The sequence below is a fragment of the Cellulosimicrobium sp. KWT-B genome, from assembly GCF_002127155.1.
In the GTDB taxonomy this organism is placed as follows: domain Bacteria; phylum Actinomycetota; class Actinomycetes; order Actinomycetales; family Cellulomonadaceae; genus Cellulosimicrobium; species Cellulosimicrobium funkei.
Map to the genome: position 1 here is coordinate 1 of NZ_NEDO01000001.1, position 115051 is coordinate 115051.

General features: G+C 75.6%; 100 protein-coding genes, 1 tRNA gene and 1 pseudogene (1 of these 102 cut by a window edge). 45 read left to right on the plus strand and 57 right to left on the minus strand.

Annotation, left to right across the window (positions count from 1 at the left end):
* Positions 1-222, plus strand: a 222-nt coding sequence (locus tag B9L22_RS00005) for a PfkB family carbohydrate kinase (protein WP_233139531.1), incomplete at its 5' end; no start/stop codon positions are given.
* Positions 223-312: 90 nt separating this feature from the next.
* Here B9L22_RS00005 and B9L22_RS00010 read toward each other — a convergent pair.
* The 4 genes from B9L22_RS00010 to B9L22_RS00025 all read right to left on the minus strand — a co-directional run bounded on the left by B9L22_RS00010 (position 313) and on the right by B9L22_RS00025 (position 4844).
* Complete coding sequence (locus B9L22_RS00010; RefSeq protein ID WP_021482413.1) at positions 313-1566, minus strand: ABC transporter ATP-binding protein; 1254 nt, start codon at positions 1564-1566, stop codon at positions 313-315.
* 91 nt (positions 1567-1657) lie between these two features.
* On the minus strand, positions 1658-2509 hold the full coding sequence (locus B9L22_RS00015; RefSeq protein WP_086148808.1) for a carbohydrate ABC transporter permease: 852 nt from the start codon (positions 2507-2509) through the stop codon (positions 1658-1660).
* Positions 2509-3555 (minus strand): carbohydrate ABC transporter permease, encoded by a 1047-nt coding sequence (locus tag B9L22_RS00020; protein ID WP_086148809.1) that lies wholly within the window; start codon positions 3553-3555, stop codon positions 2509-2511. Before B9L22_RS00020 ends, B9L22_RS00015 begins: the two co-directional genes overlap by 1 nt.
* Positions 3552-4844, minus strand: a complete 1293-nt coding sequence (locus tag B9L22_RS00025; RefSeq protein ID WP_233139532.1) for an extracellular solute-binding protein — start codon at positions 4842-4844, stop codon at positions 3552-3554. The genes B9L22_RS00020 and B9L22_RS00025 overlap by 4 nt, the downstream gene beginning before the upstream one ends.
* 129 nt (positions 4845-4973) lie before the next feature.
* On the opposite strand from B9L22_RS00025, the gene B9L22_RS00030 reads away from it, so the two are divergent.
* Together B9L22_RS00030 and B9L22_RS00035 are read left to right on the plus strand one after the other, a co-directional pair.
* Complete coding sequence (locus tag B9L22_RS00030; protein WP_043659766.1) at positions 4974-5651, plus strand: carbonic anhydrase; 678 nt, start codon at positions 4974-4976, stop codon at positions 5649-5651.
* Between the two features lie 145 nt (positions 5652-5796).
* Positions 5797-7242, plus strand: coding sequence for a class II fumarate hydratase (locus B9L22_RS00035; RefSeq protein WP_085388278.1), 1446 nt, complete (start codon positions 5797-5799; stop codon positions 7240-7242).
* Between the two features lie 90 nt (positions 7243-7332).
* Here the strand turns inward: B9L22_RS00035 and B9L22_RS00040 are convergent, their stop codons facing one another.
* Complete coding sequence (locus B9L22_RS00040) at positions 7333-7821, minus strand: MarR family winged helix-turn-helix transcriptional regulator (protein ID WP_061267618.1); 489 nt, start codon at positions 7819-7821, stop codon at positions 7333-7335.
* 75 nt (positions 7822-7896) lie between these two features.
* Here B9L22_RS00040 and B9L22_RS00045 point away from each other — a divergent pair, with 75 nt between their 5' ends.
* Positions 7897-9240 carry an FUSC family protein gene (locus B9L22_RS00045; protein WP_086148811.1) on the plus strand — a complete coding sequence of 448 codons (1344 nt, stop codon included), beginning with the start codon at positions 7897-7899 and terminating at the stop codon, positions 9238-9240.
* A gap of 85 nt (positions 9241-9325) precedes the next feature.
* Here the strand turns inward: B9L22_RS00045 and B9L22_RS00050 are convergent, their stop codons facing one another.
* The 3 genes from B9L22_RS00050 to B9L22_RS00060 all read right to left on the minus strand — a co-directional run bounded on the left by B9L22_RS00050 (position 9326) and on the right by B9L22_RS00060 (position 13302).
* Positions 9326-10702 (minus strand): PhoH family protein, encoded by a 1377-nt coding sequence (locus B9L22_RS00050; RefSeq protein ID WP_086148812.1) that lies wholly within the window; start codon positions 10700-10702, stop codon positions 9326-9328.
* Between the two features lie 342 nt (positions 10703-11044).
* Positions 11045-12685 carry a DHA2 family efflux MFS transporter permease subunit gene (locus tag B9L22_RS00055; protein WP_086148813.1) on the minus strand — a complete coding sequence of 547 codons (1641 nt, stop codon included), beginning with the start codon at positions 12683-12685 and terminating at the stop codon, positions 11045-11047.
* Positions 12682-13302: a PadR family transcriptional regulator gene (locus tag B9L22_RS00060; RefSeq protein ID WP_076405212.1), complete on the minus strand. Its 621-nt coding sequence runs from the start codon at positions 13300-13302 to the stop codon at positions 12682-12684. Before B9L22_RS00060 ends, B9L22_RS00055 begins: the two co-directional genes overlap by 4 nt.
* Before the next feature lie 233 nt (positions 13303-13535).
* On the opposite strand from B9L22_RS00060, the gene B9L22_RS00065 reads away from it, so the two are divergent.
* The 3 genes from B9L22_RS00065 to nhaA (B9L22_RS00075) all read left to right on the plus strand — a co-directional run bounded on the left by B9L22_RS00065 (position 13536) and on the right by nhaA (B9L22_RS00075) (position 17019).
* Complete coding sequence (locus B9L22_RS00065) at positions 13536-14990, plus strand: amidase (RefSeq protein WP_086148814.1); 1455 nt, start codon at positions 13536-13538, stop codon at positions 14988-14990.
* Positions 14957-15541, plus strand: a complete 585-nt coding sequence (locus B9L22_RS00070) for a DUF1697 domain-containing protein (RefSeq protein WP_086148815.1) — start codon at positions 14957-14959, stop codon at positions 15539-15541. The genes B9L22_RS00065 and B9L22_RS00070 overlap by 34 nt, the downstream gene beginning before the upstream one ends.
* A 161-nt stretch (positions 15542-15702) precedes the next feature.
* Entirely contained in the window at positions 15703-17019 is a 1317-nt protein-coding gene (nhaA, locus tag B9L22_RS00075; protein WP_086148816.1) for a Na+/H+ antiporter NhaA, read from the plus strand.
* Between the two features lie 20 nt (positions 17020-17039).
* On the opposite strand, the gene B9L22_RS00080 is transcribed toward nhaA (B9L22_RS00075), so the two are convergent.
* The gene (locus B9L22_RS00080) at positions 17040-18527 is read right to left on the minus strand and encodes a PHB depolymerase family esterase (protein ID WP_086148817.1); all 1488 of its coding nucleotides are present in this window, start codon (positions 18525-18527) and stop codon (positions 17040-17042) included.
* Positions 18528-18808: 281 nt separating this feature from the next.
* Here B9L22_RS00080 and B9L22_RS00085 point away from each other — a divergent pair, with 281 nt between their 5' ends.
* The 14 genes from B9L22_RS00085 to B9L22_RS00150 all read left to right on the plus strand — a co-directional run bounded on the left by B9L22_RS00085 (position 18809) and on the right by B9L22_RS00150 (position 33489).
* Positions 18809-20023 carry a substrate-binding domain-containing protein gene (locus tag B9L22_RS00085; protein ID WP_086148818.1) on the plus strand — a complete coding sequence of 405 codons (1215 nt, stop codon included), beginning with the start codon at positions 18809-18811 and terminating at the stop codon, positions 20021-20023.
* Between the two features lies 1 nt (position 20024).
* A complete protein-coding gene (locus B9L22_RS00090; RefSeq protein ID WP_086148819.1) occupies positions 20025-20801 on the plus strand; it encodes an ABC transporter ATP-binding protein in 777 nt (258 codons plus the stop codon).
* Entirely contained in the window at positions 20798-21577 is a 780-nt protein-coding gene (locus tag B9L22_RS00095; protein ID WP_021482277.1) for an ABC transporter ATP-binding protein, read from the plus strand. The genes B9L22_RS00090 and B9L22_RS00095 overlap by 4 nt, the downstream gene beginning before the upstream one ends.
* Positions 21574-22449 (plus strand): branched-chain amino acid ABC transporter permease, encoded by an 876-nt coding sequence (locus tag B9L22_RS00100; protein ID WP_076405207.1) that lies wholly within the window; start codon positions 21574-21576, stop codon positions 22447-22449. Before B9L22_RS00095 ends, B9L22_RS00100 begins: the two co-directional genes overlap by 4 nt.
* On the plus strand, positions 22446-23603 hold the full coding sequence (locus tag B9L22_RS00105) for a branched-chain amino acid ABC transporter permease (RefSeq protein WP_086148820.1): 1158 nt from the start codon (positions 22446-22448) through the stop codon (positions 23601-23603). The genes B9L22_RS00100 and B9L22_RS00105 overlap by 4 nt, the downstream gene beginning before the upstream one ends.
* Positions 23600-25189 (plus strand): class I adenylate-forming enzyme family protein, encoded by a 1590-nt coding sequence (locus B9L22_RS00110; protein ID WP_086148821.1) that lies wholly within the window; start codon positions 23600-23602, stop codon positions 25187-25189. The genes B9L22_RS00105 and B9L22_RS00110 overlap by 4 nt, the downstream gene beginning before the upstream one ends.
* The gene (locus B9L22_RS00115) at positions 25186-25884 is read left to right on the plus strand and encodes a TetR/AcrR family transcriptional regulator (RefSeq protein ID WP_086148822.1); all 699 of its coding nucleotides are present in this window, start codon (positions 25186-25188) and stop codon (positions 25882-25884) included. The genes B9L22_RS00110 and B9L22_RS00115 overlap by 4 nt, the downstream gene beginning before the upstream one ends.
* Complete coding sequence (locus B9L22_RS00120; RefSeq protein WP_086148823.1) at positions 25881-26645, plus strand: 3-hydroxybutyrate dehydrogenase; 765 nt, start codon at positions 25881-25883, stop codon at positions 26643-26645. The genes B9L22_RS00115 and B9L22_RS00120 overlap by 4 nt, the downstream gene beginning before the upstream one ends.
* Entirely contained in the window at positions 26642-27703 is a 1062-nt protein-coding gene (locus B9L22_RS00125; RefSeq protein ID WP_086148824.1) for an alpha/beta hydrolase, read from the plus strand. The genes B9L22_RS00120 and B9L22_RS00125 overlap by 4 nt, the downstream gene beginning before the upstream one ends.
* Complete coding sequence (locus B9L22_RS00130) at positions 27700-28584, plus strand: CoA transferase subunit A (RefSeq protein WP_051028159.1); 885 nt, start codon at positions 27700-27702, stop codon at positions 28582-28584. The genes B9L22_RS00125 and B9L22_RS00130 overlap by 4 nt, the downstream gene beginning before the upstream one ends.
* A gap of 3 nt (positions 28585-28587) precedes the next feature.
* Entirely contained in the window at positions 28588-29292 is a 705-nt protein-coding gene (locus B9L22_RS00135) for a CoA transferase subunit B (protein WP_051028158.1), read from the plus strand.
* The gene (locus B9L22_RS00140) at positions 29289-30446 is read left to right on the plus strand and encodes an alpha/beta hydrolase (RefSeq protein WP_086148825.1); all 1158 of its coding nucleotides are present in this window, start codon (positions 29289-29291) and stop codon (positions 30444-30446) included. The genes B9L22_RS00135 and B9L22_RS00140 overlap by 4 nt, the downstream gene beginning before the upstream one ends.
* Positions 30443-31648 carry an acetyl-CoA C-acetyltransferase gene (locus B9L22_RS00145; protein WP_086148826.1) on the plus strand — a complete coding sequence of 402 codons (1206 nt, stop codon included), beginning with the start codon at positions 30443-30445 and terminating at the stop codon, positions 31646-31648. The genes B9L22_RS00140 and B9L22_RS00145 overlap by 4 nt, the downstream gene beginning before the upstream one ends.
* An 80-nt stretch (positions 31649-31728) precedes the next feature.
* Positions 31729-33489 (plus strand): alpha/beta-hydrolase family protein, encoded by a 1761-nt coding sequence (locus B9L22_RS00150; RefSeq protein ID WP_198947171.1) that lies wholly within the window; start codon positions 31729-31731, stop codon positions 33487-33489.
* Positions 33490-33564: 75 nt separating this feature from the next.
* On the opposite strand, the gene B9L22_RS00155 is transcribed toward B9L22_RS00150, so the two are convergent.
* Positions 33565-35058, minus strand: coding sequence for a helix-turn-helix transcriptional regulator (locus B9L22_RS00155; protein ID WP_061266961.1), 1494 nt, complete (start codon positions 35056-35058; stop codon positions 33565-33567).
* A 180-nt stretch (positions 35059-35238) separates the two neighbouring features.
* Between B9L22_RS00155 and aceA the strand changes: the two genes are divergently transcribed.
* The 3 genes from aceA to B9L22_RS00170 all read left to right on the plus strand — a co-directional run bounded on the left by aceA (position 35239) and on the right by B9L22_RS00170 (position 39545).
* Complete coding sequence (aceA, locus tag B9L22_RS00160) at positions 35239-36681, plus strand: isocitrate lyase (RefSeq protein WP_233139535.1); 1443 nt, start codon at positions 35239-35241, stop codon at positions 36679-36681.
* 110 nt (positions 36682-36791) lie between these two features.
* Positions 36792-38504, plus strand: coding sequence for a malate synthase A (gene aceB, locus B9L22_RS00165; protein ID WP_086148827.1), 1713 nt, complete (start codon positions 36792-36794; stop codon positions 38502-38504).
* Positions 38505-38681: 177 nt separating this feature from the next.
* A complete protein-coding gene (locus B9L22_RS00170; protein ID WP_158097126.1) occupies positions 38682-39545 on the plus strand; it encodes a hypothetical protein in 864 nt (287 codons plus the stop codon).
* Between the two features lie 48 nt (positions 39546-39593).
* On the opposite strand, the gene B9L22_RS00175 is transcribed toward B9L22_RS00170, so the two are convergent.
* Positions 39594-40031: a helix-turn-helix domain-containing protein gene (locus tag B9L22_RS00175; RefSeq protein WP_081600010.1), complete on the minus strand. Its 438-nt coding sequence runs from the start codon at positions 40029-40031 to the stop codon at positions 39594-39596.
* A 154-nt stretch (positions 40032-40185) separates the two neighbouring features.
* On the opposite strand from B9L22_RS00175, the gene B9L22_RS00180 reads away from it, so the two are divergent.
* Entirely contained in the window at positions 40186-40551 is a 366-nt protein-coding gene (locus B9L22_RS00180) for a DoxX family protein (RefSeq protein ID WP_086148829.1), read from the plus strand.
* Between the two features lie 142 nt (positions 40552-40693).
* On the opposite strand, the gene B9L22_RS00185 is transcribed toward B9L22_RS00180, so the two are convergent.
* The 6 genes from B9L22_RS00185 to B9L22_RS00210 all read right to left on the minus strand — a co-directional run bounded on the left by B9L22_RS00185 (position 40694) and on the right by B9L22_RS00210 (position 46614).
* Entirely contained in the window at positions 40694-41485 is a 792-nt protein-coding gene (locus tag B9L22_RS00185) for a membrane protein insertase YidC (RefSeq protein ID WP_086148830.1), read from the minus strand.
* Positions 41486-41599: 114 nt separating this feature from the next.
* Positions 41600-41884, minus strand: coding sequence for a DUF6412 domain-containing protein (locus B9L22_RS00190; RefSeq protein ID WP_034653680.1), 285 nt, complete (start codon positions 41882-41884; stop codon positions 41600-41602).
* 81 nt (positions 41885-41965) lie between these two features.
* The gene (locus tag B9L22_RS00195; RefSeq protein ID WP_086148831.1) at positions 41966-42439 is read right to left on the minus strand and encodes a DUF779 domain-containing protein; all 474 of its coding nucleotides are present in this window, start codon (positions 42437-42439) and stop codon (positions 41966-41968) included.
* Positions 42440-42608: 169 nt separating this feature from the next.
* Complete coding sequence (locus tag B9L22_RS00200; protein WP_085388298.1) at positions 42609-44132, minus strand: aldehyde dehydrogenase family protein; 1524 nt, start codon at positions 44130-44132, stop codon at positions 42609-42611.
* Positions 44133-44311: 179 nt separating this feature from the next.
* Positions 44312-45625 carry a GAF domain-containing protein gene (locus B9L22_RS00205; protein ID WP_086148832.1) on the minus strand — a complete coding sequence of 438 codons (1314 nt, stop codon included), beginning with the start codon at positions 45623-45625 and terminating at the stop codon, positions 44312-44314.
* A gap of 68 nt (positions 45626-45693) precedes the next feature.
* Positions 45694-46614, minus strand: coding sequence for a LysR family transcriptional regulator (locus B9L22_RS00210; RefSeq protein ID WP_086148833.1), 921 nt, complete (start codon positions 46612-46614; stop codon positions 45694-45696).
* 90 nt (positions 46615-46704) lie between these two features.
* Here B9L22_RS00210 and B9L22_RS00215 point away from each other — a divergent pair, with 90 nt between their 5' ends.
* Positions 46705-48099: an aspartate aminotransferase family protein gene (locus B9L22_RS00215; protein ID WP_086148834.1), complete on the plus strand. Its 1395-nt coding sequence runs from the start codon at positions 46705-46707 to the stop codon at positions 48097-48099.
* 7 nt (positions 48100-48106) lie between these two features.
* Here the strand turns inward: B9L22_RS00215 and B9L22_RS00220 are convergent, their stop codons facing one another.
* Complete coding sequence (locus tag B9L22_RS00220; protein WP_086148835.1) at positions 48107-48637, minus strand: cyclopropane-fatty-acyl-phospholipid synthase family protein; 531 nt, start codon at positions 48635-48637, stop codon at positions 48107-48109.
* 136 nt (positions 48638-48773) lie between these two features.
* On the opposite strand from B9L22_RS00220, the gene B9L22_RS00225 reads away from it, so the two are divergent.
* Both B9L22_RS00225 and B9L22_RS00230 read left to right on the plus strand, forming a co-directional pair.
* Positions 48774-49685, plus strand: a complete 912-nt coding sequence (locus B9L22_RS00225; RefSeq protein ID WP_021483735.1) for a sulfurtransferase — start codon at positions 48774-48776, stop codon at positions 49683-49685.
* 159 nt (positions 49686-49844) lie between these two features.
* Positions 49845-50306 carry a SufE family protein gene (locus B9L22_RS00230; RefSeq protein ID WP_021482841.1) on the plus strand — a complete coding sequence of 154 codons (462 nt, stop codon included), beginning with the start codon at positions 49845-49847 and terminating at the stop codon, positions 50304-50306.
* A gap of 98 nt (positions 50307-50404) precedes the next feature.
* Here B9L22_RS00230 and B9L22_RS00235 read toward each other — a convergent pair whose 3' ends face one another.
* The 6 genes from B9L22_RS00235 to eda form a co-directional block, all read right to left on the minus strand.
* Positions 50405-51382 (minus strand): bile acid:sodium symporter family protein, encoded by a 978-nt coding sequence (locus B9L22_RS00235; protein ID WP_043659025.1) that lies wholly within the window; start codon positions 51380-51382, stop codon positions 50405-50407.
* Between the two features lie 98 nt (positions 51383-51480).
* Complete coding sequence (locus B9L22_RS00240; RefSeq protein ID WP_086148836.1) at positions 51481-52251, minus strand: SDR family NAD(P)-dependent oxidoreductase; 771 nt, start codon at positions 52249-52251, stop codon at positions 51481-51483.
* Positions 52252-52276: 25 nt separating this feature from the next.
* Positions 52277-52741: a zf-TFIIB domain-containing protein gene (locus tag B9L22_RS00245; RefSeq protein WP_086148837.1), complete on the minus strand. Its 465-nt coding sequence runs from the start codon at positions 52739-52741 to the stop codon at positions 52277-52279.
* A 112-nt stretch (positions 52742-52853) separates the two neighbouring features.
* A complete protein-coding gene (locus B9L22_RS00250) occupies positions 52854-53249 on the minus strand; it encodes a hypothetical protein (protein WP_143031191.1) in 396 nt (131 codons plus the stop codon).
* A gap of 87 nt (positions 53250-53336) precedes the next feature.
* Complete coding sequence (locus B9L22_RS00255) at positions 53337-54458, minus strand: sugar kinase (RefSeq protein ID WP_086148838.1); 1122 nt, start codon at positions 54456-54458, stop codon at positions 53337-53339.
* Positions 54459-54461: 3 nt separating this feature from the next.
* On the minus strand, positions 54462-55121 hold the full coding sequence (gene eda, locus B9L22_RS00260) for a bifunctional 4-hydroxy-2-oxoglutarate aldolase/2-dehydro-3-deoxy-phosphogluconate aldolase (RefSeq protein WP_086148839.1): 660 nt from the start codon (positions 55119-55121) through the stop codon (positions 54462-54464).
* A 70-nt stretch (positions 55122-55191) separates the two neighbouring features.
* On the opposite strand from eda, the gene B9L22_RS00265 reads away from it, so the two are divergent.
* Complete coding sequence (locus tag B9L22_RS00265) at positions 55192-56049, plus strand: IclR family transcriptional regulator (RefSeq protein ID WP_086148840.1); 858 nt, start codon at positions 55192-55194, stop codon at positions 56047-56049.
* A 45-nt stretch (positions 56050-56094) separates the two neighbouring features.
* Positions 56095-56478: a universal stress protein gene (locus tag B9L22_RS00270; protein WP_034653722.1), complete on the plus strand. Its 384-nt coding sequence runs from the start codon at positions 56095-56097 to the stop codon at positions 56476-56478.
* Positions 56479-56529: 51 nt separating this feature from the next.
* Here the strand turns inward: B9L22_RS00270 and B9L22_RS00275 are convergent, their stop codons facing one another.
* Complete coding sequence (locus tag B9L22_RS00275; protein WP_086148841.1) at positions 56530-57408, minus strand: SDR family oxidoreductase; 879 nt, start codon at positions 57406-57408, stop codon at positions 56530-56532.
* A gap of 143 nt (positions 57409-57551) precedes the next feature.
* Between B9L22_RS00275 and B9L22_RS00280 the strand changes: the two genes are divergently transcribed.
* Entirely contained in the window at positions 57552-57959 is a 408-nt protein-coding gene (locus B9L22_RS00280) for a helix-turn-helix domain-containing protein (protein WP_031316645.1), read from the plus strand.
* 5 nt (positions 57960-57964) lie between these two features.
* Here B9L22_RS00280 and B9L22_RS00285 read toward each other — a convergent pair whose 3' ends face one another.
* Complete coding sequence (locus B9L22_RS00285; RefSeq protein ID WP_086149577.1) at positions 57965-59041, minus strand: hypothetical protein; 1077 nt, start codon at positions 59039-59041, stop codon at positions 57965-57967.
* 2 nt (positions 59042-59043) lie between these two features.
* Entirely contained in the window at positions 59044-60195 is a 1152-nt protein-coding gene (locus B9L22_RS00290) for an SPFH domain-containing protein (protein WP_086148842.1), read from the minus strand.
* 246 nt (positions 60196-60441) lie between these two features.
* Between B9L22_RS00290 and B9L22_RS00295 the strand changes: the two genes are divergently transcribed.
* Positions 60442-61119 (plus strand): NTP transferase domain-containing protein, encoded by a 678-nt coding sequence (locus B9L22_RS00295; protein WP_086148843.1) that lies wholly within the window; start codon positions 60442-60444, stop codon positions 61117-61119.
* Positions 61120-61171: 52 nt separating this feature from the next.
* On the opposite strand, the gene B9L22_RS00300 is transcribed toward B9L22_RS00295, so the two are convergent.
* From B9L22_RS00300 to B9L22_RS00310, 3 genes are read right to left on the minus strand one after another with little or no spacing between them, the layout of a single operon-like run.
* Complete coding sequence (locus B9L22_RS00300; protein WP_086148844.1) at positions 61172-64192, minus strand: molybdopterin-dependent oxidoreductase; 3021 nt, start codon at positions 64190-64192, stop codon at positions 61172-61174.
* The gene (locus tag B9L22_RS00305; protein WP_086148845.1) at positions 64189-65058 is read right to left on the minus strand and encodes a xanthine dehydrogenase family protein subunit M; all 870 of its coding nucleotides are present in this window, start codon (positions 65056-65058) and stop codon (positions 64189-64191) included. Before B9L22_RS00305 ends, B9L22_RS00300 begins: the two co-directional genes overlap by 4 nt.
* Positions 65058-66323 (minus strand): XdhC family protein, encoded by a 1266-nt coding sequence (locus B9L22_RS00310; RefSeq protein ID WP_086148846.1) that lies wholly within the window; start codon positions 66321-66323, stop codon positions 65058-65060. The genes B9L22_RS00305 and B9L22_RS00310 overlap by 1 nt, the downstream gene beginning before the upstream one ends.
* Before the next feature lie 256 nt (positions 66324-66579).
* Between B9L22_RS00310 and moaA the strand changes: the two genes are divergently transcribed.
* Together moaA and B9L22_RS00320 are read left to right on the plus strand one after the other, a co-directional pair.
* Complete coding sequence (gene moaA, locus B9L22_RS00315) at positions 66580-67686, plus strand: GTP 3',8-cyclase MoaA (protein WP_086148847.1); 1107 nt, start codon at positions 66580-66582, stop codon at positions 67684-67686.
* 98 nt (positions 67687-67784) lie between these two features.
* Positions 67785-68054 (plus strand): hypothetical protein, encoded by a 270-nt coding sequence (locus B9L22_RS00320; protein ID WP_086148848.1) that lies wholly within the window; start codon positions 67785-67787, stop codon positions 68052-68054.
* Positions 68055-68214: 160 nt separating this feature from the next.
* Here B9L22_RS00320 and B9L22_RS00325 read toward each other — a convergent pair whose 3' ends face one another.
* The 4 genes from B9L22_RS00325 to B9L22_RS00340 all read right to left on the minus strand — a co-directional run bounded on the left by B9L22_RS00325 (position 68215) and on the right by B9L22_RS00340 (position 72078).
* Positions 68215-68664, minus strand: coding sequence for a molybdenum cofactor biosynthesis protein MoaE (locus B9L22_RS00325; protein WP_086148849.1), 450 nt, complete (start codon positions 68662-68664; stop codon positions 68215-68217).
* Positions 68661-69980, minus strand: a complete 1320-nt coding sequence (gene glp, locus B9L22_RS00330; protein ID WP_086148850.1) for a gephyrin-like molybdotransferase Glp — start codon at positions 69978-69980, stop codon at positions 68661-68663. Before glp ends, B9L22_RS00325 begins: the two co-directional genes overlap by 4 nt.
* A gap of 83 nt (positions 69981-70063) precedes the next feature.
* On the minus strand, positions 70064-71539 hold the full coding sequence (locus B9L22_RS00335; RefSeq protein WP_085388317.1) for an NCS2 family permease: 1476 nt from the start codon (positions 71537-71539) through the stop codon (positions 70064-70066).
* A 59-nt stretch (positions 71540-71598) separates the two neighbouring features.
* A complete protein-coding gene (locus B9L22_RS00340) occupies positions 71599-72078 on the minus strand; it encodes a nucleoside deaminase (protein ID WP_086148851.1) in 480 nt (159 codons plus the stop codon).
* Positions 72079-72473: 395 nt separating this feature from the next.
* Here B9L22_RS00340 and nhaA (B9L22_RS00345) point away from each other — a divergent pair, with 395 nt between their 5' ends.
* The gene (gene nhaA, locus B9L22_RS00345) at positions 72474-73889 is read left to right on the plus strand and encodes a Na+/H+ antiporter NhaA (protein ID WP_086148852.1); all 1416 of its coding nucleotides are present in this window, start codon (positions 72474-72476) and stop codon (positions 73887-73889) included.
* A 58-nt stretch (positions 73890-73947) separates the two neighbouring features.
* Here the strand turns inward: nhaA (B9L22_RS00345) and B9L22_RS00350 are convergent, their stop codons facing one another.
* Together B9L22_RS00350 and B9L22_RS00355 are read right to left on the minus strand one after the other, a co-directional pair.
* Complete coding sequence (locus B9L22_RS00350; protein ID WP_074809414.1) at positions 73948-74493, minus strand: DsbA family protein; 546 nt, start codon at positions 74491-74493, stop codon at positions 73948-73950.
* Between the two features lie 34 nt (positions 74494-74527).
* Entirely contained in the window at positions 74528-75658 is a 1131-nt protein-coding gene (locus B9L22_RS00355; protein ID WP_086148853.1) for a DUF2235 domain-containing protein, read from the minus strand.
* A gap of 193 nt (positions 75659-75851) precedes the next feature.
* On the opposite strand from B9L22_RS00355, the gene B9L22_RS00360 reads away from it, so the two are divergent.
* Positions 75852-76973, plus strand: a complete 1122-nt coding sequence (locus B9L22_RS00360; RefSeq protein WP_158097127.1) for a M15 family metallopeptidase — start codon at positions 75852-75854, stop codon at positions 76971-76973.
* A gap of 48 nt (positions 76974-77021) precedes the next feature.
* Here B9L22_RS00360 and B9L22_RS00365 read toward each other — a convergent pair whose 3' ends face one another.
* The 3 genes from B9L22_RS00365 to B9L22_RS00375 all read right to left on the minus strand — a co-directional run bounded on the left by B9L22_RS00365 (position 77022) and on the right by B9L22_RS00375 (position 79846).
* On the minus strand, positions 77022-77303 hold the full coding sequence (locus B9L22_RS00365) for an acylphosphatase (RefSeq protein WP_086148854.1): 282 nt from the start codon (positions 77301-77303) through the stop codon (positions 77022-77024).
* Positions 77300-77776, minus strand: coding sequence for a dsRBD fold-containing protein (locus B9L22_RS00370; protein WP_086148855.1), 477 nt, complete (start codon positions 77774-77776; stop codon positions 77300-77302). The genes B9L22_RS00365 and B9L22_RS00370 overlap by 4 nt, the downstream gene beginning before the upstream one ends.
* A 66-nt stretch (positions 77777-77842) precedes the next feature.
* A complete protein-coding gene (locus tag B9L22_RS00375) occupies positions 77843-79846 on the minus strand; it encodes a thioredoxin domain-containing protein (protein ID WP_086148856.1) in 2004 nt (667 codons plus the stop codon).
* A gap of 95 nt (positions 79847-79941) precedes the next feature.
* Here B9L22_RS00375 and B9L22_RS00380 point away from each other — a divergent pair, with 95 nt between their 5' ends.
* Positions 79942-82155, plus strand: coding sequence for a serine/threonine-protein kinase (locus tag B9L22_RS00380; protein WP_086148857.1), 2214 nt, complete (start codon positions 79942-79944; stop codon positions 82153-82155).
* Positions 82156-82325: 170 nt separating this feature from the next.
* On the opposite strand, the gene B9L22_RS00385 is transcribed toward B9L22_RS00380, so the two are convergent.
* The 6 genes from B9L22_RS00385 to B9L22_RS00410 form a co-directional block, all read right to left on the minus strand.
* Positions 82326-83120, minus strand: coding sequence for an amino acid ABC transporter ATP-binding protein (locus B9L22_RS00385; protein WP_086148858.1), 795 nt, complete (start codon positions 83118-83120; stop codon positions 82326-82328).
* Positions 83117-84046: an amino acid ABC transporter permease gene (locus tag B9L22_RS00390; RefSeq protein ID WP_086148859.1), complete on the minus strand. Its 930-nt coding sequence runs from the start codon at positions 84044-84046 to the stop codon at positions 83117-83119. Before B9L22_RS00390 ends, B9L22_RS00385 begins: the two co-directional genes overlap by 4 nt.
* A gap of 7 nt (positions 84047-84053) precedes the next feature.
* On the minus strand, positions 84054-84932 hold the full coding sequence (locus B9L22_RS00395) for an ABC transporter substrate-binding protein (RefSeq protein ID WP_086148860.1): 879 nt from the start codon (positions 84930-84932) through the stop codon (positions 84054-84056).
* A gap of 199 nt (positions 84933-85131) precedes the next feature.
* Positions 85132-85205, minus strand: a tRNA-Met gene (locus B9L22_RS00400).
* Positions 85206-85267: 62 nt separating this feature from the next.
* The gene (locus tag B9L22_RS00405) at positions 85268-86320 is read right to left on the minus strand and encodes an aldose 1-epimerase (RefSeq protein WP_086148861.1); all 1053 of its coding nucleotides are present in this window, start codon (positions 86318-86320) and stop codon (positions 85268-85270) included.
* A 132-nt stretch (positions 86321-86452) separates the two neighbouring features.
* Positions 86453-89512 (minus strand): UPF0182 family protein, encoded by a 3060-nt coding sequence (locus B9L22_RS00410; protein WP_086148862.1) that lies wholly within the window; start codon positions 89510-89512, stop codon positions 86453-86455.
* A 162-nt stretch (positions 89513-89674) separates the two neighbouring features.
* On the opposite strand from B9L22_RS00410, the gene B9L22_RS00415 reads away from it, so the two are divergent.
* Positions 89675-90304, plus strand: coding sequence for a PPA1309 family protein (locus tag B9L22_RS00415; protein ID WP_233139537.1), 630 nt, complete (start codon positions 89675-89677; stop codon positions 90302-90304).
* 15 nt (positions 90305-90319) lie between these two features.
* Here B9L22_RS00415 and B9L22_RS00420 read toward each other — a convergent pair whose 3' ends face one another.
* Positions 90320-91429, minus strand: coding sequence for a PDZ domain-containing protein (locus B9L22_RS00420; protein WP_086148863.1), 1110 nt, complete (start codon positions 91427-91429; stop codon positions 90320-90322).
* A 68-nt stretch (positions 91430-91497) separates the two neighbouring features.
* On the minus strand, positions 91498-92514 hold the full coding sequence (locus B9L22_RS00425; RefSeq protein ID WP_086149580.1) for an NAD-dependent epimerase/dehydratase family protein: 1017 nt from the start codon (positions 92512-92514) through the stop codon (positions 91498-91500).
* 165 nt (positions 92515-92679) lie between these two features.
* Between B9L22_RS00425 and B9L22_RS00430 the strand changes: the two genes are divergently transcribed.
* Positions 92680-94272: a zinc-dependent metalloprotease gene (locus B9L22_RS00430; RefSeq protein ID WP_086148864.1), complete on the plus strand. Its 1593-nt coding sequence runs from the start codon at positions 92680-92682 to the stop codon at positions 94270-94272.
* Between the two features lie 13 nt (positions 94273-94285).
* On the opposite strand, the gene B9L22_RS00435 is transcribed toward B9L22_RS00430, so the two are convergent.
* Positions 94286-94864, minus strand: a complete 579-nt coding sequence (locus B9L22_RS00435) for a YgjP-like metallopeptidase domain-containing protein (RefSeq protein ID WP_233139538.1) — start codon at positions 94862-94864, stop codon at positions 94286-94288.
* Positions 94865-95099: 235 nt separating this feature from the next.
* Here B9L22_RS00435 and B9L22_RS00440 point away from each other — a divergent pair, with 235 nt between their 5' ends.
* Entirely contained in the window at positions 95100-96200 is a 1101-nt protein-coding gene (locus tag B9L22_RS00440; RefSeq protein WP_086148865.1) for a ThiF family adenylyltransferase, read from the plus strand.
* Between the two features lie 45 nt (positions 96201-96245).
* On the opposite strand, the pseudogene B9L22_RS00445 reads toward B9L22_RS00440, so the two are convergent.
* The 3 genes and pseudogenes from B9L22_RS00445 to B9L22_RS00450 all read right to left on the minus strand — a co-directional run.
* Positions 96246-96533: pseudogene (locus tag B9L22_RS00445) on the minus strand (WhiB family transcriptional regulator); the annotation flags it as partial.
* Between the two features lie 250 nt (positions 96534-96783).
* The gene (locus B9L22_RS19875; RefSeq protein ID WP_157464294.1) at positions 96784-96939 is read right to left on the minus strand and encodes a hypothetical protein; all 156 of its coding nucleotides are present in this window, start codon (positions 96937-96939) and stop codon (positions 96784-96786) included.
* Between the two features lie 166 nt (positions 96940-97105).
* A complete protein-coding gene (locus tag B9L22_RS00450; RefSeq protein WP_086148866.1) occupies positions 97106-99160 on the minus strand; it encodes an ATP-dependent helicase in 2055 nt (684 codons plus the stop codon).
* Positions 99161-99286: 126 nt separating this feature from the next.
* Here B9L22_RS00450 and B9L22_RS00455 point away from each other — a divergent pair, with 126 nt between their 5' ends.
* Positions 99287-99553 carry a mycoredoxin gene (locus tag B9L22_RS00455; RefSeq protein WP_086148867.1) on the plus strand — a complete coding sequence of 89 codons (267 nt, stop codon included), beginning with the start codon at positions 99287-99289 and terminating at the stop codon, positions 99551-99553.
* 149 nt (positions 99554-99702) lie between these two features.
* Here the strand turns inward: B9L22_RS00455 and nudC are convergent, their stop codons facing one another.
* The gene (nudC, locus tag B9L22_RS00460; protein WP_233139540.1) at positions 99703-100818 is read right to left on the minus strand and encodes an NAD(+) diphosphatase; all 1116 of its coding nucleotides are present in this window, start codon (positions 100816-100818) and stop codon (positions 99703-99705) included.
* A 121-nt stretch (positions 100819-100939) separates the two neighbouring features.
* On the opposite strand from nudC, the gene B9L22_RS00465 reads away from it, so the two are divergent.
* The gene (locus tag B9L22_RS00465; RefSeq protein WP_085388334.1) at positions 100940-101860 is read left to right on the plus strand and encodes a phosphotransferase; all 921 of its coding nucleotides are present in this window, start codon (positions 100940-100942) and stop codon (positions 101858-101860) included.
* Between the two features lie 12 nt (positions 101861-101872).
* Here the strand turns inward: B9L22_RS00465 and B9L22_RS00470 are convergent, their stop codons facing one another.
* The 3 genes from B9L22_RS00470 to B9L22_RS00480 form a co-directional block, all read right to left on the minus strand.
* Positions 101873-105466 (minus strand): ATP-dependent DNA helicase, encoded by a 3594-nt coding sequence (locus B9L22_RS00470; protein WP_086148869.1) that lies wholly within the window; start codon positions 105464-105466, stop codon positions 101873-101875.
* Complete coding sequence (locus B9L22_RS00475; protein WP_369824776.1) at positions 105463-108930, minus strand: PD-(D/E)XK nuclease family protein; 3468 nt, start codon at positions 108928-108930, stop codon at positions 105463-105465. Before B9L22_RS00475 ends, B9L22_RS00470 begins: the two co-directional genes overlap by 4 nt.
* Positions 108931-108992: 62 nt before the next feature.
* Complete coding sequence (locus tag B9L22_RS00480; protein WP_233139541.1) at positions 108993-109964, minus strand: DUF3152 domain-containing protein; 972 nt, start codon at positions 109962-109964, stop codon at positions 108993-108995.
* 66 nt (positions 109965-110030) lie between these two features.
* On the opposite strand from B9L22_RS00480, the gene B9L22_RS00485 reads away from it, so the two are divergent.
* Positions 110031-110768, plus strand: a complete 738-nt coding sequence (locus tag B9L22_RS00485; RefSeq protein ID WP_086148870.1) for a TetR/AcrR family transcriptional regulator — start codon at positions 110031-110033, stop codon at positions 110766-110768.
* Between the two features lie 94 nt (positions 110769-110862).
* Positions 110863-111087 carry a DUF3107 domain-containing protein gene (locus tag B9L22_RS00490; RefSeq protein ID WP_034654117.1) on the plus strand — a complete coding sequence of 75 codons (225 nt, stop codon included), beginning with the start codon at positions 110863-110865 and terminating at the stop codon, positions 111085-111087.
* 73 nt (positions 111088-111160) lie between these two features.
* Here the strand turns inward: B9L22_RS00490 and B9L22_RS00495 are convergent, their stop codons facing one another.
* Positions 111161-111874: a ferritin-like fold-containing protein gene (locus B9L22_RS00495; RefSeq protein ID WP_086148871.1), complete on the minus strand. Its 714-nt coding sequence runs from the start codon at positions 111872-111874 to the stop codon at positions 111161-111163.
* Positions 111875-112116: 242 nt separating this feature from the next.
* Between B9L22_RS00495 and B9L22_RS00500 the strand changes: the two genes are divergently transcribed.
* Positions 112117-113784, plus strand: coding sequence for a DEAD/DEAH box helicase (locus B9L22_RS00500; protein WP_086148872.1), 1668 nt, complete (start codon positions 112117-112119; stop codon positions 113782-113784).
* 90 nt (positions 113785-113874) lie between these two features.
* On the opposite strand, the gene B9L22_RS00505 is transcribed toward B9L22_RS00500, so the two are convergent.
* Positions 113875-115051, minus strand: partial view of an MFS transporter gene (locus B9L22_RS00505; protein ID WP_086148873.1) — the 3' portion only. The gene runs 14 nt beyond the window's last position; the window shows 1177 of its 1191 coding nt (coding positions 15-1191); the start codon falls outside the window, past its right edge; the stop codon is at positions 113875-113877.

Below are 115051 nucleotides of genomic sequence, written 5' to 3' on the forward strand. Positions count from 1 at the left end.
GAGGTCGTCGACACCGTCGGCGCGGGCGACTCGTTCATGGGCGCGCTCCTCGACGGCCTGTGGGAGGCCGGCCTGCTCGGCTCGGACCGGCGCGAGGCGCTGCGCGCGATCGACGCCACCGTGCTCGCCGACGTGCTGCGCCGCTGCGTCGCGGTCGCCGCCGTCACCGTCTCGCGCGCCGGGGCCAACCCGCCGCGACGCGCGGAGCTCGCCCCCGCCTGAGCCAGGTCACGGCTCCGAGGCCCAAGCGCCAGCCCGGGCACGAGCACAGCACGGCCGCCCGGGTACGAGCCCGGGCGGCCGAGACCTGCGTCAGACCTGCGCGTCCTGCTTCTGCGCCCGCTCCAGGGAGCGCTTGCGGTCCTCGACGTTCTCCTGCTCGATGCGCTCGGCCTCGGCGGTGTCGCGCGTGAGGTTCTCGCTCGTCTCCGGGTCGAAGATCATCATCTTCGTCGGGTCGAACCACAGGTCGGTCACGTCGCCGTCCCGCGCGCGCGACGCCGAGTCGAGCGCCACGACGAACTGCGTGCGCACGCCCTCGCCGTCGAGCTCGCGGTCCAGCTCGTCGAGCTGCCCCTTCACGGACTCGTGCATCTCGAACGGGACGTAGGCGTAGAGCTCCGCGCCGAGCCACTCGGTGACGTCGATCTGCGCCTCGAACGTGTGGCCCCGGTCCTTCTTCGCCGGGTCGACGAGCCGCGCGTCCTCGAAGTGCTCGGGCCGCAGGCCGACGATCACGAGGCCCCGGTCGCCGACGGCCGTCGCGATGCTCTCCGGCATGTCGAACTCGCCGAACGGCAGCGTGATCTTCCCGCCCGAGACCTCGCCGGGCAGGAAGTTCATGGGCGGCGTGCCGATGAAGCCCGCGACGAACAGGTTGACCGGCTGCTCGTAGAGGCCGCGCGGGCTCGCGACCTGCTGGAGCACGCCGCGGCGCAGGACGGCGACGCGGTCGCCGAGGGTCATGGCCTCGGTCTGGTCGTGGGTGACGTAGACGGTCGTCGTGCCGAGCCGGCGCTGGAGGCGCGCGATCTCGGTGCGGGTCTGCCCGCGCAGCTTGGCGTCGAGGTTCGACAGCGGCTCGTCGAAGAGGAACGCCTTCGCGTCGCGCACGATCGCCCGGCCCATCGCGACGCGCTGGCGCTGACCGCCCGAGAGGTTCGCCGGCTTGCGGTCGAGGTGCTCGCGCAGGTCGAGCATGTCGGCCGCGCGCTCGACCTTCTCCCGGATCTCCTCCTCGCTGTGCTTGCCCTTCGCGAGGCGCAGCGGGAACGCGATGTTCTCCGCGACCGTGAGGTGCGGGTAGAGCGCGTAGTTCTGGAACACCATCGCGAGGTCGCGCTCGCGCGGCGCCTTCTCGTTGACGCGCACGCCGTCGATCTCGAGCTCGCCCGCCGTGATGTCCTCGAGCCCGACGATCATGCGCAGGACCGTCGACTTCCCCGAGCCGGACGGCCCGACGAGGATGACGAACTCGCCGTCCGCGATGTCGAGGTTGACGTTGTCCACGGCGAGGAAGCCGTCGCCGTAGCGCTTGACGATGTCCTTGAGGGTGATCGACGCCATCAGCTCTCTCCTCGGGTTCGGCGTGCGGCACGGTGCCCGGCGGACCGGGAGGGCGTGCGGTGGTGGACGGGGCGGGCCGGGGACGCGGTGCTCATCCCTTCACCGCCCCCTGGGTCAGGCCCGAGACGATCTGGCGCTGGAACAGCACGACGAGGATGACCACGGGGATGGTCACGACGACCGCGGCCGCGGAGATCGCGCCCGTCGGCTCCTCGAAGTACGACGCGCCGGTGAAGAACGCGAGCGCCGCCGGGACCGGTCGGGCCGCGCTCGTCGACGTGAGCGAGATGCCGTAGACGAAGTCGTTCCACGCGATGAAGAACGCGATGAGCGCGGTGGTGAACACGCCCGGCGCGGCGAGCGGGACGATCGCCTTGCGGAACGCCTGCCACGGCGTCGCGCCGTCGACCTGCGCGGCCTGCTCGAGCTCCCACGGGATCTGGCGGAAGAACGCCGCGAGCGTCCAGATGGAGATCGGGAGGGTGAGCGACAGGTACGGGATGATCAGGCCGAGCCAGGTGTCGTAGAGGCCGATGTTGCGCCAGAGGTTGAACAGCGGCGTGACGATCGACACGACGGGGAAGATCGAGACGCCGAGCGCCGTGGTGAGGATGAGGCGCTTGCCCGGGAAGTTCAGGCGCGCGATCGCGTACGCGCACAGCGTGGCGAGCACGACGGCGATGACCGTCGCGATGAGCGAGATGCCGATCGAGTTGCGCAGCGCGGACAGGAACAGCTCCTGCGCGGACCCGCCGGACGCGAGGATCTGCTCGTAGTTGGCGGTGCTCCACTGCGGCGGCAGGAACGTCCCGGAGTTGATGTCGCTGGGCCCCTTGAAGCTCGTCATGAAGATCGACAGCACGGGGAACAGCGCGCCGACGAGCACGACGACCGTGATGACGGCCCACCAGATCTTGGCCTTGGTGCTCAGGACGCTGCCCATCACTTCTCCCCCCTCGCGCCGGCGAGATCCACCTTGAAGAGCTTGATCGCGACGAAGCAGATGAGCACGACGCACAGGAAGAGCAGCACCGAGATCGCCGAGCCCATGCCGATCTGGAGCTGGCCGATCGACGTGCGGTAGGCCAGCAGCGACAGCACCTCGGTGCCGTTCGCGCCGTTCGTCATGATGAAGACGTTGTCGAAGATGCGGAACGCGTCGAGCGCGCGGAACAGGACGGCCACCATGATCGCGGCCTTCATGTTCGGCACGATGACGCGGGTGAACCGCTGCCACGCGGTCGCGCCGTCGACCTTCGCGGCCTCCTCCAGGTCGCCCGGCACCTGCGCGAGGCCCGCGAGGAGCAGGAGCGAGATGAACGGCGTCGTCTTCCAGACCTCGGACGCGATGATGACGAACAGGCTCGTGCCCTGCTGCGCGAACCAGTTGAGGTCGGGCCCGACGCCCGGCACCCAGTCGAACCAGTGGTTGACGTACCCGGACGTGATGTCGAACGCGTAGAACCACGCGAACGCCGAGACGACCGTGATGATGCCGTAGGGCACGAGGATCGCGGTGCGCAGGAGCCCGCGCAGGCGCTTGATCGCGCGGTGCATGACGAGCGCGAGGGCGAAGCCCAGGATCAGCTCGATGACGACCGTGACGACCGTGATGAAGAGCGTGACCCCGAGGTCCCGCCACCACACGGAGTCCGTGAGGATCACGACGTAGTTGTTGAGGCCGACGAACGACCGGTCGTCCGGCGCGGTGAGCTTGTAGTTGAAGAGCGAGTCGTAGACGGCCTGGAGGATGGGGTACAGCGTCACGGCGAGCATGACGACGAACGCCGGCCCGGCGAGGTACCAGCCGAGGCGGGCCTCGGCCCGGGAGCGGTCGCTGCGCGCGGCCTTGGCGGCGGCGTCCGGCGCGCCGCGCGACCCCGACCGGGGAGCGGCCCCGCCGCGCGGCGGGGCGTCGTCGGTCGCCGTCGACGGCGTGGTGGCGTGCCGGCCGCGGGGTGCGGGCTCGGTCGGAGGTCCGGCGTTCACAGGAGTCGCTCCCCTCGCAGGACGGCGGTGATGAACTCGGTGGACTCCTGCGGCGTCGTGTCGGCATCGACCGACGCGGGCGGGTACCACGTCTGCTGGAGGCCCGTGGAGACCTCGTTGTAGAACGGCGTCTGGGGCCGCGGCGCCGCCTGGTCGAGCGAGTCGCGGATGACGTCGTACATGGGGAACGCCTTCTGGACGTCGGGGTCGTCGTAGGCCTTGATGCTCGCGGCCGGGTTGCCGTTGGTGACGAAGTACTCGGCCTGGTTCTCGGGGCTCACGATGCACTGGGCCGCCTCGTAGGCGAGGTCGGTGTGCTTGCCGAACGCGCCGATGCCGAGCGAGATGCCGCCGTAGGGCGGCCGGGCGTCCTCGCCCTCCGTCGTGCGGGGGTACAGCGCCCAGCCGATGTCGTCGAGGAGCGCCTGGTCGAGCGACCCGGCCTCGACGGCGCTCTGGGTGGACGACCAGACGAACGGCCAGTTCACCATGAACGACCCGCGGTCACCCTGGAACTTGGTGAGCGACGCCGGCTCGTCCTCGCTCGGCAGGCCCGGCCCGCCGACGCCCGAGGTGCCGATGCCCCCGATGATCTCCGCGGCAGCCTTGCCCGCGTCCGTGTCCAGACCGAGCTTCACCTCGTCGGCCGGGGCCTCGGGGTTGTCGATGATGTGGCCGCCCGCGCCCTCGACGAGCGCGTTGATCCACACCGTGAGCGACTCGGCCTTGGCGCCCTGGACGGCCAGGAGCTTGTCCTGGTCCTGGGCCGCCTGCATGATCTGCTCCCACGTGACGGGCTGCGACATGTCGAGGCCGGCGGCCTCGGCCACGGACTTGCGGTACCAGAGGAGCTGCGTGTTCGCCCAGAACGGGATGGCGACCAGCTCGTCCTTCCACGTCGAGGCGTCGATCGCGCCCTGCACCACGTCCTGCGTCGTCGCCTGCGCGACGTCGTCGGGCACGGGGGCCAGGAAGTCGGCCTCGGCGAACTCGGCGATGAACACCGGGTCGAGGCTCATGATGTCGATCGACGAGTCCTTTGCCGCGAGGCGGCGGGCGAGCTGCTCGCGCTGCGACGCGGCGTCGCGCGGCAGCAGCTCGGTCGTGATGCGGTACGCGCCCCCGGCGGCCTCGGTGCAGGCCGCCGCGATGTCGGCCTGGCCCCCGTTGTCCGGGTTGATGTACCACGTGAGCTCCGGCGTCCCGTCGTCGCCCGGGCCGCACGCGGCGAGCGGCGCCACGAGCCCCGCGGCGACCAGGACGGCGAGCGCTCGGGTGCGTCGGCGCACGTCAGCTCCCCTCGGTCGCGCTTCCCCGAGTACCGGGGGTGTCACCCTCCATGGATACCGCCCCCCGGCGCGGCCCGCCATGCGAACGGGCTCGCGGGGCACGCCCCGACCTGCGCGATGATGGGAGCCATGACCTCTCCCGCCCCCGCACAGCCGGTCCGTTCGCTCACCCCCGCCGAGGCGTGGGCGACGCTGCGGACCGGGAACGACCGCTTCGTCGCCGACGCCCCGCTGCACCCGTCGCAGGGCGCGGACCGACGGCGCGAGACGTCGGCCGCGCAGCACCCGCACACGGTCCTGTTCGGCTGCTCCGACTCCCGCGTCGCGGCGGAGATCATCTTCGACCAGGGCCTGGGCGACATGTTCGTCGTCCGCACGGCGGGGCACGTCGTGGACACCACGGTGCTCGGCTCGATCGAGTACGGCGTCGAGGTACTGTCCGCGCCGCTCGTCGTGGTGCTCGGGCATGACTCGTGCGGCGCCGTGGGCGCGGCGGTCGAGACCTTGCGGACGGGCGCCCAGGCGAACGGGTTCGTCCGGGCCGTCGTCGACCGCGTCATCCCCTCCGTGGCGAAGATCACCGGCGCCGGGAACGGCACGCTGGAGAACCTCGACCCCGCCGTGCTGCGCCGCGAGCACGTGCGCAACACGGTCGACATGCTGCACTCCTACTCGGCGGGCCTCGCGGCCGCCGTCGCCGAGGGCCGCTGCGCGATCGTCGGCGTCGAGTACGACTTCGCCGAGGGGCGCGCGCACCTGGTCGACGTCGTGGGCGACGTCGGCGAGCAGCCCCGCGCCGACGCCTGACCCCACGGCCAGGGCTGGCCCGGCGGTCCCGGCGCGCTCGTCCCGGGGCGGCGCCCGCCGACCCGCGCGCGACCCTCCCCGCAGCCCGCGTGACCTCGCTCACGCGGGTTGCGGGGGCCGGCGCGCGGTGCGGCAGGATGGCCCCATGACTGCATCTCCCGAGGCTCCCGGCGCCGCCGCCGGCGCGGCCGCACCGACGACCGAGTACCGCATCGAGCACGACACCATGGGCGAGGTGCGCGTGCCCGCGCAGGCCCTCTACCGCGCGCAGACGCAGCGCGCGGTGGAGAACTTCCCCATCTCGGGCACCCCGCTCGAGCGCGGCCACATCGAGGCGCTCGCCCGCGTGAAGAAGGCCGCGGCCCGCGCGAACGCGGAGCTCGGCGTGCTCGACGAGGACGTCGCGGCCGCCATCGTCGCCGCGGCCGACGAGGTCGCGTCGGGCGCGCACGACGCGCACTTCCCGGTGGACGTCTACCAGACGGGGTCCGGGACGTCGTCGAACATGAACACGAACGAGGTCCTCGCGACGCTCGCGACGCGCTCGCTCGGACGCGACGTGCACCCGAACGACCACGTCAACGCGTCGCAGTCGTCGAACGACGTGTTCCCCACGTCGGTGCACGTCGCCGCGACGGCCGGGGTCGTGCGCGACCTGGTCCCCGCGCTGGGCCACCTCGCCGAGGCGCTCGAGGCGAAGTCCGCCGAGTTCGCGACGGTCGTGAAGTCGGGCCGCACGCACCTCATGGACGCCACGCCCGTGACGCTCGGCCAGGAGTTCGGCGGGTACGCCGCCGCGATCCGCTACGGCGTCGAGCGCCTGGAGTCGGCGCTCCCCCGCGCCGCGGAGGTCCCGCTCGGCGGCACCGCCGTCGGCACCGGCATCAACACGCCCGCCGGGTTCCCCCAGCGCGTCATCGCGCTGCTGGTCGAGGACACGGGTCTGCCCCTCACGGAGGCGCGCGACCACTTCGAGGCGCAGTCCTCGCGCGACGGCCTCGTCGAGCTCTCGGGCGCGCTGCGCACGATCGCCGTCTCGCTCACCAAGATCTGCAACGACCTGCGCTGGATGGGCTCGGGCCCGAACACGGGTCTCGGCGAGATCTTCATCCCGGACCTGCAGCCGGGCAGCTCGATCATGCCGGGCAAGGTCAACCCCGTCGTGCCCGAGGCCGTGCTCATGGTCGCCGCGCGCGTGATCGGCAACGACGCGACCGTCGCGTGGGCCGGCGCGTCGGGCTCGTTCGAGCTCAACGTGCAGATCCCCGTGATCGCGCAGGGCGTCCTCGAGTCGATCCGCCTCCTCGCGAACGCGTCGCGCGTCCTCGCGGACAAGACCGTCGCGGGCATCACGGCGAACGTCGAGCGCGCCCTCGCGCTGGCCGAGTCGTCGCCGTCGATCGTCACGCCGCTCAACCGCGTCATCGGCTACGAGGCGGCGGCGAAGGTCGCGAAGCACTCCGTCAAGGAGGGCCTCACGGTCCGCCAGGCCGTGATCGACCTGGGCTTCGTCGAGCGCGGCGAGGTCACCGAGGCGCAGCTCGACGAGGCGCTCGACGTCCTGTCGATGACGCGCCCCCCGCAGGCCTGAGCGTCCGCGACCCGGGTCCACGGAGGCCGGGCGGAGCGGGACGACCCGCTCCGCCCGGCCTTCGTCGTCCCCGGGTCGCCTCTCAGGCTGTCAGTAGTCGACGGGGTCGAGGCGGCGCAGCACGACGGCGAGCAGGCGCGCGAGCTCGGCGCGCTCGGCCTCGTCGAGGTCGACGAGCGCGGCGCGCTCCCGGTCGAGCTGCTGCGGGAAGACCTCGTCGACGAGCGCCGTCCCGGCGTCGGTGAGCGCGACGAGGACGCCGCGCCGGTCGCGCTCCGCGACGGTGCGCTCGACCAGACCGGCGCGCTCGAGCCGGTCGAGGCGCTTGGTGATCGACGCGCCGGGGGCGCCGGTCATCGTCGTGACCTCGCCCGCGCGCAGCGGCCGCCCGGCGCGGCGCAGCGCCGCGAGCACGTCGAACTCCGCGCGCGAGACGTCGTGCCGCGCCGCGGAACGCTCCAGCGCCGCCTCGAGCAGCGCCGCGACGCGACGCAGCCGCGCCCCGACCGCCGACGTCGCGGTGTCGAGGTCCGGCCGCTGCTCAGCCCACTCCGCGCGCACGCGGTCGACGTAGTCCACGGAGCCAGGATAGGGCGCGTCTCACACTCTTTCACTGGTGAAACATCTGGGAATCACCGCTAGGGTGGTCCGTCGATGCCCCTCTCCTCCCCCGCCCGCCCGGCGCTCGCGCCCGTGCGCGCCGCCGCCCAGGACGTCCTCGACCCCGCCCACCTCCGCGCCGCCCTGCGCGTGAGCCGTGCCGACGCGACGGTCGCCGCCGCGCTGCGCTGCGGCGCCGCGGTCGCGATCGCGATCGCCGTCCCGGGCCTGCTCGGGCGCCCCGACCTCGCGGCGTTCGCGTCGCTCGGCGCGCTCACGTCGCTCTACGGCCGGTACGACCCGTACCGGCGTCGGGCCGCGCTCCTCGCGACCGTCGGCACGCTCATGACCGGCACGATCGCGGCCTTCACGCTCCTCGCCGCGGCGGGCGCGCCCGCGCTCGTCACGACCGCCGCCGTCGCGCTCCTCGCCGCCGGGGCCACGGCCTTCTGCCTCCTCGTCCGCACGGGCCCGCCCGGCGCGACGATCGTCGTCTTCGCCGCGGGCGCGGGCCTCGCGGGCGCACCGACGCTCGCCGACGTCGGGCCGCGCGCGCTCGCGGCCGCGTCCGGCGCGCTCCTCGCGGGGCTCGTGTGCACGGCCGGCGTGCTCGTCCGCCCGACGGCGCCCGCGCGCCTCGCCGTCCGCCGTGCCGCCGACGCCGTGCGCGCCGCCGAACGACCCGGGGCCGCGCGGCACGCCGCGCATGCTGCCCGCGGTGCCGTCGCCCGGGCGCGCGACGTCCTCGCGGACGACGCCTCCTGGTGGCGGACCCGGGACGCGGTCCCCGCGCTCGCCGCGGAGCTCGACGCCGTCGAGGAGGCGCTCGACGCGACCGGCGTGCCGCGCGATGACACCGGCCCGGCGGTCCGCACGACCCTGCGCGCCCAGGCACGGTCCCGGGTCGCAGGACCCTGGCGGCTCCCGACCGTGCGCGTCGGCGTCGCCGGGCTCGTCGCCGGTGCGGTCGCCGCCGTCGCCGGCCTCGGGCACGCGGCGTGGGCGACCATGGGCTCGACCGCGGTGCTCCAGGGCGAGTCGGCGCGCCACGCCGTCGTACGGGCGCTGCAGCGCGGGGCCGGCACGGTCGCGGGCGCGCTCCTCGCCTGGCCGCTGCTCGCCGCGCCGCTCGGGTTCTGGGGGACGGCCGCCGTCGTCGTCGTGCTCCAGACCGTCACCGAGACGATCGTGGGGCGCCACTACGGGCTCGCGATGCTCACCATCACGCCCATGGCGCTGCTCATGACCTCGCTCGCGCACCCCGCCGACCCGTCGGCGCTCGCGCTCGACCGCGCGCTCGACACGGTCCTGGGCGCCGTCGTCGGCGTCCTCGCGGTGGTCCTCGTCCACCCGCGGACCCGCCTCCGCGCGAGCGAGACCCCCGGTCCGCCGAGGTAGAGGCGACCCCCGGTCCGCCGAGGTAGAGGCCTGGCGCCGCGAGGTAGAGGCCTGGTCATGACCAGGCCTCTACCTCGGCGGCAGGTCAGACCTCGATCGACTCCAGCATCTCCGTGACGAGCGCCGCCACGGGCGACCGCTCGGAGCGCGTGAGCGTGACGTGCGCGAACAGCGGGTGGCCCTTGAGCGCCTCGATGACCGCGGCGACGCCGTCGTGCCGGCCCACGCGCAGGTTGTCGCGCTGCGCGACGTCGTGCGTGAGGACGACGCGCGACGACTGCCCGATGCGGGACAGCACCGTGAGCAGGACGTTGCGCTCGAGCGACTGGGCCTCGTCGACGATGACGAACGCGTCGTGCAGCGAGCGCCCGCGGATGTGCGTGAGCGGGAGCACCTCGAGCATCTCGCGGTCGATGACCTCGTCGAGCACCTGCGGCGAGACGAGCGCCCCGAGGGTGTCGTAGACGGCCTGCGCCCACGGGTTCATCTTCTCGGCCTCGGAGCCGGGCAGGTAGCCGAGCTCCTGGCCCCCGACGGCGTAGAGCGGCCGGAACACCATGACCTTGCGGTGCTGCCGGCGCTCCATGACGGCCTCCAGCCCGGCGCACAGCGCGAGGGCCGACTTGCCGGTCCCGGCACGCCCGCCGAGCGAGACGATCCCCACGCTCTCGTCGAGCAGCAGGTCGATCGCGACGCGCTGCTCCGCGGAGCGCCCGTGCAGCCCGAACACCTCGCGGTCGCCGCGCACGAGCTGCACGTGCTTGTCCGCGGTGACGCGCCCGAGGGCGGACCCGCGCGGCGAGTGCACGACGAGACCCGTGTGGCAGTGCAGCGGGCCGGCCGCCTCGACGACCGCCGGGTCCAGGCTCGTGAGCTCGACCGACTCGTGCTCCCACAGCGCCGCCGCCTCCGCGTCGGTGAACGAGATCTCGCCCATGCCGGTCCAGCCCGAGTCGACGGCGAGCTCGTGCCGGTACTCCTCGGCCCGCAGGCCCACGGCCGACGCCTTGACCCGCATCGGCAGGTCCTTCGACACGACCGTGACGTCGTGGCCCTCGGCCGCGAGGTTCGCCGCGACGGAGAGGATCCGGGTGTCGTTGTCCCCCAGCCGGAACCCGGCCGGCAGCACGCCCGGGTCGGTGTGGTTGAGCTCCACGCGCAGCGTCCCGCCGACCTCGCCGACGGGGATCGGGGCGTCGAGCCGGCCGTGCTTGACGCGCAGGTCGTCGAGCATGCGCAGCGCGCTGCGCGCGAAGTACCCGAGCTCGGCGTGGTGGCGCTTGGCCTCCAGCTCGGTGATGACGACGACCGGGAGGACCACGTCGTGCTCGGCGAACCGCCCGATGGCGCGCGGGTCGCTCAGCAGGACCGACGTGTCGACGACGAACGTGCGGCGCGCGCCGTCCGGTGCGTCGTCCTGCGGTGTGGGTGAGGTACCGGGGGTGGGTGAGGAATGGACCACGAGGGCTCCCCTCCGGCGCACGCGCGCCGTTCTCTCTCTGGGCGAGGCGGGCGACCGGCCGTCGGGCCGTGGGTGCCACGGCTCAGCAGCGCCGGTGCCGGCCCTCCTGAGCGGAGCGTGAACCCCATCGGCTGGCCTCCCGGAGGACGGCGAAGGTGCCGTCCGTCTCCTCGAAACTACGCCCGTGTGATTCGGGTCACCACCCCCGACACGCCTCCGCGCGAGGTTTAACCCCCCGTTCACGCGGAGGCCGCACCCGCGGGGCGCGCGAGATCGACCCGAGCCTCCGAGACCGGCCCTCCGGGGGTCGGCGTCGTGACGGTCGGGTCGATCTCGGACGGGTCAGTGCTCGACGTGCTTCGGCGCCATCGCGATCGCGGCGACGAACCCGAGCACGAGCACCACGGCCGTGACCGCGAGCGTCTGCCCGACGGCGGTCGCGAAGCCCTGGTGGAACGCGGTGGTCGCGGCGTCCGTGACCTGGCGCGCGACGTCGTCGGGCACGCCCGGCGGGAGGTCGAACGACCCGCCCTGGCCGCCCTGGAGCGACCCCGCGTTCGCGAACCCGTCGACGAACGGCTGACGGAACTGCTCGGGCAGGGACGCGGCAGCGTCCCGCGCGGCCGCGGGTAGGGTCACCGCGAGGCGCGCGGTGAGCGTCGCGACGATCGCCGCCGACCCGATCACGCCGCCCACCTGGCGCGTCGTGTTGAAGGCGCCCGCGCCCGCCCCGGCGGTGCGGTGGTCGAGGCCCGACGTCGCGAGGTTCGCGAGCGGCGAGAAGACGCACCCGGTGCCGATGCCGAACAGCGTCATGGGGAGCACGATCGTCACGACCGACACGCCCGGCCCGACGACCGCCGCGAGCCAGCCGATCGCGACCGCGAGGACGCCGAACCCCGTCGCGACGACCCACTTCGCGGGCACGCGGTCGGACAGGCGCCCGGCGAGCGGCGCGACGATCCCCGACACGAGCGAGCCCGGCAGGTTGACCAGCGCGGCGTGCAGCGGCGACAGGCCGAGGATCGACTGGAGGAAGATCGTCAGCGGGAAGAAGATGCCGATCATCGCGAACGACACGGACATGCCCGCGACGTTCGCGAGCGAGAAGTTGCGCGAGCGGAAGAGCCGCAGCGGCAGCAGCGCGTCGTCGCCGAGCCGGCGCTGCCACAGCACGAACGCGACCAGCACGAGCAGGCCGACGCCGATCACGCCCCACACCGTGACCGGCCCGGTGATCGTGCCCCAGTCGTACGTCTGGCCCTCCTGGAGCCCGAAGACGACGGCGAAGAGCCCGACGACGGACAGCACGACGCCGACCACGTCGAACGAGCGCTTGTTCGTCGCGAGGCGCGGCAGCCGCACCAGGGCGAGCCAGAGCGCGACGACCCCGACCGGGACGTTGACGAAGAAGATCCACTCCCAGCCCCACGACTCGACGAACAGCCCGCCGAGCAGCGGGCCGGCGATCGTCGCGACGCCCGCCGTCGCGCCCCACAGCCCCATGGCCGCCCCGCGCTGCCGCGGCGGGAACACGCGCGTGATCATGGCCATGGTCTGCGGCGTCATGAGCGCCGCGCCGATGCCCTGGACGACGCGCGCGGCGATGAGCATCCCGATCGAGCCCGACAGCCCGCACCACGCGGACGCGAGCGTGAACACCGCCAGGCCGACGACGAACACCGGCTTGGGCCCGTACCGGTCGCCCAGGCGACCCGCGAGCAGGAGCAGCACCGCGTACGAGAGCAGGTAGGCGCTGTTGACCCAGCCGACCGCGACCAGCGACGCGTCGAGCTCGCGCTGGAGCGTGGGGACCGCGATGTTCACGATCGTGGTGTCCACCATGATCATGAAGAAGCCGAGGATGAGCGGCGGCAGGATGCTCCAGGCGCTGCGGCCGTGGAGGTCGACGAGGGGCACGACGCGCGCGCCGGCCTCGGCCGGTGCCGGGGCCGGGCCGGTGCCCGGGGCGGGAGTGGTCACGAGGACTCCTGAGGTGAGGTCGTGCGGGAGTGACGGAACGCGGGCCCGGGCTCCTCGGTCCAGCTCAGCGCGCCGGACGTGACGTCCGCGACGGTCGCGTCGAGCCAGGCGATCTCGGCCTGGGTCTGGTGGAGCTCGAAGTGGGCGTCGAGCAGGTAGCGGCGGGGCAGGCCGCGCGCGACCACGTCGTCGAGGCGCTCGCGCACCCCGTCGATCGCGGCCGCGAGCGCCGCGCGGCGCTCGCGGAGCAGCGCGAGGGCGTCCTCGCGCGGGAGGTCGTGCACGAGCGCGAGCCCGACGGGGAAGGCGGGGTACTCGCGCGGCGTCTCGCGGACGAGGTCGCGCGTGCGGGCGTCGTGCGCGGCCACGCCGGCCGGGGTGATGGCGTAGAGCGTGCGCTCGGGGCGGTTGCCGTCCCGGTCGACGCCCGCGCGCTCGACGAGGCCGTCGCGCTCGAGGCGGTCCACCGCGTGGTAGACGGCACCCGGGTTGAGCCGCACGAGGCGGTCGTCGCGCCGCTTGCGCAGGCGCACGAGCATCTCGTACGGGTGCATGGGCTGCTCGAGCAGCACGGCGAGCACGAGGGTCGCGGTGGGGCTGAGGCGCGGGGAGGTCACGGCAGTCTCCGGGACGGGGTGGAGGGGTGGCCGGCCGGCGGGTGGGGAGCTCGGGCCCGGCTGGAATATTCCGGTTGGAATATACGCCCGTGCCCCGGCCGGTGTCGACCGCCGAGGCCGCGGTGCGCGCGGCGTCGTCGAGGTCACGCCCGCGGGGTCGCGCGGGCGGGTCGCGTGGCGGGGTCGCGTGGCGGGGTCGCGCGGGCGCGACGGCGCGCGTAGGTTCGCGAGCCATGAGCGCCCCCGAGCTCCTCGACCTCGACGCGACCGCGCTCGCCGGCGCCCTGCGCGCCGGCGACGTCTCCCCCGTCGAGGTCCTCGACGCGACGCTCGACGCCGCCGCCGGGGTCGGTGCCGCCGTCGGAGCCTTCACCGTGCTCACCCCGGAGCTCGCGCGCACGCAGGCCCTCGCCGCGCAGGACGCGCTCGCGGCGGCGCGGCGGGACGGCCGGGCCGGTCCCCACGACGGCCTCCCGCCGTTCCTCGGCGTCCCCTGCCCCGTCAAGGACCTCACGATGGTCGAGGGCGTGCCGATGCGCGCGGGCTCGGCCGCGATCGACCCGTTCCCCTCCCCGTACGACGACGGCGTCGTGACGCTCCTGCGGCGCGCCGGCACGGTGATGGTCGGCAAGACCTCGACCCCGGAGCTCGGCCTCCCCTGCTACACGGAGCCCGACGTCGGCCCGACCGCCCGCACCCCGTGGGACCTCGCGCGGTCCGCGGGCGGGTCGAGCGGGGGCGCTGCCGCCGCGGTCGCGGCGCGCGTCGTCCCCGTCGCGCACGGGAGCGACGGCGGCGGCTCGCTGCGCATCCCCGCGAGCGCGTGCGGGCTCGTCGGCCTCAAGCCGTCGCGCGGGCTCGTGAGCCCGGGCCCGCACGGGGTCGACGGCGCGGGGCTCGCGACGCACGGCGTGCTCACCCGGTCGGTCCGCGACACCGCCGCGTTCCTCGACGTGCTCGCGCGCCCCTGGCCCGGCGACACCTTCACCGCGCGGCTCGGCGCCGCGCCGGACGGGCGGCGGCTCCGCGTCGGGCTGCTGCTGGAGCCCGTGATCGCCGCCGACGCCCCCGTGCACCCGGCGTGCGCCGACGCGGCCCGCGCGGCGGCGGAGCTCCTCGTCCGGCTCGGGCACGACGTCGTCGAGATCCCGCCCCCGTTCGGGGCCGAGCGCTGGGACGCGTTCGCGGCGCTGTGGTCCGTCGGGGCGCTCCAGGCGCCCGTCCCGCCGGAGCGCGAGCACCTGCTCGTGCCGCTCACGCGGTGGCTGCGCGAGCGCGGGCGCGCGGTGAGCGGGCTCGCGTACGCGACGGCGCTCGCGGGCGTGCAGCAGCTTACCCGCGAGGTCGCCGCCGCGTGGTCGGGCGTCGACGTCGTGCTCTCCCCCACGCTCGCGCAGCCGCCCGCGCTCGTCGGCAGCCAGCGCGTCGACGACGACCCGGCCGCCGACTTCGCCGCGCAGACGGCGTTCACGCCCTGGACGAGCGTCTGGAACCTCACGGGGCGGCCCGCGGTCTCCCTCCCGCTCGGCGCGGCGCGCGTCGCCGACCCCGACGGGTCGTCCTCGACCGTCCCCGTCGGGGTCATGCTCGGCGCGGACCACGGCGACGACGCCCTGCTGCTGACCCTCGCGGCGCGCCTCGAGGAGGCCGCGCCGTGGTCCCACCGTCGCCCGGGGACGTCGTCGTGACGGCGTACGCCTGCCTGCTGTTCGCCGTGAACGTGGGCGGGCGGAAGGTCCCGTCGACCGCGCTGCGGGACCTCGCGGGCGAGCTGGGGCTCGCGCACGCCCGCACGGTCGTGAACAGCGGGAACCTCGTCGTCGGGCCGGGGTCGTCCGGTGCGTCGTCGCCCGCGGACGTCGCGCGCCTCCTGCACGACGGCGTCGCCGAGCGCTTCGGCGTCGACGCCGCGGTCGCGGTGCTCACGACCGAGCGGCTCCGGGAGATCGTGCGCGGGAACCCGCTGCCCGGCGACGCCGCCGACCGCCCGGCCGGGCTGCTTGTCCACGTGGGCGAGGAGCCCGTCGACCCGGACGCCGCCGCCGCGCTCGGGCCGCGCCTGACGACCGAGCGCGCCGTCGTCGCGAACGGCGTCCTCTACGTCGCCTACCCCGACGGCGTCGGTCGGTCGAGGCTGACGGCGGCGGTCCTCGCGAAGGCGGCCGGGACCCCGGTGACCGGCCGGAACTGGAACACGACGACGCGCCTCCTCGCGCTCGCCGAGGACACCCCGCCCTGACGCGCGCGGCGGGACGAGCGCCAGGAGACTGGACCGCGAGCCGGACACGTCGACCGCGAGGGGTGCGCCGCCCCGTAGGATCGGGGGCGGTGTGCCGGGAAGTCTGGTCGGCCACGGTCCGCGACGCGGCCGTGCGACACGACAGCGACCCCGGGAGCACGATGACCCACGCCGCCCTGCCCTCCGGCCCCTCGGCCACCCCGCCGACCGACCGCCCCTCCCCCGGTGCACGCCTGCGCCGCTGGGTCGGGCGCGAGACGACGGGCGGCGCCCTGCTCATCGGCGCGGCGCTGCTCGCGCTGGTCTGGGCCAACTCGCCCTGGCGCGAGTCCTACCTCACCCTGTCGAGCACCGTCGTCGGCCCGTCCTCCCCGCTGCACCTCGACCTGACGCTGTCGACGTGGGCGGCCGACGGCCTGCTCGCGATCTTCTTCTTCGTGGTCGGTGTCGAGCTCAAGCAGGAGTTCGTCGCGGGCAGCCTGCGCAACCCGAGGCAGGCGGGCGTCCCGGTGCTCGCGGCGATGGGAGGCATGGCGGTGCCGGCCCTGATCTTCGTCGCCGTCCTGCTGACCACGGGCGACCCGGGCGCCCTGCACGGGTGGGCGATCCCCACGGCGACGGACATCGCGTTCGCGCTCGGCGTGCTCGCCGTCTTCGGCCGTGGGCTCCCCGTCGCGATCCGCACGTTCCTGCTCACGCTCGCGGTCGTCGACGACCTGCTCGCGATCGTCGTCATCGCGATCTTCTACACGGCGGAGCTGCGATGGGGGTACCTCGGCCTCGCACTGCTCGCCGTCACGCTCTACGCCGTCCTCGTGCGCGCTCGCCGCACCCGCTGGTGGCTCCTGCTGCCCGTCGCGGTGGTCGCCTGGGCGTTCATGCACGAGTCGGGCGTCCACGCCACGATCGCCGGCGTCCTGCTCGGCTTCACCGTCCCCGCGCTCGCGGTGCACGGGGAGCGCGAGTCGCGCACGCAGCGCTTCGAGCACACGGTGCGCCCGCTCTCGCAGGGTGTCGCGCTGCCGGTGTTCGCGTTCTTCGCGGCCGGCGTCTCGATCGTGGGCGGCGAGACGCCCGTCGGGGAGGTGCTGACGCAGCCCGTCGTGCTCGCCATCGTCCTCGGCCTCGTCGTCGGCAAGCTCGTGGGCGTGCTCGGGGTCACGGCGCTCGTCACGCGCTTCACGCCGCTGCGGCTCGCGGCCGGCATCGGGGTGCGCGACCTCCTGCCCGTCGGGTTCCTCGCGGGCATCGGCTTCACCGTCTCGCTCCTCATCGCGGAGCTGTCGTTCCCCGACGCCGAGCACACCGACGGCGCGAAGATCGCGATCCTCGCGGCATCCACGATCGCGGCGGTGCTGGCCGCGCTCGCGCTGCGCTGGGACGCCCGCCGGGCCCGCTCGAACGACATGAACCGTGACGACCTCCCGGACGACGTCACCGACTTCATCGGTGACCCGAAGGACCGCCTGGAGCACTAGCCCGAGCGGGCCCGCCCTGCTCAGCAGGCGGCGGCGACCTCGAACCGGCCGGGCGCGGCCTCGCGCAGCGTCGTGACCGTCGCGTCGCCCTGCCCGAGGTACGCGAGCGAGCCGACCGCGTAGTACGGGTTGTAGGGGTTCACGCCGTAGGAGATCGCGCGCCCCGCGGCCCGGTGCTGCGCGTTCGTCGCGGTGCCGCACCACGGCCCGGCCGGCGCCTGCACCGTCACCGTGACCTGCGCGGTCGACGCGTTCCCCGCCGCGTCGACCGCGCGGGCCGTGAGCACGTGGGAGCCGGGCGCGAGCGCCGTCGTGTCCCAGTCGAACCCGTACGGCGCGGTGCGCAGGGTCGCGAGCGTCGCGCCGTCGACGCTCAGCTCGACGCGGTCGACCGCGCGGTCGTCGGACGCCGCGACCTCCACGCGGACCGTCCCCGAGACGGCGGCGCCCGCGCCGGGCGCGGTGATCGCGACCGTCGGCGCCGTGACGTCCGGGTCTGGGCCCGGGTCGCGGTCGACGCGCCGGTTGTTCGCGAACAGGAAGTCGGTGAGGTAGGCCGGGTAGTCGATGCTGTTCGTCGACACGTAGGACCCGCCGGGCCCGCCGCCCGCGGGCCACGCGTGCGCGAGCCCGGTGTTCTGGACCAGCGAGACGCGCGGGCCGGCGGCGTCGGACCAGAGCGACCCGGTGCCCGCGCGGTTCGTGCCCGCGAGCCCGGCGAGCGAGAACGACGACGTGGTCCCGGCCCCGTAGAGGTCGGCCATGACCTGGGCGTTGAGCGTCCCGTACCCGGTCGCGACCGTCGTGTCGGCGCTGCCGAAGACGACGGACGTCACCTGCGAGCCGAAGTCCGCCGCGTGCGTCCCCGCGAAGCTCCGGCACGTGGAGCGCGCCTGCGCGAGCGTCGTCGCGACGCTCCCGATCTGGCCCGACGTCGTCCCGACCGTCGGCCCCGCCGCGATCCCCACGCCCGCGAACACGTCGGGCGCGAGGCAGCCCATGACCATCGCCTGGCCGCCGCCGGACGACAGGCCGCTGACGTAGACCTGGTCGGGGTCGATGCCGAGCGACGTGTCCGCCAGCAGGGTCGAGACGAGGTCGAGCAGGTTGTCGTCGTGCCGCGCGGGGTTCGTGCGGCTGTGGTTCGTGTCGTAGTAGTCCCAGCAGCCGAGCAGGACGCCGCCGTTCGGCGCGGCGGGGACCGCGACGACCATGCCGTGCTCGTCGGCGGTCGCGGTCCAGTTGCCGCCGTTCTTGAGCACCTGCGACGTCTGGACGCACCCGTGCAGGGAGACCATGAGCGCCCGACCGCCGGGGAGCGCGGGCGCCGTCGTCGGCCGGTAGAGCTCGACCGTCATGCCGCCGGCGGCGCGCTGGGACCACGACCCGGCGGCCGTGGCCGGTGCCGTGACGAGCGGGGCGAGCACGACCGCGAGCGCCGCGCCGAGGGCGAGCGCGACGGCGCTCCGGCGGGCGCGGGCGCGCTGTCTGAGGGAGTGCCTGACCATCTGAACCTCCACGTCGAGGTCGGGTCGCCGTCGGCGCTTCGCGCGCCGTGGCGCGCACCGTCGCGCGCCGGACCCGGGCGAGCCGGACGTTACGTGTGACCTGAATCACCTGTCAACATCAGAGCCACCCCGCCCGACAGGCTCGCAGGACCGCGAGCGACGGTCCCGCCCGACGCGGGTTGACACCGCGCCGCCCGGGGATCCATGATTCCCGCAACCTGAATCGCCTCTCATGTTCGAGCGGCGCTCCCCCTCAGGACCACCCAACGAAGGGCGAAGTCATGCGGACGAAGAAGTCCCAGCGGGCGGCGCTCGCCGTCGCCGCGCTCGCGGCCGCGAGCCTCGCGCTCGCCGCCTGCGCGCCGACCGACGCGAGCGGCGGCGGCAGCGCCGGAGGCGAGACCAGCACGAGCGCCGACCCGGTCGACGTCGGCATCATCTACTCCAAGACCGGGCCGCTCGCGGCCTACGGCGAGGCCTACTACGAGGGCTTCCAGGCCGGTCTCGACTACGCGACCGACGGCACGGGCGAGGTCGACGGCCGCCCCGTCAACGTGACGTTCCACGACGACGGCGGCGACCCCGACAAGGCGGTCGGGCAGGCCAAGGACCTCATCGGCAAGGGCTACCAGATCCTCGGCGGCACGGTCGTGTCCGGCGTGGCGCTCAAGCTCGCCGAGCAGGCCGAGCAGAACAAGGTGCTCTACATCTCCGGGCCCGCCGCGGTCGACGCGCTCACGGGCATCAACGACTACACGTTCCGCTCGGGGCGCCAGTCGCTCCAGGACGTCGCGACCGCCGGCACGTTCGTCGACCCGGACGGTGCGAAGGTCGTCGTGTTCGCCCAGGACAACGCGTTCGGCCAGGGCAACCTCGCCGCGGTCGAGGCCGTCCTCGGGGCGCAGGGCGCCGAGGTGACGAGCGTGCTCGTCCCGGAGGACGCGACGGAGTTCACGCCGTTCGCGCACCAGATCGTCGACGCCGCGCCCGACCTCGTGTTCGTCGCGTGGGCCGGGGCGACGTCGGGCGCGATGTGGCAGGGCCTCGACCAGCAGGGCGTCCTCGACGCGACCACGGTCGTCACCGGGCTCGGCGACGTCGCGACCTACGGCGCGTACGGCGCCGCGGCGAGCAAGGTCGACTTCCTCAACCACTACTTCCCCGGCGCCGCGGGCACCGACGTCGAGGCCGCGATGCTCGCGTCCGTCGAGGAGGCGGGGAAGCAGGCCGACCTCTTCACGCCCGACGGCTTCGTCGCCGCGCAGATGATCGTCCACGCGATCGCCGAGGGCGGCGACGACGTCGACGCCATGGTCGACGCGCTCGAGGGCTGGAGCTTCGACGGCCCCAAGGGCACGACGACGGTCCGCGCGTCCGACCACGCGCTCGTCCAGCCGATGTACCAGGTGAAGCTCGTGGCCGAGGGCGACGGCTGGGTCCCCGAGCTCGTCGCCGAGGTGCCGGGCGACGACGTCGCGCCGGCCGAGGCGGGCTGACGTGGGCGAGCCGCACACCCTCCCCGCGCTCGAGGTCCGCGACCTCGGGCTCCAGATCGGCGGCGCGCGGATCCTGCGGGGCGTGAGCCTCGCCGTCGGGCAGGGCGAGATGCTCGGGGTGATCGGGCCGAACGGCGCGGGCAAGACGACGCTCTTCAACCTGGTCTCGGGGATCCACCGCCCGACGAGCGGGGCGGTTCTCCTCGAGGGCGCGGACGTGACGACCACCTCGGTGGCCGCGCGCGCCCGCGCGGGCCTGGGCCGCACGTTCCAGACGTCGAGCCTGTACCCGCGCCTGAGCGTCCGGGAGAACGTGCGGCTCGCCGCGCAGGGGCGCCTCGGCGGCGCCCTGTCGGTGCTGCGCTTCCCGCGTCGCGGCGACGCCGCGACGCGGGAGGCGGACCGGCACCTGGAGACCGTCGGGCTCGTGCGCCGCGCCGAGGTCGCCGCGGGCGACCTGTCGCACGGCGACAAGCGCAAGCTGGAGATCGCGGTGCTCCTCGCGACCGAGCCGCGCGTCGTGCTGCTCGACGAGCCCATGGCGGGCGTGTCGTCGGCCGACGTGCCCGGCCTCGTCGAGGTCGTCCGCGACCTGCACGCGACCGGCTGCACGGTGCTCATGGTCGAGCACCACATGGACGTCGTGCTGGGGCTCGTGGACCGCGTCGCCGTCATGCACCACGGCGAGCTGCTCGCGTGCGACACCCCCGACGCCGTCATGGCGGACCCGACGGTGCAGAGCGCCTACCTCGGCGTCACGGCAGGAGAGGCAGCATGAGCGGGAGCAGCAGGAGCACCGCCCAGCCCGCGGTCGGGAGCGACGTGCCCGTCCTCGAGGTGCGCGGGCTGTCCGCGCGCATCGCGGGCCAGCAGGTCGTCGAGGACGTGACGTTCTCCGTCCCGGCCACCGGGGTCACGGCGGTGCTGGGCCGCAACGGCGTCGGCAAGACGTCGACCCTCAAAGCCGTGCTCGGCCTGATCGAGCGCCGGGGCGAGGTGCTGCTCGCGGGCGAGCGCGTCGACGGCGAGCGCACGGACCGGATCGTGCGACGCGGCGTCGGGTACGTGCCCGAGGACCGGGAGGTGTTCGCCGGGCTCACGGTCGCGGAGAACCTGCGCCTCGCCGAGCGCGACGCCCACCCGCGGCGCGAGCTCGTCGCGGAGCTCTTCCCGGACCTCGTGCAGCGCGCCGCCCAGCGCGCGGGCACCCTCTCGGGCGGTCAGCAGCAGATGGTGTCGCTCGCGCGCGCCCTGCTCAACGCCAACCGCCTGCTCCTCGTCGACGAGCCCACCAAGGGCCTCGCGCCCCGGATCGTCGGCGAGGTGTCGGACGCGCTCGCGGAGGCGGCCCGCACGGTCCCGATCCTGCTCGTCGAGCAGAACCTCGAGGTCATCGAGCGGCTCGCCGAGCGCGTCGTCGTGATCGACGCGGGCCGCGTCGTGCACACCGGTCCCGCGCGCGAGCTCCTCGACGACCCCGACCGCGTCCAGCAGCTCCTCGGCGTGCACGCCGAGGTCGACCACCACGGAACCGAAGGGGCGGTGGCCCGGTGAGCACGATCGTCCTCCTCCTCGTCACGGGGCTCGGCCTCGGGGCGCTGTACTTCCTCGTCGCGTCGGGCCTGTCGCTCATCTACGGGCTCATGGGCGTCCTCAACTTCGCGCACGGGTCGTTCCTCACGCTCGGCGCGTTCGGCGGCTGGTTCGTCGCGCGCTCGCTCGGCGCGGACTCGTGGGGCGTCTTCGCGCTCTCGCTGCTCGCCGGTGCCGTCGTCGGGGCCGGGGCTGCGGCGCTCACCGAGCTCCTCCTCATCCGCCCGCTCTACGAGCGGCACATCGAGCAGGTGCTCGTCACCGTCGGGCTCTCGCTCGCGTCCGTCGCGCTGTTCGAGGGCATGTGGGGGTCGGACCCCGAGTTCATCTCCGGCCCGGCGTGGCTCAAGGGCACGACCGACCTGGCGGGCGCGCCGGTGCCCAACGACCGGTTCGTCGCGATCGGCGCCGCGGCGCTCGTGCTCGGCGCGATCGTGCTGTTCCTCCAGCGCACGCGCTACGGGCTCATCATCCGCGCGGGCGTCGAGAACCGGTCCATGGTCACCGCGCTCGGCATCGACGTGCGCAAGGCGTTCACGCTCGTCTTCGCGGTCGGCGGCGCCGCCGCAGGGCTCGGCGGGGTCCTCGCCTCGCAGTACTTCGGGTACGTCTCCCCGCACCTCGGCGGGTCGCTGCTCATCTTCGCGTTCATCGTCACCGTCATCGGCGGGCTCGGCTCCCTGACCGGCGCGGCGGTCGCGTCCGTGCTCGTCGCGGTCCTCCAGCAGTTCGCGAACTACTACCTCGGCTACGGCGACCTGCTCGTCGTGCTCCTCCTCGCGCTCGTGCTCCTCGTCCGTCCCACCGGCCTCCTCGGGAGGGCAGCCGCATGACCACCCAGACCGCTCCCCCGGCCCCGGCCGCCCCCGCCGACGACGCGCCGCGCGCCGACCGACCCGCCCGCCGGGCGCCGTCGGGCACGCTGGTCCGCACGCTCGCGGGCGTCGTGCTCGTCGCGGTGCTCGCGTGCCTCCCGCTGCTCGCGCTCCACGTGCCGGGCGTCCTGCCCGGCCCGACGTACACGCCCGGCGCGCTCCAGATGATGGCGATGTGCTGGCTCATCGGCGCCCTCGCGCTGAGCTACCACCTGCTGTTCGGGGTTGCCGGGCTGCTGAGCTTCGGCCACGCGCTGTACTTCGCGGCGGGGCTGTACGGGCTCGCGATCGTGCTCGACACGACCGAGATCCCGCTCCTGCCCGCCGCGGCGCTCGTGCTCGTCGGCGGGATCGTCCTCGCGCACGTCGTCGGGGCCGTCTCGCTGCGGGTCACGGGCATCTCGTTCGCCATGGTCACCCTCGCGTTCGCCCAGGCGGGCAACGTCCTGGTGCGCCGCAACCCCGGCGGCACGACCGGCGGCGAGGAGGGCCTCGCGCTCGCGACCCGGAACGTCCCCGACGCGTTCGTGGGCGTGCTCAACACGCGTAACCTCTACTGGCTCGCCCTCGCCGTGCTCGTCGTCGTCTATCTCGTGGTGCTGTGGGTCGAGCGGTCGCGCGCGGGGCACGTCGCGGCGGCGACGCGCGAGAACGAGATGCGCGTGCGCGTCATCGGCGGGCGCCCCTACCTCGTCAAGCTCCTCGTGTTCGTCCTCGCGGCGACGCTCGCGACCGTCGTCGGCATGGCGTACCTGCTGCTCCAGTCCGGCGCCGTGCCGCGCGCGACGTCCGCCGACTTCACGCTCACGCTGCTCGTCATGGTCGTGCTCGGCGGCGTCGGGTCCCGGTGGGGCGCGATCGTCGGCGGCGTGCTCTACACGATCCTCGACCAGCGGCTCGGGACGCTCGCGAGCTCCGCGGCCGTCGCGGACCTGCCGGCCGTGCTGCGCGTGCCGCTCAGCGAGCCGCTGTTCCTGCTCGGGACCCTCTTCATCCTCGTCGTGATGTTCCTGCCCGGCGGCATCGCCGGGGCTGCGTCGCGCCTCGCCGCGCGCCGCCGCCCGCGGGAGGATCGGGAGGAGGCCCGCGAGCGCCTGGAGGAGGTGGCATGACGACGCAGCACCAGGACGCCCAGGACGGCCTGCACACCCTCGGGCGCTGGACGCGCGACCGGGCGCTCGCGACGCCCGACCGCGTCGCCGTCGACGACCGCGGCGTGACCCTGCGCTACCGCGACCTGCACGAGCGCGCGAGCGCCCTGGCGGAGGCGTTCCGGGAGGCGGGCTACGGCGTCGGGGACCGCGTCGCGACCGTCACGGGCAACAGCGCCGACCAGGTCGTGCTGTTCTTCGCGTGCGCGCAGGCCGGGCTCGTGCTCGCGCCGCTGTCGTGGCGGCTGTCGCCCGGCGAGCTCGCCGCCCAGGTCGAGCAGGCCGACCCCGCGCTGGTGCTCGTGGAGCAGGAGTTCTCCGGCCTCGCGGACTCGGCGTTCGACCGGCTCGACCCGCTGCGCCGGCTCGACGGGGAGCGGCCCGGCCGCCCGCCCCGGCGGGCCGAGCTCGGGCGCAGCGGCGTCGAGGCGCACGTCCCGGCGCCGTCACGGCGGGGCCCCGCGCCGGAGCGCCGGCCCGTGCGCGACGACGACCCGCTCCTCCTCGTGTTCACGTCCGGCACGCAGGGCACGCCCAAGGGCGCGCTGCTCACGCACGCGAACTGCTTCTGGACGAACCTGTCGCTCTCGCGCACGGTCGAGCTGACGAGCCACGACGTCGTGCTGAGCGTGCTGCCGCAGTTCCACGCGGGCGGGTGGAACATCCAGCCGCTGCTCGCGTGGTGGACCGGCGCGACGGTCGTCCTGGAGCGCACGTTCGAGCCCGAGCGCGTGCTCCAGCTCGTCGCCGAGCGCCGCGTCACGACGATGATGGGCGTCCCGACGAACTACCTGCTCCTCGCGGAGCACCCCGGCTTCGCGGACGCCGACCTGTCGTCACTGCGGCACGCCGTCGTGGGCGGTGCGCCCATGCCGGAGCCCCTGCTGCGCACGTGGCACCGCCGCGGCGTCGCGCTCTCGCAGGGCTACGGGCTCACGGAGGCGGGCCCCAACGTGCTGTGCCTGCCCGACGACCAGGCCCGCGAGCGCAGCGGCTCGGCCGGCACGCCGTACCCGCACGTCGAGGTCGCCGTCGCCGACCCGGTGACCGGCCGCCACCTCGACGGGCCCGCGGCGGGCGAGCTGCTGGTCCGCGGGCCGGGGGTGTTCGCGGGCTACTTCCGCGACGAGGCCGCCACGGCCGCCGTCCTGCGCGACGGCTGGCTGCGCACCGGCGACCTCGTCGAGCGCGACGCCGACGGGTGCTACCGCGTGGTCGACCGCCTCAAGGACGTCTTCATCGTCGGCGGCGAGAACGTCACGCCGTCCGAGGTGGAGGCCGTGCTCCGCCGCCACCCCGCGGTGGCGGACGTGGCGGTGGTGGGCGTCCCCGACGACCGGTGGGGCGAGGTCGGGGCCGCGTTCGTCGTCCCGCGCGCCGGCCACCCCACCGACGCCGAGGAGCTGGAGGCGTTCTGCCGCCGCGAGCTCGCGCACTTCAAGGTCCCGCGCCGCTTCGACCTCGTCCCGTCCCTGCCCCGCACGTCGTTGCACAAGGTGTCGCGCCGCTCGCTCGCCGAGCGCGTGACCGTCCCGGAGGACTCATGAGCACCCAGCCCCGCACCGCCCGCGGCAACCGCACCCGGGCGAAGATCCTCGCCGCGGCCGAGCAGGTGTTCGCCGAGGTCGGGTACCACGACGCGTCGATCGTGAAGATCACCGAGTCCGCGGGCGTCGGGCAGGGCACGTTCTACCTGTACTTCGAGTCGAAGATCGACGTGTTCGACGAGCTCGTCGACGACCTCAACCGCCGCGTGCGGCACGCGATGATCGAGGCGAGCTCGCAGGCGACGACGCGCCTGGCCGCCGAGCGCGCGGGCTTCGAGGCGTTCTTCCGCTTCACCGCCGAGCACCCGGCGCTCTACCGCATCGTGCGGCAGGCCGAGTTCGTCTCGCCCGGGGCGCTGCGCCGCCACTACGCGCGCATCGTCGAGGGCTACATGACCGGGCTCGACAAGGCGCGCGCGAACGGCGAGGTCGGCCACGACGTCGACCCGGAGGTCGCCGCGTGGGCGCTCATGGGCATCGGCGAGATCGTCGGGATGCGCTGGGTCCTGTGGGGCGGGCGCTGGGACGAGGGCGCAGAGCCGCCGTCGTACGACACCGCGGCCGCCGAGGTCCCCCCGCACGTGTTCGAGCAGACCATGCAGTTCATCGAGCGCGCGCTCGCCGCGCCGCGGACCGCTCCGCCGACCGCGACCGGGCCCGCCATCTCGACCGACACCGAAGGAGACGCGCGATGACCGTCCCCGGCACCGCCCCGACCCTTGCCGGGCGGCGCGCGCTCGTCACGGGCGGCGCGAGCGGCATCGGCGCCGCGTGCGCGCGCGAGCTCGCCGCGCGCGGCGCGCACGTGACCGTCGCCGACGTCGACCCCGACGGCGCGCAGCGCCTCGCGGACGAGCTCGGCGGCGAGGCGTGGGTCGTCGACCTCGCCGACACGCGCGCGCTCGACGACCTCTCGCTCGACGTCGACGTGCTCGTCAACAACGCGGGCGTGCAGCGCGTGAGCCCCATCGAGGACTTCCGCCCCGACGACTTCCGCCTGCTGCACGCGATCATGCTCGAGGCGCCGTTCCTGCTGGTCCGGGCCGCGCTCCCCGGGATGTACGCGCGCGGGTTCGGGCGCGTCGTCAACGTGTCGTCCGTGCACGGCCTCGTGGCGTCGCCGTTCAAGTCGGCGTACGTGTCCGCGAAGCACGGTCTGGAGGGCCTGTCCAAGGTGACCGCGCTCGAGGGCGGTCCGCACGGCGTGACGAGCGTGTGCGTCAACCCCGGCTACGTCCGCACGCCGCTCGTCGAGAAGCAGATCGCGGACCAGGCGCGCGTGCACGGCGTCCCCGAGTCCGAGGTGCTCGCGACCGTGCTCCTCGCGGAGTCCGCGGTGAAGCGGCTCGTGGAGCCGGAGGAGGTCGCGTCGCTCGTCGGCTGGCTCACCGGCCCGGACGCGTCGATGGTCTCGGGCGCGTCGTGGACGATCGACGGCGGCTGGAGCGCCCGGTGACCGCGGCCACGACCGCGCCGGACGACGTCACCGCCGCGACCCACACCTACGCGACGCTCGACGTCCCCGTCGCGGGCGGGCGGCTGCGTGTCGGCGTGTGGGACCCGGTCGCCCCGCACGCACCCGAGCCCGGCGCCCGGCCCGACGGCGGCGCGACCCCCGCGCACGACGCCGTCCCGACCGTCCTCGCCGTGCACGGCATCACGGCGTCGCACCGCGCGTGGCCGGCCGTCGTCGCGGCGCTGCCGGGCGTGCGCGTCGTCGCGCCCGACCTGCGGGGGCGCGGGCGCAGCAACGCCCTGCCCGGCCCGTACGGCATGGGCGCGCACGCGGACGACCTCGCGACGGTCCTCGACGCGCTGGGGATCGACCGCGTCGTCGCCCTCGGCCACTCCATGGGCGCGTTCGTGTCCGTCGTGCTCGCGCACCGCCACCCCGGCCGCGTCTCCCGGCTCGTGCTCGTCGACGGCGGCCTCCCGCTCCCGCCGCCGACCGGGCTCGCGCCCGACGCGACGCACGACGAGGTCCTGCGCGCCCTGCTCGGCCCGGCCGTCGAGCGCCTCGAGCGCACGTTCGCCGACCACGAGGAGTACCGCGGGTTCTGGCGCGCGCACCCCGCCTTCGCGAGCGCGTGGGACGAGCCGTGGGCCGACGTCGTCGCGGGGTACGTCGACTACGACCTCGTCGGGGAGGCGCTCGCGCTGCGGCCAGCGTCGTCGGGCGCGGCGGTCTCCGCCGACTCGCTCGAGCTCTACGAGGGCGGGCCGCTCGCGGACGCGCTCGCGGGCGACCACCCGCTCGACGTGCCCCTCGTGCTGCTGCGCGCGCCGCGCGGCCTGCTCGACGAGCCCGAGGCCCTCTACTCCCCCGAGCACCTCGCCGCGTGGCGCGCGCGGCTGCCGGGGCTGCGCACCCGCGACGTAGCGGGTATCAATCACTACACGATCATCATGAGCCCGCCCGGCGTCGAGGCCGTCGCGGGCGAGACCCTGCGGGCCCTGGCCGCCGTCACGAGCGACGGACCCGGACCGGCGAGTGACGAGGAGGTCACGGCATGAGCCCCACGATCGCGTCCCCACGAGGGACCGGGCTGGACAAGGTGGTCGCGTCCGCGGCCGAGGCCGTCGCGGACGTGCCCGACGGCGCGTCGCTCGCCGTCGGCGGGTTCGGCCTGTGCGGCAACCCGATCGCGCTCATCGAGGCGCTGCTCGCCCAGGGCACGCGCGACCTGTGGGTCGTAAGCAACAACTGCGGCGTCGACGACTGGGGCCTGGGCGTCCTGCTCGGCGCGGGCCGCATCCGGAAGATGACGAGCTCGTACGTCGGGGAGAACAAGGAGTTCGAGCGGCAGTTCCTCTCGGGCGAGCTCGAGCTCGAGCTCACCCCGCAGGGCACGCTCGCCGAGAAGCTGCGCGCCGGCGGGGCGGGCATCGCCGGGTTCTGGACGCGCACCGGCGTCGGCACGCAGGTCGCCGAGGGCGGCCTCCCCCAGCGGTACGACGGCGCGGGCGGCGTCGCGCAGGCGAGCGCGCCCAAGGAGGTGCGCACGTTCGGCGTCGGGCCGCGCGGTCGCGACGGCGCGTTCGCCGACGAGGCGGAGTTCGTGCTCGAGGACGCGATCACCACGGACTTCGCGCTCGTGCACGCGCTGCGCGGTGACCGGCACGGCAACCTCGTGTTCCACCGGTCGGCCCGCAACTTCTCACCGCTGGCCGCGATGGCGGGCCGCGTGTGCGTCGCGCAGGTCGAGGAGCTCGTCGAGCCCGGCGAGATCGACCCCGACGCCGTGCACCTGCCCGGCGTGTTCGTGCACCGCGTCGTCGAGGTCGGACCCGACGTCCCCAAGCGCATCGAGCGCCGCACCGTGCGCTCGGCCGCCCCGACCGACCAGCCCGCGCCCGCGCCGTCGGGCACCGCGACCACCGTGAAGGAGGGCTGAGCCGTGCCGCTCACCCGCGACGAGATGGCCGCGCGCGCCGCGCGCGAGCTCCAGGACGGCTGGTACGTCAACCTCGGCATCGGCCTGCCGACCCTCGTGCCCAACTACGTGCCCGCGGACAAGCACCTCGTGCTCCAGTCCGAGAACGGGATCCTCGGCGTCGGGCCGTACCCGACCGAGGACGCCGTCGACCCCGACCTCATCAACGCCGGCAAGGAGACCGTCACCGTCCTGCCGGGCGCCGCGTTCTTCGACTCCGCGCTGAGCTTCGGCATGATCCGCGGCGGCAAGATCGACGCCGCGATCCTCGGCGGCATGCAGGTCTCCGAGACGGGCGACCTCGCCAACTGGATGATCCCCGGCAAGATGGTCAAGGGCCCCGGCGGCGCGATGGACCTCGTGCACGGGGCGGGCCGCGTGATCGTGCTCATGGAGCACGTGGCGCGCGACGGGTCGCCCAAGATCCTGCGCTCGTGCTCGCTGCCCCTCACGGGGCGCGGGGTCGTGCACCGGGTCATCACCGACCTCGCGGTGATCGACGTGACGCCCGACGGGCTCGTGCTGCGCGAGACCGCGCCCGGCGTGAGCGTCGACGACGTGCGGGCCGCGACCGAGCCCGACCTCGCCGTCGCGCTCGACGACGCCCCGCTCGACGTCGCCGACGCCGGCCCGGGACCGTCCACGCAGGCCGCGGGGACGCCGTCGTGACGCGGGACGTGCTGCGCCGCGACGTCCCGACCCCGCGCGGTCGCGAGCACGTGCGCGAGGTCGTGGCCGACGGCGACGTGCGGGCCACGGTCCTGCTCGTGCACGGCAACTGCTCGTCGTCGGCGTTCTTCGACCCGCTGCTGCGCGCGCTGCCGGGCGACGTGCGCGGCGTCGCCGCCGACCTGCGGGGGTACGGCGACGCCGAGCCCCGGCCCGTCGACGCGACCCGGGGCGTGCGGGACTTCGCCGACGACGTCGCGGGCGTCCTCGACGCGCTCGACCTCGAGCGCCCGCTCGTCGCCGTCGCGCACTCGGCGGGGGCGGGCGTCGTGCTGCAGCTCGCGACCGACCGGCCCGACCTGTTCGACGGCATCCTGCTCGAGGCGCCCATGTCGCCGTACGGGTTCGGCGGCTCGCGCGACGTCGACGGGACGCCGCTCTCCCCGGACTTCGCGGGATCGGGCGGCGGGACGGCGAACCCCGCGTTCGTCGCGGCGCTCGCCGCACGCGACCGCAGCGAGGACGCCGGGTCGCCCCGCGACGTGCTGCGCCGGTTCTACGTCGCCGACCCGGCCGCGCTCGGCGAGCCGCTCGGCGCGCTGGAGGAGCTCCTGCTCGACTCCGTGCTCTCCACGCGCACGGGCGACGACAGCTACCCGGGCGACCGGACGGCGTCGGGCACGTGGCCCGGCGTGGCGCCCGGGACGCGCGGCATGAACAACGCGATCAGCGCGAAGTACTGCGACCTGTCCGGCTTCGCGACGTCCGGCGCCACCGCGCCCGTGCTGTGGGTGCGCGGCGACGCCGACGCGATCGTCTCGGACACGTCGCTGTTCGACCTCGCGCAGCTCGGCGCGCTCGGCGCCGTCCCCGGCTGGCCCGGGGCCGAGACGCACCCGCCGCAGCCGATGGTCGCCCAGACCCGGGCCGTCCTCGACGCCTACGCGGCCGCGGGCGGGCGGTACCGTGAGGAGGTGCGGCCCGGCGTCGGGCACAGCCCCCACCTCGAGGAGCCGGACGTGTTCCTCGGGCTCCTGCTCGGGCTGGTCGACACTGCCGTTGCCGACGTCGACGCCGCCGCCGCACGAGCGGGCGCCACACCCCCGGCGCCCGCGCAGACACCGCCGTCCGCACCCCTGGAGGTCCAGCCGTGAGCACCACCACCCCGCACTCCCCCGACGACGTCGTGGTCGTCGCCGCCGCCCGCACGCCCCAGGGCCGCCTCAAGGGCTCCCTCGCCGCGCTGACGGCGGTCGAGCTCGGCGCCGTCGCCGCGCGCGCCGCGATCGAGCGCTCGGGCCTCGGCGCGGACGCCGTCGACGCCGTCGTGCTCGGCCAGGTGCTCCAGGCCGGGGCGGGCCAGAACCCCGCGCGCCAGACGGCCGCCGCCGCGGGCGTGGGCTGGGACGTGCCCGCCGTGACGGTGAACAAGGTGTGCCTCTCGGGGCTCACCGCCGTCATCGACGGCACGCGGATGATCCGCTCCGGCGAGGCGGAGGTCGTGCTCGTCGGCGGCCAGGAGTCCATGACCAACGCGCCGCACCTGCTCCCCGGGTCGCGCGCCGGGTTCGCGTTCGGGGACGCGACGCTCGTCGACGCCGTCGCGCGCGACGGGCTCACCGACGCGTTCGACCACGCCTCCATGGGCGTCTCGACCGAGCGCACCAACGTGGGCGACGTGTTCGTCTCCCGCGAGGAGCAGGACGCCGTCGCGGCGGCCTCGCACCAGCGCGCCGCTGCCGCGGCGAAGGACGGCCTGTTCGACGCCGAGCTCGCCCCCGTGAGCGTCCCGCAGCGCCGGGGCGAGCCGGTCGAGGTGCGCGACGACGAGGGCGTGCGCCCCGACACGACCGTCGAGGGCCTCGCGCGCCTGCGGCCCGCGTTCGACCCCGAGGGCACCATCACCGCGGGCAACGCGTCGCAGATCTCCGACGGCGCCGCCGCGCTCGTGCTCACGACCCGCGCCCGCGCCGAGTCCGCGGGCACGCCGGTGCTCGCGACCGTGCGGACGTGGGGCCAGGTCGCCGGTCCCGACACCTCGCTGCACTCCCAGCCCGCGCGCGCGATCCGGCAGGCCCTCGACCGGGCCGGGTGGACGGTCGACGACCTCGACCTCGTCGAGATCAACGAGGCCTTCGCGACCGTCGTCGCGGTCTCCACGCGCGTGCTCGGCGTCTCGCCCGACGTCGTCAACGTGCACGGCGGCGGCATCTCGCTCGGGCACCCGATCGGCGCGTCCGGCGCCCGCCTCGCCGTGCACGCGGCGCACGAGCTCGCACGCCGCGGGGGCGGGCGCGTCGCCGTCGGGCTGTGCGGCGGCGGGGGCCAGGGCGAGGCGCTGCTGCTCGAGGCGTAGGGCTCGCCCGGGTCCGGTGGGCCGACGGCGCCCCGGCCGTTCGAGGGGACGGCTCGGGGCGCCGCGCCTACGATCGCGGGGTGCAGCCCACCGCGACGGAGACCCGCGCCCCCGAGCCCGTCGACGAGGAGCGCCCCCGGCACGGCGCGTGGGGGCGGTGGCTCCGGCGGTTCTCCGCGACCGGGCTCGTGGTCGCGCTCGCCTGGTTCTGCCTGTCGTTCACGCCGTCGCTCATCCCGCGCGCCTGGTACTACCAGGCCGTGATCTCGGGCGTGAGCGCCGTCGGCGGGTACGCCGTCGGCGCGCTCGTCGAGTGGTTCGCCGTGAAGGTCGGGCTGCGGATCCGGTGGACCGCGCGCGCGAGCCGGATCGCGTGGTGGGTGCTGGCCGGGGCGACCGTCGTGCTCGTGCCGCTGGCGCTCATCCTCGGGGCACGGCGCCAGATCGAGCTGCGGCACCTGTTCGGCATGTCGGAGGACGTCCCCGGACGCGAGGTCGTCACGCTGCTCGCGGCGCTCGCCGTCGCGCTGATCGTGCTCCAGGCGGGCCGCGGCCTGCGCCGCGTCGCCCGATGGCTGAGCGTCCTCGTCGGCAAGGTCGTGCCTGCCCCCGTGGCGCGGTTCGTCAGCGGCGTCGCGGTCGCCGTCGTGGTGGTCCTGCTGTTCAACGGCGTCATCTGGTCGGGCACGCTCAGCGCGCTGAACTCGGTCTACGCGGCGGCGAACGCCGAGATCAGCCCTCGGCTCACGCCCCCGAAGCTCCCCGAGCGGTCCGGCTCCCCCGACTCCCTCGAGTCCTGGGACTCGCTCGGCGCGGAGGGGCGCAAGTTCGTCGTCTCCGGCCCCACCCTCGACGAGCTGCGCGCGTTCGCCGCGGCGGGCGACGTCGTCGACCCCGCGGACGTGCGCGAGCCGATCCACGCGTACGCGGGCCTCGACCCCGAGGGCGACCTCGACGCCACGGCGGCCCGCGTCGTCGACGAGCTCGACCGGACGGACGCGTGGGACCGGTCCGTCCTCGTCGTCGCGACCACGACCGGGACCGGCTGGGTGGACCCCGCCATGGTCGAGGCGCTCGAGCTCATGCACGGCGGCGACACCGCGATCGCGAGCATGCAGTACTCCTACCTGCCGAGCTGGATCAGCTTCGTCGGCGACCGCTCGACCCCGCCCGCCGCGGGCAAGGCGCTGTTCGAGGCGGTGTGGGCGCGGTGGTCGGACCTGCCCGAGGACGACCGCCCGCGCCTGCTCGCGTTCGGCATCTCGCTCGGGTCGTTCGGGATGCAGGGCGCGTTCAGCGGCGTGCAGGACGTCGAGGCGCGCTCCGACGGCGCGATGTTCACCGGGACGCCCGGGTTCACGCCGATGTGGCGCGAGCTCACCGACGCGCGCGACCCCGGGTCGCTCGAGTACGCACCCGTGGTCGACGACGGCCGCCAGGTCCGCTGGGGCGACCCGGTCGCGACCGGCGTGGCGGACCTCTGGGGTCCCGGCCCGCGCTGGGACGAGCCGCGCGTCGTGTACCTCCAGCACGCGTCCGACGGCGTCACCTGGTGGGGTCCCGAGACGCTGTGGTCCGAGCCCGACTGGCTCCGCGAGCCGCGCGGGCCTGACGTGCTCGGCGACGTGCGCTGGTACCCGTTCGTCACGTTCTGGCAGCTCACGGGCGACCTGTTCGTCGCAGCCGCGTCCGACATCCCGCCCGGCCACGGGCACGTCTACCAGCTCGAGTACGCCGACGGATTCGCCGCGCTGCACGCGCCCGACGGCTGGACCGACGCAGACACCGCCCGCCTCAAGGACGCGATGGTCGCACCCGTCGAGGGCGGCTCGATCGGGTGACCTCCGACCGGCGTCCGCCGACCCGGCTCGCGCGGACCGGGCGGAGCACCCGGAGCGCGGGCAGGCACGGGCCGGCTAGCCCGGCGCGTGGGCCTCGAGGAACGAGAAGACCTCGGTCTGGTCGACGCCCGGGAACGCGCCGGTCGGCATCGCCGCGAGCATGGACGCGTGCGGACGGGCGCTCGGCCACGCGTGGCCGGCCCAACGGTCGGCGAGGTCGTCGGGCGGGCGGCGGCAACACGCGCCGTCGGGGCAGCGGGACACGAGCCGCTCGGTCGTGTCGCGCCCGAGGAACCACTTGACGTGCGCGAACGGGACGCCGACGCTCACGGAGAACTCGCCGTCGGCCGACGCCTGCACGCGCGACGTGCACCAGTAGGTGCCGCTCGGGGTGTCCGTGTACTGGCTGAACGGGCTGAGCCGGTCCTCGACCGCGAAGACGGTGCGCGCGGTCCAGCTCCGGCACACGTACTGCCCCTCGACCGCGCCGAGCGGGTCGGCGGGGAAGCGCACGCCGTCGTTCTCGTAGGCCTTGTGGATCACCCCGGACTCGTGCACCTTCATGAAGTGCACCGGGATGCCGAGGTGCTTCGTCGCGAGGTTGGTGAACCGGTGCGCGGCGGTCTCGTACGACACCGCGAACGCGTCCCGGAGGTCCTCGATGGAGATCTCGCGCGCGTCCTTCGCGGCGCGCAGGGCCTTGACCGCGTGCCGCTCCGGGAGCAGGAGCGCCGCGGCGAGGTAGTTGGCCTCGACGCGCTGGCGGAGGAACTCGCGGTAGTCGCGCGGCTCCGCGTGCCCGAGCACGTGCGGCGCGAGCGCCTGGAGCAGCGCCGACGTCGCGTTGGACCGCCCGCGCATCCCGTTGCTCGGCAGGTACACGCGGCGGTGGCGCAGGTCGAGCACGGACCGGGTGGAGTGCGGCAGGTCGCCGACGTAGTGCAGCGTGAAGCCGAGGTGGGCGGCGAGGTCGGCCGCGACGCGCTGGGGCATCGGCCCGCCCGCGTGCCCGACGCCGTCGAGCAGCCCGGCCGCCGCGTCCTCCAGCTCGGGGAAGTAGTTGTCCTGCGCGCGCATGGTCGCGCGCAGCTCCGCGTTCGCGCGGCGCGCCTCCTCGGGCGTCGCGGCGCGCTCGGTGTGCAGGCGCTGGAGCTCGCGCTCGAGGGCGACGATGGTCTCGAGCGCATCGGTGGGCAGCGACTTGCCCACCCGCACGGGCCGCAGCCCGAGCGCGTCGAAGAGCGGGCCGCGCTGGGCGCGCTCCAGCTCGATCTCGAGCGCGTCCCGGCGCGACGGCGCCTCCGGCGAGAGCAGGTCGTCGAGGCTCGCGCCGAGCGCACGCGCCACCGCCTGGAGCTGGCCGAACTTGGGCTCGCGCTTGCCGTTCTCGAGGAGCGACACCTGCGACGGCGCGCGGCCGATCGCGGCGCCGAGCTCGTCGAGCGTCATGCCGCGCGCGGTGCGCAGGTGCCGGATCCTGCGGCCGATCGTCAGGGCGTCGGGCTCGCTCTCGAGCGGGATTTCCGCATGTTCCGCGATTCCGGCCGGTCGCGTCGTCGGAATAGCCATGACTGAGAGTGACACGCGCCACTCCTTGCGCACAAGAGAAGAACCGCGTTTCTTTCGTCCGATCTGGCTTGAGAAGGGCTTGCACGCGGGAGGAAGGTCGAAGCACGGACCTCGCCGAGGTCCACCGACCGGCCCGGCCGGCCCGCGCCACGCGGGCCGGCGCACCACCAGGAGGCACCCGTGAACAGGCCCACCATCGTCAGCCGCCGCTCCCCGTCCGAGTACGCGGGCGGCGCCCGCCCGCTCGGCGCCGTCGCGACGACGGCGACGGTCACCGGCCCCGGCTCCGCCCCGACCCCGGGCGACGCCCCGCGCCCGTCCGCCCGTCCGGGCGACCAGACGCAGAGCGCCGCCGACCTCGCCGAGCAGTGGGCGACCGACCCGCGCTGGGCCGGCCTGCAGCGCGACTACACCGCCGAGGACGTGGTCGCGCTGCGCGGCTCCGTGCGCGAGGAGCACACGCTCGCCCGCCGCGGCGCCGAGACGCTGTGGGACCTCATCCACACCGAGGAGTGGGTCGCCGCGCTCGGCGCGTTCACCGGCAACCAGGCCGTGCAGCAGGTGCGGGCGGGCCTCAAGGCGATCTACCTGTCCGGGTGGCAGGTCGCGGCCGACGCCAACCTGTCCGGCCAGACGTACCCCGACCAGTCGCTCTACCCCGCCAACTCCGTGCCCGCCGTCGTGCGCCGCATCAACAACGCGCTCCTGCGCGCGGACCAGATCGAGGCGGCCGAGCGCGCGGGGTCGGACGGCCAGCGACCCGACCGCGACTGGCTCGCGCCGATCGTCGCCGACGCCGAGGCCGGGTTCGGCGGCCCGCTCAACGCCTACGAGCTCATGCACTCGATGATCGCCGCGGGCGCGGCGGGCGTGCACTGGGAGGACCAGCTCGCGTCCGAGAAGAAGTGCGGGCACCTCGGCGGCAAGGTGCTCGTGCCCACGAGCCAGCACATCCGCACGCTCAACGCCGCGCGTCTCGCGGCCGACGTCGCGGGCGTGCCGTCCATCGTCATCGCCCGCACGGACGCGCTCGCCGCGGACCTCCTCACGTCCGACGTCGACGAGCGCGACCAGCCGTTCCTCACCGGCGAGCGCACGTCCGAGGGCTTCTACCGGGTGCGCCCCGGCTTCGACGCGGTCGTCGCGCGCGGCCTCGCGTACGCGCCGTACTCCGACCTCATCTGGGTCGAGACGGGCGAGCCCGACCTCGAGCTCGCGCGGACGTTCGCCGAGGCGATCCACGCGCAGCACCCGGGCAAGAAGCTCGCCTACAACTGCTCGCCGTCGTTCAACTGGAAGAAGCACCTCGACGACGCCCAGATCGCGAGCTTCCAGAAGGAGCTCGCCGCGATGGGCTACGCGTTCCAGTTCATCACGCTGGCCGGCTTCCACGCCGTCTCGCACTCCATGTTCGAGCTCGCGCGCGGCTACAACGAGCGCGCGATGTCCGCCTACGTCGAGCTGCAGGAGGCCGAGTTCGCCTCCGAGGCCGACGGCTACACCGCCACCCGCCACCAGCGGGAGGTCGGCACCGGCTACTTCGACCGGGTCGCCACGGCTCTCAACCCCGACGCCGCCACCCTCGCGCTCGCCGGGTCCACCGAGACCGCCCAGTTCCACTAAGCCCTCCCCCTCCCGCGAGATAGAACCCGCGCGCCCGAGATAGAGCTCGCAACGTTCTACCTCGAGGCTCGCGGTTCTATCTCGCGGGAGCACGACCTTCGGAGCACGCCATGACCACGCTGACCACGACCACCTCTCCCCCGTCCCCTGCCCCCACGAGCAGTGCGCGCGTCACCGGGACCCTGCGCGTCACCGGCACGCTCGGCGAGCGCTACCGCGAGATCCTCACGCCCGAGGCGCTCGCCTTCCTCACGCTGCTGCACGACCGGTTCGTCGCACGCCGCCACGAGCTCCTCATGGACCGCCAGCAGCGCCGGCAGGACGTCGCGGACGGCATCGACCCCGACTTCCGTCCGTCGACGCGGCCCGTGCGCGACGACCCGTCGTGGCGCGTCGCGGGCTCGGCCGGCGCGCCGGGCCTCGAGGACCGCCGCGTCGAGATCACCGGCCCGACCGACCCGAAGATGACGATCAACGCCCTCAACTCCGGCGCCAAGGTCTGGCTCGCGGACGCCGAGGACGCCTCCAGCCCGACGTGGCGCAACGTGATCGAGGGCCAGCTCGCGCTGCACGACGCGATCCGCGGGACGCTGACCCACACGGCCGGCTCGGGCGACCACCGCAAGGAGTACCGCCTGCGCTCGACCACGCTGACCGACCTCCCGACGATCGTGTTCCGCCCGCGCGGGTGGCACCTCATCGAGAAGCACATGCGGTACGTCGACCGGGCGGGCGTGAGCGTCTCGGCGTCGGCGTCGCTCGTCGACTTCGGGCTGTACCTGTTCCACAACGCGCACGAGCTCGTGGCGCGCGGGCGGGGGCCGTACTTCTACCTGCCCAAGCTCGAGGGGCACCGCGAGGCCCGGCTGTGGAACGACGTGTTCGTGCTCGCCCAGGAGTACCTCGGCCTGCCGCAGGGCACGATCCGCGCCACGGTGCTCATCGAGACGCTGCCCGCCGCGTTCGAGATGGAGGAGATCCTCCACGAGCTGCGCGACCACTGCGCCGGGCTGAACGCCGGGCGCTGGGACTACCTGTTCTCCGTGATCAAGGCGTTCCGCACGCGCGGCGACTCGTACGTGCTGCCCGACCGCGCGCAGGTCACCATGACCGCGCCGTTCATGCGCGCGTACACCGAGCTGCTCGTGCAGACGTGCCACCGGCGTGGCGCGCACGCGATCGGCGGCATGAGCGCGTTCATCCCGGACCGCCGTCGGCCGGACGTCACCGAGCGCGCGTTCGAGCAGGTGCGCGCGGACAAGCGCCGGGAGGCGACGGACGGGTTCGACGGCACGTGGGTCGCGCACCCCGACCTCATCGAGGTCGCGCGCACCGAGTTCGACGCGGTGCTGGGGGACGCGCCGAACCAGGTCTCGCGGCAGCGCGACGACGTCCGGGTGGGCCAGCACGAGCTGCTCGACATCGGGTCGGCCCGCCGGGCCGGGGCGACCGTCACCGCGGCGGGGCTGCGCTCGAACGTCTCCGTCGGGGTGCGGTACCTCGAGTCGTGGCTGCGCGGCGTCGGGGCCGCCGCGATCGACCACCTCATGGAGGACGCCGCGACGGCCGAGATCTCGCGGTCGCAGGTGTGGCAGTGGATCGCGTCCGGCACGCGCACCGAGAACGGCGTGCCGATCACGCGCGAGCGCGTCGAGGCGCTGCTCGCGGAGATCGTCGACGACCTGCCGCGCACCCCGGGGAACCGGATCGACGACGCCGCGCACGTGTTCCGCGCCGTCGCGCTCGCCGAGGACTTCCCGACGTTCCTCACCATCGGGGCGTACTCGCAGTTCCTCGTGGGCTCCGAGGTGGACCAGCCGTAGCGCGGTCTCCCGCCCTCCACGGCCTCGGTGCCGTCGCCCCACCCGGCGGCGGCACCGAGGCCGTGCTCACGGGCGCGTGCCAACGCCCTCGACGGCGGGGACCGCAGTGTGGGAGCATCCGGCCACGCACGGTGGCACCTGTCGTCCGGGCGCCCGCCCGCACGACACCGGAGCACCATGAGCACCCCTGTGACGCCGCCGTCCTCGCCGACGCCCCCTCCCGGCCCGCCGCCCTCCTCCCCCGGCCCGGCCGCGCACCCGAACCCGTACGCGGCGCCGCCGTCCGCGGCGCAGCCCGGCCCTCCGCACGCGGGCGCCCCGCAGCCCCTCGCACCGCACCCGGGACCGCCGCACCCCCACGCCCCGACGCCGGCCCCGCCGCGCGCGGCACCGGGGCGTGGCGGTCTGTCTCGGACGGCCGTCGGGCTCCTCGTCGGGGTCGTGTGCCTCGTCGTCGGCGGCGGGACGGGGTTCGCCGCGGGCGTCGCGACGGACGCGGGCGCCCAGATCGCCGCGTGGGTCACGGCTCCGACCGACGACGCGTACGACGACGAGTGGTCGGGCGACGGCTGGTCGGACGAGGACTGGTCCGAGGGCGACTGGGAGGGCACGGGCACGCGCGACGACCCGTGGCTGTTCGACGGGTACACGATCGGCGGCGAGGAGTGGGAGGTCCTCCTCGAGGAGCCGTACGAGGCGACCGCGGACGTGCTCGCGCACGACGACGTCAACGCCTCGCCGCCGGACGGGGTCGAGTATTGGATCGTGCCCGTCACCGCCACCTACACCGGGTCCAGCTCGCAGGTGACCGCGTGGGGCGCGGTCGACGTCGGGTTCGTCGGCGACGACGGCGTCCACGCCGAGGACGGGTGCGGCGCGGTGCCGCACGCGCTCGTGAGCACGGGCCTCATCGGCTCGGGCGACACCGTGACCGGCAACGTGTGCCTCGCGGTGCCTGCGGGCGCCCCCGGCCTCTGGACGCTGTCGCTGGAACGGTACGAGCCGTGGTACCTGCGCGCGGCCGACCCGCTCGCGGGCTGACCGCCCTGCGTCCGACCCGCTCGGTCCCCCGCGGGTCGGACGGCCCCGTCAGCCCGCGGGGCGCCGGGCGTCGAACACGTCGCGGTTCTCGCGGATGGTGCGCGTGTGGGCGAGCGCCCACTCGACGAGCGCGAGCACGGGCGGCAGCAGCGTCTCGCCGAGCCCCGTGAGCGCGTAGTCGACGCGCGGCGGCACGACGGCGTGCACGGTGCGGCTCACGAGGCCGTCCCGCTCGAGCTGGCGCAGGTTGAGCGTGAGCATGCGCTGCGAGATGCCGTCGATCCCGTGGAGCAGCTCGGTGAAGCGCTGCGGGCCGGCGGAGAGCATCCCCAGGATGAGGACGCTCCACTTGTCGCCCACCCGGTCGAGGACCGAGCGCACCTCGCTCGTCGCCTCCGCCGCGGCGCAGCCGCGGTCGACCGGGATGCCGTGGCGCTCGGCGAGCTCGCGCACCACCGGCACGTCCGTGCTGGGCGTCGTCGTCATGGGGGTCTCCGTCTTCTCCGGGTGCTGCTCCGTGTGCCTCACGCACACCGGTGTGCCTTTTGTACCGGTGCTCATGGTTACCCATCATGTGCCCAGGCACAAAGAGTGACCGGCCATCCTGGGCCGTCGCCGCCTCCTCTCGAAGGACTCACGCATGAACGTCGCCCTGTGGATCGCCTCCGGTCTGCTCGCCCTCGCCTTCCTCGGCGCGGGGCTCATGAAGGCCCTGCGCCCGATCCCGGTGCTCCAGGAGCAGATGCGGTGGGTGACCCCCGAGCGCGCGGCGGGCGTGCGGGCCATCGGGTGGCTCGAGGTGGCCGGCGCCGTCGGCGTGATCCTGCCCTGGGCGCTCGGCGTCGCGCCGGTGCTCACCCCCGTCGCCGCGGTCGGGCTCGCGCTCACGCAGGTCGGCGCGATCCCCCTGCACCTGCGCCTCGGCGAGGCGAAGGCCGTCCCGGCGAACGTGGTGCTGCTCGCCCTCGCGGTGCTCGTCGCCGTCGGCCGGTTCGCGGCGCTGTGACCCGCGGGCGGGCTGCGGCCCGCCCCCAGGCCGCCGCGGGGCTGCGGGGACCGCGCGGACGGCCTCGCGACAGGGCGACAGATCGGCCCTACCCGACACTCTCGCGCGGCCGGCGGTCCGCTGGACAGCCCCGCGGCCTCCGCTACGCCGTCGCGACGAGCGGGTACCGGCGGCGCAGGACGAGGCGCTGCCCGAGGGTCCACGTCACCGTCACCAGCAGGTACAGGCCCGCGGCGAGGGGCACGAAGCAGGCGATCACGGCGGTGACGAACTGCAGGGCACCGAGCGCGTTCTGCAGGCCCGGGCCGGAGAGCACCGCCGCACCGGACATGCTCGGCCCGGTGTCGGCGCCGGGCGTCGTCCGGGGCAGCGCGAGCCGACCGCCGGGCAGGGAGGCGCGGCGCGTGAGCTCGCCGACGAGGGCGATCGCGAGCACGACCACCCCCGCCACGACGACGGTCGGCACGCCACCCGCCCCGAGCCCGCCGACGAGGCTCGAGCCCAGGGGCGCGCCGAACAGGGTGTGGTCGAGCAGCGCGTTGCCGTGGCCGGCGATCTCCGCGTGCAGGAACAGCGCGTAGACCACCCCGACCACGGGCGCCTGGGCCAGCATCGGGAGGCACCCCGCGAGCGGCGTCGTGCCCTCGCGGGTGTAGAGCTCCACGGTCGCGCGCCGCAGCCGCTCGGGGTCGTTCCGGTGGCGACGCTGGAGCTCGGCGAGCCGCGGTGCGAGGCGCGCGCGGTCGCGCTCCGCCTTCGCCTGCGACACGCCGACGGGGACGAGCAGGGCGCGCACGGCGAGCGTCAGCACGACGACGGCCGCCGCGGCCGCGGCGCCGCCCGCGAGGGGTTCGAGCAGGTCGGACAGGCCCATCAGCGCGCGGTACGCGGCGTCGAGCACGGTGGAGACGAGCGGGAGGTCGAGCAGGTTCATGGTGGTGTCCTCGGTCGAACGTGCGGGGTACGCGTTCGCCGATCACCCTGCGGTGGGCAGGCAGCAGCACGCCGCGCAGCGACGCGGGTGCGGTGGGGTCCCTCGGCCGGGTGATCAGCCGAGGAGTCGGCCGGGAGCCCGGGGCCGGGCACGACCCGGGGCGTCCGGGTCGCTCTGCGTGACGGCGGGACCGACGTCGACCGTGTCGCGCAGGCGGCCCGCTGGGCGAGCCGCCACACCGAGCGCGAGGGGTGCGCCCCAGCGCGCGGCGACGGCGGCCACGGCCGCGACGAGGGCGGTGGCGCCGAGGAGGAAGAGCGTGGCCGTGAGGGTCGACGTGCCGAGCAGGAGCGTGAGCGCGGAGGCGAGGTCGCGCGCCACGACGAGCAGGTCGTTCATCGCGCTGCCTCCTCTCCGGGCCGTCGGGGCCCCGCAGGGCCCGCCGTCGGGCCCGTCGTGGAGCCCGTCGGTGAGGTCAGCCTAGGCCACGTCGAGCGCCGCCCACTCGTCGTCGGTGAGCAGGCGCGACCGGATGATGAAGCGCACACCCTCGGGCGCCTCGACGCTGAACCCCGCGCCGCGGCCGGGCACGACGTCGATCGTCAGGTGGGTGTGCTTCCAGTACTCGAACTGTGCGCGGCTCATCCAGACGGGCACGACGAACCGGCCCGCCGCGCCGTCCGCCCGGGCGGAGCCGTCCGCGCCGGCGCCGTCCGTGGGACCGGGCGCGTCGACGACGAGGTCGCCGAGGTGCACGTCGGCGTCGCCGAGCAGGAAGTCGCCCTGCGGGTAGCACATGGGCGACGACCCGTCGCAGCACCCGCCGGACTGGTGGAACATGAGCTCGCCGTGGACCGTCCGCAGCCGCGCGAGCAGCGCCGCGGCGTCGTCGGTGAGCGCGACGCGCGCGGTTGTCGCGCCAACCGGACGGACCGAGGGAACGTCGTCGACCACGAAACTCTCCACATTTCGGCCGGCCAGGCGATCCCGGCGCCGCGAGCAGGTGGTCCTGGTCCGTCCGGACGGCCGGACGAGCCAAGACCACCTGCTCGGCGGCCGGGGTGGGGCCGGGGGGGGAGCCCAGCCCGTGGTCGGTAGGGCGGGCAGGGCGGGTGGTGTTGGCCTAGAAGAAGCCCAGCTTCTGGGCCGAGTAGGAGACGAGGAGGTTCTTCGTCTGCTGGTAGTGGTCGAGCATCATCTTGTGGTTCTCGCGCCCGACGCCGGAGCCCTTGTACCCGCCGAACGCGGCGGCGGCGGGGTACGCGTGGTAGCAGTTCGTCCACACGCGTCCGGCCTCGATGGTGCGGCCCGCGCGGTAGGCGGTGTTGCCCGACCGCGACCAGACGCCGGCCCCGAGCCCGTACAGGGTGTCGTTGGCGATCGTCATGGCGTCGTCGAAGTCGGAGAAGTCGGTCACCGCGACGACGGGCCCGAAGATCTCCTCCTGGAAGATCCGCATCGAGTTCTTGCCCTCGAAGATCGTGGGCGTCACGTAGTACCCGCCCGCGAGGTCGCCGCCGAGCTCGGCGCGCGACCCGCCCGTGAGGACCTTCGCGCCCTCGGCCTTGCCGATCTCGATGTACGACAGGATCTTCTCGAGCTGGTCGTTCGACGCCTGCGCGCCGATCATCGTCTCGGTGTCGAGCGGGTTGCCCTGCCGCACGGCCTTCGTGCGCTCGATCGCGTCGCCGAGGAACGTGTCGTAGATCGACGACTGGATGAGGGCGCGCGACGGGCACGTGCACACCTCGCCCTGGTTGAGGGCGAACATCGTGAACCCCTCGAGGGCCTTGTCGTAGAAGTCGTCGCGCGCGTCGGCGACGTCGGAGAAGAAGATGTTCGGCGACTTGCCGCCGAGCTCGAGCGTGACCGGGATGATGTTCTGGCTCGCGTACTGCATGATCAGGCGGCCGGTCGTCGTCTCGCCGGTGAACGCGATCTTGCGGATGCGCGGGCTGGACGCGAGCGGCTTGCCCGCCTCGACGCCGAACCCGTTCACGACGTTCACCACCCCGGGCGGCAGCAGGTCCCCGACGATGTCCATGAGGAAGAGGATCGACGCGGGCGTCTGCTCGGCGGGCTTGAGCACGACGCAGTTGCCCGCCGCGAGCGCCGGGGCGAGCTTCCACACGGCCATGAGGATCGGGAAGTTCCACGGGATGATCTGGCCGACGACGCCGAGCGGCTCGTGGAAGTGGTACGCGATGGTGTCCTCGTCGATCTCGGAGATCGACCCCTCCTGCGCGCGGATCGCGCCCGCGAAGTAGCGGAAGTGGTCGATCGCGAGCGGGATGTCGGCGGCGAGCGTCTCGCGGACGGGCTTGCCGTTCTCCCACGACTCGGCGACGGCGATCCGCTCGAGGTTCTCCTCCATGCGGTCGGCGATCTTGTTGAGGACGTTGGCGCGCTCGGTCGCGCTCGTGCGGCCCCACGACCGGGCGGCGCCGTGCGCGGCGTCGAGCGCGCGCTCGATGTCGTCGGCGGTGCCGCGCGCGACCTCGGTGAAGGTCCGGCCCGTCACGGGGCTCGGGTTCTCGAAGTACTGCCCGCCGGCCGGCGCGACGTACTCGCCGCCGATCCAGTGGTCGTACCGGGCCTTGTACTCGGCGATCGCCCCGTCCGTGCCGGGGGCTGCGTAGACCGTCATCGTCTGCCTCCTCGCAGTGCTGACTCGCAGTGCTGGTCCTCGCCGCGCCCTGGGGAGGTCGCCGTCGGGCGGGGAGCGTCCGACGGCGGTGCGCGACCCGGCGCCTCGTCGCGCCGTGCGGCCGACGGTAGGCGGCGCAGGGTTGCAGGACCGTTGCAGCGGGCGGCCCCTGCCGGACCTCAGGCGAGCTCGTCGTCGAGCAGGTCGAGGTGGGCGCGGGCGCGCAGCCACAGCGGGCTGCCGTGGTCCGCGACGCGCTGCAGCCGCGTCCACGCGGCGTGGTCCTCGGCGCCGTCGTCGGTGCGCGTCCACGCGTCGAGTACGTCCGCCCCGCCCGCGGCCACGACGGCGGTGCGCAGCTCGGCCGCGAGCTCGGCGCGCAGCTGCTCGACGGCGGGCGCGCCCGAGCGCGGCAGGAGCGGCGCGCGGTAGGCGGCGACGGCGCCGCGGACGTCGCCCACCGCGAGGTGGTCCCGCACGACGTCGGCGTCGGTCCGCAGGGGTCGTGCGAGCCGGTACGGGCGCGACCCCGCGAGGAGCGCGCCCGCGACGCGCCGCAGGCGCGACACCTCCGCGCGGACGGTCACGTCGGAGAGCTCGCCCGGGTGCAGCAGGACGGCGAGCTCGTCGGCGGACAGCCCGCGGGGGTGCGTCGCGAGGAGCACGAGGACCTCGGCGTGCCGCAGCGACAGGCGGTGGTCGAGGCCGTCCGGCGAGCGCAGCACGGGCGCCGTCCCGAGCACGAGCAGCTCGGGCGCGCCGTCGCGGGGCGGTCCCGGGACCCGGCCCGGGCCGTCGTCGGGACCCGTCGCCGCGGCGCGCTGGGCGAGCTCGCGCTCGAGGCTCAGCACCGTCGCGCGCACGAGCGAGAGCACGACGCCCGACGCGGCGGACTGGCGCCCGGTGACGTCGAGGACCCCGAGGACGCGCCCGCTCGCGGGGTCGTGGACGGGCACGGCCGTGCAGCTGAACGCCTGCACGGGGCGGGAGAAGTGCTCGGCGCCGAGGACCTGGACGGGGCTGCGCGTCGCGAGCGCGGTGCCGGGCGCGTTCGTGCCGACGCGTTCCTCGCGCCACACCGACCCCTCGACGAACCCGACGCGGTCGACGGCGTCGCGCAGCGCCCGGTCGCCCTCGACCCACAGGAGGCGGCCCGCGTCGTCGGACACGGCGACGACGAGGCCGTCGTCGGCGGCGGCGTCGACGACGAGCTCGCGCACGACGGGCATGACGCCGGCGAGCGGGTGCGCCTCGCGGTACGCGACGAGGTCGTCGTGGGCGAGGCCCGAGTCGGTGCGGGGCGCCTCCGGGTCGACGCCGCTGTGCACGGACCGGCGCCACGAGTCGGCAACGAGCGGGTGGACACCGCGCGGGAGGATGCCGTGGTCGAGGAACGAGCGGTAGGCGGCGCGGACGGAGCGCGGGTCGCGGCGCGCGTCGAAGCGGCGCGGGTGCTCCTCGGAGCGGGGCGGCGGTGCGGGAGTGCGCGGCACGGGACCTCCACGTCGTCGTGCGGTGCTGGGGCCAGTGTAGGTCGCACGGGGGGCCGCGCGAGCGGGCGTCAGCCGGTCCCGGGCGGCGTGTGACCGGCGACCTCGCGCGCGACGCGGCGCAGCGCGCCGAGGACGGCGGTGGTCGCGGCGGTGGGCGCCGCCCCGCGCCGCACGGCCGCGTACACCGGGCGCGTGCGGGGCACGCGGAGCGGGCGGGCGTCGACGGCGTACCGCGGGTCGACGGCGAGGCCCGGCAGCAGCGCGACGGACAGCCCGGCCTCGACGTGCGCGAGCAGCAGCTCGTAGCTGGGCAGCCGGGCGACGACGCGCGGCTCGAAGCCGGCCTCGCGGCACGCGCTCTCGACGAGCGTGGACAGGTAGCGCCCGGGCAGGTCGGCGGCCCACCGCGCGTCGGCGAGGTGCGCGAGGTCGGCCGGCTCACCGGGGGCCCGGTCACCACGCGGCGTGACGAGCACGACGGGGTCCTCGAGCAGCGGGACGGTCGCGACGTCGGGCCCCGCGAGCAGCGCGCCGTCGAGCAGGTCGGCGGTCACCGCGACGTCGACGTCCGCCCGCCGGAGCGCGGGCCCGCTCTCGCGCGGGTCCAGCTCGTCGACCTCGACCTCCACGCGCGGGTGCTCGACGGCGAGCCGCGCCGCGAGCGGGATGACGAGCGCGCGCACAGCGCTCGAGAACGCGGCGACGCGCACGACCCCGGCGGGCTCGCCGTCGGGGTGGGCGAGCTCGGCCTCGGCGAGCGCCATCTGGTCGAGGATGACGCGCGCGTGCCGGGCGAGCGTGCGGCCCGCGGGCGTGAGGCGGACACGTCGGCCCGTGCGCTCCAGGAGGCGTGCGCCGGTCTCGGCCTCGAGCGCGGCGAGCTGCGCGGAGACGGCGGACGGGCTCAGGTGGAGCGAGGCCCCGACGGCGCGCACGGTCCCGAGGCTCTCGAGCCGCGCGAGGATCTGCAGCCGGGCCGCGTTAAGCACGTGCGCACTCCTTTCTGTGCGGCTTCTCCGCACAGACTGTACGCAGAGTCGCGCTGTACGCGCACAGCGGCGCGTCCCTACGCTCCGAGCATGACGTTCCCGCCCTCCCCCGCGCCCGCACCGCCGTCCGCCCCGTCCCCCGGTGGGGGCCGGGCCGCCGCGGACGATGCCGCGCGGTTCTGGGCCGACGCCGACCGCCACCTCGTGCGGTACGGCGGGCCGTTCACGCCCGAGATCGTCGAGAGCGCGGCGGGCAGCTTCGTCACGACGGCGGACGGGCGCCGGGTCCTCGACTTCACGTCCGGGCAGATGAGCGCGATCCTCGGGCACAGCCACCCCGCGATCGTCGAGACGGTGCGCCGCCAGGTCGGGACGCTCGACCACCTGTTCTCCGGGATGCTGTCGCGTCCGGTCGTCGATCTCGCGCGCCGGCTCGCGGACACGCTGCCCGACCCGCTCGAGAAGGTGCTCCTGCTGACCACCGGTGCCGAGTCGAACGAGGCCGCGATCCGGATGGCGAAGCTCGTCACGGGACGGCACGAGGTCGTCTCGCTCGCCGGGTCGTGGCACGGCATGACGCACGCGGCGGCCGCCGCGACGTACAGCGCGGGCCGCCGCGGCTACGGCCCGACGGCGCCCGGCAACCTCGTCATCCCCGTCCCCAACGCGTACCGGCCCGACCACGTCGCGCCCGACGGCACGCACGACTGGCGCCGCCAGCTCGACCTCGCGTTCGACCTCGTCGACGTGCAGTCGACGGGCAGCCTCGCGGCGTGCCTCGTCGAGCCGATCCTCAGCTCGGGCGGGATCGTCGAGCTCCCACCGGGCTACCTCGCGGCGCTGCGCGACAAGTGCCACGAGCGCGGGATGCTCCTGATCCTCGACGAGGCGCAGACGGCGCTGTGCCGCACCGGTTCCTGGTACGCGTTCGAGCGGCGCGACGGCGAGGAGCCCGTGGTGCCGGACATCCTCACCCTCTCCAAGACCCTCGGCGCCGGGCTCCCGCTCGCCGCCGTCGTCACGAGCGCCGAGATCGAGGCCCGCGCGCACGAGCGCGGCTTCCTCTTCTTCACGACGCACGTCTCCGACCCGCTCGTCGCGGCGGTCGGCACCACCGTGCTCGACGTGCTCCAGGCCGAGCGGATGGACGCGCGCGTCCGGGTGCTCGGCGACCGGCTGCGCGCCGGGCTGCTCGACCTCCAGGACCGCCACGCGACGATCGGCGACGTCCGCGGACGCGGGCTGCTCCAGGGCATCGAGCTCGTGCTCGACCGCGAGACGAAGGAGGGCGCCGACGCCCTCGGCGCGCTCGTCACCCGACGGGCGCTCGAGCTCGGGCTCCACATGAACGTCGTGCAGCTCCGCGGCATGGGTGGCGTGTTCCGCATCGCCCCGCCGCTGACGGTGAGCGAGGACGAGCTCGATCTCGGTCTCGAGCTGCTCGACCAGGCGCTCGGCGACGCGGCGCGCGAGCTCCTGGGCTGACCGCAGGTCACCTGGGCGGGTCGGCCACCCGTCGCGTGCCGACGGCGAGCACCCCGTCGCGCACGACCGTCACCGGGCCCAGCTCGCGGACGTCGAGCGACGCGCGCACGCCGTCGAGGACCCGGTCGTCGGCGCCGTCGGGCGTCTGATGGACGAGCCAGAGCGCTCCGCCCGGTACGAGCAGCGCGGCGAGGGCGCTCGCCTCGGCGTGGGCCACGCGCGTCCAGAAGACGTTGACGTCCACCGCGAACGCGATGTCGAACGGGCCGCCGGGGACGTCCGGACCGCCGGTCGCCGCGAGCTCCCCGCGCCGCACGACGAGGCGGCCGTTGTCGACAGCGACCCGGTTGCGCGCCGTCGTGCGGGCGACCGCCGTGGCGGACCGGTCGAGCGCGACGTACCGCACGCCGGGGTGGGTGGCGAGCACGAGCTCGGCGGCGGCCCCCGGGCCGGGTCCGATCTCGAGCACAGCCTCGTCGCCGCGGAGGTCGAGCAGCTCGACGGCGCGCCGCACGCGCTCCGGGACGGTCGCGGTCACGCCTCCAGTGTGGCTCCCGGAGCGAGCGTCCGCAGCGTGCGTTTACACCGTCTCAGCATGCGTCGTCCGCCTTCCGTGATGCGGACGGCCGACCTAGCCTGACGAGCGAACGCCCACCACGCGCCCGGAGGACACCATGCCCGCACCGCTCGACACCAGCGAGAAGATCACGCAGTACGCCCACCCCGACCGCCTCGTGAGCACCGACTGGCTCGCCGAGCACCTGGGCGAGCCGGGCGTCGTCGTCGTCGAGTCCGACGAGGACGTGCTGCTCTACGAGACCGGGCACATCCCCGGCGCGGTGAAGATCGACTGGCACACCGACCTCAACGACCCCGACACGCGCGACTACATCGACGGCAAGGGCTTCGCCCAGCTCCTCGGCAGCAAGGGCATCGCGCGCGACACGACGATCGTCGTCTACGGCGACAAGAACAACTGGTGGGCGGCCTACGCGGCGTGGGTCTTCACGCTGTTCGGCCACGAGGACGTGCGCCTGCTCGACGGCGGCCGCGGCAAGTGGATCGCCGAGGGCCGCGAGGTCACGACGGACGTCCCCGAGCCGGTCGCGGTCGAGTACCCGGTCGTCGAGCGCGACGACGTGACGATCCGCGCGTTCAAGGAGGACGTCCTCGCCCACATCGGCAACGGGCCGCTCGTCGACATCCGCTCCCCGCAGGAGTACACGGGCGAGCGCCTGCACATCCCGGACTACCCGGAGGAGGGCGTGCTGCGCGGCGGCCACATCCCGACGGCGCGCAACGTGCCGTGGGCGACGGCGGTCGCGGAGGACGGCACCTACAAGTCGCGCGAGCAGCTCGAGGCGATCTACCAGGAGGGCGGCCTCGGCCTCGCGACGGACGACGAGGTCGTCACGTACTGCCGCATCGGCGAGCGGTCGAGCCACACGTGGTTCGCGCTCACGTACCTGCTCGGCTTCGACAAGGTCCGCAACTACGACGGCTCGTGGACCGAGTGGGGCAACGCCGTGCGCGTGCCGATCGTCAAGGGCGAGGAGCCCGGCGAGGCCCCGGCGTCGCTCAACTGACCCGCGTCCCCGCGCGAGCGTGCCCGACGGCGCGCGGCCCGTCCTCCACGACGGCCCGCGCGCCGTCGGCGTGCCGCGGGCATACGACGCGTCCGCGGAGCGTTCCGCACGGTGGGACTGCCGTCCCGCCGCCCCGGCCCCGATGCGAGGATCGCCTCCATGAGCTCCCCCTCCGACGCTTCGCCCGACCTGCCCGCGACGCTCGCGGAGATCCGTGAGGACTTCCTCGCGATGCCGGAGCGCGAGCGCCTCCAGCTGCTGCTCGAGTTCGCGAACGAGCTGCCCGACCTCCCCGAGCGCTACGCGAGCGCGCCCGGTCTGCTGGAGCGGATCGAGGAGTGCCAGTCGCCGGTGCGGGCCTTCGCGGAGGTCGACGACGCGGGCGTCGTGCACTTCTACGCGACCGCCCCGGCCGAGGCCCCGACGACGCGCGGCTTCGCGTCGATCCTCGCGCAGGGCCTCTCGGGCCTGACGGTGCAGGAGGTGCTCGACGTGCCCGACGACTTCCCGATGTCGATCGGCCTGACGCGCGCGGTGAGCCCGCTGCGCATCGGCGGCATGAACGGCATGCTCACGCGCGCCAAGCGCCAGGTCCGCGAGCAGGTAGCGGCCCGCGGCTGACGGAAGGCCACCCGGAGCCGCCGAACATGCGGTCGTCGCCCGCCCGGCCGCCACGACGGGACACCTCCGCATGGTCGGCGTCGGTCGGGTCAGGGGCGTCAGTCTCGGAGGGCCAGGCGTCGCGCCAGGACGGCGCAGACGACGAGCTGGAGCTGGTGGAAGACGATCACCGGCACCGCCACGACGCCGGCGACCGCGACGGGGAACAGCACGCTCGCCATGGGCAGGCCCGTCGCGAGCGACTTCTTCGACCCGCACATGAGCAGCGCGACCCGGTCCTCGGTCGAGAGCCCCAGCGCCGCGCCGCCCCACCACGTGGCCGCGAGCATCACGGCGAGGACGATCGCGCTCACGACGAGCAGCGCGACGATCGACCACCCGGACACGCTCGACCACACGCCCGCCGACGACGCCGCCGCGACCGCGCCGAACACCACGACGAGGATCGTGCCGCGGTCGACGCCGAGCGTCAGCCAGCGCCGCGCCCGGACCCAGTCCCCCGCCCAGGGCTGGAGGAGCTGCCCGACGACGAACGGCAGCAGGAGCTGGAGCAGCACGGTGCGCAGGCCGCCGAGCCCGCCCGTGGGCCCGTCGGCTCCCCCGCCCGTCCCCGTCATGAGCCACAGCACGAGCAGCGGGGTGATCACCATGCCCGCGACGTTCGACACCGTCGCGCCGCAGATCGCCCCGGCGACGTTGCCGCGCGCGACGGACGTGAACGCCACGGACGACTGCACGGTCGACGGCAGCAGGGACAGGTAGAGCATGCCGGCCGCGAGCGGCGCCCCGACGAGCGGCTCGATCGCCCACGCCGTCACGAGCCCGAGCACCGGGAAGACGACGTACGTCGCGGCGAGGATCCCGCCCTGCAGGCGCCAGTTGCGCAGCCCGGCCCAGACCTCTCGCGTGGACAGGCGCATGCCGTAGACGAGGAAGAGGACGGTGACCGCGACGTCCGCCGCGGCGTCGACCACGCGCTGCGCGCCCGGCCCCACGGGCACGACGAGACCGAGCACGAGCACCACGAGCAGCGTCACGACGAAGGGGTCGACCCACCTGCTCAGGACTGCACGCACGGGGACCGAGCCTAGCCCGGCGCACGACCCGGGACGGCACCCGCCCGGCAGGCGCCCGCCGCCCCGGCCCGGAGCGCCGGACCGGGCCCCCCGTCCGGTCAGAACAGCGTGTAGCCGCCGTCGACCGTGACGACGGCGCCCGTCATGAAGCTCGACGCCGCGCTCGCGAGGAAGACGACGGGCGGCCCGATCTCCTCCGGCTCCGCCCAGCGCTGCATCGCGGCGGGCGCGACGCAGTCGTCGCGGTACTCCGGCCGGTCCACCGGCGACGCCTCGGTGCGCACGTACCCGGGCGCCACCGCGTTCACGCGGATGCCGTGCGGCGCCCACTCGGCGGCGAGGCCCTTGGTGAGCTGGTGCACCGCCGCCTTGGACGCGAGGTACGCGGGCTGCCAGCGGGGCCGGTTGACGATCGACGCGGACATGGAGCCGACGTTGACGATCGTCCCCGGCCGGCCCTGCGCGACGAGCTCCCGGGCGACGGCGCGCGAGCAGTACCAGACGCCGTCGAGGTTGGTGGCGAGCGTGCGGTGCCACACGTCGTCGCCGATCTCGAGGGCCGCGCCGCCGATCGACACGCCCGCGTTGTTGACGAGCAGGTCGACCGTGCCGAGGTCGGCGGCGGCGCGCGCGACGACGTCGTCCACCTGCTCGCAGTCGGTGACGTCGAGCACGTAGCCGCGGGCGTCGGTGCCGGCGTCCCGGAGCGCGGCGGCGGCCTCGTCGGCCGCCGCCGCGGTGGTCGCCGTGACCGCGACGCGGGCCCCCGCCTCGCCGAGCGCGCGGGCGACGGCGCGCCCGATGCCGCGGCTGCCACCGGTGAGCAGGGCCGTACGGCCGACGAGCGAGAACGAGTCGAGGACGGTCACGCGAGACAGTCGACCACGGGGCGCGTCAGAAGTCGAAGAGGTCCTCGAGCCAGGACTCCTTCTTCTTGCGCTTGCGGTAGCGGGGGTCGTAGCCGTCGCGGCCGTCGTACCGGCGGTCCCGGTCGTCGCGGTACCGGTCGTCGCGGGAGCGCTCGTCGTAGCGGTCGTCGCGGTAGCGGTCGTCGCGGTAGCGGTCGCGGTCGTCGTCGCGGCGGTCGCCGTACCGCTCCCCGGAGCGCGGGGCGGGGCTGCCGTAGTCCGCGGCGGCGGCCGGCGGGTACGACGTCGGGGCGGGCGCGGCAGGGGCGGGCGGCGCGGCGGCGGCCGGGCCCGCGGCCTCGGCGGCGATCTCGCTCTCCACCGAGCGGTCGATGATCTTGTCGAGCTCGCCGCGGTCGAGCCACACGCCGCGGCACGTGGGGCAGTAGTCGATCTCCACGCCCTTGCGCTCGGTCATGACGAGCACGGTCTGGTCGGTGGGGCACAGCATGTCTGCCTCCTCGCGAGATGGGCCGGGCGCGGTCGGCGCCCGCACCGGTACTGCGCAGTCCAACGCGGCTCCCGCGCGAGCGGTTCCCGGCCTGGCAGGCTGCCGGTGCGGCTCAGCCCGTGCGGCGCTCGCTCGCGAGGCGGTCGCGCAGCTCGTCGGCGAGGTGCACCTCGTCGTCGAGGGCGGCGAGCGCGTCGGCCACGCGCGGGAGGAAGTCGGCCCCGGCGCGGAACCACTCCACGCCCTCGAGGAAGCGTGCGGCGGCCGCGTCGTCGTGCAGGGCGAGCGCGAGGTCGGCACGGAGCACCAGGGCGCGAAACCGGACGCGCTCGGCGACGGTGCGGGTCCGCACGCCCTCGGCGGCGAAGGCCCGGTCCAGGACCTGGGCGGCACCGGCCGGGTCTCCCGCCGCGCGGAGGATGCGCGCGTGCTCCAGGGCTCGGCCCAGGTCCGGCGGTTCCTCGGCGCCGCGGCGGGGCAGCCCGGGCACGAAGGCCCCACCAGCCACGCCGTACCTCCCGCCTCCCGCCGACAGCGCGCCCACACTAACCCTGGACGTGCGGCCCGGCACGGCGGGAGACGGGAGGTCGACGGTTCAGCGCTGCACGCGCGCGCTGCCGCCCGACGCGAGCTTGCGGACCTCGGAGAGAGACGCCGTCGACGTGTCGCCGGGGGTCGTCATCGCGAGCGCCCCGTGCGCCGCGCCGTACTCGACGGCCTCCTGGATCGAGCCGAGCTCCATGAGCCCGTACGCGAGGCCCGACGCGAACGAGTCGCCGCCGCCCACGCGGTCGAGGATCTCCAGACCGGGGCGGTGCGTCGCCTCCGCGAAGCCCTGCACGCGCGACCACGCGATCGCACCCCAGTCGTTGACCGTCGCGGTCCGCACCCCGCGCAGCGTCGTCGCGACGACCTGGAAGTTGGGGTACTCCTCGGCCGCGCGCGTGATCATCGCGCGGAACGCGGACGTGTCGAGGTCGGTGAGGTTCTCGTCGACGCCCTCGACCTCGAACCCGAGCGACGCGGTGAAGTCCTCCTCGTTGCCGATCATCACGTCGACGTACCGCGCCAGGCGGCGGTTCACCTCCTGCGCGCGCTCGACGCCGCCGATGCCCTTCCACAGCGAGGGGCGGTAGTTGAGGTCGTAGGAGACGACCGTGCCGTGACGGCGGGCGGCGGCCATCGCCGCCTCCGCGACGTCGGCGGACGACTCCGACAGCGCGGCGAAGATCCCCCCGGTGTGGAACCACCGGACGCCGCTGCCGAACACGGCGTCCCAGTCGACGTCGTCGGGCCGGAGCTGGGCGATCGCGGTGTTGCCGCGGTCGGAGACGCCGACCGCGCCGCGCACCCCGAAGCCGCGCTCGGTGAAGTTGAGCCCGTTGCGCACCGTGCGGCCGATGCCGTCGTCCTCGCGCCACCGGACCCAGCGCGTGTCGAGGCCGCCCGTGAGCATGAGGTCCTCGACGAGGCGCCCGACCTCGTTGTCCGCGAGCGCGGTGACGATCGCGCCGCGCAGGCCGAACGCGCGGCGCAGGCCGCGCGCGACGTTGTACTCGCCGCCACCCTCCCACACGTCGAAGCGGCGGGCCGTCTTGATGCGGCGCTCCCCCGGGTCGAGGCGCAGCATGACCTCGCCGAGCGCGACGACGTCGTAGGCGCAGTCGGCCGCGGGGCGGACGGCGAGCGGGGCGCGGGCGGTGGTCGTGTCGGTCATGGGTCAGGCTCCTTCGGCGGGGTGGGGGGCGGTCGCGGCGAGCGCGACGGCCTCGCGCGTGCGGCGGGCGATCTCGGCGGTGTCGCCCGCGCGCACGAGCGCGGCGTCGACCATCCAGGAGCCGCCGGCGGCGAGCACGGCGGGCAGGGCGAGGTAGTCGAGCAGGTTGGCGGCGCCCACGCCGCCGGTCGGCACGAACCGCAGGCCGGGGAACGGCGCGGAGAACGCCTTGACCGCGGCCGGCCCGCCGACGACGTTCGCGGGGAACAGCTTGACGACGTCGAGGCCGAGGTCGAGCGCGGCGATGACGTCCGACGGCGTCGCGACGCCCGGGACGACGGGCACGCCGAGCTCCTGGGCGCGACGCACGACCGCTGCGGAGAGGCCGGGCGAGACGAGGAACCGCGCCCCGGCGTCGACGGCCTCGTCGACCTGGGCGGCCGTGACGACGGTGCCCGCCCCGACCAGCACGTCGGGCACCTCGCGCGCGATCGCCTCGATCGCCGCGCGCGCCCCGGCGGTCCGGAACGTGACCTCGGCGACGGGCAGGCCGCCGTCGCGCAGCGCGCTCGCGACGAGGACGCCCTGCGCCGCGTCGTCGACCACGACGACCGGCACGACGCGGGCACGGGCGATCCCCTCCAGGGGTCCCAGGGGTGACATCCAGGCTCCGTTTCGCTATGGTGAACACCTGTTGTTCACTACGGAACGCACTCTAGGCGAAGGAGTCACCATGGCGGAAGCCGGCCGTGCGCCGTCGGGCACCCCGGGGTCGGCCGAGAGCCCGCTCGGCAGCGTCGACAAGGCCCTCGTCGCGCTCGAGGCGCTCGCCGCGGCCGGCCCCGACGGCGTCGCGCTCGGGGACCTCGCGCGCTCGCTCGGGCTGCACAAGGCGTCGCTGCACCGCACGCTCGCGGCCCTGCGGTTCCGCGGGTACGCCGAGCAGGACGCGACGACCGGCGACTACCGCCTCGGCCCCGCGGCGACGGCGCTCGCGACGGTCTACCTCGGCGAGGAGAACCTCCCCGCGCTCCTGCACCCGGTGCTCGCCGCGGTGTGCCGGGCGACCGACGAGCTCGTGCACCTCGGCGCCCTCGCCGGGACCGAGATCGTCTACCTCGACAAGGTCGAGCCGGCGCGCGCCGTCCGCGTCTGGTCGGCCGTCGGGCGCCGCCGCCCGGCGGCGACCACCGCGCTCGGGCGCGCGCTGCTCTCCCAGCGGGCCCTCGACGACGGCGCGCTCGCCTGGTACGCCGCCGCCGCGCCCGAGGACCACCCCGTCACGCCCGCCGCGCTGCGGGCGACGTGCGAGGCCACGCGCGCGACGGGGTTCGCCACGGAGACGGAGGAGAACGAGCCGGGCATCAGCTGCGTCGCCGTCCCGGTCCTGCGCGCCGGGCAGCCGGTCGCCGCCGTGAGCGTCACGGCGCCCGCCGAGCGGCTCGGCCCGCGACGATGGCAGGAGATCGAGGCGGTCCTGCGGGAGGTCGTGCCGCCCCTGCTGCCCCCGACCCTGGCGGTGCCCGACGCCGTGCTCCGCGGCTCCGGCGACGGGGCGACCCGCCGACCGGCGACGGACGCCGCGCTGTGAGAGAGTTCAACCGCAGCACGACGGAATGACGGAAGGGCCCGCGCGATGACCGTCCTCGTGGCGTACAACGACTCCCCGCAGGGCGAGACCGCATTCCGGGCGGCCGTCGCCGAGGCGGTCCACCGCTCGACCGCGCTCGCGGTCCTCGTGCTCACGCCGCAGGACGCCGACGCGGGCGTGCCCGCCAGCCTCGCGCACCTGCTCGACACGCTCCCCGCCCAGGTCGCGCGCCCCGAGGTGTCGTACCGCCCCGAGCACCGCGACCCGGCCGAGGCGATCATCGACGAGGCCGAGCGCACGACCCCCGACCTCGTCGTCGTGGGGGCGCGCAAGCGTTCTCCCGTCGGCAAGTTCCTGCTCGGCAGCACGACGCAGCGCGTCCTGCTGGACTCGCCCGTCCCCGTGCTCGTCGTCAAGGCGTCCCACTGACGGACACCGTCGCGCGGCCGCCCGGTCGCCCGGACGGCCGCGCTGCCCGGCTCAGCCCTGCGCGACGGCGGCCCGCAGCCCGTCGACGAGCGGCGTCGTCGGGCGGCCCAGGAGCCGGCGCAGGTCCTCGGTGACCTCGGCGAGGAGGCCGTCGCGGATGTTGCCGTCCAGCGCGACGACGAACCCCGCCGTCCCCTCGTCCAGGCCGGCGCCGAGCAGGAGCGCGCGGTGCTCGTCGGGCGACACGCGCCGGTAGACGACGGGGCGCCCGAGCACCTCGGCGGCCGCGGCGGCCAGGTCGCCGTACGTCCACGCGACGTCGCCGCTCAGCTCGTACACGGCGCCCGCGTGCGCGGACGCGTCCTCGTGCGCGGCGAGCGCGACGACGGCCGCCGCCTCGGCGAAGTCCGCGCGGCTCGCGCTCGCGACGCGGCCGTCGCCCACGCTCGCGACGATCTCGCCGGACTCGCGCGCGCCGAGCACGTCGCCGACGTAGTTCTCGGTGTACCAGTTGTTGCGCAGGACCGTCGTGGCGAGGCCCGAGGCGGCGAGGAGCTCCTCGGTCGCCTTGTGCTCGGGCGCGAGCACGAGCGCGGACGTCGTCGCGTGCGGGGCGCTCGTGTAGACGACGCGCGCGACCCCGGCGGCCCGCGCGGCGTCGACGACGTTGCGGTGCTGCTCGACGCGCTGCCCCACCTCGGAGCCGGAGACGAGCACGAGGACGTCCACCCCGGCGAGCGCCGGGCCGAGCGTCTCGGGCCGTGCGTAGTCGGCCTCGCGGACCTCGACGCCGCGGTCGGCGAGGTCCGCGACCTTGGCGGTCGTGCGCGCGAGCGCGACGACCTGGGACGCGTCGGCCCCGCGGGCGAGGAGGGACTCGACGACGAGGCGGCCGAGGTGGCCGCTGGCTCCGGTGACGGCGATGGACATGCGCGGGCTCCTTCAAGTGCGGGGTGCGCGGCCGGTCGGCCGCACGACCACCAGCATGCGCTTACTTTTCGTAAGTGCAAACCAGTAGAGAGTGCGTTCTATCTCACAGCACTCTCCGCGCGAGCGCGCCGTATCCTGGGGCGATGACGACCGACGCCCGCCCCGCGGAGGACACCGGACCCACCGACGCGATGGTGGCCGACGTCTTCCAGCGCGGCTGCACCTCGCGCCACGTGCTCGAGGCCGTGACCGGACGCTGGGGCGTGCTCACGGTCGCGGGCCTGCGCGACGGCGCGGTGCGCTTCAACGCGCTCCGCCGCCGCATCGACGGGGTCAGCGAGAAGATGCTCGCGCAGACCCTCCAGTCCCTCGAGCGCGACGGCATCGTCGTGCGCGAGGTGCGGGCGAGCATCCCGCCCCACGTCGAGTACTCCCTCACCGACCTCGGGCGCCGCGTCGCGGACAGCCTCTCGGGGCTCATCGACGTCCTCGAGGGCGCGGTCGACGAGGTGTCGGCGTCCCAGCGCGCGTACGACGCGCGCCGGGACTGACCGGCTCACGTCTGCGAGCGCAGGTACCACCAGACGAGCGCGGCGACCACGAGCAGGCCCGAGACGACCGCGAGCACGATCTTGCCGACGCTGTAGGGGCGCCGCCCGACCACCTGTCCCGTGTTCGCGTTGACCATCACCTGCCACTGCCTGCCCGCGTAGACGTACGTCGCGACCCACAGCGGCAGGAGCACGAGCTTGAACATCACGTCGGCGTACGCGGTGCGGACCGACGCCACCCGCTGCTCGTCGCCGCCGATGTCGCGCTCGACGTCCCGCCGGATCACGGGCGCCATCTGCTGCTGCGCCCGCTCGAGCCCGACGGGCGGCTCGACCTCGTAGCGAGCCGCCGCGAACCCCGCGAGGTACTCGGCGCGGAAGGGCACGGCCTGCGCGAGCGGCCACGGCCCGAGCCGGGCGAGGTCGCGCTCGGCGACCTGGGACGACGCGGGCACGAGCACGTCGTCGAAGTCGCGCTCGACGTGCCCCGCGACGTACGTCCAGCTCACGCGCCGCTCCTGGCGCTCCTGGTCCCCCTGCTTCACGGTGACGTAGTACGCGTCGCCGCGCTGGCCCGTGTACGCGGACGACGTGCGCGCGTCGAACGTCCAGTGCGGCACGTACGAGCCGTGCAGCGACTCGGTGTCGCCCACCTTCTTCAGCTCGCCCGGCGCGAACCAGCGCGAGCGCACCCACCGCCGGAACGCCTCGCGCGCCTGCGCCTGCTCGACGCCAAACGGCACGACCGCCTCCGGCTGCACGAGCCCGTCGGCCTCCGCCGCGACGACGAGGTGGCCCCCGCAGAAGCGGCACGCGACGGACAGGTCCGTGCCCTGCGTCGTCGCGCCGCAGCCGTCGCACACGAGCGAGCGCGCGTCGAGCAGACCGGCGCGCACGCCGCCCTGGGCCGCGGCCCACGCGTCGAACGAGTGCTCGTCGACGGCGTCGCCCACGGCGTGCACGATGTCGACCGTGCCCCCGCACGCGACGCAGCGCAGGTGCTGCGTGCCCGGCGCGTACGCGAGCTGCGACCCGCACGCGTCGCAGCGCGTGCGGACCAGCTCGCCCGGGATGTCGCTCACCGTCAGCCCGCCACCGGGTCGCCGGAGGTGCCCGTCGGGGGCAGCGGCGGCGGGGTCGCGGCGAACAGCGCCGCGAGCGCCGGGACCTGCCCGGCGGGCGTCCACGCGTCCATGCCCTGCTGCCAGACGAGCGACCCGCGCGTCAGGGCCCCGGACCGGACGTGGCCCGCGAGGTCCGCCGTCGTGCCGGGACCTGCCTGCGCGCCGTCCACGGCCCAGTACCAGGGTGACTCCGCGGCGGGCAGCGGCGGCGGGCCGGCGGGCGCCGCCGGGGCCTGCGGGGCCGACGGCGTCCCGAGGGACTGCGCGAGCTGCTGCCCCATGGCGCCCCCGAGGCCCATGCCCGCACCGAGGCCCAGGCCGTCGCCCGCCCCGCCGGGGTTCCCCGCCGCGGTCTCGATCGCGTTCGCCGCCTGGAACCTCGTGTACTGGTCGAGGTTCCCGACGACCGCCATCTGGGTGCGCTTGTCGAGCGCCGCCTCGACCTCGGGCGGGAAGGAGACGTTCTCGAGGACGAAGCGCCGGACGGCGATGCCGTACTCCGACAGGTCCTCCGAGAGCTGACCCGCGAGGCGCGTGGCGATCTGGCCCTGGTTCGCGGCGAGGTCGACCGCCGCGACGCCGGCCTCCGCGAGCGCCGGCCCGAGCTGGCCGACCACGAGGCGGCGGAAGTAGTCGCCGATCTCGTCGGTGCGGAACTGCGGGTCGGTGCCCACGAGCTGGCGCAGGAGCGCCGCCGGGTCGACGACCTGCAGGGCGTACGTGCCGAACGCGCGCAGCCGGACCGCGCCGAGCTCCGGGTCGCGCAGGATCACCGGGTTCTGCGTGCCCCACGTGAGGTCGGTGAGCTGGCGCGTCGTGACGAAGTAGACCTCCGCCTTGAACGGCGAGCTGAACCCGTGCTTCCAGCCCTGCAGCGTCGACAGGATCGGCAGGTTCTTGGTCTCGAGCGTGTACGTGCCCGGCCCGAACACGTCGGCGAGCCGGCCCTCGCTGACGAAGACGGCGCTCTGCCCTTCCCGCACGACGAGCTTCGCCTGGTTCTTGATCTCGTTGCCCTGGCGCGGGAAGCGCCAGACGATCGTGTCCCGGCTCTCGTCGAGGAACTCGACGATGTCGATCAGCTGGCCGCGCAGCTTCTCCATGAAGCTCATCCGGACTCCTTCGCTCGTCGTGCGGGACGGCCGCGGGCAACCTGGTCGACGGGCGCGCGGCCCGCCGCGGTCGCCCCCGGCGCGCCGAGCATAGCGGCATCCCAGCCTGCCGATGAAACCGCCAAGGGTTGGTAAAACCGACTGGTCGCCGCGCGGTCGCGCACAGCCCGACGGAGCGCGGTGGCTCCCCACGGACGAGGCCGCCCGAGGAGCGGCCCCGGGCTCGGCGGCACCTATCCTGGCCGGGTGCCGACCCCGCCGACGACCGCGCCCGCGACGCCCACCGTCGCCGTCCTCCTCGCGGCCGGGGCCGGGACGCGCCTCGGGCGCGGGCCCAAGGCGCTGCTCCCCCACCGCGGCGGCACGCTCGTCGAGCACGCGACGGCGACCCTGCTCGCGGGCGGGTGCGACGCCGTCGTCGTGGTGCTCGGCGCCGAGGCCGCGCGCGTGCGGGCCGGGTCGTCGCTCGACGGGCCCGGGGTGCGCGTCGTCGACAACCCCGACTGGGCCACCGGGATGGCGTCGTCCCTGCGGGTCGGCGTCGCCGCCGCTCTCGGTCTCGGCCCCGCCCGGGTCGTCGTCGCGCACGTGGACCAGCCCGGCGTCGGGCCCGACGACGTCGCGCGCCTCCTCACCGCGCACCGCCCCGGGCGCGTGACCGCGTCGCGGTGGCTCGCCGGGGGCGCCGCGGAGAACGCGGCGGAGGACGCTGCGGGGACGGGCCGCCCTCGGTGGGCGCACCCGCTCGTCCTCGACGCCGCGCTCGCGGCGCCCGCCGCCGCGAGCGCCCGCGGCGACCACGGAGCACGCGACTTCCTGCGCGCCCACGCCGACCTGGTCGACGTCGTCGACCACCTCGGCGACGGCCGCGACCTCGACACCGCGGCCGACCTCGACCTCCTGGACGGTCCCGCCCCCCGCTGAGTGCGGGAGAACAGTCGCGCCGACCGGCGTCGGACGGGACTGCTTCCCGCGCTCAGCGGGCGGAGGTGGCGGCCTTGATGCCCAGATAGACGCGGTCGCGCGCGAGCGGGAGCTCGGTGAACCGCACGCCCGTCGCGGCGCGGATCGCGTTGGCGAGCGCGGGCGCGACGGGGTTGAACGGGCTCTCGCTCATCGACTTCGCGCCCATCGGGCCCACGGTGTCCGACGTCCGCGCGAAGTACACCTCGCTGCGCGGGGTGTCCGCGAACGTGGGCAGGTGGTACTGGCGGAAGATGTCCGTCGTCACGCGGCCCGTCTCGTCGACCACCACGTTCTCGTAGAGCGCCGCGCCGAGGGCCTGCGCGATGCCGCCCTCGACCTGGCCGCGGCACTGGCGCGGGTTGACGACCTCCCCGGCGTCGGCGGCCTGGACGGACTGGAGGATGCGGATCTCCCCCGTCCCGCGGTGCACCGCGACGCGGAAGCCGTGGACGTTGAACGCGACCGAGCGCGGGGTGCCGCCCCAGCGGCCCTCGGCGACGAGCGCGATCCCGGCGTCGTCGGCGGCGCGCGCGACGTCGGCCAGCGGCAGCACCGTCCCGGCGCAGTCGGCGCCGCCGGGCACGAGCCGGCAGTCGCCGGGCGCGGCGCCCGCGACCCCGGCCGCGACCTTGAGCACCGCCTCGGCGAGGTCCTGCGCGGCGGCGAGCGACGCCTTGCCCGCGACGACCGTGCCGGTGGACCCGAACGCCCCGGTGTCGTGCTCGACGAGGTCGGTGTCGGACTGCCGCACGACGACGTCGGCGGCGTCCTGCCCGAGCGCGCTCGCGACGAGCTGCGCGTGGACGGTCGTCGTGCCGTTGCCGAACTCGGCCGTCCCGACCTCGGCCTCCACGACCCCGTCCGGCCGCAGCCGCACGCGCGCGTGGGAGTAGTGCCCCCGGGGCGGGACGGTGTCGATCATGGACAGCGCCGTCCCCTCCCCGACGCCCCACTCCGGGCCGAGGTCCGGGAGCGCGTCCGGCCCCGACCCGGCGCCCGCGCCGTACGCGGCGACGTCACGCGCCCGGCCGCGCGCGAGCGCGTCGGCGGCCAGGTCGAGGCACTGGTCGAGCCCGTAGCTGCCGTAGAGCACGTCCTCCTCGGGCGTCGGGTGCGTGGAGAGCATGGGGTCGCCGTCGCGCACGACGCTGCGGCGCCGCAGCTCGACCGGGTCCATCCCGAGCTGCCGCGCGAGCTCGTCGACCGCGGACTCGACCGCGAAGATCATCTGCGACAGCCCGTACCCGCGGAACGCGCCCGCGGGCACCGTGTTCGTGTAGACGCAGTGGGCGTCGACCTTCTTGTTGTCGCACCGGTAGACGGCGAGGGACTCGCCGCACCCGTGGAACATGACGCCCGGGCCGTGGTTCCCGTACGCCCCGGTGTTGCTGAGGACGTCGAGGTGCAGCGCGGTGAGGGTGCCGTCGCGCCGCGCGCCCGCGCGCACGCGGATGCGGAACGGGTGGCGCGTCGTCGTACCGACGAACTGCTCGCGGCGCGTGAGCTCGAGCTGCACGGGCCGGCCGAGCCGCAGCGTCGCGAGCGCGACGACGTCCTCCGTGAGCACCTCCTGCTTGCCGCCGAACCCGCCGCCCACGCGCTCGCAGTGCACGCGCACGCGCTCCGGGTCGAGGTCGAGGACGCGCGCCAGGTGGCGGCGCGCGAGGAACGGGACCTGCGTGGACGACCGCACGACGAGCCGCCCGTCGTCGTCGAGGGACGCGACGGCGCAGTGCGTCTCGAGCGCGGCGTGCTGCACGCGGTGCGTGCGGTACGTGGCCTCGTGCACGACGTCGGCCTCCGCGAGCCCGCGCTCGACGTCGCCGAGCTCGCTGTGCACCTCGGCGACGACGTTCGCCTCCGGCCGCGAGACGCGCGCGGCGGCGGCGTCGAGCTCGGGGTGCACGAGCGGCGCCCCCGGGGCCATGGCCTCCTCCGGGTCGACGACGGCGGGCAGCGGCGCGTACTCGACGCGGACCCGGCGCACCCCCTCCTCGGCGGCGGCGACGGTCTCGGCGACGACGGCCGCGACCCGCTGGCCGACGTGCCGCACGACGTCGTCGAGGATCCGCGTGTCGTCGGGGTCGTCGGTGAACAGCTCGTGCTGCGCGGTCGAGAACCGCGTCGCGGGCGCGTCCTCGTGCGTGAGCACGGCGTGCACGCCGGGCACCGCGAGCGCGTCCGTCGTGTCGATCGCGACGACGCGCGCGTGCGCGTGCGGCGACCGCACGAGCTTGAGGTGGAGCAGGCCCGGGTAGTCGGCCGGGTCCACGTCGAGCGTGTACCGCACCGCCCCGGTGACGACCCCCCGGCCCGCGGGCGCGGGCACGTCGCGCCCGAACGCCCGGCCCGCCTCGCCAGAGCCCTGCTCCGCCGAGGTAGAGCCCTGGTCCGGCGAGGTAGAGCCGTGGTCCGGCGAGGTAGAGGCCCGGTCCGGCGAGGTAGAGGCCCGGTCGCCGCCCGACGGCGCACGCTCGCCCGTGCCCGGCGCGGTCCCGGTCGTGTCGCCGCGCCCCAGGACCGCGTCCTCGATCGCGCGGTACCCCGTGCAGCGGCACAGGTTGCCCTTGAGGTTGCGCGGCAGGTTCTCGCGCTGCGCGTCGTCGAACGTCGCGGCGGTCATGATCATCCCGGCGGTGCAGAACCCGCACTGGAAGCCCTGCGCGTCGAGGAACTGCTGCTGCACCGGGTGCAGCGCGTCCTGCGGGCCGTGGGGGTCGTGGTCGCACGCGCCCGCCGGCTCGTCCCCGGCGGCACCGCCCGGGCACGACGTCGCCGCGAGCCCCTGGATCGTCGTCACCTCGTGGCCCGCCGCGCGCCGCGCGGGGTAGACGCACGAGTGCACCGGGACGCCGTCGACGTGCACGGTGCACGCGCCGCAGTCGCCGCCGTCGCACCCCTTCTTCACGCCGAGCGCGCCCTGCTCGCGCAGGTAGGTGCGCAGGCACTGGCCCGCGCGGGGCTCGGTGCGAGCGGTGCGGCCGTCGATCGTCACCGGCGGGACCGGGTGCGGGGCGGGCGTCGTCGTCATCGGAGGCCTCCGTCCGAGGTCGTGCCGTCGACGAGCTCCGCGCGGATCTGCTCGCCGAGGCGGTAGGTCATGTCCCGGCGCCACTCGGGCAGCCCGTGGATGTCGTCGTGGTAGAGGTCGGCGGGGATCGCGGCGTCGAGCGTGGCGACGAGTTCGGCGGCGGTGGGCAGCGCGTCCGCCGCGAAGCGGAGCTGCACGGGCCGGCGCGTCGAGGCGGTGACCGTGAGGACGAAGGCGCCCCCGGCGTCGGGCGGGTCGACCCGGCCCACGAGCAGCACGCCGGAGCGCCCGAGGTTCGACAGCGACAGGCGGCGGAACGCCGTGCGCGAGCGCAGCGCGTGGTCCGGCAGACGGATCGCGCGCAGGAGCTCCCCGGGCGCGAGCGTGTTGCGCAGCTCGCCCGTGACGAGGTCGACGACGGGCTGCTCCCGCCGGGTGCCGCCCGGCCCCCAGACCTCCGCGACGCCGTCGAGCGCCGCGGTGAGCGAGATCATCGGCCCGGCCGGCAGGGACGTGCAGACGTTGCCCCCGACGGTCGACGTGTTCCAGATCTTGAACGACGCGACGAAGCTGTCGCAGCACGGCCGCACGAGGTCCAGCGCGCGCCACCGGTCGCGCACGGGCGCGGCCTGCGCGCTCTCCTCGAACGCCCACAGCTCGGCGACGGTGCACGTCGCGGCGATCTCGAGGCCCTCGTCGGTGACGGTGAGCGCGGGCCACCCCGCGCTCGTCAGGTCGAGCAGGCGCCGGAGCGTCTCGCTGCCGTAGGAGAACAGGACGGTCCCGCCCGCGAGCCACGCGTCGCCCTCGCGCCAGTCGGCGGGGTCGGCGGTCGGGACGAGGTCGGTGACGGTACCCAGGTCCATCAGGGGGCCTCCTCGGGGTGGGGGCGGTGCGTCGGTGCACCGTCCGGTCGTGCTGCGGGCTCCGCGTGGAGCGGGCCCGAGCTGCTGCTGAGCGGGACGACGGCGGAGCGCCCGTGCCGGGCGGCGACGAGCTCCGCGGTGATGGAGACGGCGACCTCCTCGGGCGTGACGGCGCCGAGGTCGAGCCCGATGGGCGACCGCAGGCGCGCGAGAGCGGCCTCGCCCATGCCCTCGGCGCGCAGCGCGGCGACGCGCTGGGCGTGCGAGCGGCGCGAGCCCATCGCGCCGACGTACGCGAGCGGGAGGTCCAGCGCGAGCCGCAGGAGCGGCACGTCGAACTTCGCGTCGTGCGTGAGGACGGCGACGGCGGTCCGTGCGTCGAGCCGGCCCGCGGCGGCCTCGGCGGCGAGGTAGCGGTCGGGCCACTCGACGACGACCTCCGCCTCGGGGAAGCGGCGCGGGTCGGCGAACACCTCGCGCGCGTCGACGAGCGTCACGCGGTAGCCGAGGAGCCGGACGTGCCGCACGAGCGCGCCCGCGAAGTCGTTCGCCCCGCACACGAGGAAGCGCGGCGCGGGCAGCCGCGTCTCGACGAGCAGCGTGACGGGTTCGGCCGCGTCGCACGCGTCGCCGACGGCTGCTCCTGCCGGGGCCGGTGCGGCGGCCCGCCCCGCCGACGGCGACGTGCCCGGGCCGCCGTGCGCCGCGTGCACGGTCGCCGTGCCGCCCGCGCGCAGCACCGCCACGACCTGCGCCGCGGCGGCGGCCAGGCTGTCGGGCCCGACGAGGCCGCGCAGCGCCCGGGCGACCGCTGCCTCGTCGGTGGCGCCCGGGTCGTCCACGACGACGGCCGTGCGCGCGCCGCCGTCGATGCGGCGGACGAGCGCAACGGGCGGGGCGGGCTCGGCTCGCGCCGCGAGCGCGTGCAGGGCGCGCGTCGCGTCGTCGTCCGGGAGCACGGGCTGGACGTGGACGTCGAGCGTCCCGCCGCAGCTCAGCCCGACGGCGAACGCGTCGTCGTCGCTGTACCCGAACGTCTCGCGGTGGCTCGTGCCGGACGCGATCGCGTCGAGCGCCGCGGCGTGGACGGCGCCCTCGACGCACCCGCCGGACAGGCTGCCGAGCACGGCGCCGTCGGCGCGGACCGCCATCGCGGTGCCGACCGGGCGCGGCACGGACCCCGACGCGGCGACCACCGTCGCCACGGCGAAGGGCGGCTGCCCCGGACCGAGCCAGGGGGCGAGCCGGTCGACGATGTGGAGCATCGTGGCCTCGCTTCCGCAGGGTGCCGGCGTACCGGCGTCCTTCCAGTGAACCCTTGCGGTGAGTCCCCTGCGTGTCCTGGCCCGCGTCCGCTGTGACGCGCCCGAAACACAGGGCTTGAATCCGCTGTGGACCCCCTCCGAATCACGGAGAGAAGTTCCGTCTGATGGAATTACAGTTCCACGCGACGGACTCCACGCTAGCACGCGGTGAGGCGCAGGTCACCGTCCCGGCGGGACGGACGACTACGATCGGCCCATGACCGCCGTCTCGCTCGGGATGCCCAGGGTGCGGTCCACTGTGCCCTCCGGCGCTCCGGACGACCTGGACCCGGCCCGCCCGGCGACCGACGCGCTCGTCGACCGGTACGGCCGCGTGGCACGCGACCTGCGCATCTCCATCACCGAGAAGTGCTCGCTGCGGTGCACGTACTGCATGCCCGCCGAAGGGCTGCCCGCGATCCCCCGCGAGGACCTGCTCACGCCCGACGAGATCGGCCGGGTCGTACGGGTCGCGGTGGAGCGGCTCGGCATCACCGACGTCCGGTTCACCGGCGGCGAGCCGCTCCTGCGGAACGACCTCGCCGACATCCTGCGCGCCGCGCGCGCCGCCGCGCCGGGCGTGTCCCTCTCGCTGACGACCAACGCGATCGGCCTCGACAAGCGCGTCCGCGGGCTCGTCGACGCCGGGCTCGACCGCGTGAACATCTCCCTCGACTCGGTCGACCGCGCGCACTTCGCGCGCCTCACCCGGCGCGACCGCCTCCCCGACGTGCTCGCCGGGATCCGCGCCGCGCTCGACGCCGGCCTCGCCCCGGTGAAGCTCAACGCCGTCCTCATGCCCGAGACGCTGGCGGGCGCGGCCGACCTCCTCGCGTGGGCCGTCGAGCACGGCTGCCACCTGCGGTTCATCGAGCAGATGCCGCTCGACGCCGACGGGCGCTGGACGCGCGACGACCTCGTGTCGGCGACGGACCTCCTGGCCGTGCTCGGCACCCGCTTCGACCTGCACGAGGTCGGGCGCGACGACCCGTCGGCACCCGCCGAGGAGTGGCTCGTGGACGGCGGGCCGCAGACGGTCGGCGTCATCGCCTCCGTCACGCGCTCGTTCTGCGGCGCGTGCGACCGCACCCGGCTCACCGCCGAGGGCACCGTGCGCTCGTGCCTGTTCGGCGACGACGAGACCGACCTGCGCGCGATCCTGCGCTCGGCGGAGCTCGACGAGGACGAGCGCGACGACGCCCTCGCCCGCGCGTGGCAGGGCGCGATGTGGCGCAAGCCGCTCGCGCACGGCAGCGACGCCCCGACGCTCGCCGCCGACGCCTTCGCGGCGACGACCCGCAGCATGGGCGCGATCGGCGGCTGAGGCGGGCGCCCGGCGGTGGCGCAGATCATAGGGTGAAGCCGGTCACCTCAGGGCATCAGCCCAGGTCAGAGCGGCCGTCTCTTCCTACCATGGATGTCGTGACGACGATCTCTCCTGCACCCACCAACCGCCCCTCCTCCTCGATCTCCGGCGCGTCCTCGACCCCGGACAACAGCGCGTCCGCGCTCCCGATCTACCGCACCGACGAGCGGTCCGCCGCCTGGAAGGCCGGCACCAAGAGCGTCCTGGGCGCGGCCGTCGGCGCCGTCGTCGGGGTCGTCGTGCTCAGCTGGTTCGGCCTCGTCCTCGGCACCGCCGTCGGCCTCGGCATCGGCATGCTGCTCGACAACCGCCCCGCCGAGCGCTGACCCGACCCTCCCGGCCCGCACGGCCGGGTCTCCGCCCGACATCGTCGTCGCCCGGCGGATCAGAAGGAACTCACGAGAGGCGAGAAGTGGCCCCTCCCCGGCTCTGGCCGGGGGCCACTTCTCGCCTCTCGTCGTCTCGCAGGCGGTTCACGGACGCGTCCTACAGACCGACCCACTCCGAGACGCCGTCGTCGAAGTGCTGACGCTTCCAGATCGGTACCTCGGCCTTGATGCGCTCGACGAGCAGCGAGCAGGCCTCGAACGCCTCCCGGCGGTGGCCCGCGGCGGCCGCCGCGACGAGCGCGACGTCGCCGATCTCCAGGCTGCCGTACCGGTGGACCGCGGCGACCCGCAGCCCCGTCTCGGCCGCCACGTCCGCGACGCAGCGCCGGATCACGGCCGTGGCGTCGGGGTGCGCCTCGTAGTCGAGCCGCGTCACGCCCCGGCCGCCGTCGACGTCCCGGACCACGCCGCGGAACGTCACGACGGCCCCGCACTCGGGGCCCCCGACGGCGTCCTCGACGGCGCGCGACACGGCGTCGTCGAGGACGTCCGTCGTCACACGGCTCGGGTCTGTGGGCGGCGCGCCGCCGTCCGTCGTCTGCGTCACAGCTCCCGCACCTCCACCTCGGTCCCGGCGGCCCACTCTGTCACGTCGGCCGGGACGTCCACGAGCACGTCCGCGCGCGCCATCGACGCGACGAGGTGGGAGCCCGCTCCCCCGACGACGCGCACCGTGCCCCCGGGACCGGTCGCGCCACGCAGGAGCTGCCGCTTGCCCGCGGGCGACGTCAGCGGCTCGGCGAGCACCGCCGGGCGCACGCGCCCGGCGCCGGGCAGCCCCGCGGCCCGCTCGAGCGGCTCGCGCAGGAACATCGCGAACGACACCTGCGCGCTCACCGGGTTGCCCGGGAACGTGAGCACGGGCGTCCCGTCCACGGTGCCGAACCCCTGCGGCCCGCCCGGCTGCATCGCGACGGAGCGGAACGTCACGTCCGACGATGCACCGCCGCCGAGGACGTCCTTGACCACCTCGTACGCGCCCTGCGACACGCCTCCCGACGTCACGACGAGGTCCGCGACCGCCGCGGCCTCGGCGAGCACGGCGGCGAACCGCTCGGCGTCGTCGCCGCACCGGGCCGTGAGCACCACGTCGCCGCCCGCGCGCCGCACGGCGGCGCCGAGCGCGTCGGCGTTCGCGTCGAAGACCTGCCCGGGCCCCGGAGTCTCCCCCGGGCCGACGAGCTCCGACCCCGTCGACAGGACCGCGACCCGCGGGCGTGCGACGACCCGGACGCGCCCGACCCCGCACGCCGCGGCGGCCGCGAGGTGGTGCGGCGCGAGGACGGTCCCGTCGGTCAGCAGGACGTCGCCCGGGCGGACGTCGGAGCCCGCCTCGCGCACGAAGTCGCCCGCCGCCCGCGGCACCCGGACCTCGACGGGCTCCGGGTCGGCCGGCGTCGTGGAGGCCTGTCCGGCCGCCGGGTCGGTGACGCCCTCCGGCGCACGGCCCGCAGGCGTGCGGGCGAACGTCCCGGTCGCGGTGTCCTCGACGGGCACGACGGCGTCCGCCCCCTCGGGCACGGGCGCGCCCGTCATGATGCGGGCAGCCGTGCCCGGCGCGAGCCGGGGCGGGACGCCCGGCGCCGCCGCGATCTCGGCGACCACGGCCAGCCGGACGGGCGCGTCCGCCCGTGCGTCGGCGACGTCCGCGGCGCGGACGGCGTACCCGTCCATCTGCGCGTTGCGGAACAGCGGGACGGCGACGGGCGCGACGAGGTCGCCAGCGAGGACCCGGCCCAGCGCGTCGGCGAGGTCGACGTCCTGGGTGCGGGCGCGGCGTCGGGCCGCGTCCACGAGGGGTGCGAGGAGGGCCGCGACGTCCGCGCGGTGCTCGTCGACGCTCACCCGTGCTGTTCTTGCCATGCCTCGCCCTTCCCGCTCCCCGCACGCCGACGGGCCACCCCCAGGAGCGGGCGACCCGTCGGCCGTGCGGTCGATGTCGAGGCTCAGCCTCCCACGGCCGCGGTGAGCGGACCGCGCACGAAGTACACGACGAACCCGGCCGCGACCACCCACAGCAGCGGGTGGACGTCGCGCGCCCTCCCGCACGCGGTCCGCAGCAGGACCCACGTGACGAACCCGATGCCGATGCCGTTCGCGATCGAGTACGTGAGCGGCATCGTCACGATCGTGAGGAACACCGGCAGCGTCACCGTGAAGTCGGTGAGGTCGATCTCCTTGATCTGGCCCATCATCATCGCGCCCACGACGACGAGCACCGCGCTCGCGACCTCGATCGGCACCACCGCCGTGAGCGGCGTGAGGAACATCGCGACGAGGAAGAGCCCGCCCGTGACGACCGAGGCGAGGCCCGTCCGCGCCCCCTCGCCCACGCCCGCCGCGGAGTCGACGAACACCGTGTTCGACGACGACGACGTCGCGCCGCCCACGACCGCCCCCACACCCTCGACGACGAGCGCCGACTTGATGCGCGGGAAGTTGCCGTCCGCGTCGGCGAGGCCGCCCTGCTTGGCGAGCCCCGTCATCGTGCCCATCGCGTCGAAGAAGTTCGTGAAGAACAGCGTGAACACGAGCATCGTCGCCGCGAGCGCCCCGATCCGGTCGAACGCGCCGAACGAGAGCTGCCCGAACAGGCTGAGGTCGGGCACCGAGACGAGCGAGCTCGGCAGGGCGGGCACGGTGAGGTGCCAGCCGCCGGGGTTCGTCTCCGACGCCGGGCCGAGGTGCAGCACGGACTCGGCGACGATCGCCACGACGGTCGTCGCGACGAGCCCGATGAGCAGCCCGCCCTTGACCTTGCGCGCCACGAGGACGCCCATGGTGAGCAGCCCGACGACGAACACGAGCGTCGGGACCGAGGTGATCGACCCGCCGTCGCCGAGCTGGACCGGCGGCCCACCCGGGGTGCGCGTGACGAACCCGGCGTCGACGAACCCGATGAACGCGATGAACAGGCCGATGCCGACCGTGATCGCGGCCTTGAGCTGGCGCGGGACGGCGTTGAAGATCGCCGACCGCGCGCCCGTCACGGCGAGCAGCACGATGAGCAGGCCGTTGACGAGCACGAGCCCCATCGCCTCGGGCCACGTGACGTCGCCGATGACGGCGACGGCGAGGAACGAGTTGATGCCCAGCCCGGCCGCGAGCGCGAACGGGAGGTTCGCGACGAGCCCGAACAGGATGGTCAGACCACCGGCGGCGAGGCCGGTCATCGCGCCGACCTGCGCCGTCTGGAGCCACCCGCCCGCGACGTCGACGGGCGCGTTCTCGGCGCTCGTCCCGCCGAGGATGAGGGGGTTGAGGATGACGATGTACGCCATCGCGAAGAAGGTCACCAGCCCGCCGCGGAGCTCGCGCCCGGTGGTCGAGCCGCGCTCGGTGATCCTGAAGAAGCGGTCGAGCCGGCCGGTGGCCGGTCCGGTGCCGCGTGCGTCGTCGTTCCCGGCGGTCTCCCGCCGCATGCCGAGGAGAGTCACGTCCTTGTGCCCTTTCCTGAGGTACTGACCGGCCGCCCGGCCGGTCAGTACTCGACCCGGGACTCGAGGGCGCGCCAGGCCTCGAACGGCGCGGTGGCGGTGGCCGTGCGCTCGTGCACGACCTGCATGACCCGGTCGGCCGGGTCGGCGTCGAAGAAGTCGTAGAAGGCGGCGTCGTCGAAGCCGGCGCGCGCGGCGTCGTACCGGTCGGCGGCGTAGTGCACGGCGTGCACGCGCGCCCAGAGGGCGGACGCGAGGCACATGGGGCACGGCTCGCAGCTCGAGTAGAGCGTCGCGCCCGTGAGGTCGAAGGTGCCGAGCGCGGCGCACGCGCGCCGGATCGCGGTGACCTCGGCGTGCGCGGTCGGGTCGTTGTCCTGCGTGACCCGGTTGTTGCCCTCGAACACCTGCCCGTCGGCGGTGACGACGACGGCGCCGAAGGGTCCTCCGGCGTGCGCGACGCTGTCGACCGCGAGGGCGACAGCTCGGTCCAGGTGTGCGGTGTCCACGACAAGAGTGTCCATGGTGAGTCTCCACGGTTCGGGCAGCGACGCCGGGTGCTCCGCCTCCGGCGTCCGGGCTCGTCGGTGAGCCGGGAGGAGGCGGCCGGCGGGCCGCTGCAGGCGAGTTGTCACGTCCGCCTGGTAGGTAGCTGCCGGTGTCGGATCGAACGTGTCGACCACCGAGCGTGTCGCTCGGCCCGGGCCCGCCGTTGGCACGCTCGACGCTAGCAGCGCGTGACGGAGGCCACAAGGGTTTCGGAAGAACTTTTCCACCATATGGACGGGGCTGCTCGCGGCTTCGCGCCCACGGCGCTCCTGCGAGGCCTGTTGCGGAAGGATCTGCCGCCCGGAAGAGTTGTCCCAGCGCAGGTCCGACGCCCGGGGCGTCGCCCCGTCCCGACCCACCCGGAGGCCCAGTGACCGAGCCCGCTCCGCCGTCGTCCCTCCCCGTCGTCCGCGTCCCCGCCCGGCCGGGCCCGCCGCTGCGCTTCCAGCTCCGTCCCGTGGCGCCGTCGCTGCGCTCGTTCCTCGCGACCGAGGCGGGCGGCGCCGTCCTGCTCCTCGCCGCGACGGTCGTCGCGCTCGTGTGGGCGAACTCCGCGTGGTCGGGCGCCTACGACGCGCTCTGGTCCACGGAGGCGGGCTGGCGCGTCGGGCCGTGGGCGTTCGAGATGGACCTGCACCACTGGGTCAACGACGCCGCGATGGCCGTGTTCTTCCTCGTCATCGGCCTGGAGATCAACCGCGAGGTCACGAGCGGCGAGCTCCGCAACCGCCGCACCGTCGCCGTCCCCGCGCTGGGCGCGCTGGGCGGCCTCGCGATCCCCGCGCTCATCTACGTCGCGTTCAACGCCGGGTCTCCCGCGGAGCACGGGTGGGGCATCGTCATGTCGACGGACACCGCGTTCCTCGTGGGCATCCTCGCCCTGTTCGGGCCGCGCTGCCCCGACCAGCTCCGGCTCTTCCTCCTCACGCTCGCCGTCGTCGACGACATCGGCGCCATCACCGTCATGGCGCTCTTCTACACCGACGACCTCTGGCTCCCGGGCCTCCTCGTCGCCGCCGTGCTCGTCGTCGTGATCCTCGTGCTGCGCTGGCTCGGCGTCTGGCGCCTCGCGCCGTACGCGCTCGCCGGGATCGCGCTGTGGGGCGCGGTCTACGCGTCGGGCGTGCACGCGACGCTCGCGGGGGTGCTCGTAGGCCTGCTCGTGCCGTCGCGCTCGTCGCGGCCCGTGGACGTCGCCGTCGTGCCGAAGTACGCCAAGCGGCTCGCGCAGGAGACGACGGCGGAGCGCGAGCACCTCACCGAGCTCGCCGCGCGCGCGGCCGTGCCCACGAGCGAGCGCCTCCAGCGCGTGCTGCACCCGTGGAGCGCGTACGTGGTCGTGCCCGTCTTCGGTCTCGCGAACGCGGGCGTGCAGCTCGACGGCGAGTCGCTGCGCGCGGCGGCCACGTCGCCCGTGACGATCGGCGTCGCGGTCGCGCTCGTCGTGGGCAACGCCGTCGGCATCTTCGGGGCCGCGACCCTGGCCCTGCGCCTCGGCCTCGGCGACCTCCCGGGGCGGGTGCGGTACTCGCACCTGCTCGGCGGGGCGATCCTCGCCGGCATCGGGTTCACCATCTCGCTCTTCATCGCCGAGCTCGCGTTCGACGACGAGGCGCTCATCGAGCAGGCCAAGATCGGCATCCTGGCGGGCTCGCTCGTCGCTGCCGTGCTCGGCTCCGTGGCGCTCCGGCTCTTCGGCGAGCGCTGGCCCCTGTGCTCGCCCGGCGCGAACGGCCCGCCGCCCGAGCTCCCGCCGCTCCCCTGGCACCCGCCCGCGACCACGTGACCGCGAGGTCCAGCAGGGATCGTGGTCGCCGCCCGGGCGCCCCGGCCTCGCGCGCGCCCTACGGCCGCGCGGCGGCGGTGATCGCGGCCCGCAAGCCTTCCGCGGTGACGCGCCCGCGGTAGCGGACGCCGTCGACGAAGAGCGTCGGCGTGCCCTGCACGCCGACCGCGAGCGCGTCGGCGTAGTCGCGCTGCACCGGGGCGGCGTACCGCTGGGCCGCGTCCCCGACGACCGACGCGCCGTCGAGCCCGAGCTCCTCGGCACGCTCGGCGAGCCCGGCCTCGCCGAGCTGGTCCTGGTGCGCGAACAGCGCGGCCTGCATCTCCCAGAACCGGCCCTGCGCGGCGGCCGCCTCGACGGCGAGCGCGGCCGACAGCGCGTGCGGGTGGATCTCGAACAGCGGGAAGTGGCGGAACACGAGACGCACCCGGCCGCCGGAGGACTCGACGACCTGCCGCAGCACCGGGGCGGCGGCGGCGCAGTACGGGCACTCGAGGTCGCCGAACTCGACGATGGTGACGGGCGCGGCCGGGTCCCCGAGGACGTGCGCGTCGGCGGGGACGAGCTGCTCGGCCGGGACGCGGTCGGGGGTCTGCTCGCTCACGCTGCCCAGCATGGCACGGGCGCGGTGCCCGTGGTCAGGCGAGCGCGAGCGGCCGGGTCTCCTGGGCCGCGCCCGGCACGGGCTCCACGAGGCGCGCGAGGTCCGGGCCCGCGCTGTCGCGCCACCAGGCGAGGTTCCGCGCGTGGCGCGCGTAGACCGACGCGGGGTCGGCGCTGAGCGTCACCGCCGTCTCGGCGAGGTAGACGGCGTCGACGGTCTCGGGCGGGGTGGGCACGCCCGCGAGGACGCGCAGCGCGCCGCGGAAGCGCGGGCGGTGGTGCAGGCGCTTGACGAGGTTGAGCGCGCCGAACAGCAGCCCGGGGCGGACGCGGCAGACGAGCTCGTCGTCCCGGTGGAGCTGCGCACGCAGGCGCTCCTCGTCGACGACGAGACCGCGCGCGACGGCCTCGCCGAGCATCCACAGCAGCGCGGTGTCCGACAGGGCGCGCGCCCGCGCGCCGCCGCCGACGTCGCTGTGCCCGCCGGGGAACCAGACCTGCTTGACCCGGGGCGCCATGGCCACGGGCACGTCCCACAGGCACGGCTCGAAGGTGATGCGGCGGTCGTCGATGGCGAGCGCCTGGCGGGCGCACCGCACGTCGGTCGACAGGCGCAGGTCGTGGAACCGGCTGCGGCGGCGCGACAGGCCGGGCACGCCGAGCGCGCCGACCGTGTCGAACACCCCGAGGAACGCGACCGGCACGTGGTCGTGGCAGTACGCGGCGCGGAACGTGCGGGCACGCTCGGCGCGGCGGGCGGGGTCGCGGTCGCGGTAGACCTCCTCCGCCTCGCACAAATGGTCGCGCGCGAGCGCGTCCTGGGTGAGCAGGCCGACGGTCGCGACCATCCCGACCACGCTGCGCGCGGTGTACGCCCCGCGGCTGAACCCGAACACGTAGATCTCGTCCCCGGGCTCGTAGTTGAGCGCGAGGTGGCGGTACCCGGCGACGACGTTGCGCGTCAGGCCGTAGCCGAACGCCCCGCCGAGGAGCCGGTCGACGAGGTAGCCCTGCGCCCCGACGCCCTCGACGGAGAACACCATCTGCTGGACGCCGTCCGGTCCGATCCCGGTGCGGACGGAGCGCGCGATCTTCTCGATGTTCGACACGCTCGCGTTCACCGGCGAGTTCCACGTGCCGTCGCAGCACAGCACCAGCCGCTTCATGGTCCCTCCTCGATCCGCCCCCGGCGGCGCGTCGGGGACACCATCTGGGGAGGGTCGCCGCGCCCCGGCTGATGCACGACGGCGCCCGCCGACGCACGGACCGGTCGGGGTTCGTGAGCAAGCCGTGAGCGTGTCCGTGCGCACCCCCGGATCCGTCCGGGAGGGTCGCCGTCGTGCCGTAGGTTCTGGCGGTGTGACCGCCACGAGCACCGCCCCGCCCGCCGGCCCCGCGGACCACCCGCCGGGCGGCCGGGAGCGGCGGCACGCGCGCGAGCCGCGCCGGCACCGGGCCGCGTGGATCGCGGCCGTCGTGGCGCTCGTGCTCGTGCTGGGCGGGGGCGGCGGGGCGTTCGCCTGGTACCGGGACACCGAGTACGACGCGCTGGCCGACCGGGCCGCGACCGCCGAGGACCTGCTCGCGGCGTCGGACGGGAAGGTCGCGGACCCGGCGGTGCGGACCGCGCTGACGACCGAGGTGGACGACGCCCGCGCCCTGCTCGCCGCGCCGTTCCTCGACCGGATGACGACCGGGACGGACGCGGCGGACCGTTCGCTCGTGTCGGCCTCGGACGCCGTGCACGCCTCGATGCTCGACCACGCGCGGAGCGAGGTGACTGCGGCGCGCGCGAGCCTCGCGACCGCCAGCGAGCTGGGCGAGAAGATCTACGCCGCGACGGAGGGGCTCGGCGCCGACGAGGCGGTCCGCGCCCGGCTGCGCGACGCGCTGGACACCGCGGCCGCGGCCGACGCCGCCGCCGACGCGGGGCTCGCGGGCGACGACCTCGCGACGCTCGAGCAGGCGGTGCTCGACCTGGGCGCGGGCCTCGGGGTCGTGAGCACGTCGACGGAGGAGACGTCGGTCGCGCAGGACGCCGTCTCGTGCCCCGCACCGGACCAGGTGTGGGACCCCGACAGCGGCCGCGTGCCCGACGCCGCTCTCGCGCCGATCCCGTGGTCCCCCACCGACCGCGTGCGCGCGGACGTGCTGGACGGGCTCGTCGCCCTCGACGCCGCGTACGTCGAGCGGTTCGGCGTGCACCTGACGATCAACTCCTCCTACCGGACCTTCGAGGAGCAGCAGGGCCTGTACGACCCGTCGTCGCCCATCGCGGCGCCGCCCGGGTGCTCGAACCACGGGCTGGGGTTCGCCGTCGACCTGGGCGGCGGCGTCCAGGCGTTCGGCACCCCGCAGTACGAGTGGCTCAAGCAGCACGCCGAGACCTACGGCTGGACGCACCCCGACTTCGCCGAGCCCGACGGGCGCGTGCCCGAGCCGTGGCACTGGGAGTCCGTGCTGGCCCGCGCGGACGGCTGAGCGCGCCGCCGGTCGCGCCGGGGACCCCGGGAGCGCCGGGGCGGGTCCTCAGGAGGCGTGCGCCCGCTCGACGTCGACGCGCGTGACGTCGCCCGGCGTGGGGCCACCGCGCAGCCAGGCGACGAGGCGGTCGACGGCGTCCGGCGCCCCGGACGCGACGACCTCGACGGTGCCGTCGGGCCGGTTGGTCGCGGTGCCGTCGAGGCCGAGCGCGGCGAGCCGCTCGCGCGTCGCCCAGCGGAAGCCGACGCCCTGCACGCGCCCGTGCACGAGCGCCCGCACGGCGGCGTCCGCGGCACCGCGCGCCACGCCCTCGCCCGGCCGCGTCACTGGTGCACGTGCGCCGGGGCGCCCGTCGACGACGCGATGTCCGACTCGGCGTCGTCCAGCAGCCGGTCCGCGAGCCGGCGCAGCGCCCGCCCGACGGCGATCTCGTCGCCGATGAGCGGGACGTCGCGGTCGTGCGGGTCGCGCCGCGCCCGCCCGACGGCCCGCACGTGCTCGGGCGTCTCCGCGACGAGGACCGCCTCCGCCGTCGTCCGGCCCTCCGACTCGACGACGCTCACCTGCACGCGCCACACCTTCGTGGTGTCCGTGCCGTCGCCCGTCTCCGCTCCCGGGACGTGCTCGACGTAGCTGTCCGACCCCGGGTAGACGAGCGTCCGCTCGCCCGTGTCGGCCCACTCGACGAGGTACGGCGGCGAGCCGTCCTCGTGCCGCAGCTCGACCACGACCCCGTCGCGCACCGCCCCGCCGACGACGCCCGAGGCGGTCACGATCCTGTCCCCGACCGATGCCCTCATGGCTCCTCCTCGTGCCGCACCGTCCTTCCATCATGCGACCGCAGGGAGCGCGCTGCACCCCCGGTCTCAGGGAGTCCGGGCGCCGAGCTGGTCCCGCAGCGCCGCGGGGTCGTGCACCGGGAGCCGGCACACGAAGTCGGCGCAGAGGTAGGCGCCCGGCCCGTGGTCGGCGAGCAGGGCGACGCCGTCGGCGGCGAGGGTCGCGGCGTCGTCGGGCGTCGCCGCGAGCAGCAGCGCGCCCGGGTGGTACCAGTCGCGCGCGGCGGCGAGGAACCCCTCGCGCCGGTCGGCGTCGGCGACGACCACGAGCTGGTGGGGCGGCTCCGCGAGCCCGACGGCGAGGCGCAGCACCCCCGCCGCGCCGAGCGGGTGCTCGCTCGCCGCGGCGGACGCGGCGGCGTGCGCGAGGGCCGCGTCCCGGTACCGCGGCTCGCCCGTCGCGAGGTGGGCGAGCAGCGCGGCCCGGGCGGCCGCCGTCGTGCCCGACGGCACCGCGCCCTCCGACGGGTCGGCCGCCGCCCCGGCGGCCAGCCCCAGGTCGGTGAGCACCGGGTCCGTGCCCTGAGGGGGCGTGAGGTCGCCGTCCGGGCCGACCGTCGCGTCGACGAGGCGCAGACCCTCGCGCACGTACCGCGCCTCCCCGGTCAGGCCCCCGAGCACGAGGAGCGCCGTCGCGAGCGCGCCGTGGTCCTCCAGCGTCGCGACGGCGTCCGAGGCGACCCCGCCCTCCGACGCGCGCACGAGCGACCCGTCGGCCCGGACGTGGGTCGCGAGCAGCAGGTCGGCGGCCGCGCGCGCGGCGTCGGTGAGGTCGGGCAGCGCCAGGTGGTGCCCGGCGCGCGCGAGAGCCTCGATCGCGAGCCCGTTCCACCCCGTGAGCACCTTCGTGTCCAGCGGCGGCGGCTCGTGGTGCGCGCGCTCGCCCCGCGGGAGGAGGTAGTACCCGCCCTCGACGCGCTCGCCGTCGACGACGGACTCCGAGTCCTGCGCGCTCGCGAACGCGCCGTCGGCCAGGCGCAGCACGCGCAGGAGGAAGCGCCCGACGTCGCCCGCCACCTCGGCAGTGGCCTCGGCGGGGTCGGGCGTGCCGGGCGCCTCGGCGGGCGTGCGCAGCGGTCCGTCCAGGGGCCCCGTCCGGCGCAGCACGGCGAGCGTCGTCGCGGCCGAGAGCAGCTGCGCGTTGTCGTAGAGCATCCGCTCGTAGTGCGGCTCCGACCAGTCCGGCCGGGTCGCGTACCGGAAGAAGCCGCCGTCGACGTCGCGCAGCGGGCTCGCCGCCATCGCGTCGACCGTGCGTCCCGCCAGGACGAGCGCGCGTCGCGCGACCTCCGGGTCGACGACGGACGACGCCGCGACGTCGAGCAGGAGCTCGAGCGTCGGGGCGACGGGGAACTTGGGGGCGCCCCCGAAGCCGCCGTGCACGCGGTCCTCCGCCGCCTCCAGCCGCTCGACGACCCGGCGGGCGTGCTCGGCCAGGTCCGCGACCGGCCCGGCGTCCGCGCCGACGGACGCCCCCGAGCCGTCGACCGCCGTCGCGGCCGCGCGCGGCACGCCCGTCCTCCGGCCCGCCGCCGCGTCGCGCAGCGCCGCGCGGATCGCGTCCCCCGTCTCGACCGCCTGGTCGCGCCGCTGCTCCCAGGCCTGCGCGACGGCGTCGAGCACGTCCCGGAACGCGGGCCGCCCGGCCACGGGGACGGGCGGCCAGTACGTGCCCGCGTAGAACGGGGCGCCGTCGGGCGTCGTGAACACCGTGAGCGGCCACCCCAGGTCCGGGGTGAACGCGCTCGCCGCGGCGAGGAGGCTCGCGTCGACGTCGGGGTGCTCCTCGCGGTCGACCTTCACCGCGACGAACCCGCGCGCGAGCAGCGCACCGATGTCCGGGTCGGAGAAGCTCTCGCGCGCCATGACGTGGCACCAGTGGCACGTGGCGTACCCGACCGAGACCATGACCGGCACGTCCCGGCGCCGCGCCTCCGCGAACGCCTCTGCGCCCCACGGGTACCAGTCGACCGGGTTGCCGGCGTGCTGGCGCAAGTACGGGCTCACGGCGGCGGCGAGACGGTTGACCATGACGTCCAGCCTCCCAGGTCGACGCGCCGCTCGCGGCCCGGACCGTCGGAGTTGTCTGCTCCGTCCCGGAGCGGCGCGCTTGTAACGTTGCGCCCATGCCCGGCCCCGAGCAGCCCGCCCTCGCGGTGGCGACCGACGTCTCCGTCCGACCTGCTGTCGCTCCGGACGCTGCTCCGGACGCCGGGCCGGGCCCCGCGCCGCTGCCCCGCCGGCCCGTCCGCCAGGTGCCGGCGAGCGGTGACCGCAAGGGCCCGTTCACCCTCGCCGACGTGCTCGGGCACGGCGGGTTCGCGCACGTCTACCGCGCGACGGACGCGGACGGCGCGGAGGTCGCCGTGAAGGTGCTCACGGGTCTCCAGGAGGGTTCCCGCGAGCGCTTCGCGCAGGAGGCGAGGCTGCTGGAGGCCGTGGGCGGGCGCGGCTTCCCCGCGTTCGTGCGCTCGGGCCTGGACGACGACCAGCCGTGGTTCGCCATGGAGCTGGTCCCCGGCACCACGCTGCGCGAGCAGGTCCGCGCGTCGGGCCCGCTGGACGGACGGCAGGCGCTGCGGCTGGCGTCGCACGTCGCGGAGGCCCTGCTCGTGCTGCAGGAGCAGCACTGCGTGCACCGCGACCTGAAGCCCGCCAACATCATGGTCGACGGCGACCGGGCGGTCCTCATCGACCTCGGCATCGCCAAGCTGTTCGACACGGCGACGTCCACCCAGCCCGTCGGGACGCTCGCGTACATGGCGCCGGAGCTGTTCGCCCGCCGCGTGCACCCCCGCTCTGACGTGTACGCGCTCGGCCTGCTCCTGATCTTCGCCACCACGGGGGTCGTGCCGGCGGACCTCAACTTCCTCGGCCGTGACCTCGAGGCCGACGACCTCGTGCGGGAGGTCCCGGACGACCTGGTCGGGGTGCCGGCCGGGACGGAGCCGGCCCCGTCCCCGGCCGAGCTGCCGGAGATCGACCCCCACCTGCAGGACCTGATCCTGTCGGCGACCCGCTACCAGCCGAACCACCGCCCCGCGCTCGAGAGCGTCGTCGCGGTGCTGCGCGCCCGGCTCGCCGGGGAGGCCCCCGACGACACCCTGCTCCTCACGTCACGGATCGTGGCCGACGGCGCCACCGCGGCCGAGCGCGCGCTGGGCCCCGTCGCCGGGCTGGCCGCCGCCACCGGCGCACCCGTCCGGGCCGAGCGGGCGGCGGAGGTCACGCCGGTCGGCAGGGCGGCCGACGCGGCCCGCGTGCGGGAGCCGTGGCACGCCCTGGTCTACGACGCGACGCTGATGAGCGTGCTGGCCGAGGTGCACGGCGACGGGTTCGACGGCGCGGCCGCCGAGGTCATCGCGGACCACGTCGCGAGCATCGGCGCGCACGTGGCCGACGGCCGGACCCCGGCGGAGCTCAAGGACTGGCTCTGGCAGGCGATGCGGTGGCAGGCCGCGGCACCGCCCGCGGGGCACGCCGACACCCTCCGCGGGTGGCGCGAGTACCGTCGCCCGACGCACCCGATGCTCGCCGTGCCGGGCTCCGGCGCCGAGCCCGTGGCCCGGGCCGCGCCGTCGCGGACGGACGGCCCCGTCCCGGTGCCGGCGTCCGGCTCCCCGGACCCGCGTCCCTGGCCGGTGCCCGTGCAGCGCGTCTCCACGCTGGGCCGCGGTCCGTCAACGCTGCCCCGGCCGGAGCCGGTCCCCCCTGCGGCCGCACGGACCCGCGTCATGGACTCCCCCGACCTCGTCGCCACGCAGGTCGGCCGGCCGGTCCCGCCGTCGGTCCCGCCGCGCCGGAGCCCCGTCCGGCACCTGGGCTCGACGCCGCCGTCGCCCGCCGTGCGTCCGGAGTCCGTCCGGCCGCGCATCACCGGTGCGGCGGTCGCGAGCACCCCGGCCCCGCGCGCCGCCGGCACGCCCGCGGCCACGACGGCGCCGCGCCAGGAGGCGGCCCCGGCGTCCGCCGCACGGTCCGCACGTCCCGTCCGACCTGCCGCGTCGTCGTCCTGGGACCGGTCCCGGGTCGGGGGCACGCTCCTGCGGGCCCTGCCGCGCGTCCTCGCGGTCCTGGCGGTGCTGCGCACGCTGTGGCTCGTGCCCGACGGCGCGGCCCGCCAGAGCCAGCCGTTCGTCCCCCTGCCGCCACAGCTCCTGGAGACCCTGCGCGTCTCGGTCGACCTGGCCCCGCTCGTCGACGGTCCCGTGCTCGCCCTGGCCGCGCTCGCGGTGGCCGTGGTGCTGCGTGTCGCCGGGCAGCGCACGTGGACGTGGACGTACGTCCTCGTCGCCTGCGCGTCGGTCGTTGCGACGGTCGTGCTCGTGCTGCGAGGCTGACCGGGGTTCGGGCCGGGTCGGGCGGCGCGAGGACGCCCCCGAGCGCGCGCACCGTCGGACGAGAACAACGTCGCGCGCCGTCGAGCACGACGTCGCTGTCGTCCCGGGCGTCAGGACGACGGCAACCTCGTGCTCGGCGCGGTCCCGAGTGCGCGGTCCCGAGGGCGGGGTCAGGCGTGCAGACGGCGGAGGAACGCGCGGGTCCGCTCGCGCTGCGGGTCGCCGAGCACCTGCTCGGGCGTGCCGCGCTCGTGGACGCGGCCCTCGTGGAGGAAGCACACCTCGTCGGCGACGCGGCGAGCGAACCCCATCTCGTGCGTCGCGACGAGCATCGTGCGGCCCTCCGCGCGCAGCTCGGCGAGCAGGTCGAGCACCTCGCCCACGAGCTCGGGGTCGAGCGCGGACGTCACCTCGTCGAGCAGGAGCAGCTCGGGACCGTTGACGAGGGCACGCGCGATCGCCGCGCGCTGCTGCTCGCCGCCCGAGAGCTGGTCGGGATAGGACGTCACCTTGTGCCCGAGCCCGACGCGGCCCAGCATCTCGACCGCCGCCGCCTCGGCCTCCTCGCGCGAGCGCCGGTGCACGAGCCGGGGCGCGAGGGTCACGTTGTCGAGCACCGTGAGGTGCGGGAAGAGGTTGTACGCCTGGAAGACCATGCCCATGCGCGCCCGCACGCGGTTCGCGTCGAGGCGCGGGTCGGCGACGTCCTCGCCGTCGAGCAGGATCTGGCCGTCGTCGACCTCGTCGAGCAGGTTGACGACGCGCAGCAGCGTCGACTTGCCCGAGCCGGACGATCCGACGAGCACGACGCACCGGTGCGCGTCGACGTCGAGGTCGATGCCGTCGAGCACGACCCGCCGCCCGCCCGGGGCGCCCGGGGCCGGGTACGTCTTGCGCACGCCCCGCAGGGACAGCAGGTGACGCGCGTCCTGGGGGCTCGCGCCGGACGTGGCGGACGCGCTCATCGGATGTCCCCCGCCCCGCTCACCGTCGCGAGCGACCGGCCCCAGCCGCGGCGCGCCTGGTACGCGTCGACCGCGCGCGTCAGCGGGAACGACACGAGGAAGAACAGGATCCCCGCGACGACGTAGGGCGTGAAGTTGTAGCTGCCCGTCGTCGCGATCTGCGCGGCGCGGATCGCGTCGACGGCGCCGAGGACGGAGATGAGGCCCGAGTCCTTCTGCAGCGACACGAGGTTGTTCGCGAGCGGCGCGGTGACGTTGCGCACCGCCTGCGGCAGCACGACGCGCCGCGTCGTCTGCGCGCGCGTGAGGCCGAGCGAGCGCGCCGCCGCGACCTGCGACGGGTGCACCGACTCGATGCCCGCGCGGAACACCTCCGCGAGGTACGCGGTGTACGTCAGGACGATCGCGAGCGCGCCGAGGAACGCGCCCGACGTCGGGAGCCACTCCAGCCGCAGCGCCGGCAGCCCGAACCCGACGAGCAGCAGCACGAGCAGGAGCGGCACGCCGCGGAACAGGTCGACGTACACCGTCGCGAACGCCCGCATCGGGAACAGCGCCGGGATACGGCTCGTGCGCGCGACCGCGAGGCCGAGCCCGAGCACCGTGCCGACGACGCCCGCGACGACCCACACGCGCAGGTTGAGCCACAGGCCCTCGAGGATCGCGGGCAGCGACTCCCACGCCATCGCCGGGTCGAAGAACGCGGTCCGCGCCCGCTCCCAGCCCGGCGCGTTGACGACGACGAGCACGACCGCCGCGACGACGAGCACCGTGCTCACGAGCGCGACGAGGAGCGAGCGCCGCCGCTGCGCACGCCGGAACGCCGCCCGGTCGAGCGCGAGCGGCGACGGCGACCACGCGGCGGCCGGGACGGCGTCGGGCGACCCGACGCGCCCGGGCGGGCGCGCGTCGTCGGGCACGGTCATGGCCGGGTCACTGGAGGACGGGGATGTCGGCCGACTTGAGCCACGTCGTGCGCAGCTCGGCGAGCGTGCCGTCCGCCTCCAGGTCGTCGACGGCCTGCGACACGCAGTCCGTGAGCTCCGAGCCGAGGTCCAGCACGAGGCCGTACTGCTCGACGACGCCCTCGTCGGGCAGGGTGCCGATGACGACGGAGTCCGGGAAGTACTCGGTCGAGGCGGCGACGCCCTGGTCGACGTCCATGACCATCGCGTCGATCGTGCCGGACTGGAGCGCCTGCATGCCGTCGCCCGCGGCGCTGTACGGCGAGATGTCGGCGTCCTCGCCCCACGCGGCCTCCGCGAGCGTGAGGCTCGTCTGGGCGGCGGTGACCCCGATGCGCGCGCCGTCGAGCTCGGCCAGCGTCGTCGCGCCCGCGTACGGGCCGTCCTCCATGACGATGACGCCCTGGCGCGTCGTGAGGTACGGGCTCGAGAAGTCGACGGCCTGCTTCCGCTCGTCCGTGATCGACGTCTGGTACGCCGCCACGTCGAACGGCTTCACGGCCGGGCTGATGATCTGCTCGAACGTCACGGTCTCCCACACCACGTCGTCCGCCGCGTAGCCCAGGCGGTCCGCGACGGCGTAGATCAGGGCCGACTCGAAGCCCTCGCCCGAGTCCTGCTCCCCCACGTACCACGGGGAGTACGGCTCGCCCGCACCGACGGTCAGCACACCGGCGGTGAGCGTCGGGAGCGCACCGGGCTCGCACTGCGCGTCGCCCGACGCGCTCTCGCTCGGGCTCGCGGCGTCGCCGCCGTCGTCGGCACCCGACGAACAGGCCGCCAGCGTGAGCGCGGCGACCGCCGTGACGGCGGTCAGGACGGCGGGACGGGGACGCAGACGGCGCATGGTGACCTTCCGGGTGTCGGGCGCCCGCGGGAGTGGTGGGCGCCGGCCACTGACGATAACGCCGGGCCGTGGGCCGTGGCTTCCCCCGCCCGCGCCTCGGCCGGGTGGGGCGCGTCACAGCACGAGGACGCCGACCGTGCACGGGGGAAAGCGAAAGGCCCTCGGTCAGCATGTCTGCTGACCGAGGGCCTCTCAGGAGTAGCGGGGGCAGGATTTGAACCTGCGACCTCTGGGTTATGAGCCCAGCGAGCTACCGAGCTGCTCCACCCCGCGTCGGTGATCACTACTCTACGTGAGGTTCCGGACCAGGCCAAATCGGGTGGACGAGACGTGGGTCACGCCAGGACCTCGACCCCGAAGGCGAACTCCCGGACGGCCCCCGGCTCGAGCCGCACGTCGGCGGCGCAGTCGGGACGGTTGAACGCGTCGGTCAGCGTCTCCACCGGCTCGACCGCGATCGCCGCGCGGCCACGCCGTGCCAGCCCGTCGCCCGTGTAGACGTGCACGAGGCCGCGCTCCTGCCAGACGGCGAGCCCCTGCCCCGTGGCGGGGTCGCGCACGACCGTGCGCGCGCGGCCGTCGGCGTCGACCCGGAGGCCGGCGAACGCGTGGTCCAGGCGCACGCCCGCGAGCGGCAGCGGGCCGACGCCGTCGATCGCCCCGAACGCGGCCTCGCCCGCGAGCGGGAGCATCCCGGCGTCGGTGACGACGGCGCGACGAGCGGGCACGGTGAGCTCCAGCGCGTCGACCGTGCCGTGCCCGGGGACCCGGAGGTAGGGGTGCCAGCCGAGCGAGACGGGGGCCGCGGTCGTCCCGACGTTGCGGGCGCGCAGCGTGACGTCGAGGCATCCGGCGCCGAGGACGTACCGGACCTCCAGGACGAGCGCGAACGGGTAGCCGGCGTGCGCGTCGGGGTGGACGACCGTCCGGAGCGTCACGGACTCTCGCTCCGCCCCGTCGACGGCCACCGTGTCGCGCGCGGCGACCCCGTCCTCCCCCGCGCCCTCGACGACCGTCCAGTCGAGCGTGCGCGCGAACCCGTGCATGGTGAGCGGCTCCCAGGGCAGCACCGGGGGCACGCGGTGCCGGACGCCGTCGAACACGTACTCGCCGCCCGCGAGGCGGTTGACGAACGGCGCCATGAGCGCCGACCGCGCGGCGTCGTGCGCGGCGACCTCCGCCTCGTCGGCATACCCGTCGACGAGGTCCTCGACGCGCTCGACGCCGTCGGCGCCGCGCCAGGGGGCGCGCCACGCGAGGACGGCCGCGCCACGCAGCGCGACCACGAGCTCGGCGCCCGACGTGTGGTGCAGCCGCACCGCCGGCACGGTCGTGGTGTCGTCGCCCGCCGCGCTGAAAGCGTTGCTGCAAACCGTTGCAGAAGTCACGAGGAGCGATCCTCCCGCCCGGGGCGGGAAATGACAACTCCGTCCCGGACGGCCGCAGACGACGGACGGGCGGGGACACCCGCTGGTGTCCCCGCCCGTCCGTGGCGCTGCGTCGCTCGCGCGACCCGTGCGTCAGCCTGCCGACGACTCGGTGTCGAGCGCCTGCTCGGCCGCGAGGGCCGACTCGAGCGCCTGCTGCAGGCGGTCCTGCGCCTCGCCGTAGGCCGCGAAGTCGCCCTCGGCGAGCGCCGCCTGGCCGTCCTCGATGGCCTGCTGCGCCTGGCGCAGCGCCTGGTCGAGCTCGGCGCGCGCGCCGCCGTCGACCGTGCCGCCGTCGGCCGGCGGTGCCGGCTCCTCGGTGGCCTGCGGCTCGGTGCCGGGGTCGGTCGTGCCCGGGTCGGTCGTGCCCGCGTCCGGCGACTCGCCGTCGGCCGGCTGGTCCGGGACCTCGGTCTCGACGCCGCCGTCCGCGTCACCGGCGTTCGCGCCCGAGTCGCCGCCGAACACCTGGTCCAGCGCCTCGTCGAGCGTGTCCGCGAAGCCGATCTCGTCACCGAAGGAGACGAGCACCTTGCGCAGCAGCGGGAACCGCGTGCCCTCGGTCGACTGCACGTACACCGGCTGGACGTAGAGCAGGCCGCCACCGACCGGCAGCGTCAGCAGGTTGCCGTTGATGACGGTCGAGTCACCGCGGCGCAGCGCCAGCAGGCCGTCGGCCGCCGTCGGGTCGGTGTTGAAGTTGTTCTGCACCTGACCCGGTCCGGGCACCGTCGCGTTGCGCGGCAGCTCGAGGAGCCGCAGCGTGCCGTAGTCCTCCGACCGCACGCCCGCCTCGCTGCCCGGTTCCGCGTCGACCGCGAGGAAGCCGGTGAGGATGTTGCGGTCCGAGCCACCGCCCGGGATGTACGTCGACATGAGCGAGAAGGTCGGCGCCTCCTGGCTCGGCATCTGCAGCGTGAGGTAGTACGGCGGCTGGAGCGGCTTGACGTTCCCGCTCGCCGTCGGGTCCTCGGGGCTGCGCCAGAAGTCCTGGCCCGAGAAGAACTCGTTCGCGTCGTCCACGTGGTAGCTCGCGAGGAGCGTGCGCTGCACCTTGAACAGGTCCTCGGGGTAGCGCAGGTGGCTCATGAGGTCGCCCGAGATCTCGGACAGGGGCTGCACGGAGCTCGGGAAGACGTTCGACCACGCCTGGAGGACCGGGTCCTCCGTGTCCCACGCGTAGAGGTCGACGGAGCCGTCGTACGCGTCGACCGTCGCCTTCACCGAGTTGCGGATGTAGTTCACCTGCTGCGGGGCGAGCGCCTCGACCGAGTTGGCCGCGACGAGCGAGTCGCGCGTCGAGTCCTCGAGCGACTCCGACGTGGAGTACGGGTAGGCGTTCGACGTGGTGTAGCCGTCCACGATCCACTTCACGCGGCCGTCGACGACCGCCGGGTACACGCGCCCGTCGAGCGTGAGGTACGGCGCGACCTTCGCGACGCGGTCGCGCGGGCTGCGGTCGTAGAGGATCTGCGACTCGTCCGTCACGCGGTCGGAGAACAGGATCTGCTCGGACCCGAACTTCAGGGCGTAGAGCACCTTGTTGACGAACGACCCGACGCTCGGCCCGGCCGCGACCTCGTCCGTGGGGAACGTGTTGTTGACCTGGCCGCCCGCGTCGTCCACGGGGTAGTCGAGCTCCCACGGCTCACGACCCTCGGGCGCGCCGACGATCGAGTACTCGGGCGCCTCGGGCGAGAAGTAGATGCGCGGCTCGTAGCCGCCGGCGTCCGTGAACGCACCCGTCGACGGGATCGAGCCCTCGTAGAACGCCGGGCGGCCGTCGGGGCCGATCTGGTTGCCGTACGCCGCCACGACGCCGAAGCCGTGCGTGTAGACCGTGTGGTCGTTGACCCAGTTGCGCTGGTCGGCGCCGAGGCCGTCCTGGTTGAGCTCGCGCACGGCGATGACGGTGTCGCGGCTCTCGTCGTCGATCGTGTAGCGGTCCACCGACAGCGAGCTCGAGAACTGGTAGTACTGCTTGTTCTGCTGGAGCTGGCTGAACGACGGGCTGACGATCTCCGGGTCCAGGAGGCGGATCGACGCCGTCGTGTCCGCGTCCTCGCGCAGCGCGCCGGCCTCGGCCTCGGTCTTGGCGTTGTACTGCTCGGTCTCGACGTTGTCGATGCCGTAGGCAGCCTTCGTCGCGTCGATGTTGCGCTGGATGTACTCCTCCTCGAAGTCCTGCGCGTTCGGCGTGACCTGGAAGCGCTGGACGACGGCCGGGTAGATCCCGCCGATCGCGATGGCGGAGACCACCATGAGGCCCACCCCGATGGCGGGCAGGCGCCAGTTGCCGCGCACCGCGGTCACCACGAACAGGGCCGCGACGAAGAGCGCGACGACCGTGAGGATCGCCTTGGACGGGATCACCGCGTGCACGTCCGCGTACGACGCGCCGTCGAACTTCGCGCCGCCCGACGTGAGGATCGAGTACCGGTCGAGCCAGTAGTTCGCGCCGATGAGGACGAGCAGCAGCGCCGCGATCACCGAGAGCTGGACGCGCGCGGCGGTCGTCGTGCGCGGGCCCGCGTCGGAGCCGCCGCCGATCCGCAGGCCGCCGTAGAGGTAGTGCGTCGCGACCGCGGCGATGCCCGCGATGATGACGACCGCCATGAGGAAGCTCACGACGAACCGGAGGGCGGGCAGCGTGAAGACGTAGAAGGACAGGTCGATGCCCCACTGCGGGTCCGTCGTGCCGAACGGGACCGAGTTCAGCGCGAGGAGGACCGTCTGCCACTGCGAGGACGCCGCCGCGCCGGCGAAGAAGCCGACGAGCGCCGGGGCCACGATCATGACGACCTTGCGCAGCGGCTCGATCGCCTCGCGGTACTGGTCGAGGGTCGCCTGCTCGGGGGTGGACGGCGCGTAGATGGGCCGCGACCGGTACGCGAGCGAGAACGACAGGAAGACGAGCCCGCCCATGACGAGGAAGCCCGCGACGAACAGGGCGATGCGCGTGCCCCACTGGGTCCACAGGACGTTCGCGAAGTCGAGCTGCTGGAACCACAGCACCTCGGTCCAGAACTGGGCGAGCAGGAGCAGGAGGACGACGAGGGCGCCGACGACGGCGATCGCGATCCCGATCGGGCTCCGGCGCCGGGCGGGCCGCCCCCCGGAGGACGGCCGGCGGGGCGCTGCGGCGAATGACACGGTGGATATACCTCTTCGGTCGTGGCTCGGGCGTGCACCGGGGTCAACGCCCGGTCCTCCCCCAAGGTTCCCACGGTCCGGCGCCTCGTGGGGGACGGCCTGCACCCGGCCCGCGGCGGCGCGGGGCGGCGCGGGGCGGTGCGGATGAGGGACGATGGGGTCATGCCCCAGCCTGACGACGCCGCCCCCGGTCCCGACGCCACCACCCCCGTACCCGGACCCGACGCCGGTCCCGACCCGGTCGCGCCCGGCGGCCCCACCCCGCAGCACGCCCTCGCGCTCGCGGTGCACGAGATCGAGTCGCACGCGGCCGACGCGGGCTGGGACGTCCCGCCCCGGCTCTTCGCGCTCGTCGGGACGGCGGGCGCCCTCGGCGCCGACCCGACGCTCGCCGACCGGCTCCCGCCCGACGTCGTGGCCGCGGCCGAGGCGGACCCGCACCACCTGCTGTCGATCGAGCAGGAGGGCTTCGCCGTGGACGGCGACCTCGAGGACGGGCTCGCCCGCGTCGCGTGGCCGGCGACGGTCGACGGCGCCGCGCTCGTCGTCGAGCGGATCGTGCTGCCGCCGGCCGCCGAGGAGGGCGTCCCCGACGACCCGGACGCCGCGCTCGACTACCTCGCGAACCACCCTGACCGGCAGGACGTGCGCCTCGCCGTCGGCGTCCTGCGCGACGGCACCACGTGGTGCGCCGTCCGCTCGCGCGCCCACGACTCGGCGACGGACGTCGCGGGCGGACCGGACCTCGTGCCGGGGCTGGTCGAGGCGCTGCGCGCGACGCTCGAGGACTGACGGCCCGGGGCGTCGTCAGCCGCGCGCCTCGCACGTGGGCAGCGAGTCGCCCTCGCCGGCGCCGATCGCCTCCATCGCCGCGCGCGCGTCGGCGAGCGTGGAGACCGCCGCCACGTGCAGGCCGTCCGGCACGTTCCCCCCGACCTCGGGGCAGTTGGCCTGCGGGGCGAGGAACCACGTCGCGCCGTCGCGCAGCGCGCCGTAGAGCTTCTGCTGGATGCCGCCGATCGGCCCCACGTCGCCCTCGACGCTCATGGTGCCCGTGCCTGCGATGACGACGCCGTTCGCCTCGTCCTCGGGCGTGAGCTGGTCGACGATCCCGAGCGCGAACATCGTGCCCGCGCTCGGGCCGCCGATGTCCTCGATCTGGATCTCGACGTCGACCGGGAAGTCGAACGCGGGGTCGATGAACACGCCGAGCAGCGCGGTGTCGCCGCCGTCGGTCGTCGCGACCGTGAGGTCCGTCTCCGCGCCGTCGCGCTGCACGCGCAGCGTCACGTCGTCGCCCGGGTCGACCGCCGCCAGGCCGTCGATGAGGTCCTGGTACGTCCGCACGGGCGCACCGTCGAGCGCGACGATGACGTCGCCCGGCTCGACGACGCCGTCGGACCCGCTGTCCGGCACCGTGCCCTCGACCGTGAGCGTCGCGGGCACGTCGTACCCCAGCTCGGTGAGCGCGGCGACCGTCGCGTTCTCCTGCGAGCTGATCATCTCGGCCTGGCCCTGGTGCTCGGTCTCCTCCTTGGTGCGGCCCGTCGGGAAGACCTCCTCGACCGGGCGCACGCTGCGCGAGCGGTCGAACCAGCCCTGCACCACCTGGCCGAGGTTCACCGGGTAGCCCGGGCCGCCGGCGACGGACACGGTCGTCAGGAGCAGCTCGCCCGTCGAGTCGTACGTCTCGGCGCCCGTGATCGAGATGAGGGGAGTGCCGTCCTGCTGGCCGAGCGTGTCCTCCGTCGGGCCCGGCGACCGCACCGCGTACGGCGCGGGCAGGATCGCGAGGCCCGCGACGAGCAGCGTCGTCGCGAGCAGGGAGATGCCGAACGTCAGCGACCGCCGGGTCACGGGCGGCGGGTCGTGCTCGTCCTCGGTGAGGAGGGCGTCGAAGGAGGGGGCGTCGCTCACCGGGACATCATCCCCGAGGTTGCTGGGATCTCCCTGCCGACGGCGTGGACGCCGCCCGGGAGCCGCCCCTACGGGCGGCGCGAGCGGGCCTGCCGCCAGACGGCGGCCGTGCCCAGGACCGCGACGGCCGCCCCGGCCGCGCCGAGCGCCGCGGCGTCCCGGCCCCCGAACCGACGGCCCCCGACGCCCGTGCGGCCGCGCACCTCGGCCAGGAGCACCTCGAGCGCCGCGGCGCCCGACCACTCCGGGCGCCACCCGGCGTCGTGCAGGCGCCGCGCCGAGACCGACCACGGGTGCACGACGAACGCGAGGTCGTTCGCGGGAGACGGGAGCGCGCCGACCCGGTGCAGCCGCTCGGCGGCGCCGAACGCCGTCGCGGGCGGGAGCTGCACCGTGCGCATCCCGGCCGCGGCGGCCACCGTCTCCGAGTCGAGCGCGTCGGGCTCGCCGTCGCGCACCGGCCCGGCCGTCAGACCGCCGACGAGACCCTGGTCCAGCGCGACACGCACCGCGCCCACCACGTCGTCGACGTGCACGAGCTGCCACGTGCGGCCGCCGCCGCGCACCGTGAGCAGGCGCGGCGCCTCGAAGTGCCGCGTGAGCACGGTGTCCACGCCCGGCCCGACGACGACCGCCGGTCGCACGAGCGCGAGCGGCACCCCGTCGAGCGCGTCGCGCAGCGCGTCCTCGAACGCGACGAGGTCGCCCGCGAAGCCGGGCCCGTCGTCGGCGGCCACGGGGTCGTCGTCGTCGATCACCCCCCGCTCGGGCGACGCGCCGTGCACCGCGGCCGACGACACGGCGACGACGTGCTCGATCCCCGCCGCGACCGCCGCCTCCCCCGCACGCCGGCCCAGGAGCGCGAGGCGCGCGCGCTGCTCCGCGTCCGTCCGGGCGCGCGGCGTCCCGAACTCCCCCGCGGGCGCGACCACGACGAGACGGCGCGCCCCGGCGGGCCAGACGAGCGCGTCCACGGGCGACGCCTCCGCGGCGCCCAGGCCCGCGCGCACCGCGTCCGCGACCTGCCCGACGCCGACGACCACCACCGGGTCGGGGTCGGCGACGTCGTCCGCGGGCGTGGTCACCGCGCTCGCCGTGGGGTCCTCCCCCGGACCGGCCGGAGGCTCGCCCGCCGCGGGGAGCGCCTCGCTGCGCCGTGAGCGAACCCGGCCCTCGGACATGGCCCAGCCCCCGTTCTCGGCGCTCGATCGTGGTTACGGTGATCACCGACGCTACCGTGAGGAGTCGCCATGAGCAGCCTTCCCCCCGACCGCACGCCCGGACCGGACGACGACACGCCCTTCGACCCGCGGTTCGAGGAGCTGCTCCGCTCGATGCTCGGGCCCGACGCCGACGAGGCGCTGCGCGAGCTGCGCGCCCGCGGGCTCGACCCGCAGGCGCTCGCCGCGGGCGGCGCGGCCGACCCGCAGCTCTTCCAGCACGTCCTCGCGCAGGTGCAGCGCATGCTCTCGACGCCGAGCGACGGCCCGGTCAACACCGACGTCTCGCACGACGTCGCGCGCCAGGTCGCCGTCGCCGCGGGCGACCCGTCGATCTCGCCGGCGCAGCAGCGCGCGGTCACCGAGGCGCTGTCCGTCGCCGAGCTCTGGCTCGACGCCGTCACCGACCTGCCGCCGTCGGGCGGGAAGAGCCAGGCGTGGAGCCGGTCCGAGTGGGTCGAGCACACGCTCCCCGCGTGGAACGAGCTCGTCGCCCCGGTCGCCGCGTCCGTCGCGGACGCGCTCGCCACGGTCCTGCGCGACCAGCTGCCCGAGGGCATGGGGGACGACACCTCCGCCCTGCCGGGCGTCGGGTTCACGCTGCCCGGTCTGCCGGCCGGTGCGCTCGGGCTGCCCGCGGGCGACCCGGCCGCGCTCATGCGGCGCCTCGGCTCCGCGGTGTTCGGCATGCAGGTGGGCCAGGCCGCCGGGACGCTCTCGCGCGAGGTCTTCGGCGCGACCGACGTCGGGCTGCCGCTGCTCGACCGCCCCGCGACGGTCCTCCTGCCGACGAACGTCGCGGCGTTCGCCGAGGGCCTCGACGCCCCCGCCGAGGAGGTCCGCCTCTTCCTCGCCCTGCGCGAGGCCGCCCACGCGCGCCTGTTCACGCACGTGTCGTGGCTGCGCGGGCACCTGCGCGGGCTCGTCGACGCCTACGCGCGCGGCATCACCATCGACCTCTCGGCGCTCGAGTCGCAGCTCGCCGACGTCGACCTCGCGGACACCGACGCGCTCCAGCGCGCGCTGTCGGGCGGCGTCTTCGGCCTGCAGAACACGCCCGAGCAGCAGGCGACCCTGCTGCGCCTCGAGACGACGCTCGCGCTCGTCGAGGGCTGGGTGGACGAGGTGACCGCCGTCGCCGCGCTCCCCCACCTGCCCCACGCCGTCCCGCTGCGGGAGATGCTGCGCCGTCGTCGGGCGGCGGGCGGGCCCGCGGAGCACACGTTCGCGACGCTCGTCGGCCTCGAGCTGCGCCCGCGGCGCTCGCGCGACGCGGCCGCCCTGTGGGCGCTCATCGCGGCACAGTCCGGCGCGGGTGCGCGCGACGCGGTGTGGGACCACCCCGACCTGCTCCCCGACGGGACCGACCTCGACGACCCGTCCGGCTACGAGGGCCGTCGCGCCGCGACCCGCGCGGAGGAGGCCGACGTCGACCGCGCGCTCGAGGAGATCTTCCGCGCCGCGGAGGGTTCACCCACCACCGAGTCGGGGCCGGCGACGGCCGACGGCTCGGACGATGACGCCCCGGCGGACGGCGCGCCCGCGGACGACCCGGACGCGGCCGACCCGACGGACGACGGCGGGACGGGCGACGCGACCGGCCTGGGCGGAGCGCCGCGCTGACCTGACCGGGACGTCAGTCCTCGGCGCCCGCGGGCGGTGCCGCGGTTCCCGCGGCGCCGTCCCCCGCCTCGACGTCGTCCGGCTCGACGTCCGCGTCGCGCGAGAACGACACGCCCTCCAGGAATCCTCGTGCCCGCTCGGTACGCGGGTAGGCCTCGAGGAGCTTCCAGAACCCCGGGCCGTGGCCGGCGTGGAGCAGGTGCGCGAGCTCGTGCAGGAGCACGTAGTCGAGCACCCAGGACGGCATCCCCCGGACGCGCGTCGAGATGCGGATCGTGCCGTCGATGAGCGTGCACGAGCCCCAGCGGCGGTCCTGGTTCCCCGCCCACCGCACGCTCGTGGGGCGGGCACGGCCGTCCAGGTACTTGTCGGACAGCTCGACGGCGCGGCGCGCCAGCTCGGCGTCCGACGGCCGCCGCCGACGCTCGGAGTCGGCGAGGCGGTCGAGCATGCGCTGGACCCACTCGCGCTCCTGCGCGCGCGTGAACCGCGCCGGGATCGCGACGATCGTGCGCTCGCCGTCGCGGTAGGCGCTCACCGTGCTCTTGCGTCGGCGGCTGCGCCGAACCTCCACGATCGTCTCCCGGACCACGCCTCAGACCGTAGTGGTTCTCGCCACGAAATGGCAGGGGCACGCCCGGAGTGGCGCGCTCTCCCGCGACGTTCGGTCGAGCGGACGACGTGGAGACCTGTGGCGACGGCAAAGAAATCCTCCCCGCGGGTCCATCGCGAGGAGCCTGTGGACAACCGTCGGCGCGCCTCGGGGCCGTGCCAGGCTGACGGCGGGCGTCCGGTCGGGCGCCCGGACGACGACGGACGGAGGAGCCGTGCAGCGACGACGCGTGCTGCGACCGGAGGCGCCGCTCCTGCGGCGCGGCCCGGGCGAGGTGCAGGTCGGCTCCGACCCCCGGTGGTCGGTGCGGCTCACCGGGCTCGACGCCGACGAGGAGCGCTGGCTGCGCGCGCTCGCCGGGCCCGCGCGGCGCGGCGACGCACCCGACGTCCCGGGCTCCCCGGCGCAGCGCACGCGCCGCGCCGCGCTCGTCCGCCTGCTCGACGAGGCGCACCTCCTCGTGGCGGCGCGTCGGCGCCGGCCGGCGTCGCCCGCCCCGGGGCACGGCGCGGCGGACCTCGCGGTGCTGTCGGCCCTGCTGCCCGACGGCGCGGGGCACCGCGTCCTCGCGGCGCGCGCCCGGGCGACGGTCGGGGTCGTCGGGCTCGGCCGGGTGGGTGCCGCGCTCGCCGTCCACCTCGCGACCGCGGGGGTGGGCGTGCTCGTGCTCGACGACCCGGGCACGGTGCTCGCGACGGACGTCGGAGGTGGGGCGTATCGGCTGCGGGACGTCGGGTCGCCGCGCGAGGGCGCGGTGCGGCGGATCGTCGAGGAGGTCGCCCCGGGCGTCGTGACGGCCTCGACCCCGGTCACGCCGGAGGAGGCGCGGGCACCCGCGCCCGACGTCGTCGTCGTGGTCGGGCACGGAGCTGCGGACCCGGTCCGGGTCCGGAGGTTGGTGGGTGCAGGGGTCGCGCACCTGTCGGTCGTGGTGCGCGAGGCCGACGTCGTGGTCGGGCCGTTCGTCCGGCCGGGGCTCGACCCGTGCCTGACGTGCGCGGACCTTCACCGCGCGGACGTGGACCCCTGCTGGCCGCAGGTCGCGCGACAGCTGCGCGAGGCGTCGGTGCACCGGGGCGAGGAGACGCTCCTCGCGGCGTCGGCGGCGGCCGTCGCGCTCGGTCAGGTCCTGGCAGCCCTGGACGGGCTGGTGCCCCGCGCAGCCACGGCCGGCATCGAGATTCCTGCTCCCGATGCCGTGCCGCGGCTGCGCGGGTCGAGCCGCCACCCGCGCTGCGGGTGCGGCGAGCTGGCGCGCACGCCCCCGGACGGGGCGCCGCTGCCCATGTCAGGCCGCCGTCGAGGCGCCGACTGACGCCTCGGTCCGGGCGGCCTCGTGGGCCTGGCGCTCGGCCTCGCGGGCGAGCACCTCGGCCTTGCTCGGACGGCCGCGGCCGCGCTTGCGCGCGACCACGACGCCGTCCACGAAGACCTCGCCGCCCCAGACGCCCCAGGGCTCGCGGCGCTCGACCGCACCGGCGAGGCAGCCCTCGACGAGCGGGCAGGTGCGGCACAGGGCCTTGGCCTCCTCGACCTCGGCGGTGCGCTCGGCGAACCAGAGCTCCGGGTCGTTGGTGCGGCAGGGCAGCAGGCCCGCGAGGAGGCGGTCGAACTCCGCGGAGTCGTTCTCGCCGAGCGGCGTGGCCAGCGGTTGGTGGGGGACCCAGGGGCCGGATCCCCCCTGAGCGGTGATGTTGTCGAGCAGCGCGGTGAGCCGCACGATGTCCTCCAGTGATGTCCTGTCGTGGGTGTGAACGTCGTCGTCACAGGACCCTGAGGACAGCGGCCCCGTCTCGTGGAGACGGGTGGTGCCGGTGATCCTCATCGGCAGACGTGCTCGGAGAACACGAAGGCCGCGGGTCCTAGAGGGACTCCGCGGCCTGGAAGGGTCCGGTCGGTCAGACCGGGTTCGTCCTGGGGGCGGAGTCGGGAGCGGGGCGGGCGATGAAGGTGCCGCCGCGGTGCGCGATGGCACGCGGACGGAGCTCTCCTGGCGTGCCCGTGTACACGGACGCGTGATCCAGCAGGTTCGCCATGGCGATCTGGTTGTTCATCAGCTCTCCCACCCCCTCTCTCCATCAGGCGCCCGCCTCTCGGCGCGCCCCTTCCCAACAGGACTCGTCGACCATATGCCGCCCTTCACAGGAGGCACAACTTATTTACGGGAATTTCTTCGACGAGTTCACCCGGCCCTCGTCGACGGCCGCGCAGAGCGCCTCGTCAGCCCTCCGCGCGGCGCACGATCTCGAGGATCGTGGCCCCGTACCGCTCGATCTTCGCGGGCCCCAGACCGTTGATGCGCGCCAGCCCGGCCGGGCTCGTGGGGCGCGTCTCGGCGATGGCGGCGAGCGCCGAGTCCACGAGCACGGTGAACGCCGGCTTGTCCGTCTCCTGCGCGACCTGGCGACGCCACTCGCGCAGCTCCTCGAACAGCGCCTGGTCGTACTCCCCCGTGAGCCGGACCTTCGCCTGCCCGGCGCGAGCACGCCGCGTCCCGCGCGCGCCGGGCTCGTCGGGCCAGAGCCCGTCGAGGAAGCGCGTGCGCCGGCGCGTCGCCCGGCCGCCCGGGTTGCGCGAGCGCGCGAACGAGAGCTCGAGGTGCTCGCGCGCCCTCGTGATGCCGACGTAGAGCAGCCGGCGCTCCTCCGCGACCGCCTCGTCCGTCTCGGCGAGGGAGATCGGCATGAGCCCCTCGCTCATCCCCGCGAGGAAGACGGCGTCCCACTCGAGCCCCTTGGCCGCGTGCAGCGACGCCAGGGTGACGCCCTCGACCGTCGGGGCGTGCTGCGCGGCGGCGCGCTCGTCGAGCTCGGCGACGAAGGCCGCGACGGTCGGGGCCGGGGCGTCGGACGCGGCGGCGAGCCCCGCGACGTCGTCGGCGAGCGCGACGAGCGCCTGCGTGGACTCCCAGCGCTCGCGCGCCGCGCCGCGAGCCGCCGGCGGCGCCGGGGCCCAGCCAGCGGCGGCCAGGACGTCGCGCACCGTCTCGGGCATGGGGACGTCCGGGTCGGCGGACCGCGCCGCGCCGCGCAGGAGGACGATCGCGTCGCGCACCTCCTTGCGCTGGAAGAAGCGCTCCCCGCCCCGCACGAGGTAGCCGATGCCCGCGTCGGCGAGCGCCGACTCGAAGGCCTCGGACTGCGCGTTGGTCCGGTAGAGCACCGCGATCTCGCTCGCGCGCGTGCCCGCGGCGAGGAGCCGCCCGATCCGCTGCGCGATCCCGCTCGCCTCGGCCTCGTCGTCGTCGTACGCGGTGAAGGCGACGGGCGGCCCGGCCGGCCGCTGGGCGACGAGCTCGAGCGCCTGGTGGGCGCCGCCCGCGCGGCCCGCGCGCGCGAGGAGCTGGTTCGCGAGGTTCACCACCTGCGGCGTCGAGCGGTAGTCGCGCACCAGGCGGATCACCTGGGCCTTGGGGTGCGTGCGCGAGAACGTGAGGAGGTGGTGCGGGGTCGCGCCGGTGAACGAGTAGATCGTCTGCGACGGGTCGCCGACGACGCACAGCTCGTCGCGCCCCCCGAGCCACTGGTCGAGCACGAACTGCTGCAGGGGCGAGACGTCCTGGTACTCGTCGACGACGAAGTGGCGGTACTGGCGCCGCACCTCGTCGGCCACCGTGCCCTGCGTCGCGAGCATGTCGCCGAGCATGAGGAGCACGTCCTCGAAGTCGATGACCGACCGCTCGGTCTTCACGTCCTCGTAGGCCGTGAGGAGGCGCGCGACGGTCTGGTGGTCGTAGCCGGCCGGGGGCTCGCGGTCGATCGCCTCGCACGCCCGCACGTAGTCGTCGGCGGTGACGAGCGAGACCTTGGCCCACTCGATCTCGGACGACAGGTCCCGCACCGCGACGCGGTCCACCCCGACGCCGAGCCGCCGCGCCGCCTCCGCGACGACGGGCGCCTTGTGCTCGAGGATGCGCGGCGGCGCCCCGCCGACGACCTTGGGCCAGAAGTAGCCGAGCTGGCGCAGCGCGGCCGCGTGGAACGTGCGCGCCTGGACGCCCGTCGCGCCGAGCTCGCGCAGCCGCGTGCGCATCTCGCCCGCCGCGCGCGCCGTGAACGTCACGGCGAGCACGCTCGTCGGCACGTACACGCCCGTGCGGACCCCGTACGCGATGCGGTGCGTGATCGCGCGCGTCTTGCCCGTCCCCGCGCCGGCGAGCACGCACACGGGCCCGCGCAGCGCGACCGCGACGTCGCGCTGGTCGGGGTCGAGCGCGTCGAGGATCTCGTCGGCGGAGCGGTGGGCGAGCGGGCGTGAGACCGGTGGCGTGGACATCACCCGCGATTCTCGCAGCCCCCGGTGACACGCGGGCGGGGAACAGCCCGCGCTCCCCCGGTGTTACCGTCACGACCCGACCGCCCGCGGCACGCGCCGCCCGGAACCGCAGCAGGAGAGCCCTCGATGAGCACCGCCCCGACCCTTCCCGACGCCGGCTCGATCGTCATGTACTCGACGACCTGGTGCGGGTACTGCCGCCGCCTCAAGACGCAGCTCGACTCCGAGGGCATCGGCTACACCGAGGTCAACATCGAGGAGACGCCCGGCACCGCCGAGTTCGTGGAGTCCGTCAACGGCGGCAACCGCACCGTGCCGACCGTCGTCTTCCCGGACGGCTCCGCCGCGACGAACCCGTCCCTCGCGGAGGTCAAGAAGCGCCTCGCCGCCTGACGCGGTCGCGGGAGGGCCCGGTCCGGACGTCCGGACCGGGCCCTCCCGCGTCCCCGAGCACGGCGGCCCGACGGCGGTGCGCCGCGCCGCCCCTCGCCGCCCGCCGCTCTGGGCCGCCCTGGGCCGCCCTGGGCCGCCCTGGGCCACCCTCAGTCGTCGGCGAGGCGCGCGCCGAACCAGTCCTCGACGAGCGCCCGCGCGATCGACGACCGGCCCGGCAGCAGCACCTCGCCCGACCGGACGGCGTCGGCGAGCTCGGCCCGCGTGAACCAGCGCGCGTCGGTGAGCTCGACGCCGTCCACGTGCAGCTCGGTCGTCAGCGCGCGCGCCGAGAACCCGAGCATGAGCGAGGCGGGGAACGGCCACGGCTGGCTCCCTCGGTAGGCCACGTCGCCGACGACGACGCCCGCCTCCTCCGCGACCTCCCGCCGCACCGCGTTCTCGAGCGACTCCCCGGGCTCGACGTAGCCCGCGAGGGTCGAGAACCGCCGCTCCGGCCAGTGCGCCGCGTGCCCCAGCAGCAGGCGCTCGTCGGCCCCCTCGCCGTGCACGACCGTCATGATGACCGCCGGGTCCGTGCGCGGGTACAGCTCGAGGCCCTGGGCCACGCAGCGGCGCGTCCAGCCGCCCTTCTCGACGGTCGTCCGACCGCCGCAGCGCGGGCACCGCGGGTGGTTCGCGTGCCACGCCGCGAGCGCGACGGCCTCCGTCGCGAGCCCCGCGACGGGCGCCCCGACCTCGCCGACGAGGTCCCGCAGCCCCGACCACGTCCGCTCGCGCGCGAGCACGGCGAACGGTTCGGAGGCGTCCACGCCCTCGATGTCGACCTCCTCGGCGTCGGCGTCGTCGGGCAGGACGAGCGCGAGGTACGCCGTGCCGTCGCCCTCGCCGAGGAAGAGCCAGCGGCCCTGGTCGTCGTCGGTCGCCGGGTCGACGTCGCGCAGCTCGGCCGGGTCCAGGAGGGCGACGCCGTCCGCCGCGCCCGGGCCCCCCAGCGCGAGCCGGCCGCGGTGGACCAGCAGGACGCGCGTCGTCGGCTGCGACCGCAGCGTGCGCACGAGGTCCGGCTCCGCGCGGCGGTGCTCCGCGCGGTCGACGAACGCGCCGTCGAGCGGCAGCGGGAGGTGGTCCAGCGGGGTGCGCGGCAGGGCGCCCGGCCCGGGGGTCGTGCCGGTCCGGGTGCCGGGCGGCGCGGTCGTGGGTCGGTCCGGGGCCGCGGCGGGGTCGCTCGTGCCCGACGACGGCCGGGCGGCAGGGGTGCTCACCCCCCGACCGTAGGCCACGCCCGAGCGTGCCACCCGCCTGCGCATGGCGCCGTCGCGCGGGGTGCGGCGTCGGACGGCGTGGGTCGACCGGGCGCGTGCGGGGACCGACTACCGTGGTCGCGTGCCTCGCTCTCCGTTGACCCTCGCCGCGCTCGCGACCGCCGCGGTGCCCGGCCTGGACGCCCGCAGCGCGCGGCCCGTCGAGGACCCGGGCGACTACGACACCGCCGTCGTCACCGACGCCGACGGCGCCCGCTGGACCGTGCGCGCACCCCGCAGCCTCCAGGCCGGCGCCGCGCTCGAGGCCGAGGCGGAGCTGCTGGGCTCGTTGCAGCACTACGCCGAGTCGGGGGTGCTGTCGTTCGCCGTGCCGCGCGTCAGCGGCACCGCGCTCCTGCCCGAGGGCGGGCGGGCCGTCGTGCACCCGGCGCTCGAGGGCGAGCCGCTCGACGTCGACAGCCTGCGGCCCGGACCGGGCCTCGCGGCCGACCTGGGCCGCGTGCTCGCGTCCGTCCACGAGCTGCCGCGCACGATCGTCGACGACGCCGGCCTGCCGGGCTACGAGGTCGAGGAGTACCGCGCGCGCCGCATGGCGGAGCTCGACGAGGCCGCGGCCACGGGCAAGGTGCCGCCGACGCTCCTGCGCCGCTGGGAGACCGCGCTCGAGGACGTCTCGCTGTGGCGGTTCCAGCCGGTCGTCGTGCACGGCGACCTGGGACCGGAGCAGGTGCTCGTCGCCCGCGGACGCGTCGTCGCCGTGACGGACTGGGCGAGCGCGCGCGTCGCGGACCCAGCGGACGACCTCGCGTGGCTGCTCGTCTCGGCACCGCCCGAGGCGGTCGACTCGATCATGGAGGCGTACCAGCTGCGCCGCACCGAGCTCACCGACAAGCACCTGCTGGACCGCGCGCTCCTCGTCGGCGAGCTCGCGCTCGCGCGCTGGCTCCTGCACGGCGTGCGCAACGGGCTCGACGACGTGGTCGCCGACGCCCTCGACATGCTGGCCGACCTCGACGAGGCGACGCAGGACGCCGACGACTGAGGCGTCGCCGGCTCAGTCGGCGACCAGCAGCGCCTCGATCTCGGCCTCGCCGAGCAGGCGGCGCGGACGCACGGTCTCGTCGGACGCGACGTAGTAGAACGCGGCGTTCACCTTCTCCAGCGGCACCCCCGTCCAGCGCGACCACGCGAGCCGGTAGACCGCGAGCTGCACCTCGCGCACGCTGCGCGCCTCCGGGTCGGACGGCGCACGCCCCGTCTTCCAGTCGACGACCACGACGGCGTCGCGCGCCCCGCCCGCGTGCTCGGGGAGCTCGGGGAACACCGCGTCGATGCGCGACCGCAGGACCGTCGCCCCGACGGGCGTCTCGACGTCGACCTCGACCGCGACCGGTGTGCGCGTGGCCCACTCCGAGGACAGGAACGTCCGCTGGAGCGTCTCGAGGTCGGCGTCGGGGTCGAGGTCGTCGTCGTCCGCCCCGGGGAGGTCCTCGACGTCGAGCAGGGACGACGTCGTGAAGTAGCGCTCGGCCCACAGGTGGAACCGGGTGCCCCGGCGCGCGTGGACAGTGGGCTCGACCGGGACCGGGCGGCGCAGGTGGAGCGCGTACTCGTCGCGGTCCGCCGCGAGCCGCACGAGGCTCGACGCCGAGACGTGCGCCGGCAGCTCGACCTCCCGGCCCGAGCGCTCGGCGCGCTCCGCGAGCAGGACGCGCGCGAGCGCGACGAGGTCGCGGCCCTCGGCGTCGACGAGGACTCCCGAGGGCGCCGTGAGCCCGGCGGGGCCGCCCGTGTCGTCCGAGCTCCCCCGCCCGGGCACGGCGTCGACCGCCCCGGCGGGCGCGGCACGGTCCGCCGCGCCACGTCTTGCCGCACGCTCGGCTGCCGCACGCTCGGCCGCCGCACGCTCGGCCGCCGCGCGCTCGACGGCCGCCGCGGTGTCCCGCAGGACGGACCGCGCCGACCCGCCGGGAGCGTCGTCGGGCACGGGCCACGTCCCGGTCACCTCGACGTCCTCGAGCGGGTTGGAGTCGTCGGGGCCGGGAGGTGCCGACCACCCGTCGGCCGTCACGACCCCCGCCTCGACGAGCTCGACGAGGAACGGCGACAGCGCGCGCGGCCGAGAGCCCGACTGCCACCAGGACGCCGTGAGGTACAGCTCGCGCCGCGCCCGCGTGAAGGCCACGTAGGCGAGCCGCCGCTCCTCGGCGAGCTGGTGCTCCCCGCTCGCCGCGCGGAACTCGTCGCGCCGCGCCACGAGCTCCTTCGTGTCGGCCGCGAGGTCGAAGCGGAACTCCGGCAGGTCAGCGGCGTCGCCGCGCAACGGGTACGGGAGCTGGCTCACGTCGGTGAGCCAGCCGCTGTCGGCCCGCACCCCCGACGACGACTGCGCAGTGGTCGGGAACACGCCGTCCACGAGCCCGGGCACGACGACGACGTCCCACTCGAGACCCTTCGCGGCGTGCGCGGTGATGACCTGCACGGCGTCCGGGTCGGGCTCGCGCACGGGCAGGTCGAGCCCGTTCTCCCGGGTCGAGGCGACCCCGAGCCAGGCGAGGAACGCCCCGAGCGTCACGACGTCCGCCGTCTGCGTGAACGTCGCGGCGACGTCGCGGAACGCGTCGAGGTGCTCGCGGGCCCGGTCGCTCACCGCCTCCGGGTCGACGAGCCGCCGCGACGCCAGCAGCGCCTCGTTCGTCACGGCCTCGACGTCGAGGCCCAGGGCGCGCTCCGCCTCGACGACGAGCTCCGGGAGCGACAGGTAGGTCAGACCGCGCAGCGCGCGCAGGGTCCGCGAGAGCGCGGAGAGCCGCGCGTGGCCCTCCGCGGAGAGCGTGCGGCCGTCCGCCGCGGGCTCGCCCGGCTCCGGGAGGTCGTCGAGCGCGTCGACGATCGAGCGGTGGTCGGCCACGTCGCCCTCGACGACCACGAGCCCCGACTCGGCGTCCTCCGCGGCGGGCGCACGACGGCGCGAGCCGAGCGCGCCCTCGAGCCGCGCGAGGTCCGCCGCGCGGCTCCCGAGCGCGTGCAGGTCGGCGGCGCCGAGGTTGAGCCGGGGCCCGGTGAGGAGACGCACGAGCGCGTCCCCGCGCGAGGGGTCGTGCACGGCTTCGAGCAGCGCGACGACGTCGACGACCTCGGGCGTCGTGAGCAGCCCGCCGAGGCCCACGACCTCCACGGGCAGCCCGCGCCGTCGCAGCGCGACCTCGACCGCCGCGAACTGGCTGCGCTTGCGGCACAGCACGGCCGCGGTGACGCGCCCCCCGGGCGCGCTCGCCGGGCGCCAGCGCGCGGCGACGCGCTCGGCCACGGCCGCGGCCTCCTCCTCGGCGGTCGCCGCCACGTGCGCGGCCACCGCGCCCGGACCCGCGCCGGGGCGCAGCGCGAGCGGCGGCACCTCGACCCGGTCGCCCCGGCCGCCGGCGACGGCACCGCGCAGCGGACCGGCCGTGACGTTCGCCGCCGCGAGGACGGCGGCGTCGTTGCGCCACGACGTCGAGAGGAAGCGCACGGCCGAGCGGTCGCCGCCCGCGCGCGGGAAGCGGTCGGGGAACCGCGCGAGGCCGCCCGCGCTCGCACCGCGCCACCCGTAGATCGACTGGTGCGGGTCGCCCACGGCCGTCACGGGGTGCCCGCCGCCGAACAGCCCCGCCAGGAGCTCGACCTGCGCGTGCGACGTGTCCTGGTACTCGTCCAGGAGGACGACGCGGAAGCGGGCGCGCTCGGTCTCCCCTACCACGGGCACCTCGCGCGCGAGCCGCGCCGCGAGCGCGACCTGGTCGCCGAAGTCGAGGGAGTCGGTCGCGCGCTTGCGGCGGCGGTACTCCGCGACGACGTCGAGCAGCCGGACCCGTTCCGCGACGTCGCCGACGAGCTTCTCGACCTCCTTGGTCCGGGCCTTCTGCCGCGGCCCGAGCGGGAGCGCGTCGAGCTGCTCGACGATCTCGGCCAGGCGGTCCCGCGCCTCGGCGGGGTCGAGGAGGTGCTCGCCGAGCGCGCCGGAGAGGCCGAGCACCGCCGCGACGACCGTGCTCAGCGCGCGGTCGGTGCCCAGGTCGTCGTCCCAGGACTCCACGACCTCGGACGCGAGCTGCCACTGCTGCGCCTCGCCGAGCAGGCGGGCCCCCGGCTCGACGCCGACGCGCAGCCCGTGGTCGCCGACGAGCGACGCGGCGTACGCGTTGTACGTCGCGACGGTCGGCCGGTCGAGCAGCGAGAGCGCCGACGCCGCCCCGCCCCGGGCGCGCGCGAGCTGGGCGAGCCGCACCTGGACGCGCTCCGCGAGCTCGCCCGCCGCCTTGCGCGTGAACGTGAGGCCCAGCACCGCGTCCGGCGGGACGAGCTCGTTCGCGATGAGCCAGACGACGCGGGCCGCCATCGTCTCCGTCTTGCCCGAGCCGGCCCCGGCGACGACGAGCGTCGGCTCGAGCGGCGCCTCGATCACCTCGACCTGCTCCGGGGTCGGGCGAGGACGTCCGAGGAGGTCGGCGATCCGCGTCGCGGAGAGCGTCGGCTTCGGCGGCTCCGCCGCCCGGTGCCCGTCGCCCGGGGCGTCGGCGCTCTCGACCGGGAGGCCGTCGGCCGCGACCAGGCGCACCGTCGGCCCGCTCGCGCCCGCCTCCGGGAGCTCGAACAGCTCGCTGCTCACGCCACGACTCTCCTGCCCTCGGGCTGCACCGGGCACGCCCGGCGCACGGGGCACATCTCGCACAGCCCGTTCTGGCGTGCGGTGAACGTCGCCGCCGACATGGTGCCGGCGGCCTCCTCCACGAGGTCGCGCGCCCAGCTCGACCCGTCGGGCTCCGGCTCCAGCGCGGGCTGGGCCACGACGGCCGGGCCCACGTGGGTGCTCCCGACGTAGACGAGCTGCGCGCCCGCGCTGCGCGTGCCCTCCGGCACGTCCAGCGCGCCCGCCTCGACCGCGAGCTGGTAGGCACCGAGCTGGGGGTGCTCCGCGCCCTCCGCCTTCGTGGCGGTGCGCCGACCGGTCTTGAGGTCGACGACGCGGACCTTGCCCTCCCCCGCCGCCTCGACCCGGTCGATCGTGCCGCGCAACCGGGCGCGGCCGACGGTGACGTCGAACGACGGCTCGACGAGGAGCGGCTCGCCCGCCTGCGCGACGTAGGCCGCGAGCTTCTCGACCATGCGCTCGGCCCGGCGCCGGAGCTGGCGCGCGGGCCAGCCGTCGGGCAGCGCGAGCTCCGCCCACCGGCGGTCGAGCTCCGCGCGCAGCTCGGCGAGCGACCCGGAGGGGTGGGTCTCGGCGATCGAGTGGACGAGCGTGCCGAGGCTCTGGTGCGTCGCGTCGGGCGCCGTCCCGCCGGCCGCCTCGAGCGACCACCGCAGCGGGCACGTCGAGACCGTCTCGACCTTCGAGGGCGACACCGTGACGGTCTCCTCCGCACCGCGCAGCGGCGCCGTGCTCGACACGCCCGCCACGCCGTACCACGTCTCCGGGCGGGCCTCCGCGACGCCGAGCGCACCGAGGTCCGCCAGGAGGGTCGCCGCCGCGACGGCGCGTTCGTCCGGCCCGGACGCTCCGGCTCCGTCGGCCTCGCGCGCCGCGGCCTCGACGAGGACGCCGCGGGCCGCGGCGACCAGCCCGCGCAGGTCGAGAGGCGCCCCGACGCGCACGTGCCGCCGCTCAGCGGGCTCGGCCGGCTCGACCTGCCCGCCCCCGACGTCCGCGGACCCCGGGCCGACGGGTGCGCGTCCGACCGGTGCGGGACCGGAACTCGCCTCGGGACCGGCGGGTACCGGGCCGGCACCCGCCGCGGGTGCGCCCGGGCCGTCGTGGGGACCACCCCGCCCGTCGGGACCGTCCGTACCGTCAGGGCCCTCGGGCGCCGACGGCGGCACGACGAGGTCGCAGAACACCGACGGCGCCTCCTCGGCGTCCTGCACGGCCGTCACGACGAGGCGACGGGTCGCACGCGACGTCGCGACCACGAAGGCCCGCAGCTCATCGGCGAGCACCTGGGCGCGCGCCTGCGAGCCGACCCCGTGCGCGTCCTGCGCCCGGCCGGCGAGGAGCTCGACGAGCGCCTGCGAGCCGAGCAGCGAGTCGCGCAGCCGGAGGTCGGGCCACACGCCGTCCTGGACGCCCGCCACCACGACGACGTCCCACTCGCGCCCGGCCGCACCGGCCGGGGTGAGCGCCGCGACGGCGTCGGCCCCGCTCGCGCTCGCCGCGAGCGAGTCGGCGGGCAGGTCCTGGGAGGCGAGGTACTCGACGAACGCCCCGGCGGGCGCGCCCGGCATGCGGTCGACGAACGTCTCCGCGGCGCGGAACAGCGCGAGCACCGCGTCGAGGTCACGGTCCGCGCGCGCCCCGGCGGGGCCGCCGTCGAGCGCCGCCGAGCGCCAGCGCTCCGCGAGACCGGTCGCGGCCCACACCGCCCACAGGACCGTCTGCGCCGTCGCGCCGGGCTCGGCCGCCGCAGCCCGCCCCGCCGCGAGCGCCCGGGCGACCGCGACCGGTCCGCGGCGCACCGTGGGCGGGAGCGTCGCGGCGCGCGCCGGGTCGAGGAGCAGCTCGACGAGCAGCGCGTCGGACGAGCGCCCACCCCCGCCCTCGAGCTCCTCGGCCCGCAGCGCGCGGCGCAGACGGCGCAGCGCGACGACGTCGAGCGCGCCCACGGGCGACGTGAGCAGCGCCGCCGCGGTGAACGGGTCGAGTGCCTCGGGGTCTTCCGCGTCGGCGACGCACACGCGCACGGCCGCGAGGAGCGGCGCGACCGCCGGCTCGTCGCGCAGCGGGACGTCGGAGCCGAGCAGCGTCACGGGGACGGAGGCGGCGACGAGCTCGCGGCGCAGCGCCGCGAGCCGCGTCCCTGTGCGCGCGACGACGGCCATCCGGTGCCAGGGGGTGCCGTGCAGCAGGTGCTCCGCGCGCAGCTCCCGGGCGACGAACGCGGCCTCCTGCGCGACGGCCGAGAGCACCGCGACCTGCACGGGCGGGACGCCGGGGCCGAGGTCAGCCGCCTCGCCCGGACGCCCGTCGGCGTCCCGCGGCGCGGCGCCACGGTGCACCGCCCCGGCGACGGTGCCGACCTGCGCGGTCACGCGGCGGGTCACCTCGCGCAGCGGCGCGCTCTGGCGCCAGGCGGTGCCCAGCACGGCGACGCGCGCGCCCAGCTCGCCCCGGCGCGCGCCGTCCCGCCGGGCCGGGGCGGACGCCCGGCCCACGAGCCCCGGACTCGCGCCGCGGAACGTCTGCACCGCCGCGTCGGGGTCGCCGAGCAGCACGAGGCGCGCGCCGTCGTCGTGCAGCACGTGCAGGAGGCGCGCGGTCGCGACCGTCGCCTCCTGGTAGTCGTCGACGACGACGAGGTCCCAGCGCGGCCGGGCGGCGTCGGGCACCTCGTCGTCCCAGGCGAGCAAGGCCTCCGCGGCCTCGTCGACGACGATCGCCGGGTCGAACCGCGACCCGGCGTCGGGCGTGCCCGTGCGCAGGGCGGTGACGTCGAGGTACTCCGCGAAGAGCTGCGCGCCGAGCGACCACTCCGGGCGGTCGTAGCGCTCGCCGAGGGCGGCGAGGTCGGCCGGGGTCAGGCCGCGCTCCGCCGCGCGCATGAGGAGGTCGCGGAGCTCCTGGCGCAGCCCCCGGAGGCCGAGCGCCTCCTCGGGCAGGCCCGCGGGCAGCGCGAGCGGGGTGCCGAGGTGCGCGAGGCCGCCGTCGAGATGGCCCTCCAGGAGCTCGGCGAGCACGAGGTCCTGCTCCGGGCCGGAGATCAGCGTGGGGACGGGCTCGCCCAGCGCGGCCGCGCGCTCGCGCAGGACGGCGAAGGCCGCGGACGCGGCGGTGCGCACGAGGGGCGCGCCGACCGTGCGGCGCGCGCGGGCCGACAGGCGGTCACGGAGCGCGGCGGCGGCGCGGCGCGACGCGGCGAGGAGGAGCACGCGCTCGGGCGCGGCGCCGTCGCGCAGGGCCGCGAGCACGACCTCCTGCGCGACGAGGGTCTTGCCCGTGCCCGGCGCGCCCACGACGAGGGTGGCCCCGGGACCGGCCGCGGCGGCGAGCGCCGCGCGCTGGGAGTCGTCGAGCACCGCGTCGGCCTCGAGCTCGCGAGGCCGCGCGACGAGGCGGGGGGCGGTCGTCGTCCGGGGCACGGACCCGATCCCATCACGCGCCACCCACACCGCCGCGCGGGCGCGCGCCGTGGGGCCGGGGGTTACGGGACGGGCCAGCCGTTGGTCAGGCAGCCCTGGGCCGAGATGGACTGCTGGACCATCACCGGGGCGACGGCGCCCGGCGCGGGGCAGTCCTCGTGGCCGTGCCCGAGCACGTGCCCGACCTCGTGGTTGACGAGGTACTGCCGGTACGTGGCGAGGTCGTCGCCGAAGTCGGGCGCCCCGAGCACCCACCGCTCGAAGTTCAGCACGGCGGCGCCCGTCACCGAGTTGCCGCACGAGTAGCGGCTCTCGGTCGCCAGCGGGGCGCACAGGCGGTCGGTCGTGGCGGGGCTCGCGAGCACGACCCGGATCGACGCGTCGTCGGCCGCCGTCCGCGAGAACGTCACGCCGTCGGGGACCGACCAGCCGCGCGGGTCGTTGAGCGTCGCGAGCACCGCGGCGGCGAACACCTCGCCGTCGACGGGGAGCCCGGCCTCGACCTCGACCCGGACGGAGCGGACGGTGCCCGTCCCGGGCGCGGGGCTCTCCCCCGGCACGACGACGAGCTTGCCGCCGAGGTCCGGCGCGACGACGACCGTCCCGACCAGACCGGAGCCGGGCTCCGCGACCGGGGCCTCGGGCGTCTCGACGGGTGCCGGCTCCGCGAGGGGCTCGGGCGTCGTCGTGGGGGCGGGGGCGGGCTCGGGCGCGGTGATCGCGTCCGGGCGCGGCGCGATCGGGCCGAGGACGCCCGGGCCCTGCTCGACGGCGCCCGCGCGCTCGACGGACGACCGGCTCACGGCCGCCGACTCGTCGCGCTCCGGGGCCGGCGGCTCCGCGCGGACGTCCGCGGCGGGAACGGCCGCGGTGCCCGCCGCCCGGCCCAGGTCCCAGACCTCCGCCGTCGCCGCACCGCCGCCGAGTCCGACGACGAGGCACGCGGCGACCGCGGCCCCGTGCCGCAGACCCGTCGTGCGACCCCCGGCACGGGCGGTCGAGAGGCGGTTCGGGGGGGTATGTCTGTCGGGCACCCGCCCATCGTCCCACTCCTCGCGACGGGAGGTCGACACGAACCGCGGTTTCCGTATCCTCCCCCCATGGGAGCCACCGAGGGACGCACGCGCGGCGCGGCCGCCGCTCCCCCGGGCCTGCGCACCCGGATGCCGCGCGACGAGCGCCGCGCGCAGCTCCTCACGATCGCCGAGGAGCTCTTCGCCTCCCACGGCTACCACCACATCTCGATGGACGACATCGCCGACCGTGCCGGGGTCGGCAAGCCCGTGCTGTACCGGCACTTCCCGTCGAAGCTCGACCTCTACCTCGCGATCGTCGACGACCAGGGCGAACGCCTCGTGGGAGCCGTGCACGCGACGCTGGACCCGTTCCGCGAGCCCGCGCCGGGGAACCGCGCGGGCGACCTCGACGCCCTCGCCGTCGACGGCCTCGCCGTGATCGAGGGCATCGTGCGGGCCTACGTCGCGTACGCGCGCGCGGCCGGCCGCTCGGCCGCGCTGCTCTTCGAGTCCGACGTCATGCGGGACCCGGTCGTGCGGGCGCGCGTGCTCGCGCCGGACACGACGATCGCCGGCGCGTTCGCCGACGTGCTCGTGCGCATCACGGACCTCGACGCCGACGAGGCGCTCGTCGTCGCTCGGACGTGCACCGCCGTCGGGCGGGCCGCCGCGACGGAGGTCGTGCGCCCGGACGGCGGCGCGACGGCGGACGACGTCACCCGGCTCGTGCCGCGCCTCGTGTGGCGCGGGGTGCGCGGCATGCTGCGGCGGCCGCTGTCGGGCGCCCCCAGCGCGCCCGGCGGGTCGGCGACGGGAATCTGACTACTATCGATCGCGTTGTCGCCGGTGGGACGCCCGCCGGCGGCCCGAGGCCCGTCGTCGCTGCGCCTGGCGCAGCCGCTGTGAGGAGAGCTGAGTGGAAGTCACGATCGGTGTGCAGAACCTGGCCCGTGAGATCGTCGTCGACACGGACCTGACCGCCGAGGCCGTGGCCACGGCGGTCGCCGACGCGCTCGGCGGCGCCCCCGCCCTCGAGCTCACCGACTCGCGCGGTCGCCGCGTGATCGTCCCGACGGCGTCGCTCGGCTACGTCGAGATCGGCACCGAGGAGCAGCGCCGGGTCGGTTTCGGCTCCCTCTGAGCCTGCAGGTCCGAGCGTCGGGACCCGACCGTCACGTGCCGCCGTCGCGCCCCCGGGCGCGGCGGCGGCTTCGTCATGCCGCGAGGCCCAGGCGGTCCATCCGCCGGGAGTGCTCCGCCGTGAGGCGCGCGAACACCCAGGACTGCGTCGCGGGCGCGGGCCCGCTCCCGCCGTCGGCGCCGACCGGCTCGGCCCCCGCCGCCACGAGCCGGGCGAGCGCGGGACGCCTGGACAGCACGTCGCCGACGACGCCGAGCGCTTCCCCGACGAGGCGCCGACCCCACAGCGCGAGGCGCGACGCGAGCACCGGGTCCTCGGCGGCGACCTCGGCGATGACCGGGGCGTAGCGCTGCGACGGGGTGTCGTGCGTGAGCGCCTGCACGACGACGTCGCGCGAGCGCTCGTCGAGACCCTGGGCCGCGAGGAGGCAGAAGTCGTCCGCGACGCCCTGGCCCACGTAGCCCTTGAGAATGCCCTCCCACCACGTGCTGGGCTTCGTGCGCGCGTCGAAGTCGTCGAACAGGCCGTCGAACGGGCTCATGCAGTCCGCCGGGTCGCCGCCCAGCTCCTCGACGCGCACGAGCACACGCTCCTGCCGGTCGAGCATCGCGGCCGCGAGGCGGGACAGGGCCTGGCGCTGGCGCAGCGTGGGCGCGTGCGCGGCGTCGCCCGCGAGGCGCCCGAAGCTCGCGAGCTCGGTGTACGCGACGAGGCCGAGCAGCTCCACCGCGTCGGTGTGGTCCGCCGGGGGCAGGGTCGTGGGGCTCGCGTGCTCGGCGTCGCTCATCGGGCCAGGATAGTTCTCCGATATCATGGCCGACGTACATCGGTTGCCCGGTCGTCCAGACCTCACGCTCGTCACGCGTACGACGACGGCACGGCACGGTCCGCAGCGCGGGCCTGGCCACGACATCCCACGATCGGCTGCCGGCCACGAGGTGCGCACGACCGCGACCGGGAACCTCCCCGGCTCCGGGCCCCGACGGGCCCGCCGACGGTCGCGCGTGCCCGAACGAGACAGAGGCACCAGTGACCACCACAGACGCCACCACCACCGACGCGACGCCGGACGTGAGCGCGGACGCGACGTCCGTCGCCGCCAGCGTCCACGCGGACAACACGACCTTCGCGGACTTCGGCGTGCGCCAGGAGATCGTCGACGCGCTCTCCGACGCGGGCATCGTCCAGCCCTTCCCCATCCAGGCGATGACGCTCCCGGTCGCCATGTCCGGCCACGACATCATCGGCCAGGCCAAGACCGGCACCGGCAAGACCCTCGGCTTCGGCGTGCCGCTGCTGCACCGCGTCGTCGCCCCGGGCGAGCCCGGCTTCGACGAGCTGCCCTCCCCCGGGAAGCCGCAGGCGCTCGTCGTCGTCCCGACGCGCGAGCTCGCCGTCCAGGTCGCGAACGACCTCACCACGGCCTCGAAGCGCCGCTCGGTGCGCATCGTCCAGCTGTACGGCGGTCGCGCCTACGAGCCGCAGGTCGAGGCGCTGACGCGCGGCGTCGAGGTCGTCGTCGGGACGCCCGGCCGCATGATCGACCTGATGAACCAGGGCCACCTCAACCTCACGCGCGCCGCCACCGTGGTCCTCGACGAGGCGGACGAGATGCTCGACCTCGGGTTCCTCCCCGACGTCGAGAAGATCCTGGCGCGCACGCCCGCCCAGCGGCACACGATGCTCTTCTCGGCGACCATGCCGGGCGCCGTCGTCTCGATGGCGCGCCGCTACATGAAGCAGCCGACGCACATCCGCGCGAACGACCCGGACGACGGCGGCCAGACGGTCAAGAACATCGAGCAGGTCGTCTACCGCGCGCACGCGCTCGACAAGGTCGAGATGCTCGCGCGCATCCTCCAGGCCGAGGGCCGCGGTCGCACGATCGTGTTCGCGCGGACCAAGCGGACCGCGGCGAAGGTCGCAGACGAGCTCGTCGACCGCGGCTTCGCGGCCGGCTCGATCCACGGCGACCTGGGCCAGGGCGCGCGCGAGCAGGCGCTGCGCGCGTTCCGCAACGGCAAGATCGACGTGCTCGTCGCGACCGACGTCGCGGCGCGCGGCATCGACGTCGAGGACGTCACGCACGTCGTGAACTACCAGTGCCCCGAGGACGAGAAGACGTACCTGCACCGCACCGGCCGCACCGGTCGCGCGGGCAACAAGGGCACCGCGGTGACGTTCGTCGACTGGGACGACATCCCCCGCTGGTCGCTCATCGACAAGGCGCTCGACCTCGGGATCCCCGAGCCGGTCGAGACGTACTCGAGCTCGCCGCACCTGTACACCGACCTGCACATCCCCGAGGGCACGAAGGGCCGCCTCCCCAAGGAGCGGCGCACGCTCGCGGGGCTCGAGGCGGAGGAGATCGAGGACCTCGGCGAGACCGGCAAGCGGCACACGCCCGCGGGCGGGTCGCGCGGTCGCCAGGGCGGCCGGTCCGACGGCGGCCGTGGCCGCTCCGAGGGCGAGCGAAGCCGGTCCGGGGGCCAGGGCCGCTCGGGCGGGCGTCGCGGCGAGACCGAGCGCACGGGCGCTCGCGCCGAGGGCGAGCGCACCGAGGCGACCGAGGGCGTCCCGGCGACCGAGGGCGGCGAGCGCCGCCGTCGGTCCCGCAGCCGTCGTCGCACGCGCGGCGGCCGCCCGGTCGAGCAGCAGGGCGGCGGCGCCGAGGCGACCGCCCAGCCCGCCGAGTAGCCGCTCCACGGCCCGACGCCGGACCCCGGGTCGCGCCCCCACGGTCACCAGACCGCGGGGGACGGGACCCGGGGTCCGTCGCGTCCGGGGTCAGTGCACGTGCGCGTCGCGCCCGGCGAACCACACCGCGACGCCCTGGACGGCCGCCGCGGCGACGAGGAGCAGGAGCGGGAGGGTCCACGCGCCGGTGACGTCGTGCGCGAGCCCGAGGCCGAGCGGGCCGGTCGCGGCGAGCAGGTAGCCGGCGCTCTGCGCCATGCCGGAGAGCTCGGACGTGTGCGCCGCGTCGCGCGCCCGCAGCGCCATGAGGGTGAGCGCGAGGCTGATCCCGCCGCCCTGCCCGAGGCCGATGAGCACGACCCAGAGCGCCGCGCCGCCCGGCGCGACGGCGAGCCCGAGCAGCCCCGAGCCGACGAGGGCCACGAGCACGAGGCCGATGCCGCGCTGGCGCGGCATGCGCCCGGCGAGGACCGGGGTCACGAACGAGCCGACGATCCCCGCGAGGTTGCACAGCGCGAGGAGCCAGCCGCCCGCCTCCGGCGTCCGGCCGAGCGCGACCATGATCTCGGGCAGCCAGGCGTTGACCGCGTAGAACGACAGCGACTGCATGCCCATGACGACGGTGACCGCCCAGGCGAGCGGCGAGCGCCACACCGCCGACCGCGCGGCGGCCGGTCCCGTGCCGGGTCCGAACGCCACCGTGCCGGCGGGGTCGGGCCGCAGCGCGCGCGGCACCCAGACGATCGCCCCGAGCACGGCGAGGACGCCCCAGGTCGCGAGCGCGCCGCGCCAGTCGAGGCCGGCCGCGGACGCGACGGGCAGGGTCAGGCCCGCCGCGAGCGCCGCCCCGCCGGAGAGCGCCATCGAGTAGAGGCCGGTCATGAGACCGATGCGGTCGGCGAAGTCGCGCTTGATGAGCGCGGGCAGCAGCACGTTCCCGAGCCCGATCGCGCACCCCGCGACGACCGTCCCGGCGAACAGCCCCACGGTCGAGGGCACGAGGCGCAGCCCGAAGCCGACGCACAGCAGCACGAGGCTCACGAAGAGCGCGCGCTCGAGCCCCCAGCGCCGCGCGAGCACGGGCGCGAGCGGCGCGAGGAGCCCGAAGCACAGGACGGGGAGCGTCGTGAGCACGCCCGCCGCGGTCGCGCTGAGGCCCAGGTCCGAGCGGATCTCGCCGAGCACGGGCGAGATCGCGACCACGGCCGGCCGGAGGTTGAGCGCCGCGAGGACGATCGCGACGACGGCGGCCAGCCCCAGCGGACGG

What these genes read in the sequence shown, in the direction of transcription:
- B9L22_RS00450 (WP_086148866.1), bottom strand. Translation starts at nt 99,160, where the DNA reads ATGTCCACGCCACCGGTCTCACGCCCGCTCGCCCACCGCTCCGCCGAC.
- B9L22_RS00290 (WP_086148842.1), bottom strand. Translation starts at nt 60,195, where the DNA reads ATGAGCTTCATGGAGAAGCTGCGCGGCCAGCTGATCGACATCGTCGAG.
- B9L22_RS00110 (WP_086148821.1), top strand. Translation starts at nt 23,600, where the DNA reads ATGACGACGCAGCACCAGGACGCCCAGGACGGCCTGCACACCCTCGGG.
- B9L22_RS00395 (WP_086148860.1), bottom strand. Translation starts at nt 84,932, where the DNA reads ATGCGCCGTCTGCGTCCCCGTCCCGCCGTCCTGACCGCCGTCACGGCG.
- aceB (WP_086148827.1), top strand. Translation starts at nt 36,792, where the DNA reads ATGACCACGCTGACCACGACCACCTCTCCCCCGTCCCCTGCCCCCACG.
- B9L22_RS00300 (WP_086148844.1), bottom strand. Translation starts at nt 64,192, where the DNA reads ATGACGACGACGCCCGCCCCGCACCCGGTCCCGCCGGTGACGATCGAC.
- B9L22_RS00275 (WP_086148841.1), bottom strand. Translation starts at nt 57,408, where the DNA reads ATGTCCATCGCCGTCACCGGAGCCAGCGGCCACCTCGGCCGCCTCGTC.
- B9L22_RS00180 (WP_086148829.1), top strand. Translation starts at nt 40,186, where the DNA reads ATGAACGTCGCCCTGTGGATCGCCTCCGGTCTGCTCGCCCTCGCCTTC.
- B9L22_RS00305 (WP_086148845.1), bottom strand. Translation starts at nt 65,058, where the DNA reads ATGGACCTGGGTACCGTCACCGACCTCGTCCCGACCGCCGACCCCGCC.
- glp (WP_086148850.1), bottom strand. Translation starts at nt 69,980, where the DNA reads ATGGCAAGAACAGCACGGGTGAGCGTCGACGAGCACCGCGCGGACGTC.
- B9L22_RS00340 (WP_086148851.1), bottom strand. Translation starts at nt 72,078, where the DNA reads ATGGACACTCTTGTCGTGGACACCGCACACCTGGACCGAGCTGTCGCC.
- B9L22_RS00245 (WP_086148837.1), bottom strand. Translation starts at nt 52,741, where the DNA reads ATGCTGTGCCCCACCGACCAGACCGTGCTCGTCATGACCGAGCGCAAG.
- B9L22_RS00085 (WP_086148818.1), top strand. Translation starts at nt 18,809, where the DNA reads ATGCGGACGAAGAAGTCCCAGCGGGCGGCGCTCGCCGTCGCCGCGCTC.
- B9L22_RS00175 (WP_081600010.1), bottom strand. Translation starts at nt 40,031, where the DNA reads ATGACGACGACGCCCAGCACGGACGTGCCGGTGGTGCGCGAGCTCGCC.
- B9L22_RS00095 (WP_021482277.1), top strand. Translation starts at nt 20,798, where the DNA reads ATGAGCGGGAGCAGCAGGAGCACCGCCCAGCCCGCGGTCGGGAGCGAC.
- B9L22_RS00215 (WP_086148834.1), top strand. Translation starts at nt 46,705, where the DNA reads ATGACGTTCCCGCCCTCCCCCGCGCCCGCACCGCCGTCCGCCCCGTCC.
- B9L22_RS00225 (WP_021483735.1), top strand. Translation starts at nt 48,774, where the DNA reads ATGCCCGCACCGCTCGACACCAGCGAGAAGATCACGCAGTACGCCCAC.
- B9L22_RS00415 (WP_233139537.1), top strand. Translation starts at nt 89,675, where the DNA reads ATGCCCCAGCCTGACGACGCCGCCCCCGGTCCCGACGCCACCACCCCC.
- eda (WP_086148839.1), bottom strand. Translation starts at nt 55,121, where the DNA reads ATGTCACCCCTGGGACCCCTGGAGGGGATCGCCCGTGCCCGCGTCGTG.
- B9L22_RS00190 (WP_034653680.1), bottom strand. Translation starts at nt 41,884, where the DNA reads ATGAACGACCTGCTCGTCGTGGCGCGCGACCTCGCCTCCGCGCTCACG.
- B9L22_RS00065 (WP_086148814.1), top strand. Translation starts at nt 13,536, where the DNA reads ATGAGCGCCCCCGAGCTCCTCGACCTCGACGCGACCGCGCTCGCCGGC.
- B9L22_RS00270 (WP_034653722.1), top strand. Translation starts at nt 56,095, where the DNA reads ATGACCGTCCTCGTGGCGTACAACGACTCCCCGCAGGGCGAGACCGCA.
- B9L22_RS00430 (WP_086148864.1), top strand. Translation starts at nt 92,680, where the DNA reads ATGAGCAGCCTTCCCCCCGACCGCACGCCCGGACCGGACGACGACACG.
- B9L22_RS00370 (WP_086148855.1), bottom strand. Translation starts at nt 77,776, where the DNA reads ATGAGGGCATCGGTCGGGGACAGGATCGTGACCGCCTCGGGCGTCGTC.
- moaA (WP_086148847.1), top strand. Translation starts at nt 66,580, where the DNA reads ATGACCGCCGTCTCGCTCGGGATGCCCAGGGTGCGGTCCACTGTGCCC.
- B9L22_RS00380 (WP_086148857.1), top strand. Translation starts at nt 79,942, where the DNA reads ATGCCCGGCCCCGAGCAGCCCGCCCTCGCGGTGGCGACCGACGTCTCC.
- B9L22_RS00185 (WP_086148830.1), bottom strand. Translation starts at nt 41,485, where the DNA reads ATGAACCTGCTCGACCTCCCGCTCGTCTCCACCGTGCTCGACGCCGCG.
- B9L22_RS00385 (WP_086148858.1), bottom strand. Translation starts at nt 83,120, where the DNA reads ATGAGCGCGTCCGCCACGTCCGGCGCGAGCCCCCAGGACGCGCGTCAC.
- B9L22_RS00495 (WP_086148871.1), bottom strand. Translation starts at nt 111,874, where the DNA reads ATGAGCGACGCCGAGCACGCGAGCCCCACGACCCTGCCCCCGGCGGAC.
- B9L22_RS00485 (WP_086148870.1), top strand. Translation starts at nt 110,031, where the DNA reads ATGGGAGCCACCGAGGGACGCACGCGCGGCGCGGCCGCCGCTCCCCCG.
- B9L22_RS00200 (WP_085388298.1), bottom strand. Translation starts at nt 44,132, where the DNA reads ATGACGGTCTACGCAGCCCCCGGCACGGACGGGGCGATCGCCGAGTAC.
- B9L22_RS00455 (WP_086148867.1), top strand. Translation starts at nt 99,287, where the DNA reads ATGAGCACCGCCCCGACCCTTCCCGACGCCGGCTCGATCGTCATGTAC.
- B9L22_RS00080 (WP_086148817.1), bottom strand. Translation starts at nt 18,527, where the DNA reads ATGGTCAGGCACTCCCTCAGACAGCGCGCCCGCGCCCGCCGGAGCGCC.
- B9L22_RS00230 (WP_021482841.1), top strand. Translation starts at nt 49,845, where the DNA reads ATGAGCTCCCCCTCCGACGCTTCGCCCGACCTGCCCGCGACGCTCGCG.
- B9L22_RS00155 (WP_061266961.1), bottom strand. Translation starts at nt 35,058, where the DNA reads ATGGCTATTCCGACGACGCGACCGGCCGGAATCGCGGAACATGCGGAA.
- B9L22_RS00115 (WP_086148822.1), top strand. Translation starts at nt 25,186, where the DNA reads ATGAGCACCCAGCCCCGCACCGCCCGCGGCAACCGCACCCGGGCGAAG.
- B9L22_RS00170 (WP_158097126.1), top strand. Translation starts at nt 38,682, where the DNA reads ATGAGCACCCCTGTGACGCCGCCGTCCTCGCCGACGCCCCCTCCCGGC.
- B9L22_RS00355 (WP_086148853.1), bottom strand. Translation starts at nt 75,658, where the DNA reads ATGAAGCGGCTGGTGCTGTGCTGCGACGGCACGTGGAACTCGCCGGTG.
- nhaA (WP_086148816.1), top strand. Translation starts at nt 15,703, where the DNA reads ATGACCCACGCCGCCCTGCCCTCCGGCCCCTCGGCCACCCCGCCGACC.
- B9L22_RS00105 (WP_086148820.1), top strand. Translation starts at nt 22,446, where the DNA reads ATGACCACCCAGACCGCTCCCCCGGCCCCGGCCGCCCCCGCCGACGAC.
- B9L22_RS00010 (WP_021482413.1), bottom strand. Translation starts at nt 1,566, where the DNA reads ATGGCGTCGATCACCCTCAAGGACATCGTCAAGCGCTACGGCGACGGC.
- B9L22_RS00280 (WP_031316645.1), top strand. Translation starts at nt 57,552, where the DNA reads ATGACGACCGACGCCCGCCCCGCGGAGGACACCGGACCCACCGACGCG.
- B9L22_RS00035 (WP_085388278.1), top strand. Translation starts at nt 5,797, where the DNA reads ATGACTGCATCTCCCGAGGCTCCCGGCGCCGCCGCCGGCGCGGCCGCA.
- B9L22_RS00265 (WP_086148840.1), top strand. Translation starts at nt 55,192, where the DNA reads ATGGCGGAAGCCGGCCGTGCGCCGTCGGGCACCCCGGGGTCGGCCGAG.
- B9L22_RS00255 (WP_086148838.1), bottom strand. Translation starts at nt 54,458, where the DNA reads ATGACCGACACGACCACCGCCCGCGCCCCGCTCGCCGTCCGCCCCGCG.
- B9L22_RS00030 (WP_043659766.1), top strand. Translation starts at nt 4,974, where the DNA reads ATGACCTCTCCCGCCCCCGCACAGCCGGTCCGTTCGCTCACCCCCGCC.
- B9L22_RS00045 (WP_086148811.1), top strand. Translation starts at nt 7,897, where the DNA reads ATGCCCCTCTCCTCCCCCGCCCGCCCGGCGCTCGCGCCCGTGCGCGCC.
- B9L22_RS00130 (WP_051028159.1), top strand. Translation starts at nt 27,700, where the DNA reads ATGAGCCCCACGATCGCGTCCCCACGAGGGACCGGGCTGGACAAGGTG.
- B9L22_RS00015 (WP_086148808.1), bottom strand. Translation starts at nt 2,509, where the DNA reads ATGGGCAGCGTCCTGAGCACCAAGGCCAAGATCTGGTGGGCCGTCATC.
- B9L22_RS00120 (WP_086148823.1), top strand. Translation starts at nt 25,881, where the DNA reads ATGACCGTCCCCGGCACCGCCCCGACCCTTGCCGGGCGGCGCGCGCTC.
- B9L22_RS19875 (WP_157464294.1), bottom strand. Translation starts at nt 96,939, where the DNA reads ATGAACAACCAGATCGCCATGGCGAACCTGCTGGATCACGCGTCCGTG.
- B9L22_RS00335 (WP_085388317.1), bottom strand. Translation starts at nt 71,539, where the DNA reads ATGCGGCGGGAGACCGCCGGGAACGACGACGCACGCGGCACCGGACCG.
- B9L22_RS00390 (WP_086148859.1), bottom strand. Translation starts at nt 84,046, where the DNA reads ATGACCGTGCCCGACGACGCGCGCCCGCCCGGGCGCGTCGGGTCGCCC.
- B9L22_RS00310 (WP_086148846.1), bottom strand. Translation starts at nt 66,323, where the DNA reads ATGCTCCACATCGTCGACCGGCTCGCCCCCTGGCTCGGTCCGGGGCAG.
- B9L22_RS00375 (WP_086148856.1), bottom strand. Translation starts at nt 79,846, where the DNA reads ATGGTCAACCGTCTCGCCGCCGCCGTGAGCCCGTACTTGCGCCAGCAC.